This window comes from Candidatus Clostridium helianthi, from assembly GCF_045310795.1.
In the GTDB taxonomy this organism is placed as follows: Bacteria; Bacillota; Clostridia; order Clostridiales; family Clostridiaceae; genus Clostridium; species Clostridium helianthi.
The window spans coordinates 1-115,343 of the sequence record NZ_JBJIAB010000013.1 but is presented as its reverse complement, the minus strand read 5'-3'; the positions used below and the strand labels follow the sequence as shown (position 1 = coordinate 115,343).

The following is a 115,343-nucleotide window of genomic DNA, read 5'->3' as shown; positions in this document are numbered from 1 at the left end:
CCATGAGGAGACTCAAAATGTGAATCTAATATTCCTATACCCCTAGCATAATGATTCATTATTTCTGCAAATCCTTCTATTGATCCCCCTAATTCCTCGGCAATAGCTATTGCTGCATCATTTCCTGACTTAAACATTAGCCCAAAAACTAGCTCTCTTAAAGTAATTTCTTCGTTTTCTTTATAACCAACTGTAGATCCTCTTATACTAGCTGCTTTTTTGCTTATTACTACTTTTTTATCTAAATTACCTTGTTCAATAGCTATTAAAGAAGTAAGTATCTTTGTTGTACTTGCCATTGGAACTATCTCATAAGCATTTTGTTCAAATAAAACTGCATGACTTTCCTTATCCAATGCAATCGCAGATCTAGCATTTACTCTTAAATTATTAGATTTACTTTTAGCATTTGCATCTATACATATTATTTGAGTACATATAAGAATTAGTGCTATCAATGAAGTGCATTTACTAGTACCTTTTCGCATAATTAATCACCTTCTAAACTTACTATTTGGTTCTAGTTTACCTTTAAAATTATTTTTTAAACCTAATTTTGATAATTTTCTAGGTTTATTTTTTTATTATTAGTCAATAATTATGGAGTAGATATAGTTTGGAGGAATTTTATGAAATTATTTTATGTCTTTTTAGTGGTCTTATTAATATTTTTTATTCCTATCCCTATTAAATTTAGTATTTACTATTCTACAATAGATTATTATATAAAATTATATGGATTTAATCTTATCTCTAAAAATAAGAAAAGAGCGACACGTATAAAAAAACTCAAAAATTCGCCTTTAATTAAAAATAAGCATAAATTTTTTTCAAAAATTAATAGTAAAATAAATTTCAAGCATCTGATTTCTACTTTAAGTAGTTTAAAATACAAGCCACTGTTAAAAATAAATTTGTCCTTGGACTATTCCCTAAACGATGCTGCAAGAACTGCAATTTTCTATGGAATTATATATAATACAACATCATTAACTTATATTCTCCTTAATTACATTTTTAATATAAAGAGATTTAATTTTAAAATAACCCCTCTATTTGAGGATAAATTTTTACTAAAAATTGAAACTTCAAGTATAATTTTCTTATCACTTGCAAACATTATATATATAATAATTAATTTATTAAAAAACAATGAGAAACAAGGGAGGTGACCCCTTAGTAAAGGGGATTTATTATGTCAAGTGAACAACATGTCGAAAACTTAATGAAAAGTACTATGGAAAATCTTAAGGATATGATTGATGTAAACACAGTAATAGGGAAAGCTATAGAAACAAAAGATGGAACTTATATCGTTCCAGTTTCAAGATTAAGCTTTGGATTCGCTTCTGGTGGAAGTGAATGTCTAAATTTAAAGCAAAATATCACAAGTACAACATTTCCTTTTGGAGGCGGCTCTGGAGCAGGGGTTTCTGTTAAACCTGTAGCATTCCTAGTTGTTAAACAAGATGGTGTTAGAATGCTACCTGTAGATCAAGATACTACATATGATAGAATTGTAGATACAGTTCCTCAAATCTTAGATATTGTAAAAAGTTTAGTAAAAGATATATGTGGAAAGAATAAAAAATCTGCTACTGTCAATACTACTACTGTTGATAATAATTCCGAAGAATGTTATTGCAGTGATAGCGATAATATTTAAATTGCTCCTAATTTTTAATTCAAGAGAGAAGTAGTTGTTCAATAATACACTATTTCTCTCTTAAATTTAATAAAATAAATGCAAGAAATTTAAAAATAAATTTTATTGTTTTCTAAAATTTCAAATATTAATATATTTATTACTTCCGATAATATATCCTTAAATTTTATTCTTGTCCATGATCTTCCTGAACATCTTCTTGCCCAAATAAATCTAAAGAAGGAAGTTCCTTTAAATCTTTCAATTCAAATTGTCTTAAAAATTCATCTGTTGTTCCATATAAGATTGGTCTACCAGGTACTTCTAGTCTGCCGACCTCTTTTATAAGATCTTTTTCTAAAAGTCTTTGAAGAGCACTCTCTGATTTAACGCCTCTAATTTCGTCAATATCAATTCTTGTTATAGGCTGCTTATAAGCAATTATGGCTAAACTCTCTATAGATGCTTGGGATAAAGATTGTCTTTTGTTTTTCTTTAGAAGCTTCTGTATATAATCTGAATTTTCAGCTTTCGTAACTAACTGGTAACTTCCTTTAATACATATTATTTTTATTCCTCTATTATTATTTTCGTATTCTTCCATCATTTCATGGATGATAATTTCAATAAGTTTATTCTTTTCTTCAAGATGGTTAACCAAATCCTGTAAACTCAATGGTTCTCCACTAGCAAATAACAAAGATTCTATTGCGGATTTTAAAGAATCTTTTTTCTTGTCATCTATAAATGGAATTTGAATCCCTTTATCATTACTCATCATCTGTTCTCCTTTCAATCAATATATTGCTAAAATTTTCGCTTTGATATACTTTGATCATCCTCTGTTTAATCATCTCTAGCAATGCCAAAAATGTCACAACACACTCTAATTTGCATTCACAATTTTCAATAATTTTGTGAAAGCTACTTACCCTCTCTGTTTTTAACTTGTCCATAATATATTCTAACTTATCTTCAATTTTATATTTATCCACATATATTTTTTTCTGAATTATGTTATTTCTATTTTGCTTATTATTGTATATCTCAAGTAAATTATTATATATATTAAACAATTCTATAAGACTTATATTTTTTAATAAATCTTTTTTATCAGTATCATCTCTTTTTTCTTCTATTACCTCTGGTTTCTTTCCATATATCTCGCCAGCACTAGTATATCTGTCTTTTAAAAATACTGAAACCCCTTTTATTTTCCTATAAAGAATAAGTTTTTCTAAAAGCTTTTTCTCATCATCTTCTTCATCATCTTCTTGTTTTTTAAGCTTCGGCAACAAATTCTTAGATTTAATTTCTATTAAGGTAGCCGCTACTACAATAAACTCAGAAGTTATTTCTAAATCCATCTTTTTCATTTCATTAATATAATTCAGATACTGATTAGTTATTTCATATATTTTCACATTATATATACTCATTTGATTCTTTCTTATTAAATGTAATAGAAGATCAAACGGGCCTTCAAAATCATTAATTTTAATCTTTGGAAGTTCCATATATATCTTTTTTACCTCCATTATGAATTATACTTAAATTATAACTTTAAATCTAAATAATAAGTACTATAATATATAATAACAAGTAATAACACCTAAAACAAGAATCATTAATTTATATATATGTTGCATTTCACAATGCACATTTCACAATTCATAATTACGGCTAAAATTCTTGCAATATTTTTAGAATTATAATGAAGAATTATTTCTGCAATATATATACTTTGAATAACAAATTTACGCTTGAAATTTTAGTAAGTTAAACATTTCATTTAGCAGCAATATATAGAGACTTATTAAAAATATACATATCATAAAAATACAAAACAAGCATAGCTAAATAAATTTAATTAAATTTATTCTTCAACTATGCTTGAATTATTTCTTATTTATAGTTTTACAAGAAAAATATAAAATTCATAATATTTTTTTATTGAGGCTATACACCTTTTTCGAATAAGTTTTTAATATTATATTTTATATTGTCAATTATATTGCCTTTCTTGACATCTCTATCGCAATATATATCTACCTCTCCTACTTTTTCGCTACCCAAATAAACTTCACATTTTCCAACTATATCTCCTGCTTTGTATTCTTTTTTTAGCTCATCTATAACAATTTTTTTCTCTAAATCCTTATTGTCACCCTTAGGAAGTATGACATTTAAGTCATCTTTAGCCATTGCCATAAAGAACTTATCTGTTTGTTCATCCATATATACTTTATCTATTTCTTCATCTTTAGATACAAGCTTTTTGCCTTCATACTTTGAAAATCCATAATTAAGTAAAACACCTGCATCACGATTTCTTATTTTATAAGTTGGTGCTCCCATTATTACAGATAGCATTCTTACTCCATTTCTTGTTGCTGTAGCGCTAATGCAGTATTTAGCTTCATCCGTAAATCCAGTTTTTAACCCGTCACAACCTTCAAAAAATCTAACTAATTTGTTGTGGTTTACTAGTTCTATTGGAGATTTTCTTCCTTCTGATATATTATCCATATAAGTTCCTGTATATTTTAAAACCTTTGGATGTTTCAATAACTCTTTTGACATTATTGCTATATCTTTTGCAGTAGACATATGTCCATCTGCTGGTAATCCATTACAGTTTTTGAATGTTGTATTAACCATTCCAAGTTCCTGCGCTCTTTTGTTCATCATATTAACAAAATCTTGCTCTGTACCTCCAAGATATTCTGCAAGTGCAACTGCCGCATCATTTCCAGAAGCTATCGCTACACCTTTCAAAAGTTCTTCAACAGTTCTTATTTCTCCAGTGTCTAAAAGCATTGTACTTCCGCCCATTTTCTTAGCATTTTCACTACAAGTTACTTTATCATCTAATTTAATTTTTCCGCTATCTACGCCCTCCATTGTTATCAACATAGTCATAATTTTTGTTACAGATGCTGGTGCAAATTTTTCATCTGCATTCTTTTCATAAAGTATTTTGCCGCTCATTGGTTCCATTAATAAAGCTGATCTTGCTTCAATATTAGTTCCATCTGATTTTACTTTTTCATCCGTATCTACAGCTTTGGCTAAGTTAATTGGTAAAAGTAATAAAGTAAAAATAAATATCAAAGTAAAAGATATAATTCTTTTTGCATTATTTTTCATAGTTACTGCCTCCTTTCAGAATTAGTGTTACCATAAGAAGAAATAATATAACAAGTAATTCTAATTTTCTTAACAATATGACAATATTTTTAACTTATGCATAACTACCGAAATAAAGGGTATAAATATATTTAATAAAAAACTTCTAGTAACTTTAAATTACTAGAAGTTTTTTACTATTTATCAAATTTTATATCGCCTAATAATGCAGCAAAAGGATTATCATTAAATTCTTCTGCTTCTTTCTTCATTTTCTTCATATAATTATTCACTTCTCTTTTATCAATCTTTCCATTTTTCTCAAATCTCTTCTTAAATTGAGAAGCTTTTTCTCTAAAATTGCAGTTACTGCCAGGGCATACGTATATTGCTCCCTCACCATTTCCTCTTAGCTCTAGTTTCTTCTTGCACTCAGGACATCTAGCATTAGTTACTCTAGCCACACTTTCCCTATAACCGCACTCTCTGTCCTGACAAACATTCATTATCCCATTCTTTCCTTTGACTTCTAACAAATATTTGCCGCAGTTAGGACACTTCTTTCCGGTTTTATTATCATGAACGAATTTACTATTTGTACATTTAACATCTTCAACTAATGCAACTGAATAATTTTTCATTTCTTTTACAAATGAGTGATCATCTCTTTTTCCTTTAGCTATTTCATCTAACTGACTCTCCCATTTGGCTGTTAAAAGTGGCGATTTCAAATCCTTTGGAACGAGTTCTATCAATTGTTTTCCTTTTGACGTAGGAATTATTTCCTTACCTCTTTTTTCTATAACAAAAGAATTAAATAACTTTTCAATAATATCTGCTCTAGTAGCAACTGTACCAAGTCCACCAGTCTCACCTAAAGTTTTTGCAGCTTCTTTACTAACGTTTATATATTTATGAGGATTCTCCATAGCTGATAAAAGTGTAGCCTCTGTAAATCTAGCAGGTGGTTTTGTTTCACCTTTCTTTATATTAACACTATCTACCTTAATACTATCCCCTTTGGATACTGTGGGAAGCACTTGCTCTTTTATTTCTTCATCATCATTATCTTCCTCTAATTTATCATAAAGCTTTTTCCAACCTTTGGCCTTAATAACTTTTCCTTTCGCAACAAGCTTTTCTCCTTCAACCTCTGCTTCTACTGTAGTTTGAATATATTCAAATGGTGGAAGCATAACACTTAAAAACCTTTTGACTACTAAGTCATAGATTTTTCTCTCTTCAGATGATAAAGCTGATAAATTAGGCTTTTCTTCTGTTGGGATAATAGCATGGTGATCACTTACCTTGGAATTATCTACAAATCCTTTATGACCATTTATTTTACTCCTAAGCAGTTCTTCTGCCGCAGTCCTATATTCACCAATAGATATTGCCTTCAATCTTTCAGGAATAGTAGCTACAATATCTGTTGTAATATATCTAGAATCTGTTCTTGGATAAGTTAATATTTTATAATTTTCATAAAGCCTTTGCATTATATTTAATGTCTGCTTTGCAGAATATCCCCATATTTTATTCGCATCCCTTTGTAATTCAGTTAAATCATAGAGGGCAGGAGAAAACTTTTTCTTATTTGTTTCGCTTACATTAACTATTTTCCCATCTGAATTTCTTAGTTTAGAAGCCACTTTACTTGCATATTCTTCATCAAAAATTCTTGAATTATTATCTTTATTAATCCATGATAAAGTAAATCCTTTAGTTTTTATTTCTAAAGTATAATAAGCTTTAGGTTTAAAATTTCGTATTTCTTCTTCCCTTGATACAATCATAGCTAGTGTCGGTGATTGAACCCTTCCTGCTGATAATTGTGCATTATATTTACATGTTAATGCTCTTGTCACATTAAGTCCCACAAGCCAATCTGCTTCTGCTCTACATACTGCTGCCTTATAAAGATTTTCGTAAGCTTCACCAGGCTTTAAATTTCTAAACCCGTCTAAAATAGCTTTTTCAGTTTGAGACGAAATCCACAATCTCTTTAATGGTTTCTTAACTCCTGACTTTTCTAATATCCAGCGTGCTACCAGTTCTCCTTCCCTTCCAGCATCTGTAGCGATTACGATATCACTAACATCATTTCTCAATAGTTGTTTTTTTACTTCATTATATTGTCTTCCTGTCTTTTTTAACACCGTAAGTTTCATATGTTTTGGAAGCATTGGGAGTGTTTCCATTTTCCACTCTTTATATTTATTATCATATCCTTCAGGATCCATAAGCCCAACTAAATGTCCCATTGCCCAAGTCACTATATATTTACTACCTTCTATATATGAGCCTTTATTTTGGTTACACTTAAGAACTTTTGCCAAATCTCTCCCCACTGATGGTTTTTCTGCTAATACTAATGTTTTACTCATTTTTTCTCCTTGTCGATAAAAAATCCAATAATAAAAATTTATTTCTCATCATTGCTTATTTTCTATACCTAATTTTATTTTAATAAATATTTTTTTATTTTAACGTATCAAATTATCTTTTCTTCATATTTTTCATCTATTATACTATTTTTTATTAAATTTTAATCAATCTTAAATATACATTCTGATATTAATTATTTCCATTCTAGTCTTAATAAATTAACAACATACTTTGTATACTAAAATTCAAATGTAAATTCGTTATTTCAAAATATATCCTTCTTCAATTAATCATATTTATTTTACAAATTTTAAGACATCTTATAATTCATTTAATCATTATAGTTATATGATGATTAGTATGATTTTAAATTACTTTACCATTATACAACGTTTTTCTAGATAATCCTATTATTTTGAATCAACTATTCTCGGCTTAGTCATTTTTAAGTTAATTATTTAACTTATAATTTGTTTTAAAGTAAAAACTCAATTCTATTCACACATATTTATGTATATATTTAAATATACTAACTTAATTTCATTATAAATTTATATAATAATAACTTTAATGTTCATTAATAAAGGAGGTTTTTATGGGAACTCAAAGATGGATTGCCAATGTTGATAATATAAATTACACTATAGAATATTCTAAAAATTTTTTAAGAAAGACCCTACTAGTAAATAACATTCCTGTAAAACTTCAAAGCTCTAAAACTTTTGGAGTTACACGCGAGACTACATTTAAATTGGGAAGTAAAACTGCCATTCTGGTAAGTATAGATAACAATTGTGATATTGCTATTAATGGTACATACTTAGATTCAGGAGAAAAATATGTACAAGTAAAATACATGCCTGGCTGGAATTTTATATTTTTAGGCTTAATTTTACTTATCTTTATACTCTCTTACGATAGTATATGTTCTGCGCTCTTTACTTTAGCAGGTTTTTATTTTCTTATAAGAGTAAGTATAGAACCATCTTTAAATACAAGGCAGCGACTTCTCATTTGCTCATTCATAACATTTTCAATGCATTTGTTTTTTTGGGGTGTTTTATTTGTGCTAATTTCTATTTTGTAATATTTTCTTGTAAAAGTATTATAAAATAGAATATTATTTTTTATAATATCTATACTAAATTTACCACAATTAATTTTTCTTAATGTAGATATACTATATATATAATAAGTTAAAGGAGATGATTTTGTGGACAATAATAATAATAAAGATTATTCAGAAAGTAATTTTTTAAGAAATGGCAACAAAACTCAAAATCAATATGCTAAAAGTAGTTACAACACAACAATAAAAAAACCTGGAAGAAATGAAAGTGGAATTGAAGCTGAAAAAAGAGGATTTTAATTTCTAAACCAAATTAACATATTAATAAGAAATTTTCCCTAAAAATTTCTTATACTTGTTATCTAAAATAGGAGAAGTTTCCTATAGTTAAAATTCTTATAACTATAAGAAACTTCTTTTATTCAATAAGTACTTGAAAATATATAATTCTAATTTAAATCATTTATAAATATTATACTCATCTAATAATCCTAAGATTCTTTTTACGGCATGCTTTGCATCCTTAGGTAATCTTTCCATAGCTTGTTCCCTTTGGCTTTCATCACTAATTTGAGCTATTTGAATAACTCTTTGTTGAAGTCCCGGCACCTTGTTTAATTCAGATACAGCTTTATTAAATTTATTAGCAAAGTCAGGATCTTGTTGCATTCTTTGTTGAACATTGATGATTAATTGATAAGGATTCATTAAATTTTCCTCCCATAAAACCTTCTTTCTTCATAATATATATTATTCTGAAATACTTTAAATGTTCATGAGAAATTTTTAAATAAAATATTTATAAAAACTTAATCTTAATTTTATTGGTTTTTCTTCATATATAAGCTACTCCAATTGACTTTAATTTATTAGCTATTCTACGATATTTTTCATTATTAATAATTCCTATGCTATCGCTGGAGATGATAACATTAAGTCCAATCTTAACCGCACTTCTTGCAGTCTTAAAAATGCATTCATTATTATCAACTCCAACCAATTCTATTTTACTTACTTCATTCTTTTTCATGAATTTCACTAAATTGCTATTTCTAAAAGCACTTGCAAATTGTTTTTCAAAATAATTTTGTGATGCTATCTTAATCCTCTTATCCAATTTGGCTCCTTTAGTTCCTACAAGACCGTATCCAAAAAATTTCTTATAAAAAAAATTATTTGGAAGTACACTAGCAATATAAATTACTATATCTTTGTTTCTCTGATAAAATATAATTTTATTATTTATATTATTAATAAGATTATCTACATCTTCAAAATTAAATCTCTCTTTATTACGCTGTTCACCAATAAAATCTTCTTGAGCATCAATAATCAAAAGTGCTTTTTTCATCTATCTCCTCATCTTCCACATAAATCATACTATATTTTCACAATCTCTTATGTAAATTCTAAACCTCAATTTATTTTATTACTATCTTAAGTATTTAATTACTTATTTAATTATAAATAATAGTAGAAATAAAAATAATAATTTCCATTTACTCTTTAGAATTCTAGATAAATATAACAAGAGGCTTCATATAAATGAAGCCTCGCTATGTCCTTATTACTTAATTATATAATGGATGTTTATCACATAAAGTTTCTATTCTAGTTTTAAGAGCTGATAAATCTCCATCTCTATTCTCTATTGCCTCTGATATAACTGATGCAATTTCAGCCATATCATCTTTTACAAAACCTCTAGTTGTTATCGCTGCTGTACCAATTCTGATTCCTGAAGTTACAAATGGACTTCTTGTTTCATTAGGTACTGTGTTTTTATTAACAGTTATTCCAACGGAATCTAATAAAGCTTCCGCCTCTTTTCCTGTTATGTCTTTGTTATTTAAATCAACTAAGAATACATGATTATCTGTTCCACCTGATACAATTTTAAAACCTCTAGCTATTAATTGTTCTGCAAGTTCTTTACAGTTTTCAACTACATTTTCTCCATATGTTTTAAAACTTGGATCTAATGCTTCTTTAAAACACACAGCCTTAGCAGCTATAATATGCTCTAAAGGACCTCCTTGTATTCCTGGAAATATGTTTTTATTTAATACTTGAGCATATTTCTCTTTACAAAGTATTAACCCACCTCTTGGACCTCTTAAAGTCTTATGAGTTGTTGTTGTTACAAAATCAGAATATGGCACTGGTGATGGATGAACACCTGCAGCAACAAGTCCTGCAATATGAGCCATATCTACCATTAGTAATGCACCAACTTCATCAGCTATTTCTCTAAACTTTGGAAAGTCTAAAATTCTTGCATATGCACTTGCACCAGCAACTATAAGCTTTGGTTTATGTTCAATGGCAAGCTTTCTTACATTTTCATAGTCAATCATCTCAGTTTCCTTATCAACCCCATAAGACACAAAGTTAAACAATTTTCCTGAAAAGTTAACTGGAGAACCATGAGTTAAATGCCCACCATGGCTTAAATCCATACCCAATACAGTATCTCCTGGTTCTAATACTGCAAAATATACAGCCATATTAGCTTGTGAACCTGAATGAGGTTGAACATTAGCATGCTCTGCCCCAAATAATTCCTTAGCTCTATCAATTGCAATTTGTTCTATTTCATCTACAACGTGACATCCTCCATAATATCTTTTATTTGGATATCCCTCAGCATATTTATTAGTTAAATAAGAGCCCATAGCTTCCATAACAGCCGGACTTACAATATTTTCTGAAGCTATTAATTCTATTCCTTTTTGTTGTCTAACTAGCTCTTTCTCAATTAAATCATAAATTTCTTTATCTTCTCTTTGTATATTTTCAAAATTCATCTTAATAAATCACCCCAATATATTTTTGTTCCCTAACGGGCACGAGAAACCACTTTAACATAGTATAAAATATGTACAAGAGTTTCACTTATATTCAAATTATATGTTTTCTTACTAAATTTATCAACTATTTTTTATATTTTTATATTGCCTTTAGTAGAATTTGTTATATTTTATATTATCTTATAGATTCAGTCTACTATATTAATATGCTTAACTTCCAATGATTTTATCCGCTGATAACATATAATCTTTCATTATTAAATATTATATAACTTACTCCTATAAGAATTATTTATTATGTGCTATAATTCATTTGTTATAAAAAATATATTGGAGAAAAAATTATGGACTTAAATAAATTACTCAAAGTATCTACATTGGCTGGAAAAATAATGCTAGAAAGTGGTGCCGAAACTTATAGAGTCGAAGAAACCATTAGTAGAATATGTACTGCCTTTGGTGCTCATACAGTTGATAGTTTTGTAATACCGACAGGGATAATTGTAACAGTCACTTATTACGATGAGGTTGCTACCATTGTTCAAAGAATTATTTCTAGGGGTGTTGATTTACATAAAGTAGATTTAGTCAATGATCTTTCTAGAAAAATACAAACAGAAACTATTGATATAAATGAATTTAATAAAGAACTTACAAACATATCGAATAGCCATAGGTACTCTAACTTAACCACTTTATTGTGGTCTGCTCTTAGCGCAGGATGCTTTAGTATTATGTTTGGTGGAAATCTTAAAGACTTTATTTCTGCAAGCATAATTGGTGCAGTAATAAAAATCATTGTTGTTATATGCCAAAAATTAAATATAAACGAATTTTTCACTAATTCCTTAAGTGGAGGATTGTGTGCATTTTTAGCTATAGCATTCATAAAATTAAATTTATCTAATAATTTAGATAAAACTATTATAGGTTCTATTATGCTTCTTGTTCCTGGGCTCACAATTACTAATGCAATTAGAGATACTATAGCTGGTGACTTTTTATCTGGTATAACAAAAGCCTCTGAAGCATTTTTAGTTGCGGTTTCTATAGCTGTTGGCACTGGTGCAGTTTTAAGCCTATTTATAAATAACTTAGGTTAATTCTAATCCAAATAATAAGCTAATAGAATATATTTCATTTTTATTATAATATTTAGGAGGTTTTATGCTAACACAAATTGCAGTCTCATTTTTAGCATCCTTAGGCTTTGGAATAATTTTTAATATAAAAGGAAAGAATTTAATATTTGCATCTATAGGTGGTGCTATAAGTTGGTTTTCTTATCTTTATTTAAAAGAAAATTATATAGGTGATATCTTATCATTGTTTATATCCTCAATACTATTTAGCATATATTCAGAAATTTGTGCAAGGCTTTTAAAAACACCTGTAACAACTTTGGTAATTTGTGCACTTATTCCACTAGTTCCTGGTTCTGGAATGTACTATACAATGTACGAAACAATAAGTGGCAATATAAGCCGTGCAGTAGAATTAGGGTTAAATACATTAGCTAGTGCTGGAACATTAGCATTAGGGGTAATATTTGTATCTACTATAACAAAACAGGTAACAAATTTAAAAAAAGTTAAAGAAAAATTACTAGAAAAATAAATTAACTGGATTATTTTTCTAGTAATTTTTTAATCTCTTTTATTTCTTCTCTTAAATCATTTAATGATAATTCCAAATGGTTTATCTTACTATCCATGTCCTCTTCTGAATTTTTCTTCTTAATATCATTTGTTGATTTATTAGGTTTATTTTTGCTTGAGTTAGTATTTTGCGAACTACTACAAAACGGATTACTTACATTATAACTTTTAGGATTAAAGTATATTCCTGGTCCTCCTTGGAAATATTGCTGCTGGGCATTATATGTCTCTATTACTTGGCCAACTAATTGCAGCCAATTTCCTAATGCATTTTGAACATTGAACGGAAGCCTTCCTGATAATATATTTCCCAATATCTCTCCTATAAGAATAAATAGCTGTGGATCTACATCTTGAAATCCGTTTGGAATATCTCTACATTCTGAATTTTCAAACTCATCCTCTGTTTTATCTCCATTGTCATTTTTACCACAACTACTATATCCACAAGCTCTCGCTAGATTCTCAAAATCATTCCATCCCTTAAACTCCATAGTTTCCTCTAAATTGTAATTACTTTTTATCATTATATTATTTATTTTTAGCAATGTTCCTATAATACCAACAGCAAGTCATTTCTACTTACTTCATTTAAGTAAAGATTTATAAACCAAGTCTTCTTTCAAGCTCCAAAATTCCATCTTTAACTTCCTCTATAGGAAGATTACCTTCCGCTAATTCATCGTAATCTTTTTCTTTAAGTCTGTTGTAAAATTTAATTCCTTCTAAAATAATGCTACCATCATTATCAGTCTTTCTAAGAATATAAAATAAGGTATCCTCTGCTCTATCAAACTTATTAGTCAGTTCATATATTCTAAATATTTTCTTGTCTAAATCTAAGGAAAGTTCATAATTAATTAATTCATCTGCTACTTCTGTTGCTTCATAAAGATATTTCTCATTTATCTCATCATCTTCAATATAAGCCTTATAAAAACCTTCTAGTGACTTTTCATAATATTGAATTTTAGCGCTTTCATTATTTTCCTTATCGCTAATAAGTCCTTGAAGTTTCATAAGACTTCCAAATGCTATAAATTTTTCTGCATTATAATGCGTTTCTTTACCTATAAAACTTTCTATGCTGCTGAAAGAAAATATGTCTATAGTTCCTATATCGATTCCTACGAGAGCCTTAAGTTTTTTGTTTATTTTTTCTTTAGCTTCTCCTATATCACCCTTTACTATATCCTTTCTTACTTCTTCATTTGTTAATGTTAAAGTATTCTCTATCTCTTTCATATAATCATTCTTTATCATTGAGTCGCACCTCATCTTTTAAATTATTAGTTAAATTTGTATATTCCTAAAATATAAATACCTTTGCATTTAATTATTATACTCATAAAAATTTATAAAATATTAGATTTTCTAATACATCACATTTTTATACATTTCTCATACAATATAATATAAAAAGAATCTCTTACAACTAAATTATACGGAGAAAAACTTGATAAACTTATGATAGTATGGAGGTAATTTATGAATATTATTTGTGAAAATGAACATGATTATGATTGCTACGATACTCGTCCTAGCTGCACTTATTCTGACAATCGTCCTAGTTGCAGATGTTACAATCGTGCCCCAGAGCCTGGTAGAGCTTTACTAAATGTTGGTTCTGGTGGAGTTGGACCATTGCCTATAATTTCAACACCATTATCTAGACCTATACCTGTAGCTAGTGTTTCTCTAGATACTACTAACATGTGTAATCCTAAAGTGCTTTTAACATTTACTAGCATAATTTCTTTACCTGTAGATATTTTAGTAAATTTAAATTTCACATTAATAAAAACAGTTGGTGATGGAGCTCCTCAACCAATAGGTGGAACATTTACTTTCGCCGAAACAGTTAGTGTCTTAGAATCTGAATCATTTAGTTTTCAATTTTGTGATTGCAATCCAGCTTATGCTAATACGACTTATACAGTTCAACTTGAGCCAACTAGCTTAATTTCTGTAACAGCTGGATTAACTATAACTAATGCAGTATTATCAGCTTTAGCTGTTGAATCTCTATAATTATAGCTAATTATATTAAAGGGAGCTCTTTTGAGAGCTTCCTTTATTTTTATATTTTAAACGAAATTTAATACCCTTAATATTTCTACACCAATTTCTCTTTCCGTACCTTTATAAGGATAGCAATGAATATGAATTGCAGGATTAAAATTTAGTTCGATTATTGAGTAATTAGAATTTTCGTCGTTAAAATTTTCAAGCATCATGTCAACTCCACAAATTCTTGCGTTTACAGCATCCGCTGCATTTACAGCTATTATTTTAAACTTTTCAGGAATACTATCAGTATAATCTATACTATCTCCTCCAGTGCTTATGTTTGAATTCTCTCTTAGATAAACAATTTCGTCTTCCTCAGGGATATAATTAAAATCTTTATTTTGTTGCTTTAAAAATAATTCTGCACTTTCATCTAAAATTATCTTTTCAAGTGGTGTTACATAGTGATGACCTCTTAACGGATCCTGATTCTTTATTTCCACTAGTTCCTTAATAGAACTGACTCCATCCCCTTTAACATTAGCTGGAACTCTATGAAGTATTCCTGCAACTTTACCGTCTATAACTAAAAAACGATATTCTTTTCCCTTAACAAATTCTTCTATGAGAACTGTATTATCATATTTAAATGCGAGTTCCAAAGCCTTTTTAATACTCTCTTCATCAGCGCCTTCTTTAAATATACTTATACCTATCCCAAAATTTGTTGATTTTGGTTTAATAACAACTGGCTTTTTAGTAAATTCTTTTATTATATTAAAAGACTCATTTATTGAATTTACCTCAATTCCTTTTGGAACCTTAATACCACTATCAGAAAGAACTCTTTTAGTCACGCTCTTATTTTCCATAATTAAAGCAGTTATATAGCTATCTTTTGATGTTTTAGTTGCCTGCTTAATATATTCTACTTTATTATTCTTTCTAAGTGATATGAAATTTTCGAATTTATCCAAAACTTCAACTTCTACTCCTCTTTTAATGGCTTCTTTCATTAATATTTGAGTAGATAGCTCTAATTCTTCATATCCTTCCAATTTAAATCTGTTTTTATAAGAATTTTCTTTATATTTTTGTGCTATATCTAAATGGGCATTGATATATCCTTCTTCTTTTACTTTTTTTTCAATTTTATAAGCATATGTTAGTTGATTATTCTTAATTTTTTCGATCATCAAGTCAATAATTCTTTCTTTTCCAAGATTCAATTTATCATTAATATCTCTTATATTATTTAATATTTCTACTCCCCAATGCTCTTTGGAAATAAGCTCTCCATCTTTCTTTAATAAAACATCTTTTTGTCCTAGTTTTGAAATTATATTTTGGTTTTCTGTTCCCTCTTCCTGCCATCTATCATAGTCAGTTTCTTCATTAATTAGCAAAAACAAATTAAATACTTGAAGAAAATACAGATCATCTAAGCTTATTCCTCCTTTTTCAAAAGGATTAATATCAATACTTCTATATTCTAGATATTGGATTCCATCTTTACTAAGTGAATTAAAGAAATCACTTGGATCTTTTGGTTTAAGCCTTACACAGCTATATAATTCTTTATGGCTTCCTATAAGCTTATCGCTTACAAATCTCCTTAAACTTTCAATATGCTCATCAACAGAATTATAATTAGGATATAGATCTATTTTATTCTTATACCCACATTCACTATTTCTATAAGACAAAGCCCCTTCATTTGAAAAACTATCATGTGCAATTTCCTTAGATGAATTCATACAAGGTCCCATATAGCTTTTGTCAACAACTCCACTTGCTCCTAAAAGATAGATAATAATCCACCTATACCTCAAGTAATTTCTTGTAACCTTTAAGTATAAGTTATTTTTAAACTCCTTGTATCTCAATTTCTGATTTTCATTAAATATTCCACTAAAAAGCTTATGAGTGTTCTGTCTTTCATATAAACAGTATAACTTTCTCAAGAAATCATCATCAAAGGAAAAATTATAATGGATACCACATATAAGCTGTTTTTTACCTCCATATTTTTTTATTAAATTTTCTCTGTAACGTCTAGCTTCTCTACCTTTTTCATTGTCACCATATTCTGCAATTCTAATTTTATCATCGGTAGGTACTATTCCCGGCATAGACTGTGGCCATAAATATTCATCCTCAATTTCCATTGCAACAATATCATATAGCACTCTAGAAAAATTATATGTTTCCTCTATATTTTTAAATGGTGGTGTTATAACTTCTATTTGACTTTCAGCAAAATCCGTAGTTATATATTTGTTTTCCACTTTCTCACCAAACACTGCTGGATGTCTTTTAACTGATAACTCACCTTTATTATTTACTCTTAAACTTTCTCTTTCTATACCATAATTACCTTTTAATAACTCAAAAGGCGTAAATAATTCTTTAAGTTCATTTAACATTGACTGCCTCCCCATATAAATTTTATCTATATATTTTATTGATTTCTATTTATATTTTCTTTTCACCTCAATTATATATAATATATAAGCTACACTTCCTTTTAGAATACTCGATATAGAAATACTTATCCAAATACCATTTAAACCAAATGGTTTTATTAAAGCTAATGCCATTGGTATTCGTAGTGCTGTAAATATAATGCTTATAATTGAAGATATTTTAGGTTTTCCTATGCCTGTAAATAATCCATTAGATACAGTTTCTGTAGTACTAAATAATTGAGAAAATGCTACTACTTGTAAGTACATATTAGCTATTGCAATTGTTTGCTGATCTTTAACAAATAATTTAACAAATGGTGTACTAAAAAACATGAATATAAATGCCATAAGAAGAGAGTATATAATTCCTATCCTAAGTGCAGTGTTATACCCTTCTTTGATTCTTTTATATTTTTTAGCCCCAAAATTTTGACCTGTAAATGCAGCTATCGCACCATGAAGGCCACCAATAACCATATATGTAATAGATTCAATTTGAAGTCCTATTTTTTGAGCAGCTATTGCATCTGATCCAAATATAGCTATTATTTTTGCAAGGAATATGTTTATTACAGTAAATAGAATTCTTTGTATAGCCATAGGAAATCCTAAAATTATTATTTCCTTTATCTTATTATAATCAATTTTTACACTAAAATTATACTTAAGTGTTCCCGATGATCTAAATAAATATAACAAAAACATTATAATATTAGCAATCATTGTTGCAATTGCTGCTCCTTCAACGCCTAGTTTTACAGCATAAATAAAAATCGGGTCTAATATTATATTTGCAACTACTCCTACAACATTTATATTAAATGCTAATTTATTATTTCCAAAGCTCCCCAGTATCCTTGCATATAAAAGATTAAAAAATGCAAAAATTATTGTAGGTCCACTGAAAATTAAAAATTCATATGCATCTTTTTCAACTGCAATATTATTTATATTTAAAAAATTCACAAGTGCTCTTCCTAATATAATAAGTATAGACCCAAAAATAAACGACATTACTGCATTAATTAAAAGGCCCGCATTAATATACTCTTTTACCTCATTCTCTTCTTTTTTACCTATAGAATGTGCGACTTTTATTCCTGTTCCTATAACTACTAATGAGTTTATAGAATATCCAAGGCCTACGAAAAAACTCGCTGATCCAACACTCGCTACAGCATTACTTCCAAGTCCGCCAACCCACAGCATATCAACCAGATTATATGTAAATTGTAGCAATGAACTTCCCATTATTGGTACTGATAATGTTGTTAGAACATTCAATGTTTTTCCTTTAGTTAAATCAATCTGTCTCATTTCATCTCCGTTTTTATAAATTTTTATTATTTTTAATAAGTACATTATATTTAGTATATTATAAAGATTAACAAAATCGTACTTTCATATTAACTTTTAATTAGAATCTTCATTTTTCTTATCAATTTGTACGCAATCCTCATTTTCTGTAATTAGATTAAGTAAAAACAGCACTAATCTGTTACAATTACTTGTGTTTAACTTGTACAAGTTCCAAATTCCATCTTTTCTTGCTTTAACCAACCCACAATCTATTAATACCTTCATATGATGCGATAAAGTAGGTTGTGTAAATTCAAAGCTCTCTAATATCTCACACGCACATTTTTCTCCACAAGATAATAAGTCTATTATTTTTAGCCTATTAGGATCTGAAAGTGCCTTTAAAATTCTTCCATTCTTATCATATTTCTTACACACATTTAACTCCTTTTTCAATATTAGCCATTTTACTAATCTATGTATATAGTATAGATATTCATCTATGTGTAGTCAAGATTTTTTATTTTAATTTGCCTTTTAAACCGCCATCACATATATACCTATCTATTTGATGCCATAACTCTAGCTACTGTCTTATGTTGATAAATAGTATATTTTAATCTAAGGTTTCCGCAAACATAAATGCTAGTATTATTCTTTTAGCATTTCTCATTAATATATTTTACTTTCTATAGAAATATCGCTTAAATCAAAAGAGCCAAGATTTTATTCCTGACTCTAGATTTTCTAATCAACATTTTATGATGTTACAAAGTATAATTTTAATCTATGTAAATCATATAATAAATTTTACTACTAGTTTCGCAGCTTTAAAAGTAAGCTTCCCATATAAATTTCTTAATATAATTTATGTAAAATTGTTCTTCAAAAACATTATACAAATATTTGTTTATCTACGCATTTACTATTTCTCCACCATTAACATGGATTACTTGCCCTGTGATATATGAAGCACATTGTGAAGCTAAAAATACGTATGCTCCAGCACACTCTACTGGCTGTCCTGCTCTTCCCAATGGTGTATCCGATCCAAATTTCTCAACCTTTTTTTCATCAAAGCTTGCTGGAATTAATGGTGTCCAGATTGGCCCAGGTGCAACAGCATTTACTCTTATATTAGTTTTTCCTTTTGCTAATGCAGTAGATAAAGATCTTGTTAATGTAACTATAGCACCTTTAGTCATTGAATAATCAATTAATGTTTCATTTCCCTTATATGCAGTTATTGAAGCAGTATTTATTATGCATCCACCTGCTTTCAAATGATTTAATGCTGCCCTTGTCATATAAAATGTTCCATATACGTTTGTCTTAAATGTCTTATCAAATTGCTCGTCACTTATTTGCTTGAAATCTGCACTTTCATATTGAACTGCTGCATTATTAACTAATATATCTATTTTTCCATATTCTTTAATAGTTTTTTCTAAAACATTATTACAAAAATTAGGATCACTTATATCACCTTTAATTAAGGTACATCTTCTGCCTATATTATCTATTATTTTTTTTGTTTCTTCTGCATCTTTATTTTCATTATAATAAGCAATCACTATGTCAGCGCCTTGATTTGCATATGCTATAGCAACAGCCTTTCCGATTCCACTATCGCCTCCAGTAATTACTGCAATCTTGTCCTTTAATATATCTCCTTTTTTATTATAACTTGGATCATCATATATTGGAGCTGGATTCATTTCATACTCCAGTCCTGGTTGTTCTTTTTGTTCTTGTTTTGGAAAAGATGTTGGAAAATTCATTTTAATTCCTCCTGTTTTTCTTTATTTTTATAAAAATTAGTTTTTCCTATATACTAAAAAATATTTATGTGCAAAAAATTAAACTTCTAGTAAGTTAGAAATTTAATTTCACTTAACTTACTAGAAGTTTATTTATAATACCTCTTATTCATCTATTCTCTCAATTGCGAGTCCTACAAGTCCTGGTCCTGTATTTACCCCAAGCGCTGGACCAATTGTTCCAGCTATTGTACACTCAACTACATTGGGTAAATCTTTTATCAAGCAGTATAGGTTTTGTACCTTATCAAAACCATTTCCATCTAAAATCCAAGCTTTATATTTACCTTTTTCTAAATACATTTTAAATATACTGGTTAATTTAGATACAGCTTGCTTTGAACCTCTAACTTTAGCTGCAGTTCTATATGTTCCATCTTCTGCTACAGTTATTATTGGCTTAAGATTCAAAAACTCTCCTATTGTTCCTGCCACTTTGCCAATCCTTCCTCCTTTTTGAAGATATTCTAAAGTATCTATTGTAAAAAATAAATCTATCTTCTCTCTGTATGTAGGTAGAATTTCAATTATTTCATTAAATGTTTTACCTTCTCTAATTAACCTTGAAGTTTCCAAAACAATTGCACCTTCTGCCATTGTTAATGTTCTAGAATCAAAAACAAAAGTTTTCAGCTCCTTGAACTCCTCACAAATTAGTCTTACTGCATTATATGTTCCTGAAAATGCAGATGAAATAGTTATTATTATTGCATGCGTAAATCCCTCACTAACAACATCTTTCAGAACGCTTGTTATTTTTTCAATACTCGGTAACGATGTTTTAGGAATTTCTGTTTTTAATCTTTCATACATAAATTGGGGAGTTATATCAATTCTATCCTCGTATTCCTTATCCGAATATATAATTTTAAATGGCAAAAGCCTTATTTGGTTTGCTTCTAATAACTCTATGCTTATATCCGATGCACTATCAGTAATTAATGCTATCTTTTCCACTTATTGTTCCTCCTAAATTAATTTTACATTACAATCATTATATCACTCTCTATACGTTTATCAATATTTCCAAAACATTTCGAAACTAATACCCTAACTTTTAAAAAATCTAATCTTTAAAATCGAAAAATAAATCACCTATAGACAATTTTACTTTAACGGGAATAATGCTTATTTAACTATTACACCAAGAAATCTTGCTAGCTCAACTGCCTGCATAGGAGATACAATAGCATCTTTTAGCTCTTTTCCAGTTAACGATATGTCCGAAATGTTATTTTCTCTAAAATCTACTTTTTTAAGAGGAGTATTAGTAAACTCAGAGTTAGCTAAATCACATCCATTAAATGCAACATACGTAAAGCTACATTCCAAAAACATACTACTTTGCATATCACATTCCTGAAATTTTACATTCTTGACCTTTGAATATCCAAAGTTTGAGTATCTGCTAACTGTATCTTTAAAAAGAACCTCTTGTATACTACTATCACTAAAATCAGATCCTAAAAGCTTGCAATTATTAAATTCTACTCTATGTATACTTCCATTTGAAAAATCAATATTTGATAAATCACAATTTTCAAATATTATATCTACTAAGTCTACATTTCTTAAACAACACTCCCTAAACACAACATTTTCAAACTTGCATGCACTAATCTCCACCCTTTCTTCATTCATATATTCTAGACAACTATTCCTAACTAAAGTATTTGTTAAATATTTTTCATTTATGAGTTTCTCTTTAATGTTTATATTTTCTTCTAATATACTCTTTAATCTTGGTCCTGATATTTTTTTTAATTCCGCCATATGCATTCTCCTTACCCCAAAATTAATTTTAAATTTTCCTTTATTATAATTCTTATTTTATGAATTGTGTATAATAATTTACTATACGCAATCTTGATTTTATTTTAGTACATATATAAAAGAGAACTTTAACTAAAGTAAAGCTCTCTTTATTGACGGAAATTAAAATCAAACCAAATTATCATTCTTATACAATTCCTCAACTCGCGCCCAGTCAATTAAATTCCATATGTTTTTAACGTAATCTCCACGTAAATTTTTATATTTCAGATAATACGAGTGCTCCCAAACATCTATTGTTAGTATTGGAGTAAATCCAAAACTTAGAGGTGTATCCTGATTTGAACTATTTGCAACTTTCAGCTTACCACGTTTATCTTTAACTAGCCAGCCATAGCCTGATCCAAATTTATTTATTGCAGTTTCGCTAACAAGCTTCTTTAACATTTCTAGTGAACCAAAAGTACTAACTATTTCGTTAAGTAGTTTCCCTTCAGGTTCCTTTTTAGGATAAGGGAAAAGAATTGAAAAATATAAATTGTGATTTAATACACCTCCACCTTGATTTATAACATCGCGATAAATTTTTTTAGGTATTTTATTTGGATTTGAAAGTATTTGCTCTAAGGTTTTTCCCTCTGTAAATTTCTCATATCCCTTAAGCACATTATTTAGTTTATCAACATATCCTTGAAGATGTTTAGTATAGTGTATTTTTACAGTTTCTTCATCAATGTATGGTTCTAGTGAATTATACGAATACGTTAATTCAATTTTTTCATATCTCATATTTTTCCTCCAAACTTTAGAGAACAAAATTCATTTTATATTATAGTATGTTTTAATTGAATAAATGTTCACCTAAATAATCAAAGTAAAAATTTGAAATCCTATCAACACACATGAGAAAATCTATAATTCTTTACAGTACAAACTTCTCAATTATTATTTCTCCTTCTTTATTGACATATGCCTTAATATCTTTACTTGAGACATCTAATGTTTTTAATCTTTCTCCAAAGCAAAAAACTGTATTGCTATATGCAATTTTTGCAGTTATAATTCCTCCTTGCAACACTTCCAATTTGGTTGTTACCCCCGAAGGACTCCCAACTATTCCAAGTTTAATATTTCCTCTTGCTGATATAACGCCCCCTCTGGCTACTGAATCATCACGTAAAAAAATAATATCATTTAGTGCTGTTAAATTAGAAACATATTGTCCTTTATCTTTTATAATAATATTTCCTGTAGATTTTATTAAAGAATCCTGACAATAGCCTATATATATGTCTGCTGGAATTATCATATTATCTTCTAACAGTTCTATTTCATTGGTTATTAACTCTTCAAGATTTCTTAAATCCTCTATTGATTCTATTTTTGATAAGTTTAATCCCATCATTTTACTTCTTATAAAACTTACTAAATCATTATTATCACTATCTTCACAAATACTATGAGTTATTATATTTAAAGACAATTTAGGTATAGATTTATACCTGTTTTCTATAAGAATTTTAACCAATTCAGAAATTTTTTTAGAGTTATTGCTAGACTCATTTAACTTTTCAACCGCACTTATAAGTTTTGATATGATATCTTTATATTCATTTAACTTTTCCAAATACATTTTCTTTTCCATATCTACTTGTCCAGTAAGAACAGTTGATTTAATCACGCTTCCTTTAATATTAATTTCTCCTCCTGCCACTATGGTAGATATGTCAACATTTTTTTCGATAGTTAAAGAATTTCCCGATTTAACTTTCATTCCCTCTTTAACATTACCTTTAATATAAACGTCTCCAACAAAAAATATATTCCCGGATTTTATATCTACATCTTGAATATTATATAAACTATTTACACTCAAAATTCCATTTTTAGATGATGGCCTGCCAGTTTTAGTGGCAATTATACTATTTCCTTCAACTTTACATCCATCGCCTATTTTTATAGGTCTACTTTTCACAGTCTTTTTCTTTAATACTTCACCACATATATTTTTACCATCTTGCCCATTTTTACCTGGAATTATTTCTGCCAAAACTTGTCCTTCAGTTATACTAGATATAGAATATACATTCCTATAATCTATCTTTTCATTTGAGTTTTCATTCACTATCCTCTTTTCTCCAATATCAAATAACACTTTAATTTCATTTGGCGTGTCATCAATAGCACTAATACCTTCAGCTATTAACTTCTCTTCTCCATTTCCTAATGCGCATGCTTCTATAAGATTTTTATATATTATTCCATCAGTTATCTTGTTTTGCCTTAATATTTCCTTTATTTCTGTTAATGTATATTTTTTAGGATAATCTTCCGCTACCTTCATCGCCTTAAGAATCAAATCTTTAGCCATTGGCTTATCCCTAAGTTTATATACGTATGCTGGTTTATATTCTACCTTTATATATCCTTCCATTTTATCCACTGAAATATTCACTGATATTTTCTTTACTTGTTCTATTTTCTCACCTATATAATCTATCTTATCAGATTGATTTATTTCATATGGTCCTTTTTCACTACATAGTTCTCCATTAATAAAAAGTTTGATTTTCTCACAAGGCCTAATTGTTATCTGTTCTTTATATACTTTGCTTAAACCTTCTATTACTACTACATCACCATTTTCTACTTTAACTCCATTTTCATCATTATTAATTACATTATCCTCATTAATTACAACTCTTTTCTTAGCAACATCTTTCGTGAAATCTTCCGTATAATTTAGATGATTATTAGAACTTGAGGAATATAAATCAACATCCATAACTTCTATTTCAACTTTTTTATTGATAAATGAATGATTGTCCTTAATTATTTTATAGTTTAGGTCTTCCTCTGCAACATTTAATTCTTTTGAAGCATTATTTAAACATTCATCTAAATATTTTCCAACATAAGTCCTATTCATATTCCTCATCTCCTTAACTTGACATTATTCCTTAACTAATTATAACATTAATCGATTACATTTAATACTTATTTATACATATTGTTAGCTTTTCTTATATAAATTGCCACTAATCTACTAAAGAATAACAATATTTTTCTTTAATAAAATAAAAGACTTACTCAATTAAGAATAAGTCTATAAAAAGATAATTAAAATATTGCTTTAATTACTCTTTCTCTATGTCATATTTTCAAAAATCCTTGGTACATTCAATATGCCATAACCCCAATATGGATTTGGAGTAACATCTCCACTTCTCGCCATTGCTCCTTTTGCAAGATATGCTTTAATAGTTTGTGCATACATATTAGGTTCATTTCCATTTACAATCCCCCATTGAAATAGCATAGCACAAACTCCAGATACGACAGCCGCTGATACACTAGTTCCGCTTACTACTGCCGTTGTGTTATTCGGGGCAACCGTTAGTGCATTTATTCCACCTGCTGCAACATCTATTCTATCAGTGTAGGATTCCAAAAAGGCCATACCAGAAAAATCAACAATATTGTTATTATTTTGATTATATGCCGCTACAGTTATAGCGTATATTGAGTTTCCTGGATTTGTTATAGTTCCAAATGGATCTGAAAAACTAAATCTTGTATCTCCAACTGTTAGCCCCTTTTGTGGTATCCAAGCATTAAATCTTCCATTAGAAATATAATTCGCCAGTATTCTGATTCTCCATATACCAGGCTGCAAATTATAAAATCTTATCCTTATCAACTCATCTCCAGTTACTTCTTCTGGAAAATAAAAATTAACTCTAATTGAGGTCTTCTCAAAAATAAAAGTATGATTTATGGTGTAATTAATTATTAAACTCAATATCCCAGAACTTTCCCCTGATGGTGAAACTATTTCAACCGTCATTATGTTAGGCAAATCAGCCCATATTTGCACCCATATATTTTTTTGTTCAGGTGACGCTTCTAACTCCGCAACCCCAGCACCAGGTGATTGCGCTCCAACAATCTGAGTTACTGAACCAGATGTGTGGCCGCCAGCATTCCTCTGATTTCCAGTACCAGTAACTACCGCTATTCCTCCATTGCTTGATATTGCATCTATAAAGTCTTCCAGTATACCTTCTCCCTTATGATTTCCCAAACTACTTCCAAGAGGAAAATATATAACCATTGGTTTGTTGGTCGTTAAAGCATATTCATACACATATTGCAATGCTGCAAAAATAGCAGTTATATTAAACACAGGAACTATTACGTCTGGAAACTGGACCTCATATGAAAAATCTCTTATAAGTTTTACTACTACAAAATTACAGTCTGGTGCAACACCCCTTAAATTCGGATTCTTTCCACTAGCTCCAATTATTCCAGCCATATTCGTCCCATGTCCAATTTCATCTCTGCTTGGAACTATATCATCTGGAGATCCTCCCTCCCTACTTGCTCTTATAGCATCATTTATTTTATTTCTATCAAATAATACCCCAAACGGTACAGATTCCGAACCGTTTTCGGCATTACTTATCAATGTTTGATCCCAAATATTTTCAATTCTTGTTTCCCCATTAGCATCCATAAACTCTTCGCTAAGATAATCAATACCCGAATCGATAATTGCTACATTTACACCTTTTCCTGTTAAGTTCAATTGAGATCCGGTTTGTAAAAAGCTAGCTTGAGACGCATCTACTGGTGAAATATCTTGTAAAGTATAAAATTCTGCAGGAATAACATATACAATTGATGAAATATATGGTTCATTTCCCATATTGATTTCAACATCTTTTTTAACAGATACAACGGCATATCTATCATTGATTACTGTAACATAGTAATCTGGTATTTTAGAAATCTCAGCTTCAATATCTCCTTGATACTGTACAACATAATTATCATAATTAATATCATGAAAAATTCTTTCCATCAATATATTTTTTTTCATTTAAACTCCTCCATGTATCTCTTCGGAATCCTTATGAACGACTTCTATATATAATATTTTAATGTGTACAATATTCAGTTCTTTTAATTTATACACACTTAACTCCTTTATACTATTTATATTTAATAATATTTATATATATAATAAATTATTCGTAAAGAATATTTATAAAAAAAATAACATATCAACTTCTGATTAAGAAGTTAGTATGTTATTTTCTATTAAATTTAAATTACAACCTTTTGTATTTATTACTTTTTATAAAATTATTGTTGATTTGCTAATGTTTTATAAATTTCTAACCTTTCCTTCGCTTCAGATTCTGTTTTCTCGAATAATTTCTCTGACTCCTCTGGAAATGCTTTAGCAAGGGATGCATATCTTACTTCACCCATTAAGAAGTCTTTAAAATCTTCTTTTGGATCTTTAGAATCTAATATAAATGGATTCTTTTCTCCCTTTAATGCTGGATTATATCTATAAAGATGCCAATATCCACAATCAACTGCTTTCTTTTCTTCCTCTTGAGTATTTGACATTCCTACTTTTATTCCATGATTAATGCATGTAGAATATGCTATTATCAATGATGGACCATCATATGCTTCTGCTTCTGTTATAGCTTTAATAGTTTGATTCTTATCTGCTCCCATACAAACTTGAGCTACATAAACATATCCATATGTCATTGCCATTCTTCCTAAATCTTTCTTCTTCGTCCTCTTCCCAGATGCAGCAAATTTTGCAATTGCTGCTGTTGGAGTTGATTTTGATGACTGACCACCAGTATTTGAGTAAATTTCTGTATCGAATACTAATATATTTACATTTTCATTCATTGCTATCACTTGATCTAGACCTCCATAGCCTATATCATAAGCCCAACCATCTCCTCCAAATATCCACTGTGACCTTTTTACGAAATATTCTTTATCCTTTAATATCTCTTTAGCAATTTCACTATTTTCTTTTTCAAGAACTTCAACTAACCTTTCTGCCCTTTCTCTTGTTCCATCCCCAATATCCTTATTATCTAACCATTCTTTAAGAACAGTCTCAGTTCCCTCTGACATATTACTTTCAATGGCGATAGCAACATTATTCGCTATTCTTTCTCTTATTGTTTTAACACCTAAATACATTCCATATCCGAACTCAGCATTATCTTCAAACAATGAATTTGCCCATGCTGGTCCATGACCATGTTCATTAACTGTATATGCCATTTCATATGACCCTGCTGCCCAAATTGATGAGCACCCTGTAGCATTTGCAATCATCATTCTATCACCAAATAATTGTGTCACAAGCCTTGCATATGGAGTTTCACCGCAACCTGCACATGCTCCATTAAACTCAAGTAATGGTCTTTCAAATTGGCTTCCTTTAAGAGTGTATTTATTTAGCGGATTTTTAGGTTTAACTCTTTCCATATAGTAATTCCAAGCTTCAATTTGCTCATGTTGACTATCTTGTGATTTCATTACTAATGCTTTACCTGGTGCTGGACATACTTGTGCGCAATTACCACATCCAGTACAATCAAGCGGAGTAATACCAATTGAGAAATATAACTTTTCATCACCTTTTATTCCTTTTGCATCTAATACTTTTAGACCTTCAGGAGCCTTTTCTTTTTCATCTTCATTTAGTAAGAATGCTCTAATTGTAGCGTGTGGACATATATATGAACATTGTGCACATTGAATGCAGTTTTCTGGTATCCACTCAGGCACATTTACAGCTATTCCTCTCTTTTCATAAGACGTTGTTCCAGACATAAAGGTACCATCTTGTATTCCCGCTTTCACGAAATGGGACACTGGCATTGAATCGCCCTCTAACCTATTCATTGGCCTAGTAATTTCTTTAATAAATTCCGGAAAATTCTCATCAAGCTCAATTTTATCGTCTAAATCAGTATTCCAACTATAAGGAACCTTAATTTTAGTTATTCCCTCTAACCCTGCATCTATTGCTGCGTGATTCATATTAACAATTTTTTCGCCTTTATTGCCATATGATTTAACAACTGCTTCTTTTAGAAATTTTATAGCATCCTCAACTGGAATTATATTTGCTATTTTAAAGAATGCAGCTTGCATTATCATATTTATTCTTCCTCCAAGGCCAACACATTGAGCAATTCTAACTGCATTAATTATATAGAATTCTATATGATTTTGAGCAATATACCTTTTTATAGATGCTGGTAATCTCTCATCCAATTCTTCAGGCGTCCAAATTGTATTTAATATAAATTTACCATTCTTTTTTAGACCTCTAATCACATGATATTTATACACATAGGATTGATTATGACACGCAACAAAATCCGGTCTATCAATTGGATATCTAGATTTAATTGGCTTATCACCAAATCTTAAATGCGAAACTGTAAGTCCTCCTGATTTTCTAGAATCGTAATCAAAGTATCCTTGAGCATACATATCTGTATTATCTCCGATAATCTTAATTGCACTTTTATTCGCACCAACTGTACCATCTGATCCTAAGCCCCAGAATTTGCACGATGTAATTCCATCAGGAGTAGCATCTATATGTTCGAATGTTCTTAAAGATGTATTTGTAACATCATCAATTATTCCAATTGTAAAGTTATTTTTTGGTACATCTAAAAATAAGTTATCATAGACAGCAGCAATATGAGCTGGTGTTGGATCTTTTGATCCAAGTCCAAATCTTCCACCAACAACAATCGGAGCATTATCCATTCCAAAAAATGCTCTTGATACATCTAGGTAAAGTGGTTCTCCAACTGACCCTGGTTCTTTCGTTCTATCTAAAACTGCAATTTTTCTTACAGTCTTTGGAATAGCCTTCAATAGTTTATCCAGTGAAAATGGCCTATATAACCTTACTTTTACAAGCCCTACTCTTTGTTTATTATTATTTAGAAAATCTACAGTTTCCTCTATAACATCATTTACTGCCCCCATAGAAATTATAATTCTATCAGCATCATGTGCTCCATAATAATCAAAACAATGATATGATCTACCTGTAAGCCTAGTAACCTCGGTCATATATTGTTCAACAATTTCTGGAACATCATCATAATACTTATTTACAGCCTCGCGCATTTGAAAGTAAATATCTTGATTCTGAGCAGTTCCTCTTATAACAGGATGATTTGGATTTAAAGCTCTTTTTCTAAATTCATCAAGTGCCTTATAATCTAATACCTTAACAAGTTCTTCTGGTTCAATTACCTCTATTTTTTGAATTTCATGAGATGTCCTGAATCCATCAAAAAAATTCATAAAAGGTATCCGTGATTTTATAGTTGCTAAATGTGCCACTCCACTTAAATCCATTACTTCTTGAACAGACCCTTCTGCAAGCATTGCAAAACCGGTTTGCCTTGCCGCCATAACATCTTGATGATCTCCAAATATACTTAGTGCTGATGTTGCAATTGCTCTAGCAGCTACATGTATGACACATGGCAGCAATTCTCCTGCTATTTTGTACATATTAGGAATCATTAATAGTAATCCTTGGGATGCTGTATATGTTGTTGTTAATGCACCTGCTTGAAGCGAACCATGCAGTGCACCAGCTGCTCCCGCTTCTGACTGCATTTCAACAACTTTTAACGGTTGCCCAAAAATATTTTTTTTCCCTTGTGCAACCCATTCATCCACATGTTCTGCCATTGGTGATGATGGAGTTATCGGAAAAATCACTGCTGCTTCCGAAAATCCATATGACATATATGCAGCAGCTGTGTTCCCATCCATAGTTTTCATTTTTCTCATTGTATTTACCTCATTTTCTCTTTGTTTCTATATTGTTAATTATTAATTCTATCTTCATTTATAGTATTACTAAAAAATTTTGATAGTATGTATTTTTCAATGAAGTAATTCCATGTTCTTCAAATGATAGTATAATTTTAGATCAAATAAACAAAAGTTATAATACTCTCACTCATTCGTATGTTTCCAACGGAAATACATGAGAGTATTATAACTTTTAAAATGTTCAAATTTATATTTTTCACATACCACAGCTTTCATATTTTAAAAAATGGGTACTAGCTTTTTCTATATTTATATAAGAATTTAAAGTTTTTACTTGACTAAAATAACATTTTACATTTCGTTTGATTTTAAATAAGGTCTAGGTTCTATGCTATCTAATAATAATTATTTTTCCAAAGCTTCCTTCAAAGTATGCCATGCTAAAACTGCACATTTAACTCTTGCTGGCATATTAGAGATATTTTTAAAAGCCATAGCATCTTCTAATGCATATAATTCTTCATCATCTTTAATTTCTCTTTTAATCATTCCAATAAAAGTTTCTGTAAGCTTTAATGCTTCTTCGATATTTTTACCTTTTATCAAATCTATCATTATTGATGTAGATGCTTGAGATATTGCACACCCTTGCCCTGTAAAGGCTAAATCTTCAATAACACCATTGTTTAATTTAAGTTCTAACGTAATTTCATCTCCACAGCTAGGATTATGACCTTTTTCTTTTATATCTGGGCTATCTAAGTTTCTCTTATTATGCTTAGAAGTGCTGTGTTCCATTATAAGTTCTGTATAAATAGCATTTAAATCCATCTAAATTACCTCCATTTCAAAAACATTTCATATGTTTTCTTTGTTGCTTCAATTAATTTATCTACATCTTCTTTTGTATTATAAAAATAAAAACTAGCTCTGCAGGTTGCATTAATACCCATATATCTCATTAATGGCTGAGCACAATGATTGCCTGATCTTATTGCAACGCCATGAGAATCAAAAACTGAAGCAACATCATGAGGATGAACTCCCTCTATATCAAATGAAATTATTCCACCTCTATGGCTTAAATCCTTAGGCCCATATAGCTTTATATAAGGCAGTTCTTGAAATTTTTCAATTGCATAACTTGTAAGTTCTCTTTCTATTTCATCTATTCTTTTCATTCCTATATTTTCTAGATAATCAATGGCAGCTGCAAGCCCTACAGCACCTTCAACATTTTGAGTACCACCTTCAAACTTAGATGGCAATTCTGCAAAGGTTGCTTCCTGCTCATAAACATATTCAATCATATCTCCACCAACTATATATGGTGGCATGCTTTCCAAAAGCTCCTTCTTGCCGTAAACTACGCCAATTCCCATTGGGCCTAAAAGTTTGTGTCCTGAAAACACTAAAAAATCTGCATCTAAGTCTCTTACACTTACTTTCATATGTGGTACGCTTTGTGATCCATCTACAATTACTTTAGCACCTTTTGAATGAGCATACTCTATAATCTCTTTTACTGGATTTATAGTTCCAAGTGCATTAGAAACATGAGTTATGCTAACTAGTTTAGTCCTTTCAGTAATCTTATCTTTAATTTCTTCTTCTGGAATTTCTCCGTTTTCATTTACGTACATATATTTTAAAGTTGCTTTTTTAGCTCTAGCTACAATCTGCCATGGAATAAGGTTTGAATGATGCTCTGCAATTGAAATAACAATTTCATCACCTTCATTAATGTTGTTCATTCCATAAGAAGATGCTATAAGATTAAAGCCTTCTGTTGCATTTTTAATAAAAATTACTTCTTTTGAAAATTCTGCATCAATGAATCTTCTAATCTTTTCTCTAGCGTCATCATAGGCCTTTGTTGCATCAATACTTAACTTATAAGCACCTCTATGAGGATTTGCATTACTTACTTTATAGTAGTTTTCAATAGCTTCTATAACTTGAACAGGCTTTTGCGTTGTAGCACCGCTATCTAAATAAACTAATCTTTCCCCATTTTCATTGGCCCTCAAAACAGGGAAATCTTTCAAAAAATCTACATTATTCATTTTTAAGTCCCCTGTCTACTTCTTGTAATATTTCTTCTATAACGTCATTATCACCAATTGAATCTATTATTGGATTAAATGCAGCTCTAACAATTACAATCTTAGCTTCATCATAACTTAATCCTCTAGACATCAAATAAAATAATTTGTTTTCATCAATTCTTCCTGAAGATGCTGCATGTTCTCCTGAAACATCATCTTCTGCACATAATAGCACTGGCATTGCTTTAGCTCTAGCTTCTTTTGAAAGGAGCATACAATATTCATCTTCTGCACCAACACTTTTAGATGCACCAGTTTTAAAATCCAAGGTTCCTTTGAAAGCCTTTCTAGCTTTTCCTTGAAGTGCCCCTTTAACATTTATATTGGAATTACTTCTTTTACCTTTGTGAGTAATAATGTAATTAATGTCTATAAGTTTATCTTTATTTCCTAAATAAATAGAATTTATATTGGCAGCTGATTTATCACCTATTAAATCTCCATGATAATTGTAAATACTATATTGTCCTCCAAGGTCTACTGATATAAAATCAACCTTTCCATCTTCTTCAATATCTGAAACATTAGAATCGAAATGAACGGTATTTTCATTTAAAAAATTCACTTTAGTTAGTTTAATTTCACTATTCTTCTTTGAATATATAGTACAAATTCCATTATGATAACCAATTGAATCGTCCAAAGATTTATACTTTACTATAATAGAAGCTTTCGAATTTTCTTCTCCAACAATTATTAAATTATCTACTAAATAGCTGTTATCTTTATCCATATTAAATTCTATAATTATTGGTTCTTCAGTTTTTATATTTCTACCTATTGTTATTACATAACCTTGGTTGAAACCTTCTTTACCTTGGTTTATTAAATCTTCACTGATTCCATATTGAAACTCTCTATATAAAGGTAATATTTTGTCATTTTCTAACTTTTGAATATCAACGCCTTCTAAGCCCTTGATTTCTACGTTATCAAACTTTTTAATTTCTCCAATATTTAATTCTCCAAGGCTTATATCATTAATATTAACCCAGCTTTTAGTTCTTATTGGAGTTTTATTTAAATTATTAAATTGTATAGCCTTCATTTCTCTCACCTACCCTATGCTTCCTTCTAATTCTATGTTGATTAAATTGTTCATTTCTACTGCATATTCTAATGGTAATTCTTTTGATATAGGTTCCACAAACCCTCTTACTATCATAGATTTAGCTTCATCTTCACTTATTCCTCTAGTCATAAGGTAGAAAATAGAAGCATCACTTATCTTACCTATTTTTGCTTCATGACCAATTTCAACATCATCATTTAATAAATCAATTACTGGAATAGTGTCTGATTTTGATTTATTATCTAACATTAGAGATTCACAGGATACCATAGATTTTGAATTATAGGCATTTGAATTTACCTTTAATACTCCTCTATAAGTAGCTTTTCCACCGTTTCTTGAAATTGATTTTGAGTTTATAGTAGAAGAAGTGTTTGGTGCGGCATGTATAACCTTTGCTCCAGTATCTAAGTTTTGTCCCTTACCTGCAAAAGATACACCTGTAAATTCTGCTCTTGCTCCTTCGCCCTTTAATATACTCATAGGATATAGCATCGATATTTGTGAACCAAAAGAACCTGATACCCATTCTATTGTTCCATTCTTTTCAACAATTGCTCTCTTAGTGTTTAAGTTAAGCATGTTCTTTGACCAGTTTTCTATTGTACTATATCTTAGTGTTGCGCCTTCTTTTACATAGAGCTCAACACAGCCTGCATGTAAATTTGTAACGCTATACTTTGGAGCTGAGCAACCTTCAATAAAATGAAGCTTTGCTCCTTCATCTACAATAATTAGTGTATGTTCAAATTGTCCTGCTCCAGGTGAATTTAATCTGAAATAAGATTGTAGCGGTATGTCTACATTAACCCCTTTAGGAACATACACAAAAGATCCTCCTGACCAAACAGCTCCATGAAGTGCAACAAATTTATGATCATTAGGTGTAACACACTTCATAAAATATTCTTTAACTAAATCCTCATGTTCTCTTAATGCTGTTTCCATATCAGTATAAATTACGCCTTGTTTTACTAAATCTTCTTTTATACTGTGGTAAACTACTTCTGAGTCATACTGTGCTCCAACTCCAGCTAGTGATTTCTTTTCAGCTTCTGGAATTCCTAGTAAATCAAAAGTTTTCTTTATATCCTCAGGCACTTCATCCCAAGAACCAACTAAGCTGCTCTTTGGCCTTACATAGGTTACAATGTTATCCATATCTAACTCATCCAAGGATGGTCCCCATGTTGGTAATTTCAATTTATTATATATTTCTAAAGATCTTAATCTAAAATCTCTCATCCATTTGGCTTCATTTTTTTCTTCTGAAATAGTTTCAATTATATCTTTTGTTAAGCCTTTTTCAGATTTAAAACTAAAGCTGTCTTCATTTTTAACATCATAGATTCCTCTATCCATTTCATCTATATAAGTCTTCTTTTTGTTTTCCATCTTATTTCACCACCTTTATATAGCTACATTTTCTTTAAAAGATTCATAACCCTTTTCTTCAATTTCATTAGCTAAACTTCCATCTCCGGTTTTAACTATTCTTCCATCTACTAATACATGAACATAATCAGGTTTTAAATTTTCTAATATTTTTGTATTATGAGTAATAATTAAAACTCCATTGTTTTCATTTGAGAACATTTTAATACCTTTAGAAACAATTCTTATAGCGTCAACATCGAGTCCAGAATCTGATTCATCTAAAATTGCCAACTTTGGATTTAAAGTTAACATTTGCAGTATTTCATTTTTCTTCTTTTCTCCACCTGAAAATCCTACATTTAAATATCTGCTTGCATAGCTTTCATCTATTTTTAATTCCTTCATATTGTTCTTTAAATCTAAGTCAAACTTAAAATGTTTTAGCACATTTCCATCTGTAGTTCTCTTAGCATACTTTAAGAAATTCTCTACAGTAATTCCTGGAATTTCTTCTGGGTATTGAAATGATAAAAATAAACCTTTTTTAGCTCTTTCATCAGTCTTTAATTCATTTATGTTTTCACCTTCGAATTCTATATCTCCACTCAATCTTTTATATTTAGGATTATTTAAAAGAGCATTGGCTAGAGTAGATTTACCAGCTCCATTTGGTCCCATTATTACGTGAACTTCACCTTTATTTATTTCAAGATTTAATCCTTTTAAAATCTCTTTATCATCTGCTTCAATTCTTAAATCACACACTTTTAACAAACTCTTATCCATAACAATTCTCCTATCTAACTAATATTTAATTAACTATGTTTTTCACAAAACACCTGTCTAAACTCCATAAATGTAAGTCTTATATATAATTTCTTTATATGTATAAATTTTAAAGTGCATTCTAAATACACCTTAATATTAGCACAGGTTTTTTTAATGTGCAATACAAATGCACATTTTATTTTTAACCAATTTACTTTTTTTTATTATAAGGTATAATGAAACTAAAGAAGGGATGTGAAAATTTGAACTTATCTAAGTTTTCAGATTATGCTTTTAGAATTTTAATATATTTAGCTAAGAATCAAGATAAAATATGCACTGTGGAAGAGTTGGCATCTAACCTTGAAATATCTGAACATCATTTAAAGAAAATCGTTCATAGGCTAGGTAAAACTGAATATGTAATATCAACTAAAGGAAGAAATGGTGGCTTAAAACTTGGGTTGGAGCCTAAAGACATAAACCTTGGAAAAATATTAATAATTACAGAGGAAAGTATATCTATATCTGAATGTTTTTCAAGTGCAAAACATACTTGTTCCACTTCAAAATGTAAATTAAAAGCAATATTATCGTCATCTATTAATTCTTTTGTTGATGAATTTAGCAAATATACTTTAGAGGATATTTTATAGCAAGATAAAGTTTTTATACTTTATCTTGCTATAATTTTTTATTCAAATTCTATCATTAGAAAAATATTTTTTGTCTAAAGCCTTATCACAAAAACCATATACTTATAAAAAATCAAGAAAGTAATTAGGCTGTACTGATTTCTAAATTACATAAATCAGTATTTTTTATACACCCATTAAATGTATACTTATATAAAAATAAAGGTGTTACAGTCGCTTCCCACTATAACACCATTTACCTATGAATTGTATTTTTTCTCCAATTCTTCTAATATTAAAATATTATCTTTTTTTATGTGATTATTTATTTCTTCAAAGTCAATACATTCCTTATTTATACCTGTTAATGTGCCTGCGTTTAATTCTCTTTTGGCAAATGTATATACAACTTTATCTTCTTTATCAATATGTCTCTCTAATAAATGCGTATAGGAGATAGCATTAGAAATTACGTCTAAAATAGCTTCTTCATCCCCATCTTTTAGATTTTTAAGTGCAGCTTGAAGTTCACTTATGTGTAGTCTTCCAAGATCATGCTCCACAAGCATACCATGCTTAACTATTTTTTCAGCAGTTGGGCCTATTTCTTCAACCATTCTATTAAAAAGCATTACTTCTTCTTTCTTATGATGATGAGAATCAGCAAAATTTCTAATAAAACCTATCATGGAATTAAAATCATCATAACTTATTTTTTCACCTTTGTATAATCTAAAACAGGCTTTTCTTACAACAACCAACATTCTTTTTATATACTTATGTTCTTCCATCATTAAATCTATAGCATCCATATCTTTTCCTCCTATTACATATTTTCATTAAAAATAATAGTGATAAATTTAATCATCGTATAACCAAAAATATAGCTGGGTACTCTATTATTCTTAAATTATTAACCCATAAAAATCCTTAATTCTAAGAATCTTATTTTCTTCTTATCACCATTGTATTGTTGCCTTCTTCAACATACTCAAAATCTGAATTAACTGCATTTACAAATTCTTTAACCCATAAACTTCTTAGCTTGTAGAAATAATCAACGTCACCTTCTTCTTTATTCCAAATATCACTATGAACGTATACTCTTCTCTTCCATTCAACGATATCTTCTTCTGCTTTAATTACTTCATTGACTCTATCACATGGCATTCCATCTAAAATATAATCATTGATACTGTCAAAAATTTCACCTGCATTTGTAAGTTCCATTCCCTTTTCTTTAACTTCACTTGCAGCTTTAATTCCTTGGCTAGAATAAATCTCTTCTAATTTTGTAGTAACACCTTTATTATTATTTATAAGTTTTGTTGTCCACGCAGCCATTCTTCCTTCTGCTGAATGAATTTTTCCTTGTAACCATCCATGGATGTTACTTGTATCTATCATCTCTTCTAGTGGAAGATTCGGAGTTGGCTCACCATACTTTTCATTGATTTCTTTACGCAACTCATCTATATTTAAGCCTTCCTCTTTTGCAAGATTTATTATCTCACCTTCTAATTTTTCAAACCATAAAATCTTATTAAATAACCAATAATGTATCTTTCCTAAAAATAAACTCATATTTTTTCTCCTCCTATAGCAAAAGTATTTAACTAGAAAATAAAACCTTTGTTATTTTTAAACTTAAAACAATTTAAAAATCCATATTTATTTACTTTGAATACTTATTTATATTATGTTTTATTTGTAAATTTATAATACCATATTATTTTATATTTTTACGTAACATATGATACAAATCCATAAAAAAGATATATAAGAAAATCTTATATTTTATCCTTTTTTATAGAAATATTTTTCCTTTCATTTTATTTAGCAGTCAATAAAAGAAGCAGTGGATGTTCTTAACTTCCACTGCTTCCTATACCCTTATATTAACTTACCCTCTTATTTTCCCATAAATCTTATTTTTGTACTGGTTTCTTTATTATTCCTAATATTATTGCCCCAACTATTGCCCCAATGACTATTGCTCCTAAGTATTGAAGCGGGTTAGTTACGATTGCAATAACAAATATTCCACCGTGAGGTGCTCTTAATGCACATCCAAATGCCATTGAAAGAGCTCCAGCAACTGCTGAACCGATTATACAAGATGGTAGTACTCTTATTGGATCTGCTGCCGCAAAAGGAATCGCACCTTCTGAGATAAATGATAATCCCATTATATAGTTTACAAGACCTGCTTGCCTGTCTTTTTCAGTAAATTTATTTCTAAATACTGTAGTACATATTGCAATTGCAAGTGGTGGAACCATACCACCAGCCATAACAGCTGCCATTATATCAAAGTTTCCACTAGCAAGTGATGCTGTACCAAAAAGATAAGCTGCTTTGTTAACTGGACCACCCATATCAACTGACATCATACCACCTAAAACAATACCTAAAAGAATCTTACTTGTACCACCCATTGAATTAAGTGCACCAGTGATACCTGTATTTATCGATCCCATAATTGGGTTTATGAATAACATTATAACACCGATTAAAAATGTTCCTAGTAACGGATATAAAAATACTGGCTTTATACCTTCTAAACTGTTTGGTAAACCTGCAAATAACTTCTTAAGACCAACAACTAAATATCCAGCAATGAAACCTGCAAGTAATGCACCTAAGAAACCACCAGAAACTGCTGGAACCTTTGGATCAAATGCGCTTGCAAAAGTAACACCGGCACTAGCTAAAGCACCACCAACAAAACCTACTGAAAGAGCTGGTCTATCTCCAATACTCATTGCAATAAATCCAGCAAGAACCGGTAACATAAATCCAAATGCAGTACCACCAATATTCTTCAAAACTGCAGCTAATGGTGTACCTGTACCAAAACCACTCGGATTAGCAGGATTAAATGTATCAAATAAGAATGCTAAAGCTATTAATATACCACCACCTATTACAAACGGTAACATATGTGATACACCATTCATAAGATGCTTATAAATTTGACGTCCAACTGATTCGTTTGAAACATCTTCGCTGCTATCAGCACCTCCAGCATGATGATATATTGGAGCATTTCCACTTATAGCTTCCTCAATTAATTGAGTTGACTTGTGTATTCCATCTGCAACTTTGGTTTTAATTACTCTCTTACCATCAAATCTAGCCATTTCTACATTTTTATCAGCCGCTATAATTATACATTCTGCATTTGCTATTTCTTCTTTTGTTAAAACGTTTTTAGCGCCGCCAGAACCATTTGTCTCAACTTTTATTGAGACTCCCATATCTTTCCCCTTACTTTCAAGACTTTCAGCCGCCATGTAAGTATGCGCAATCCCTGTTGGACATGCAGTTACTGCTAATACTCTATAACCACTTTTATTCATCTCTATTTCCCCCTTTACCTCTTCAGGAAACTTTTCCATTTCCTTCTTATCTATTAACCTTAAAAACTCTTCTTTATCAGAACAGTTTACTAAGCTTGTTCTAAATGATTCATCCATTAATATAGTAGATAATCTTGCTAATACTTCTAAGTGTAAATTATCATTATTATCTGGTACAGCAATCATGAAGAAAAGATGTGCTGGTTGACCATCTAACGAATCATAATCAACACCCTTTTTACAAATTGCAGCTGCAAGAGATGCTTTCTTTACTGCACTTGTTTTTCCATGTGGAATTGCTATTCCGTCCCCTATCCCGGTTGTACTTAATTCTTCCCTAGCTAATATTGCTTTTTTATATTCTTCTTTATTATTTAAATTCCCAGTTTTGTCCATTAAATCAACTAATTCATTTATGCATTGTTCTTTTGTATTTGGATTAAAATTTAAGTTTATGCCTTGTTTGTGTAATAAATCTACAATCCTCATTGTTAGCCTCCTAAAATTTAAATATATTTTTATGCTTTTGTAAAAATCATAATACTTGTTAAATTACCCTTGTTAAAACTTTAAAATATAATAAGATTCAACTCACACTATAGTAAATTCACTATTAAATTTGCTTTAATAATTCATATACTTGTTCTTTTGTTGCCAATTCTTCTGAGAAAGCACTTGCACTTCCTGTAGCAATTCCCATCTTGAACGCTTCATCTATATTTTTATTTTTCAAATATCCGCATAAGAAACCAGCCACCATTGAATCTCCAGCCCCAACTGAATTTTTAAGTATTCCTTTTGGAACAGCTCTTTTTATAGGTTCTCCATTTTCAGGTAGTAGAATTGCTCCATCCCCTGCCATTGAAATAAGAACATTTTTTGCTCCCATTTCTTGAAGTTTTCTACCATATTTAATTATGTCTTCATCATCTTTTAACTCTACATTAAACATTTCTGCAAGTTCATGATGATTTGGTTTTATCAAAAACGGTTTATATTTTAATACCTTTAATAGCAAATCTTTTGTTGCATCAACTATGAACTCTACACCCTTATCCAATAAGCTGTTCATAATGCTTTCATATATATTATCTGGCACACTATTTGGTATACTTCCTGATAATATTAAATAATCACCTTTTGTTAGATGCGAAAGTTTTTCATGTAAGAGATTTAACTCTTCATCAGTTATTGCAGGTCCAGATCCATTAATTTCTGTTTCTCCATCACTTTTAAGTTTCACGTTTATTCTAGAAAATCCACTTTTTAATTTTATAAAATCACAGTTTACGCCATGGCTTTGTATTTGTCTTAGAATTTCATCTCCAGTAAATCCAGCAACATATCCAAGAGCTGTATTCGCTACCCCTAGATTTTTAAGAACTATGGATACGTTAATTCCTTTACCACCCGCATAAATATTTTCTTCTTCAGTTCTATTTAATGAATCAACTTTAAATGAATCAACTTTAACAATATAATCTAAAGAAGGATTAAGAGTTATTGTATTAATCATTTTTTACCACCTCTATTACATTAGTATCATAACTAATATTATTATCAATTTTTGTTGTTATTAATGTTGAATCTGCTATTGCTCCGAAAGTTATAAAACTAACTTTTTCTAATTTAGATTGATCCGCTAATACATATGATTCTCTGCACATTTTCATTGCTTGAGCTTTAACCATTGCTTCATTCATATCTGGAGTTGTATAACCGCTCTCGTTGCTTACGCCATTTACTCCAAAGAAGCCTTTTGAGAAGTTATATTTTTTTAAATCTTCTACAACGGTGCTTCCTACTATTGCTTCAGTTATAGCTTTAACTTCGCCCCCAACAATAAAAGTCTTAAAACCTCTTTCCAAAAGCTTTTTTGCATGAACTATTCCATTAGTTACAACTATTATTTCGTTGGCTTCAATAAAATCTATTAAGATCTCAGTTGTTGTTCCAGCATCCAAGTAGAGTATATCCCCATCTTCAATTAATGCAGCAGCATGCTTTGCTATTTCAGATTTTTCATCTACATTCAAAGATTGTCTAACATTAACTTTATAGTCGTGCTTGGATGTACTCTCACCTATTGCAATTGCACCTCCATGAATTTTCTTTAAAAGTCCCTCACTATCAAGTGTATTTAGATCTCTTCTAACTGTAGATTCCGAAGCATCCAGTAATTGTACTAAATCAGTAACAGATACTATTCCTTTTACCTTCAACTCCTGAAGAATGATATTAAACCTTTCTTCTGTAAACATTATCATCACTCCTCTGATATAATCATAACTTATATTTCAATAAAAATCAACCATTTTATTTCAAAAAAAATCATTCATTTTCACATATATTGATTTTTATTGATTGTTTTTATTCGCATTTAAATATTTTATTCTTCTATTGACCGTTTCAAATTATTTAACTTATACAATATTGGTTCTAAAAGTAATCCTTCTCTTACTGGATAATCATAAGAACTACTTTCCTTAATGCAATCTTCAACAAATTTGCACGATTCCTCAACGCTCTTTTCTAATGAATTGTCATCCATAATTAATCCAATCAAAACAGATGTAAAAACATCTCCAGTTCCCGGATACGATCTTTCTATCCTATCTCTAGTTATTAATTTCAAAGAATCGTTTTCTCCATTATATACAGTTATTCCAATCTTCTTTTTATTTGCGATAGGTACACTTGTGATTACTACATTTTCACACCCAAAACTATATAATTTTCTAGAAATCACTAATAGCTTCTCTTCACTCACTTCCTCTACAATCTTTTCACCACATAGAATACATGCTTCCGTAAAGTTAGGTGTAATGATATGCGAATATCTTATTATCCTTTTTAAGCTATCTGAATATTCCTTATTAAAATTACTATAATATGAACCGTTATCAGCAAAAATAGGATCGAGTACTACCAATGATTTATTCTTCTTTACAGATTCTAATAAAAGTAAAGTTTCTTCAATATTATTAGTACTTCCTAAGTATCCAACAAATATACTTTCAAAATTTATGTTCAATTCAAGATAGTGTTGAACCGCCTTACTTATATATCCATCCAATCTTTCTATGTTTGGTCTAAAACCTCCAGTATGACTTGTTAATATCATAGTAGGTATCGGACAAACCTCCACCCCCAAAGTTGATAGAATAGGAATTACATTGGTTAAAGCCGCTTTTCCTATTCCGCATAAATCATGTAAAACAGCTGCTCTTTTTATAGGCTTTATCATAGATTTCTCCTCTCTAAAACATTTTTACATTTAGTTTTTTAATTCTTAGTCATATTCAATAGAAATATAACTTCTTTGTAAAAAATTATAGTATTAATACCGAAATCAGGCAAATTAATTACCATATAATTGTATTACATTTGAGCTTTTGCTTTGTTTTTATTATACTTGTCTAGTAATTTTAACCTTTAATAAAAAAAATGCTACACCCCTCTGTCTATTAAAGGTCATATAGCATTCCACTGTTATTTTCTATAGAAATTTCAATTCTTTTAACCTGTCAATTAAATTAACCTTATTATCTTTCGCTACCTGCCTTATCTCTAATTCAATCCCTTTCTCATAAAGTTTCTTGAAGCATTCTATATCTTGATTATTTACAGATATAGCACCAGTAATTTGTTTTTTTCCATCCTTATAGCACATTCCGCCAACATTTACAGATTTAATATCAACTCCACCTTCAATCATTCGAAGTACGTCTGCTGGATTAGTAAATAGAAATAAAGTTTTAAAATTTTTATATTTAGGATCCTTATAAGCTTTGATAGCGGTTTCTATTGGTATTACATAAGCTTTAATTCCTTTTAATGCTACTTGAAGCAACAACTGTTTTCTCAAATCATCTTTAGCAACTTCATCACTACACGCCATAATTCTGTTACATCCACTTGCTTTTGACCATATAGTTGCAATCTGTCCATGTATTAATCTGTCATCAATTCTTACAAAGCTAATTTCCATGATTTCAAAACCCCTTCAAATTTTATACTATAAACTATTTTATATTAATTCTATATTTATCATGTACATTTAAGCACAACTGCCCCCAACACTATATTTCATTTTTAAAATTTATAATTATAATATCATAAAATGTATTCATTTTCAATCACAATAATTCACTTTCCTTCAAACAGGATCATGATACCCCTACTTAAAGCTCAAGATAAGATTTTCTTTATATTATTATTTATTAAAAAATTAAGCTATAATCATCCTATCTTATTTATATATGTTGAAATTGAGTTTCTGAATCCTAGTCCTAATTAATTATTTAACTTGCTAGAATTTTAAATATAGATTTATCTTTGAAGGATTTATACTTAAAATACTCAATTAAATTCATTATATCCAGTAAAGTACAAATTATAATTTTTATAATAAAAATAGCATATTAAATTAATTTTAATTTAATATGCTAAATTGGTTATATTTTTTACTCAAGTATACTTTCTTATGCTGAATTTTACAAAGTAACACCTTGTTTTAAAATAGCTAACTCTTTAAATTTATTAATTTCATTATTTACATATTTCCCATTAGCCACTTCAATCACATATTTTATAAATTCTTCTGTTACTTCACTTAAAGTTTTATCTTCAACTAAAGTTCCTGCATTAAAATCCATCCAATGTGGCTTTAAATCATATAGTGGAGTATTTGTTGATATCTTCATTGTTGGAACAAATGTACCGAATGGTGTTCCTCTACCTGTTGTAAATAAAACCATATGACAACCAGCTGCCGCTAAAGCTGAGGCTGCAACTAAGTCATTTCCTGGCCCACTTAAAAGATTTAATCCATTAGTTTTTAAAGTTTCACCATATTTTAATACGCCTACAACAGTTGAATCTCCTGATTTCTGTGTACAACCTAAAGATTTATCCTCTAATGTTGTAATTCCACCAGCTTTATTTCCTGGAGAAGGATTTTCATATATAGGCTGGTTATACGCCATGAAATATTCTTTAAAATCATTTATTAAATGTACAGTTTTATCAAAAGTTTCATTATCTTTAGCTCTATTCATAAGAATTGTTTCCGCACCAAACATCTCAGGAACTTCAGTAAGTATTGTTGTTCCACCTTGTGCAACTAAGAAATCCGAAAAACTACCCACAAGAGGATTTGCGGTTATTCCCGAGAACCCATCTGAACCACCGCACTTTAATCCAACTTTTAAATTTGATAGAGATACTGATTCTCTCTTATCATCTTTCATATTTTCATAAAGCTCACGTAATATTTTGGTGCCCTCCTCTATCTCGTTAGAAACTTCCTGTGATACTAAAAATTTAATTCTAGTTGTATCATATTCTCCTAATGACTCAATAAATTCAGCCATTGTATTATTTTCACAACCAAGTCCAAGTACTAACACGCCTCCAGCATTAGGATGCTTTACTAAATTTCCAAGCATAGTTCTTGTATTTGCATGATCATCTCCCAATTGAGAGCATCCATAATTATGTTTAAAAATTTCAACTCCATCGATTCCAACAGGTTTTACATCTTCTTTGAAATTTTCGATTATTCTTTCACCAATTCCATTAACGCACCCAACAGTTGGTACTATCCAAAGTTCATTTCTTATACCAACATTACCATTTGCTCTTTTATATCCATCAAAAGTAAGATTTCTATTTTCTATAGAAACTTGCTTTAGCTGTTGATTAAAATTATATTCCATAATTCCATCCAAATTTGTTTTAATATTATGCGTGTGAATCCATTCTCCTAATGATATATCTTTAATAGCATGTCCTATTGGATATCCATACTTTATTACATTGTCATCAACTTTAAAGTCTGATATAGCTACTTTGTGGCCTCTTTTTATGTCTTCTTTTATTTCTATTTTTTTATTTTCAACTTCTATAATTTCACTTTTAGACAAATCTCTAAGCGCTACTACAACATTGTCTTTTTCATTTATTTTTATAATTTCTTTCATTAATCTCTACCTACTTCCATTAAATTATTGTTCATAACTTTAAATTTAACAGCCATATGAATATTCTATAATACTAATTTATAATCTTATTTCTAAATAACTTCTTTTATAGCTTCCTTCATCCCTACTTTTTCAATTATTTCTAAATATCTTGAAACTTCATCAGCTAGGTTAGGAATTTCATTTAAATTACTTCCCCAATTCTTTTCATACGCAAGAACAGAAGTTACAATTTTGTTTAGGCCTTCTTTTGTTCCATCGTATTTTTCCCATAATTTCTTAAATAATTCTAATATATCCTCATCATCAGTTAATTGAATGTCTTTGTCTCCTCTTTTTCCTTTGTAGAATTCTATTAAAGATGCAAGGGAGAATACTAGTTTCTTAGGAAGCGCCCCTTTTCTCTTTAGATATTCAGTCAAACTTGGTAAATCTCTTGTTTTGTATTTAGATAATGAATTTAATGCTATACTCATTAGATAATGCTTCACATATGGATTTTGAAATCTTTCTATAATCGCATCTGCAAATTCTACTAGCTCTTCGTGAGGCAAATCTAAAGTTTCTATAATTTCATCATATATTACATCGTGGACATATCTTCCTATAACCTCATGATCAACCGCTTCCCCTACAGTTTCTAAACCATAAAGATATGCTACTGGAACCATTGCTGTATGAGGCCCATTTAAAATTCTAACTTTTCTTGTTCTATATGGTGTCATATCATCTACAACTTTTACATTAAGTCCAGCTTTTTCTATTGGTAATTCATCTTTTATAGACTGAGGGCCTTCTATTACCCATAAGTGGAATATTTCACCTACATCTACTAAATTATCATCATATCCAAGTTCTTCTCTAACTTCATCAATTGTATCTCTTGGATATCCTGGAACTATTCTATCAACTAAACTACAGCAAAAAGTATTAGCATCATTTATCCAATTCACAAAATCTTGTCCTAAATTCCAAATTTCTGCATACATTAATACTATTTCTTTAAGTTTTTCACCATTTCTATCAATAAGCTCACATGGAATTATAATAAAACCTTTACTATTATCACCATTAAACACCATAAATCTACGGAACAAAAATGCAGTTAACTTACCTGGAAAACTTTTTTGACATCCTCCATTTAACTTATCATTTTCATCAAATGCAATTCCTGCTTCAGTTGTATTTGACACTATAAATCTTAATTCCGGATTTTCTGCAACTTTTAAATATTCATTATAATCTGTATATGGATTAATTCCTCTACTTATACTATTGATTATTTTATGTGTTTTTATAGCTCTTTTTCCTTGAACTCCTTGAAGATAAAGTGTAAACAAGCCATCTTGTTCATTTAGCATATTAACTAGTCCACCTTCTTGAGGCTGAACGATTACGACACTTCCATTGAAACCTGCTTCTTCATTCATTTTGTCAATTTGCCAATCAACAAATGCTCTTAGGAAATTTCCTTCCCCAAATTGTAGCACTTTTTCAGGGTAAGTCTTAAATTCTTTATATAGTTTCTTATTCAATTTCATTAGTTATTCCTCCTAAGTTTTTTCATTAAAAATATCTTAAACTAATTTCAATGGACAATTAACAATGCAAATTTTATCATTTTAATATTTGATATACCTTCAATTAGTAATATTAATTTGGATCTATATATTATTAAAGATAAGTAAAAGTTTATTTTAAATATTATTTGAAGTTTATAATTTAGAGATAGAATACACTTAAAATTTAATTATCAAAATAATCCTCTTTACTTATCCTTAAATGTAATTAACATTTTATATGAAGGAAATACTTTTAATAGCGCTAACATTTTCAATTGTTAGAAATATAGTAGTATCTGTTTCAGAAAATTCTATCTTTCAACACCTTGTCTCTTTCCTATGAATTCCATCAGTTGATCATAATATGGATAACCTTCCATATCTCCTTGTACCAATGTTGCCATAGCTCCAACACCGTTAGCATATTGTCCAATTTCGTTTAGTGATAATTTTTCTAAATATCCAGCTAAAAATCCAGCTGCAAAACCATCGCCTGCTCCAGCTGTATCTTGTTTTCTTTGGCTATTTCTATTGCTCTGTATACTGCTCTTCTACAACTTTCCGATAAAGCTGGCGTTATACCTGTAATATGAAGAATTTTAGCTTGGTTAAAACATCCATTTTAGATTCTCTCCTTCGCTTTTCTATATGCATCCATAAATTCTTTAACAGTCCTTTGAACTAGATCATAATCGCCTAAAACTTCTTTCCTTCTCATTATTACACCTCAAATTCTTTTTTAATTAATATCTTTATAATAAATATATATACAGGTTTTAGATAATAAAATTATTCTTTAGAATATCAATTAGTTTAAAATTCATAGTATTTTAAACTATTTTTTAGAATATATATTATAATTTCAAACATTTATTTCTTAACAAATCTATTTTGCGCTATCACTATTAATTAAATACACAGTTCTTAAAATGGTTAACTTAAAATATTATTAATAAATTATAGTATGAAAATTATGGGTTTGAAGAATTCTATATTATTTTAAAGTCTATATTACTGATTTTCTGTATTTTTAAGAACTGTGTTATATATTAAATAAGTTTATAGCTTATTTATATATCAAAACATTTTTTCTTTGCTTATTGTATTAAAGTATTTATAAATATTTTAATACAATAAGCACTTTTCGTTCACGTTAACAATTAGAGATCGAACAATTGTTAACGTGAACAATTTTAGTTAAAAATTATTTAAGTTATATTTACATTATAGTATCAAATCAAAAAATATGCAATACTTTTTTGTGAACGTTAACAGTTTTTTACAAGTATATATCTTTTTATTTACTCAATATATAAAGACAAAACACTATCAACTTATATTTTGAGAGTTGATAGTGTTTCATTATTCTTAGCTAAATATCAATGATTTATTTATATAATTATTATTCTAATATTCCTTTTTCCCATTTTCCTTCTTGTAAATCTTGAGCAACTTTTCTGTACTTGTCATCTGGTAAGTTGTGTAATATACCTACTACAAGAGCAGCTAAAGCTAAAGCTACTGCTGGATACAATGTCATTGCTCCCTTAATTCCTAACAATGTTTCTGAACTTTGTTGTGCATTTGCAACATATCCAGTCATACCTAATACACTTGCACTAACAAGCGCAGCGATTGATTGAGCTATCTTTCTTGAAAAGTTGAATGCAGCATAAGTCACGCCTTCTTTTCTTATTCCAGTATGCCAATGACCGTAGTCAATTGCATCTGTAACAAATGCCCAAGTTACTCCATTTGGAATAGCCAATGCAACATATCCTATTGTAACAAGAACTGTGAAAGTAGTAGCATTTGTTGGTATTACAAAGTTTAATCCATTTGCAATAATTCCAATTACTAATCCTGTAATTGCAGTTTTCTTTTTACCAAACTTCTTTACTAAGAATGGAATAGCAAATATACCAATTACAGAACATCCAATCATTATACCATTAACTTTTGGTTGAAGTGCAATATCTCCTAAGTTATATTGGCAGAAGAAAATCATCATTTGGTTGTTAGTATTCATAGCTGATATTGTAAATAATTGCATAAGAATTAAACATAATAATGGTCTGTTTGTAAATACAACTTTAAAATAATCTTTAGCAGATGCCTTTTCTGATTTACCTTCTCTGTTAACTACAACGTGTTCTTTTGTGTTTGCAAAACAGATAAAGAATGAAACAACTCCTATAACAGCCATAACTGCAGCTGCAACTGGATAACCAACTTTTTTATCACTAAACATCATAAGAATAGGTACAAAAGCTACCCCTGTTATTAATTGTGCTCCTAATGAACCAGCTTGTCTAAATGTAGCTAATTGGCTTCTATCCTCTACATCTCTTGTCATAACCGATGCTAATGATCCGTAAGGAACATTAGTGAATGAATATACAAGCCCCCAAATCATATATGTTGCATAACCATATATAATCTTAGATGAAAGCGGCATCTCAGGCATAGTAAAAGTAATAATTGTAAGTAGTGCAAGAATTATACTCGAAATCATCATTACAGGTCTAAACTTTCCTGATTTACCTGCTTTTCTACTATCTATTAATGATCCTGCTAATGTATCCATGAATGCATCGAATATTTTTGTAAATGCAAATATACCACCAACTGCTCCAGCACTAATTCCACATGTATCTATAAAAAACTTTGTAAGATATGATTGACCTAAGTCAAACATAAATCCATTACCAAAATCTCCAAAACCGTAAGAAATTTTCTCTCTTAAACTTAATTTAACGTTTCCATTATTAGCATTAGTTGATGCGTTTTTGTCAACAGAATTTAACATTCCTTTTCCTCCGTATCTTTAATTTAGTTAATTTTTTATTCATTAAACCAATATTATAAATTATCTTTTATTTTACAAATTAGGTTTTGGTACTCATCATCGCTTAAATATATTTTTTGTGGATTCATCTCAAAAGTTTTTCCCCAAGATGGGCCGCCTTCATATTTAGGTACAATATGAAGATGAAGATGTTTCATAGTATCAGCAAATGCTCCATAATTTACTTTATCTGGATTAAAGGCTTTACGGATTGCTTTAGCTACCTTTCTAGCGTCATTTATGAAAGCTGCTGCTTCCTCTTCAGTTAAATCCGCAATTTCACTCTTATGTTCCTTATAAACAACATTGCATCTTCCACCATAAGTTTGTTCCTTAAACAAATATACTGTTGATACGTCTAAATCACAAATCTTAATCATTAAAGAATCTAAATCTTGATTCTTTGAACAATAAAAACAATTTTCATCAAAACTCATTTATTTACCTCCTTTATTATTGATATATATTTACTTATCATGCAATTAAGAAAGTTTAATTGCACGATAATAAATTTCATTATAAAACTACTTTAACAGCTTCCTTCATTCCTACTTTTTCAATTATTTCTAAATATCTTGAAATCTCATCAGCAAGATTAGGAATTTCATTTAAATTGATTCCCCAATTCTTTTCATACCCAAGAACTGAAGTTACAATTTTGTTTAGTCCTTCTTTTGTTCCATCGTATTTTTCCCATAATTTCTTAAACAATTCCAATATGTCCTCATCATCAGCTAATTGAATATCCTCTTCTCCTCTTTTTCCTTTGTAGAATTCTATTAAAGATGCAAGGGAAAATACTAATTTCTTAGGAAGTGTACCTTTTCTCTTTAGATATTCAGTCAAACTTGGTAAATCTCTTGTTTTATATTTAGATAATGAATTTAATGCTATACTCATTAAATAGTGCTTTACATATGGATTTTGAAATCTTTCTATAATCGCATCTGCAAATTCCACTAATTCTTCGTGAGGCAAATCTAAAGTTTCTATAATTTCATCATATATTACATCATGGACATATCTTCCTATAACCTCATGATCAACCGCTTCCCCTACAGTTTCTAAACCATAAAGATATGCTACTGGAACCATTGCTGTATGAGGCCCATTTAAAATTCTAACTTTTCTTGTTCTATATGGTGTCATATCATCTACAACTTTTACATTAAGTCCAGCTTTTTCTATTGGTAATTCATATTTTATAGACTGAGGACCTTCTATTACCCATAAGTGGAATATTTCACCTACATCTACTAAATTATCATCATATCCAAGCTCTTCTCTAACCTCATCAATTGTATCTCTTGGATATCCTGGCACTATTCTATCAACTAAACTACAGCAAAAAGTATTAGCATTGTTTGTCCAATCAATAAAGTCTTGTCCTAAGTTCCATACTTCTGCATATCTTAATACTATTTCTTTAAGTTTTTCACCATTTCTATCAATAAGCTCGCACGGAATTATAATAAATCCCTTACTGTCATCTCCATTAAATGCATTAAATCTGTGATATAAGAATGCTGTTAGCTTACCTGGATAACTTTTTTGACATCCTCCATTTAAAGTATCGTTTTCATCAAATGCAATTCCTGCCTCTGTTGTATTTGACACTATAAATCTTAATTCTGGATTTTCTGCAACTTTTAAATATTCATTATAGTCTCTGTAAGGATTAATTCCCCTACTTATACTATTGATTACTTTATGAGTTTTTGATGCTTGCCCATTTTGAACCCCTTGTAAATATAAAGTGTATAAACAATCTTGATCATTAAGCATGTCCACAAGACCATTTTCTAATGGCTGAACAACTACAACGCTTCCATTGAAATCTGCTTCATCATTCATTTTATCTATTTGCCAATCAACAAAAGCTCTCAAAAAGTTACCTTCTCCAAATTGCAATACTTTTTCTGGATATGTTTTAAATTCTTTATATAATTCCTTATTTAATTTCATAGCTATTCCTCCTAAATCTTCACTTCATCTGTATCTTTGCATTATTGTATGAAAATAAGCATCTCACTTATTTTCATACATAAAAGATTACATATTAAAGTATTTGTCTGCGTTATTATAACTAATGTCAGCTACAATTTGTCCTAAATGTTCAATGTCATTAGGTAACTCGCCATTTTCTACCCATTCTCCAATTACATTGCAAAGTATTCTTCTAAAATATTCATGTCTTGTGTAAGATAAAAAGCTTCTAGAGTCTGTTAACATTCCAACAAATGTGCTTAGCATGCCTAAATTAGCTAAAGTTCTAATTTGATCTTGCATACCAATCTTGTGATCATTAAACCACCAAGCTGATCCAAATTGTATTTTGCCCTTAATTCCGTCTCCTTGGAAGCATCCAAGTAATGTTCCTATTGTAGAATTATCATTTGGATTTAAACTATATATAATAGTCTTAGGTAAAGCTTTTTCACTATTTAATGCATCTAATAACCTTGATAGTGGAATTGCAACTTCTGTGTCATTAAGTGAATCAAATCCTGTATCAGGTCCCAATTTTTCGAACATTACTTTGTTATTATCTCTAACGCAATTCATGTGAAATTGCATTACCCATCCTAGATCGTGATATAATTTTCCAAAGAACTTTAATATATATACTCTTAATTTATTTTCATCTTCAAAAGATACTTGTCCATTTTTAAGTACGTTTGCAAAAATTTCTCTAACTTCTTCTAACGAAGCATTTCCTACTGGAACAAAATCCAATGCATTATCTGATACTCTACATCCAGCTTCATGAAAATATTCCACTCTCTTTTTTAATGCTTCTAAATATTCATCAAAGTTTGAAATTTTAGAACCAACTACTTCTTCTAGTTTGTTAAACCAATCTTTAAATGTTTCTTTATTAACTCCTAGAGCTTTATCAGGTCTAAAAGCTGGTAATACTTTCACATCAAAGCTTTTATCTTCTTTTATTGCTAAATGATATTCTAATGAATCTATAGGATCATCTGTTGTACATATCACTTTTACATTTGATTTCTTTATAAGATTTCTTACTGTAAAATCATCGCTATTTAACAGCTTATTAACTTTTTCCCAAATAGCAGGTGCACTTTTTTCATTTAAAACTTCATCTATTCCAAAGAATCTCTTAAGTTCTAAGTGTGTCCAATGATAAAGTGGATTTCCGATAGCTAATGATATAGTCTTTGCCCAAGCTAAGAACTTTTCATAATCACTTCCATCTCCTGTAATATATTTTTCATCTATGCCCAAAGTTCTCATCTGTCTCCATTTATAATGATCACCATAAAGCCATACTTGAGTTATATTTTCAAACTTTTTGTCTTCTAATATTTCCTTCGGATTAATGTGGCAATGATAATCAATAATTGGCATTTTTTCTGAATAATTATGATATAATTTTTCAGATACTTCGTTGCTTAATAAAAAATTTTCATCCATAAACTTTTTCATATCAAAATCCTCTTTTCTTTTTTGTTCACGTGAACAAAAATACGTGCAAATTCCTGTTCACGTGAACATTTTCTTGTATCTACTTGATAACTTTATTATAATATCATATTTCAAATAACGCAACACTTTTTTGTGAACGTTAACAACTTTTTTTAATAATTAGTGCTTAAATTCACTAATTATTAAAATCCATTATTAAAGTTTTTTTACTGATTTTCTTACTACAAGCTGAGATTGTATATAAACTTTTTCTTTATCTACTTCTTTATTCTTTATAAGATTTAATAAGTTTCTTCCGCCATATTCGCTCATCGCCAAAGAATCCTTCCTCACGCTTGTCAATGGAGGAGTTACATAGTTACAAAAGTTGCTATCATCAAACCCTATAATTGAGATATCTTCTGGAACTTTTAACCCAGCTTCAAATATTGCTTTCATAGCCCCCACCCCAATATCATCATTAGCGCAAAATACTGCTGTTGGAGCATTCTCTAATTTAAGTAACTTTTTCATATTCTCATATCCACTTTTAAGGTCATATCTACCACTTAAAATATATTCATCATTAATTGGAATATTATTATCCTCTAACGCTCTTATATATCCTCTTTTTCTATATACTGTTGATTCAAATTCCTTATTTCCTTGCAATAATGCTATTTTCCTATGATTATTCTCTATAAAATAAGTAACTGCATCATAAACTCCTTTTGTATCATCTGACATTATGTTTACTAGTCCTTCATTTTCAATATATCTATTTATAACTACAGTTGGTATATTTTTCTCTAAAATAGTTTGTATAAATTCATCGTCATTTTTACTTTGGCTTACAACGATTATTCCATCAAAATTTCTATTATCAATTAAGTGAGAATATTGATAATCATCTATACCTCTTACAACCAAATTATATTCTTTATCTATGACATTATTAACTCCTCTTATAATTTCATGAAAGAATGTATCTGATGTTCCTTCGCTAATTGATGAAAAAAATACTCCTATAACGTATGATTTTAATAGAACAAGACTCTTAGCACTATAATTTGGTACATAATTCAATTCTTTTGCTAAAGCCATAATTTTAACCTTGGTTTCTTCATTAATATAAGGACTATTATTAAGTGCTCTAGACACCGTTGTATGAGAAACATTCGCTAATTTTGCAATATCTTTTATAGTGACACTCATATTTTCTTTACACTCCTTATTAAGTAAACTTTTTTCACCATATACGATAATCACAGTATATAAAAAAGCTTAATTTACTTCTAGTAATATTTTAATAATTAAAATTTATTTTTGCAACCTATACGATTTTAACTGTTTTTCCTCAATTTATCAATGTTATATTTAATTTTTATATTTAGTTGTTTTCACAGTAATCTTCAATGGTTTGAGCAACTATTTTTGCTTGCACTACTGCTTCTACTACAGTTTTAGCACCAGTAACAACATCTCCTGACGCAAATGTACCTTTTTTAGTCGTATTTCCTTTATCATCAGTTATTAGTAATCCCCACCTATTGGTATTTAATTCTGTTGTGTTTGAAACTATATTAGTTCTAGGGGTTTGACTTACAGCTACAATTATTGAATCACATTTAAAAAACTCTTCCTTTTCTTCAATAACTTTGTTTTGAATTTTTCCATCTGACTCTACTACATTCTCAGTATTAACCAACTTTATTCCATCTTCTGTTATTTCTAATGGCGATTTAAATAATTCAAAATTAATTTTATCTTCCTTAGCTTCTCTTATTTCTTGCTTGGTTGCAGACATTTGATCAAAGCCTTTTCTATATATTATTGTAACATCTTCAACTCCATTTCTTTTTGCACTTCTTGCGGCATCCATAGCTACATTACCAGCTCCAATAACAGCCACTTTATTACCCAACTTATAGTTCTCTGGTGATTTTAGATAATCAATAGCAAAATGTACATTTCCTAAAGTCTCACCTTTAATATTTAATGTTCTTGGATTCCATACTCCTGTGCCAATAAACACTGCTTTATAGCCATCCTCAAACAATCTATCTAATGTTATTACAGGGCCAATAAGAGTATTAGGCCTAACTTTTACACCTAGCTCCATTAATCTATCTTCAATAGAATCTATTAATTTTTTTGGCAGCCTATATTCTGGAATTCCATACCTTAGTACCCCACCTATCTTCTCATGCGCATCAAAAATAGTAATATTGTATCCTTTCTTAGCTAGTATAAATGCAATAGTAATTCCTGCTGGACCACCACCAATTATAGCAACTCGGTCTTTCTTTTTAGAAACAGCTTTAAACCTTGTTTCTTCTATGTATCTTTGAGATATTTCTTGCTCTATATCATGAAATCTTATTGGTTCCCCTTTAATCCCTCTTATACAATTTCCTTTGCATTGGTCTTCATGAATACATACTAATGAACATACTGCTGAAAGCGGATTATTTTCAAATAATATTTCTCCTGCTTCTTCAATTTTTCCTTCCTTATACATATTTATAATATCAGGTATAGGCGTTTCTACTGGACAATTAAACTTACAAGCTGGCTTCTTACATAGTAAGCATCTATTTGCTTCACAAATCAAATTATCATTATTTATCATATATCTTCCTCCTTATCATCATTTGTATATAAAGTATACTAACTTAATTTAGTACTTATTTCAATAATATATATCAAAAAATATGCTATACTTTTTATCATAAAAGATAGCATATTTTATTGACCCTGTCCTTATATTTCTTTATATTACATAAAGTTTTGCTCAAACATAAATTTATAGTTACTCTATTATTTTTTATATAAATATAAAGTTCCGTTTTTAGGGCTGTATACTAACTTGCCTGTAAAGCCCCTTTTCTTCAATTCTTTTTGAAGACTATACATAAAAAAACCATGGGTAACAATTAAAATATTTTCTGTACCTTCTTTTATGGTTTCACTTAATAATAAATCAACAAACTTCTCAGCTTTCTCTCTTGTAATACTCTTATTTTCTTGTTGAGATTTATGATTGAAATACCATGCTATTCTTCCACCAATTGCCCAAAACCAATACGGAAGCTTTAAATTACTTTTAAATATTGGATCAATAATAGTTTCTCTAATTAGATCATTTTGAATTATATTATCATTATATACATGTTGTGCTGTAGTTATTGCTCTTATAAGAGTACTAGAATAACACTTATCCCAATTTATTCCCATAAGCTCTACATCTTTTCTAATTACACCACTTATATTATAATTTTCTTCCCAAATTTTAAATTCTTTTGATGTCATAAAAAAACTTTTACGGTAATCAACTTTAAAATGTCTAATGAGACCAACATTCATAAAAATCCCTCTTGTCTTTTATTATTCATATAAGAATTATAATGATTTAGGCATTAATCTGCTTAATGATTTCAATTAACATATTAACCCTATTAAATGGAGTAATGAAATATAATCCATCCGCAATATTTTTTAGTTTCTTTCCTATCTCCACAGTAATTTTTACACCGATTTCTTGTGCTTCTTCTTTGCTCATATTTTCCGAAAACATTTGTACATATTTATCTGGTATAGTTACTCCAGGAAGCTCATTATTTAAAAACATTGCGTTTCTATAACTTACAACCGGAAGTAATCCTGCTAAAATCTTTACATTAGTCCTTTCTTTAATCATCTTCAAGAACTCTATAGCATTGTCATCATAGATAGGTTGTGTTAAAAAAAACTTTGCACCTTTTTCTATCTTCTTCATCATTCTATTATATTCTACTTCTTTATTTAAAACATTCAAATTCAAAGCACCGCCTACATAAATACTATCTTCTTTGAATATTTCTTCATTCATGCTTTCTATTAATTCTATTAACCTAAATGAATTTAAGTTAAATACGCTTTTTGTTTCAACTTTACTCGCATCAGATATAGGATCACCAGTAATTGCAAGGATATTTCTTATATTTTCAATATGAGATCCTATTAAACTTGACCTTATTGCATTAGTATTTTTATCTCTACAACAAATATGAGGCATAGCTTCAATTCCTATTTCTCTCTTGATTTTAGATGATATAATAGTCGAATCTGCCCTAACCTTCGACATTGGTGAATCCGGAACTGTTACTAAATCAATATTGTTTTCTTTACATATCTTGGCTCCATCTATAATTCTTGATATATCTGTATCAATTGGTGCCGATAATTCGATAGCTACAACAAACTCACCATTTTCGAGCTTATCTTTAAAAGTATTCTTAGCCTTTTTCTCAAAACTTTTAACTTTTGGCTCAGATTTAGTATTAGCATTCACTACATTAGAATTCTCATTAACTATTTGGGTTAGTTGTTTAATATAGCTTGGATTTGTTCCACAGCATCCCCCTATAATAGAAACTCCATAAGACCTTATTTCATTAACTTTTTTTGCAAAATATAATGGATTGTTTGGATAAACTGTTCTTTCGTGAATTATCTCTGGATAACCTGCATTAGGCAATACTGAAACAATTTCATTTTCTATATCAATTTTTTTAACAATTTCCAATATATGTGCTGGACCAGAACCACAGTTGAACCCAAATGCATCTATATATTTTGTATTTCGTACTTCTTTAATCAATTTAGCTGCACTTAACCCATCTCTTGTAAATCCATCTGGCTTAACAGCAAATTGAGTAAGTATGAAGCTATCAGTGTTCTTGTACTTAATATATTCACTTATTTTTTTTAGGTAATTATAGTTGCTAAAAGTTTCGAATATAAAAATATCTATCCCATTTTCTAAAAAGCAATCTACTATATATTTATATTCTTCTAAAACTTCATTGCTAAATTCATCTAAATTATCTGTTTTAATAGGTCCAATACTTGCACCTATTAAAACAGAAGTATTTCTTGTTACTTCTTTAGCTAAGTTTATTCCTGATTTAATTATGTCCATTAATGTTTCTAACGATACTCCAAGATCATATGTATTAGCAGAAAAAGTATTTGTTCTAATTAGTTTAGCCCCAGCTTCAATATACTCTTTATGTATTCTTTTTATAGTTTCTTTATCATTTAAGTTACCAAATTCGCAATAAGATACATCATTACCTGTTACTTCTGAATAATATGTTCCCATTGCCCCATCACATATTAGTATATTATCTTTTAATAGCTCTTTTATCATTTTTAATCTCCCCAAATCCTTATTAATAATACTTACTAGTAAGTATACTATAATTTTTTATTCTAGTCCTCTTTTTTAATACGATTTTCCTACTGCTAAATTTATTTTTTTTAGCTAAAGTATAAGGCAAATAAAAAGTAGATCTATCTTTGATGATATTCATCTAGATAAATCTACCCTTAAATAACTCATTAATTTTTAACAGTCTTATTAGCTGTATTCTCGTCAGTTTTTGGCACTTGTATAGTCTTATTAGGATCTTCCTGAATTTTTCCTGACGTAGGATTATTTACAATAGTTCCGTTATCTGGACCTATATTAATAGTATTGTCATCCTTTGTAGGACTTGTCACTGGTGTATTTCCCTTGTTATCATTCTCATTTTGTGCTGGGACCTCTGGTTGTAAATTTAATACACCATCATCCTTTTGTTCTTTTTTAGTGTTATCTATAGTTTTCCCTGTACCAATATTAGGTAATGAATCATCAGCTGCTCCTTTTATCTCAGGCTTATCTACAGTTGTTTTTTCAGGTTTTGCATCTGAATTTGAGCTAGTAGCAGGAGTAACGACATCACTATTTTTTTCATCTTTTGCATCCCACTGAGTTACATTTTCTTTATCTTTTATACTTGCAGTAATTTCTTTTACTGGTGCTACATCTATTTTATTCTTTGTACTCTCATCTACCACTAGAGATGCTTCATATCTTCCTAAGCTTATTCCTTTTGTCTTAGCTTCATCAACATCTTCCTTATCACCTTTAACATAAGTAACTTTTTCTGTATTAAAGGTAGATTGAATAACGTCCTTTATATCTTTCTCATAAGCACTGTTATCTTCATTTTTTATAAATGCAAATCCAACCAATACTTCCCTATTAGTATCTAAATATTTTTTTTCTATAAGTTTCTCTTTTATTTTTTGTATTCCTTCATCAAGAGATATACCTTTAACATCAGTAAAATCTATATTCTTTCCATCATTGTTTACACCTTCAACACTAATAATCTTTAATTTACTATCAGCTTCTATCTGTATACTAGGATTGATATCTAAACTAACAACTGCATATGCTGTATCAGATTTCATAGTATGAAAGAAGGTGAATACTATTAAAAACAACGCTGCAATTGCTCCAATTGACTTAATAAAGTTATTATACCTATAAGTCCCACCATTACTAGACTTAATAACATCATCTTCAAAATAAAATATTTTTTGCCCTATTTTCATATCTTTCTTAGGTGCAATCTTTTCCATTATGCCATTATCATTTAAAGCTATGGCATAACTCTTTTTAATTTCCATTATTATTCCCCTATTCATTCTTTTCACCTACTTTCTGATCCAATTTTTTAAAGCACTGAGATTTTTATCAATTATTATTACAACAGAAATTATAAATTTTTTGCTTCTTTTTATTACCTTTTCTGTAACTGAAAACTTCAAAACAATCTTTTTGATTGGTAATCTTTTCTTTAAATACATAAAAGATAAAAATTCCTCATCCTTTGATATTTCTTCTGATAAATTAATTGCATTCTTTCTCGTTGCTTGTTGTTTGGGAGCTTCATTCACCAAATCTTCCAAAGTAAAACCAAACGAACTTATTTCATTCTTTAAGGTAGTTATTTCTTCCAGCAACATGCTATTATCTTCTTTAGGCTCAAAATATTCATCTCTAAAATCCAAACCTTTGTCCACTAATTCGTCCAAAGATGAATGATTATGCTTATTTTCACCTTTTAAGTAATTCTTTATTCTACTTCCAATTACCAATTTTGCAAAAGATAAAAAATGTCCCTTCTCATTATCGTATCTTTCAATTGCCTCATGAAAACCAAGTAATCCAACACTAAGTTCTTCATCATTTTCGCAAGATACATAGCGACCTGTCACATCTGAAATACTTTTTATTATAAAAGGCATATGATTTTCAATAAGTTCATTTATACTTGTGTTCTTATCAACATTTAAATCTATTAAAACACATTCGAGCATGACATACGCTCCCTTCTCCGGTCATTATTATATACAAAAAAAAATATAAGTTTTGGTACTTTTTATTAAACAAATGTAAAACTTTAATTTCTAGGCTTAATTTAACATTTCATAAAAATGCTTTCGTAAAATCTAAACTGATACTTACTATTATATCATGTATTAAATATATTTTTAACTTTGTTGGTTGAAAAATATATTTATAGAACTTTTTTTCTCTTATTAATGTAATTTCTAACACTTTTTTTATTAATTTAACAAAAGATATCATTCACATATTTATATTATTAAAACATAAATTTAATTTTTAATTTAATTACAGTATATTTTACTAAAACAAAAAGGAGCTTAGAGACCGGCGAAGGACACTCTAAGCTCCACATTAGCACTTTACGTACCAACTGCTTATTTAGAATAACATAAATGTTTCAAAATTTCAACACAAATTATAAACTTTATCTATATATGTTAAATTTAAAGTCCTAATATAGATATATATATGTTTTAATAATAAATTTACATTTAAAACTCTAGTAAGCAAAGCGCTCAATTAAGAGTAGAATCTTGAAATTTAATTACAACATATATACTAACACATTCCCCCGTTACCACTACTATTATTATCTCCACCGCAAGCATTCATATTATTAGAATTAGGTTTAACATTTTTATTTGCATATTTTTTCATATAATCAATGACTCTTGACTGCAATTTGTTTAAGCTGTCCAAATATTCATGGTTATTAGGATCTAATTCTACAGCTTTTTTCAAGTAATTAAGCCCACTGTCAAACCATCCCTTTTGAACAGATATAAAACCTTGAAGATAATTCCATTCTGCTGAATTCGCATTATTTATTAAGTTCAATTTTGCTTCAGCTTCAGAAAAGTTTTTATTATCGACTAAATCACGAATTTCTTTATATAGATTACCATTAATAATGAGCTCATATGCCGCACTAAGAGCTAAAACTTTTTGTTTGGTGGTCTCATTTTGATTTTGTGTATATTCTTCCAAAATATCTTTGAATTTATTTTTTATTTCTTCTTCAGAAGCTGTTTTTTCAACGCCTAAAACCTCGTATGGATCCAATTTAATTACACCTCTTTACTCTATCTTCTATTCCACTATTAAATATATTTAATAAAAATTAGTAATATTCTTAGATGCACTTAATTTGGTTCAAAATAACCTAATAGATTTTATTAGTTGGCTACAAATAGTACTTTTTTAAAATTACAGCTCTTATGCTTTCATATTTTATATGTGAAGGTAGTTCTTTTTTTAGTACATTTATCTTATCATATCCATGCTCTTGGCATACATCTATTATTAGCTTTTCATCTTCTTTATTATAAAATTCTTCTAAATTTACATGGAATATATTTTCTCCAAACTCTTTTATATACTCTGTTACATACCCTAGGATAGTTGAAATTGAGACCTCTAATTTTTGAGATACTTCATGTATATTTATATTCTGCTTAAGCATATCTATTGAGATTTGATCATTCTCTCTAGTCTCTCCATCAATTATAACCTTTCTTCTTTTTCTTTCAATCCATTCTACTTCTCTATCATTTTCTGACAAATATTCGGTTACTATATTTATTATCTTTTCTCCATACGAACTTATTTTCTTAGGTCCCATGCCTGTTATATCTTTTAATTCATCTAAAGAAATTGGGTATCTTCCGCTTATTTCCTTTAGAGTATTCATTGTCAGTATTGCTTGTGGTAATGCTCTTTCTTTTTTAGCGAATTCTTTTCTTGCATTGTCTAATCTCTCGTATAATTCTAAGTCGGTTTTAACTTCTAATCTATATTCTTCATCTTTATTTATACTCTTTTGTTCACCTAACAAACCTTCATCATGATCAGGTATCACAATTTCATGTTCTTCTACAAAATTACGTATTACATCTTCAAATACTTTTCCGTATTTATTATATTTTACTTCTCCAACTCCAGAAACTTTAAGCATTTCATATTTTGATATTGGATAATTTACAGCCATTTCTTTTAATGTAACATCGCCGAATATTATATATGGTGGAACATTGTTTTCCTTTGCCAGTTCTTGTCTTAGATTTCTAAGAATCTCAAAAAGTTCATTGTCTTCACTAGCTTTCTTTTCTACTCTAAACTCTTTTAATTGAACTTTTTCTTGAGACGTTAATACTCTTCTTGATCTATCATTTAAACTCAACACTGGATATGTACCTTCAACCATATTAATATATCCATGAGAGATCAATGTATTAATAAAGTTTTTGAGATCTTCTGCTGAATATTCTTTCATTAATCCATAAGTAGAAAGCTCGTTAAAATGAAATTGAATAACTTTTTTATTTTTAGATCCTCTAAGTACATCTACAAGCATTCCAATTCCAAATTTAACTTTCATCCTGTATATACACGAAAGAACTTTTTGCGCTTCTATTGTCTTATCAACAAACTCTCCTTCACTCAAACAATTACTGCAATTATCACATTGCCCATTATATGTTTCTCCAAAATACTCCAAGACGTATTTTCTATAACAATAATTGCTATATACAAAATCCATCATTTGTTGGAGCTTTCTATATTGATTGTTCTTTCTTTCTACATCTTCTATTGAGTTTTCTATTAAATACTTTTGGACCTGAACATCTTGAGGTGAAAATAATAATACGCATTCACTCTTTTCTCCATCTCTTCCTGCTCTTCCAATCTCTTGATAGTAACTTTCAATATTTCTTGGCATATTATAGTGTACAACATATCTTATATTAGGTTTGTCTATCCCCATTCCAAAAGCATTGGTTGCTATCATAATGTCAGCCCTATCATATATAAAATTTTCTTGATTTTCTTTTCTAGTGCTTTCAGATAATCCCGCATGATAGCAAGTCACATTATACCCTTTCGCTTGCAAAGATTCATATAAATTATTGACTTCTTTCCTAGTTGCAGCATATATAATTCCTGAAACTTCTTTATTGTTTTCTATATATTTATATAAATATTCCTTTTTGTTACCACTTTTAATCACGCTTATAGATAAGTTTTCTCTATCAAAACCTGTTATAAAGACTTTAGGATTATTCAATTTAAGAAGATTTATTATATCTTCTCTCACTTCCTGTGATGCAGTTGCAGTAAATGCTGTTATTATAGGCCTCTTTTGAAGTAAACTTATAAAATGTGATATTTTTCTATAACTTCCCCTAAAGTCATGTCCCCATTGAGAAATACAATGAGCTTCATCTATAGCTATTTGGGAAATATTACATTTGGAAATAAAACTCAAAAATTCAAAAGATTCTAATCTTTCAGGGGCTATATAAAGAATCTTTATTTCACTATTTTCCAGATTGTTTATTACTTCTTTTTCTTCTATAGCACTCAGTGTGCTATTTATTAAAGCGCCTTTTATCCCCATATCCTTTAGCGTATCTACTTGATCTTTCATTAGAGATATTAGAGGTGAAATTACTATTGTTATTCCTTCTAGCATCAGTGCTGGTATCTGATAACAAATTGACTTTCCTCCTCCAGTTGGCATTATAGCAAGTACATCTTCTCCATTTATTATTTTACTTATTATGTCTTCTTGCCCTTTTCTAAATGACTTATATCCATAATATTTCTCCAAATAATTTAAAGCTACATTATCCATTTAATAATACTCCTTAGATTAATACTTCCATTAAACAAGGTAGTCAAAATTGATTTAAAAACCACTTTTAACTACCCTATATATTACTTAGCTAAAATTTCTATTCCAGTCTCAGTTATTAACACTGTATGTTCCCACTGAGCTGATAATTTATCATCGGCTGTATAAATAGTCCATTCATTTTCTTCATCAACAAAAACGTCATAAGTTCCTTGATTAACCATTGGTTCTACGGTAAGAATCATTCCAGGAACAAGCAACATTCCTGTTCCTTTCTCCCCTATATGAGGAACAAATGGATCTTCATGAAATTCATTACCTATTCCATGTCCACCTAATGCTCTTACTATTGTATATCCGTTTTTATGAGCATGTTCCTGACATGCTGCACCTATATCTCCTAGGAATCCCCAAGGTTTTATAGCTTCGATTCCTTTTAGCATGCATTCTCTGGCTACTTCTACTAATCTTTTGGCTTCTTCACTAACATTCCCAATCATAAACATTCTAGATGCATCCGAATAATATCCATCCAAAATCGTAGAAACATCTACATTTATAATATCTCCTTCTTTGATTATAATATTTTCATCTGGGATTCCATGGCATACTTCATTATTTATTGATGTACATACACTCTTTGGGAAACCCTCAAAATTCAATGGTGCTGGAATCGCCCCATGTTCTATAGTATAATCATATACCAATTTATCTATATCAGCAGTGCTCATTCCTGCTTTAATTTTGCTTGAAACCAAGTCTAAAACCCCATCATTAATCTTAGCACTTCTTTTTATTCCTTCTATATCTTTTGGACTTTTTATAATATTTCTTGGTGGTACTATATGGCCTTTTCTTTTAAAACTTTCAATTTTTTCATCAAATTCTAAATGGCATTTTTTATATTTCAAACCACTGCCACACCAACATTTTTCATTTCTATCTAAGATCATTGTTTTTATAACACCTCTTTATAATACATTATTATTTATTAATATTTTAGTTTTTTGTCATCAAATATTCAGCTATATATATAATACACCTAAACCAATTTAAATGCTCACCTATATTCTATTCTCTGCTAAAATCTTAACATCTTAAGCTTATCTTCCTTTAAGTAATATGGCATTTATAATTTTATAATGAAAAAGACTAGTAATTAATTTACTTTTATTTCCTATATTTAATAAGATTTCATATTCACTATCTATAATACCACTTAATATTATTTATGTTAACATCCTTTAAAATTTTATATTAACATACTTATTTTTTTGCTTTTTCAGCTTTAATGATTTTACCTTTTATAGTTATATTTTTTAACTCTTCTATAACTCTTTTTCCTTTTCCATTTAATATATCAACATACGATACTGAATCCTGAACATCTATTATTCCAATGTCTTCAGACTTAATACCTTCTATTTTACAAATAGCACCAACTATGTCTCCAGGGCGAATTTTCTTTTTTTTGCCTCCATTTAAATAAATCTTTGTTATGTTGCTATTTATATCTTTTGACCTTTGTTCTTTCACTTTCGGTTTACTTTTAAGTGTTTTAATGCCCTCTTCTCTTTCTTTTTCAATTACCTTTTTATCAGGTAAATTATAGACAGGAATTTCAAACCCAATAAACTTTTCAATTTCGTTCAAAAGCTTATCCTTCCCCTTAACGCAGAAGCTTATTGCCTTTCCTTTCTCACCAGCTCTTCCTGTTCTCCCTATTCTATGTACATATGCTTCCTTCTCTACCGGGAGATCGTAATTTATTACATGAGTAATTCCTTTAACATCAATTCCTCTTGAAGCTAGGTCTGTTGATACAAGTATTCTAAAATCACCTGCTCTAAATCTATCCATAATGCTTAATCTTTCATTTTGAAGCATTCCTCCATGTATTTTATTTACAGAGTACCCTTTAGATTTTAACCATTGAAAAACTGTATCTACATTATCTTTAGTTTTCGCAAATATAACAGCTGTCTCAGGTTTCTCCATTATTAAAATATCATTTAGTTTTTCTATTTTTTCTTCATAGTCAATATAATATAAACTATGGTCTATATTTTCGTTAGTGATTTCTTGATTTTTAATACTTATATCTATAGGTTTATTCATATATTTATCGCATAATACTTTTATTTCCTCTGGTATTGTTGCTGAAAATAACATAGTAACTTTTTTCTTTGGAAGTCTTCTAATAATACCTTCAACTTGCCCTATAAATCCCATATTAAGCATTTCATCAGCTTCATCTATAACAAAATACCTAATTTTATCTATATTAAGAGTACCTCTATCCAAGTGGTCTATAATTCTTCCCGGAGTTCCAACTACTACGTGCGTCTTCTGTCTTAATTTTCTCTCCTGTTCAGATATAGGCTCTTTACCAAAAATCGAAACAGCTTTTATTCTTTTAAACCTTCCTATATTAGTTATATCTTCGCTTACTTGAACAGCAAGTTCTCTAGTCGGTGTCAATATTAAAATTTGTGGAACATTTTCATTCCAATCTACTTTCTCACATAAAGGAATACCAAAAGCCGCTGTTTTTCCACTTCCTGTTTGTGATTTAACTATGATATCTTTATTCATAAGTATTTCTGGTATAACTTTTTCTTGAACTTTTGATGGAGTTTTATACCCAAGTCCCTCAATTGATTTTAATATTTCATCACTTATGTTAAATTTAGTGAATTTATTGTTCATATATTAAATTTTCACCTCAGTTATCTTATTAAATTATATTAATCATAAATTATATAAATCTTTCTTATTATAACATTCTTATCTAGTTTTCAAACACTATTTATTGGTTTATTTTTTATTTCTGCAATTCAATCTATACTTTAGATTCAATTTTTAATTTCAGAGGTATCTCTTATGCAAAATATAGGTTCCTCATACATTAGATAATATATGACCTGAATTATGTAACTTTAACTAGAAAAATGCACATAATAAGGATATAATTAATTAGCAATATATCTAGAAAAATTATTCAACGATAAAAGGAGAAATTAATGATTAACTCATTTAGTGATTTAAATTTAAATTCAAGTATAATAGAAGGACTACAAAAACAAAACATTAATATACCAACTTCAATTCAAGCCAACTCTATTTTACCTGCTCTTGAGGGTAAAGATATAATTGGTGAAGCCTTTACTGGAAGTGGTAAGACATTGGCTTATCTATTGCCTCTTTTTCATAAAATAGATACATCAAAGAGAGAAATGCAAGGAATAATATTGGCCCCAACACATGAACTTGCTAAGCAAATAGAAGATCAAATTAAGCTTCTTGCTGAGAACTCATCATTTCCTATAACTTCACTATCTATTATTGGTGATGTTAATATAAATAATCAAATAAAGAAACTTAAAGAAATAAAACCTCACATAATTGTTGGGTCAACAGGTAGAATTCTAGATCTAATTCGAAAGAAAAAAATAACTGCTCATACTATAAAAACAATAGTAATTGATGAAGGAGATAATTTATTAGATCCGAAGAGATCTAATATTACTAAAGACATTGTTAAATCAACAATGAGGGATAGACAGCTTATGCTATTTTCAGCATCTATAAAACCTGAAACATTGGAAACTGCAAAGTCTTTAATGAAGGAACCAATAATAATAAAAAGTGAAGATAAGCCTTTAATAAATCCTAATATTGAGCATATGTTTATCATATGTGAAAGACGTGATAAGTTTGAAACCTTGAGAAAAGTTCTTGTGGCTGCGAAACCAGAAAAAGCAATCATCTTTGTTAATAACAATGAGGATATTGAATTAACAACAGCAAAACTTAATTATCATAGTAAAGATTGTTTTGCTATGACCGGAAAGATTTCCAAGGAAGATAGAAAACTTGCAATTGAAAGTTTTAGAACAGGTAAAATAAAAATATTAGTCTCTTCAGATGTCACTGCTCGTGGTCTTGATGTTGCTGATATAACTCATGTTTTCCATTTGGATTTGCCATTGAAATTAAACGAATATCTACATAGATCGGGAAGAACTGCTAGAGGAAACGCTCATGGCACTTCTATATGTATTTTAACTGTTCAACAGCTTAATATAATAAAAAAATACGAGAGAGAATTTAATATACAATTTAAAGAAAAGAAAGTTTTTGGCGGAGTTTTAGAAGATGCTAATTATAACTCTAATACAAAGCAATATGAGCAAAAAAATAAATCTTATAGTAGCAAATTTAACAAATAAAATTTCATTATAATACTTAATAAAGCTTAAGCAAATTAGTATTATGGATACTTATTTTTTCACTTGAATGATTAAAATAAGTATCCTTTCATTTTTATAATTAGCTAAAATCTCTGCATACTCTTTTATATTTAATCTAATTATTCTCTATATAAAAATCAGTTAATTATTAATGTGCCTTCACTTTAATTTATGATTTTCTTCCGCCAATTTTATTAACGCTAATAGTTAATAATAACTTATTATTTTATTAAAGTTTTCTTAAGTAAACAATTACCCAAATTAATCGGTGTTATAATCGGTAGTGATGTAACGGGTATATATGTTCTAAGAAGTTCAATTCATAAATGTTTATCATAAACTTATCATGTATTTATAGAACAATGAACTATGTTATTTAGGACTTATATCCAAAAAAACTCACTAAAATATACACATAATGTTGGAGGAAAATTTTTATGAAAAAGAAAATCATTAGTCTATTGTTAATTGCAGCAGTTAGTTCAACTGCATTAATATCTTGTGGAAAAACTAAAGATTCTGCAAATTTGGATAATGGAAATACAACGGAGCAGTCTTCCACAACATCTACAACTGAACAATCCCCTCAAAGTAATACTAAAATAGTTGGCGAAAATAACAAACCAACTGTGGAAGTTAAACAAATTGCTTCTTTGACTGATTTCAAAGATAAAGACAAGAGTGAAATCGAGAAACTTTTAGGAAAAGCTATTAGCGAAGAAGACGATAAAGCTACCTATGAAAAAGATAATTATAGTTTCGAGATAAAATATAAAGATTCAAAGTGTAATGAAATTAAGATAATTCCTAAGTCAGAAATGAAATATCCAGCTGACGGAATTAACATCTTAAAATTAGTAGGAATAAACGCAGATGATTCGGATTCTACAATATCTCCAGCTGGACTTGAATGGAATAATAAATTTGATACCTTTAAGATCAATGTAGTTTCTAATAATGAACCAAATGGTAAAATTTCTTATGTAACAATTATTTTATCAGATCCTTCTAAATAAGGATAAGCGGTTGTGAATTTTGTATATAAAATACTACTGGATTAAAATTTAAATCAAATCATATTAAACGTATATTCATGCTTTTTTTACCTAATAAATTACTTTTATTAGTGATTTCCATGAATATACGTTTAACTTTAATTTTCTATCTCTAATTTTTCTATTTTTATAGATGGTATTTTATGCTCTACATCGCTTTCATCTCTAATCACCGAGCTACCTACTTCCCCTATAACCTTAATCTTATCATTCTCTTTTAGTTGGTACGATTTATCATAATCTCCAACTATTCCAACAATTTTTGAATCAGCAGCACAGCATGTCATTATAATCCTTCCTATAATTATTTGATTTTTATTTAAATAATTTTCTTTGCATACAAATCCATGTATCTCTAATTTTTTTCCTATATATTTTTCTGGATTTATTCGTATATCATCAAGCATTGTAGGATTATGTTCGTCAATTCTTATAGTTTCTTCATTGTTTCCTGTGTTGCTCTTTTTAAAATTATACTCAAATTCATGTTCATATAATGACTTTCTATCAATAACACTTGTTTTGTTTTCTAAAATTTCTAAATTCAGCTCCGAATGTTTAAATGTTTGTTGCTTATTAATAGATATGAAGCCTATTATTAAGGCTAGTATTATTGGAAATAATTTTATTTTAATATTCATGCTGCCTTTAGGCGTAAATATATTTTTTATTTGAAAAACAGTAATTATACTTATCATTATTATAGTAATATAAAAATATTTAATCATATTACTACCTATATAAAAACCTATACTTCCAGTAGATATTAAATATATTATAGACAAATCTAGCAAGATAAGAACAATGAACCATAAAAATTCATCAAAATTAAATCTTTTCACTTATTTTCAGCTCCTTTTTATATATTTAAATTACTATCATTAAAGTGCATCTTTATATTCCGCACATCATGAATAAAAAGGAGATTACAAATACAACACCTATTGTACTTATACTTAATTTAAGTACAAAACTTTTTTTAAAGGCTCCAATAATCATAATAAGATTTTTTAAATCAAGCATTGGACCTAAAATTAAAAATGCTGTAACCCCACTAAGTGAGTAGTTAGTTAAAAAACTTTTTCCTACGAATGCATCTACTTCTGAACAAAGAGATAAAAAGAATCCAAGCAACATCATTACAACTATTCCTAAAATCTTATTATTAGAAATAAAATTTATTTCTCCATGAGATACCGCCACTTGAAATACGCTAGATATAAATGTCCCAAGTATCAAGTATCCCATTATATCCAAGAACTCTCTATTTGTATGTTCTATTATTGCTCTTAATTTATTTTGATTTTCCACATATGAATTACATCCACAGTTACAATAGCTATCATTATCTATAAAATCTATTACTAAACCTTTCTTATCTTTTTCAAGCGAATTTACTATCATCCCAATTAAAATTGCAGCTATAAACCCTCCAACTATTCTAAGAAGCACCATAATTTTTTTATCGTAAAATGCATAGTAAGTAGACATTATTACAACAGGGTTAATTATAGGTACAGCAAGCATAAATGTTACTCCAAACCCAACAGGTACACCTTTCTTTATAAGCCTTCTTGTTATAGGAACAATCGCACACTCACAAACCGGAAAAATAAGTCCTATTAAAGCAGCTCCTAGATATCCTAAAATATTTGCTTTAGGTATTATCTTCGCAATAATCCTTTCTGATATACATGTTTGAATTATAGCAGATATGAGGGATCCTATTATGATAAATGGCATTGCCTCAAGAATTATACTTGTAAATATACTTGCAAAATCTCCTATAACTTCAATATATATAAGAGTTGGATATTTATTATATATATATATTGATAGTATTACTACACTTATAATAAAGAAAGCTTTAACCTTCTTCTTATAAAGATTCATACATTTTCCTCATTTCCCTCATATTTTATGTTAGTATTTTTTTTGTAGTTTATCATTTTAATTTTTATTTTTTTTAAATAACCATTGTCCAATACCCTTGCTTCCCTAAGTGTAGAATTTAAAATATACTTATTACTAACTCTTAAAATAAATGCTTTAGGATTTATGTTCTTAACTTTTTTAAAACCTTCATTTAAAATTTCTTTTTTGCAATAATCTATATTATTAATAACAATCATATTGGCGTTTTGTATAAAAGGTATTATGAAGCCTCCCATATTGTCAATATATTGTTTTAATGTCTTGCCATCTGCGACGAAGAATACAGTAGTAATCTTACTACATTCTCTATAAATTCTTTCATTCAATATATCGAATAATTCTTTTAAATCAGAAGTTCCATTATATTCTATTATTATTCTGTTAGGTTTATATTTCTTTATTGAATATATCATTTTTTCTTTAAGATCTTTAATATCTAAAACATCCTGTATCCTTACAAAATTACTTATGCTATTAGAATATACAATTTTTTTTTCTCCTTGTTCTAATTGAAAGACCAGTATTTTTTCTCCATCAACTAAACTTTCTTTTAAAAGTGAATTTATAAATGACGTTTTTCCAGCTCCTAAAAAACCAGTCACAATCTCAATATGTATTTTCATAATTCCACCACCTCTCTACAAAGTTCTAATAATAATTTTTTTTATATTTACCTAATAAATAGCCTTTCTAATTCCTTTTTATTTAACTTACTACCAATTATTGAAACCACTTTCTTATTTGACCATCTGATTTTTCTACTTTTAAATTCATTAGGTACATAATCAAATTGATAATACTCTCCATCGTTTGCCTTAAAAACACCTTTAGCTCTTATTATTCTTCCGAACTTCTCATTAGTTGAAATAAATTCGAATTTTTTTTGGATTTCAAGCATACTTATATTTTCTTCAAGGTCTATAGGGTAACTTTCAAAAATTTCATTTGCACTATGATTTACTTCTCTTCTCATCTGCTTACTTGTGTTAGCGCTAATGCCAGAATTTGCAGCAAAAATTTTTCTTTTTTCATTTATTACATTTGTACTAAGAAAATCATTTCCTTTTAATAAATCCCATGGTTTATATATTATTTTAGCTTTCAAATTTAACTTTCTTATAGAATCTATAGTTGCATCAATCTTTTTGTTATCTACAAGTTGACTTCTGCTTAAAACTATAGTTTTTGCTCTTTTTATTTGATTCTCATAAAATTCTTTGAAATTTTTCAAATACATATCATAATTTCTAATATCAATTAAAGTAAAAATATTTCTAATTTCGAGCTCATGCTGAAACTTCTTTTCTTGGAGAATATTTAATATCTCACTTAATTTTGCTACTCCTGAGGGTTCGATTATTATATTGTTCGGATTATACTTACTTATAACTTCTAAAACAGCTTCTCCAAAGTTTCCAGATACCTGGCAACAAATGCATCCAGAATTTATCTCCTTAATTTCAATATTACTTTCTTTTAATATGTCTCCGTCTATTCCAACTTCTCCGAACTCATTTTCAATAATAACCGTATTATTATCATAAATCTTTTCTGACAACAATTTTTTGATTAGCATTGTCTTTCCAGCACCTAAAAAACCTGAAAATATATCAACTTGAACTTTCATCAAAATTTTCTCCTTCCATTGCAACCATACATTATATTCATATTTTTATTTATACTATAATTGCTCAATATATATGAATAAAATTTATTTACATTTTTTCATAACAAAAGGATCTTTATAATTAATAAAAAGTTATTAATTATAAAGATCCTCGTCATAGCCTAAGCTAAGTGAAATAATTAAATATGTTATATTCCTATTTTATTTAGATATATACTTTAACTTATAGCTATAAATTTATCTAGCATTTATAAAAATCTAAGAAAAGTTCACATATATTTTCTATTCATATTAACAACAGAATCAATATGGATAGTAGAAGAAATGAGTAGCTCTATCTGTTGTCGCAGTATCTTGAAGAATAAGCCTTTTATGTAATACCGAATTTCCAAAGCTTGTCCTTTGATTATCTACAATATAAGCATATCCATCTTTGTCCCAACCCATAAAGATATAAACATGAGTATAATTATTTGTAAATACAATATCTCCTGGTTTAATTTGAGAAAAATCATAACTATAAACAAATCCCATATTCTTTAATATGTTCTCTAACTGATATGTATTTGCTGTTGAAGTTGGTATATTAACACCTATCCTTCTTAACGCTTCAGATGTAAAATACACGCAGTTATTACTAGTAATGCCGTCATGTAATGCAACAGCAGTACTATCTACGCTTAATTGATTATTCACATTAGTCATATATTTAAACAATTGATAATTTGTACTTGAATGCGAATAATTAGAGGAAGTATTCACTGTTTCACCGCTAGGATTAACGTATGTATAATTATCTAGCCATACATTCTTAATTAATGAACCATCACTGGAAAATCTATATTTTTTACCGTTTATAACCGTATCCCCTGATGCCATTATGCCTGACGTACCATCCAGATAGTAAATCTTATCATTTAAAGTCAACCATCCATATTGCATTGCTCCTGATCCTGAAAAATAATAATAGCTATTATCTATCTTCACCCATCCAGTTGCCATTGCTCCATTATCATTGAAGAAATATTTAATGCCCTTTATTGTCTGCAATCCTTTTTCCATTTTTCCATCTTTATCAAAATAGTACCAAATTCCAGATATCTGTTTCCAGTCATTCTTTATTACACCGTTCATTCTGTCATAATAGTACCAATTCTTATCCTTATCACTTTCCCAACCATCTTTTACATTACCATCGTCATTGAACTGATATTCCTTACCATCAATAGTTTCAGTTCCTTTAAGCCTGTTTCCATTTCTATCCAAATAGCACCATTTACCCTTTAAAAAATACCATCCCTTATCTAACCTAAACTTATTTCCTTCAACATCGCAATAAGTATAAGTACCATTTACTATTTTTTGAGTTATATTTTTAGGTAATCTCTTTAATTGATTATTTCCTAAATCTAAATAAGTTAATCTAGGTAAATCTCCTAAATAATCAGGAATATCTTCATATATATAGCAAGAATTTAAGTTTAGATACTCTAGATTCTTTAACATCTTTATTTCTTCCGGTATATTATTACCAACTCTTTTATGGCTTAAATCAATTTTTTTGATATTCAAAAAATCTGCTTCTGTTAAGTTGTCCACTTTTTTACCTAACTGCTTGGCTACTTCTTCTGTAAGCCAGTTGTCATTAATTTCAACACTACTCTTTTCTACAACTTCCCCATTAATCCTTGCGTCTTTTGCATAAGTTATTACTGGAATACTATTAATACATAAAAATACTGCTAATATTGCTATTTTTTTTACTTTATTGCGTCGCATCTAATCGTCTCCCTTGATTTTTTTCATATAAATTATACCATTTTAGACGTATAATCTCAAATAATTTTAAAAAAATCAATTTTAGGAAATTTAATAGCATCTGCTTTTTTTTCATTTATTCTATATAATTTTAAATTATATGGTTTTCTAGAATATTACTTAGATCTATATCTCGAATTGATTTAACAATTATATCTGCTTTAGATAAATCTTGATTTCCAGAGTTAATATTTTTAAATCCTATACAATTCATTTTAGCATCTTTTGCAGCAAATACTCCATTCCTAGAATCTTCAATAACGACACATTCTTTTGGTGATATTCCCAATTTTTTTGATGTTTCAATATAAATATCTGGTGATGGTTTTCCTCTTTCAACTTCTTCTCCGCTTATAATATATTTAAAGTATTCTTGTAATTTAAACTTTGATACAACTATATCAATTAAATCTTTAGGTGATGATGATGCTATTGCAGCAGGAATATTTCTATTCTTTAATTCTATTAACAATTCTTTGATTCCATCTATTGGCTCTAAATGAGATTCAATAATCTTCATTTTGGTCAATTCTACTTTATAATCTATTATTTCTTGCAATGATTTTTTTATATTATATTTTTCCTTTATATCCGTATACATATATTCATTTGTTGATCCTACGTATTTTTCCAATTCTTTTTCCGAAATATTACAACCTAATTCTCTTATAGTTTGCATATCCACCTCAAAATGAATTGGTTCACTATCAATAATTACTCCATCCATATCAAATATAAATGCTTTCATAAATATACCTCCAAATTAAAATCGCCTTAAAATTTATTTTAATTATTCTCTTTATGCAATTAGATATACTAATATATCAAACCTGTCTATTGTCCATTAAAATTATTTTAATCTCTAAAATCCTATTATAGAGTAAAGATAATATTAGATAATTATATACCTTATATTTTATCCACTTATTCTTTATAATTTTATTTCAACAATATTTATAGTTATATATCTATAATGATCTAAACAATTCCTCAAATGTATCGAATTCAACTTTATCATCAGTAGTTTTATCTTTTTCGTATTCTGTATAAATATATCTAAATGAATTAATGTCACTTAATATCTCATTAAATTCTTCTATTTTCTTTTTAAAAAACTCGCTTGCTTTTTTTAATTTTTCTAAATCATTACAATCAGCTATAGCCTTATTTCCATTTTCCCTGCTTATATTGGCCTCATCGTTATTAAATAATGGATAGTTCCATGAAATCATTCTTTTATATTTATTAGAAGGTCTTAATTTAATATAAAATTCCTTATCCCCTCCAATTGTAAGGATATATTTAGCCTCATACTTACTATCCTCTGCCAATTTTAATAATTTTATTTCTAAACATTCATATTTTGCAATTATCTCGGTTCCTTGTCTAATTTCAAAGCCATTTTTGATAAAATAATTACAAAATTCTTTTTTAATATTTGCTATATATATATGACATATATTACTGCATTCTTCCCATATCTCTTTATCGAGGTTTATTAATTGTTTTAATAATACCATTGCAGTTCTTTTTACATTTTCAATATATTCTTTCTCACTTCTATCTTCCACATATTGCCTTTTTAAGTTTTCTATATCCATAATCAATCCCCTCATTCTGCATAATAAAATTATACAAAAGTTACTAAAATTGCTCCTAAAATGTATCTATATTACTTTACTTTTCATCTCAAAAACTACTTTATACATTTAATTCTGCAATCCTATTAATAGATTATGATTATATTTTTAATTAGTTAAGTAAAAATATAATAATTTAATAGTGTTTTCAAGAGCACTATAATGAGTCCTTTCCATCCCATGAGATGCGTGAACCCCAGGCCCTATCAATGCTCCACGTATATCATTCCCACCTCTTAAAGCGGCTCCTACGTCCGAACCATACATTGGATAGATATCTACAGCGTATTTAAGCTCATTATCCTTTGCAAGATTAATTAGTTTTGTTACCATATTATAATCATATGGCCCTCCTGAATCTTTAGCGCATATTGATACATCATATTCACTACAAGTTAAATCATCCCCAATACATCCCATATCTACCGCTATCATCTCAGCTATATCGCTTGGTATATATGATGCTCCATGTCCAACTTCTTCATAGGTTGAAATTAATATTTTTGTAGTATATTTAGGAACGATTTTTTCTCTATTAAATAATTCCAATAAACCCATTAAACAAGAAACACTACCTTTATCATCAATGAATCTTGACTTTATAAACCCGCTCTCAGTAATTGTTGTTTTAGGATCAATAAATATAAAATCTCCTACACAAATCCCCAACTTTTGAACATCACTTTTTGAATGAACCTCTTCGTCAATTCTTATTTCCATATTTTTCGGATCTCTTGTTTTACTTGAGCTATCCTCAAAAACATGGGCTGCAGGACTTGTGCTTAAGAATGTTCCTGTATATTTCTTTCCTTCCCTTGTTCGTATTGTACAATATTCGCTGTCTAAAGTTGGAACAATTGGTCCTCCAAGTAAAGTGAACTTTATCTTCCCATCTGAAGTTATTGATCTGACCATTGCTCCTAATGTATCCACATGGGCAGATAATCCTAATATTTTTTCATCCGACTTACCTTTTATAGTTATTATTCCACAACCTTTATTAGTAGTTTCAAAACTATATCCTAACTCTCTAACTATATCTCTTATTTTATCAATTATCTCAAAACAGAAACCAGTTGGACTGTCGAATTCTAATATTTCCTTTGCGACATCTAAAACGTATTCTTTATTAACACATAATTCCATAAAATCAAACCTTCCTTCAAAAATTAAAATCTCTCTGTTAATTTCAAAAGTGCCTAAACATAAATTCAGACAAAAATTTCATTATATCCTTAACTCTTATTCTATATGACTAATAACATTCTCTTATAAGTAAAATTAGATACAATTCATTAAATCGGATTTCCAAAAGTAATCCTATTTAGCACATTGCATCTAAATTAACTATACTTTTATCATAATTCTTTCTAATTATTACTCAAAATTAATCTTAATTTTTCAATCAAAATATCCATTTCTTCATCGGTTCCTATTGTTATTCTCAAAAAATTATCTATTCTTTCTTTATCAAAATATCTTACTAGTATTCCTTGACATTTCAAATTCTCATAAAGAAACTTTCCAGAAGCATTGTTATGACTAGCAAAGACAAAATTTGATTCTGATTTTAAAACTCTAAAATTTAAATTTTCTAATTCCTTAACTACTTTTTCTCTTGTTTTTATTATTTTCTTAGTTATTTCCTCAAAATATTTACTATCTTGAATAGCTGCTTTAGCTCCAGCTAAAGCCACTCTGTCTATGGTATAAGAATTTATACTATTTTTAATTCTGTTTAATCCCTCTATTAAATCTTTATGACCTAGTGCAAATCCAACTCTTAATCCAGCTAATGAACGTGATTTTGATAATGTTTGAATTACTAAAAGATTATCATATTCATTTATATATTTAACCATTGACTGGCCGCCAAAATCTATATACGCTTCATCAATAATAACTACGCTATCTTTATTAGCTTCAATCAAACTTTTTAATCTTTCTGTATTTATATATTTTCCTGTTGGAGCATTAGGATTTGGTATTATTACTCCACCATTTGTTTGTTTTAATTCTTCCAATGGTATATCAAAATTATCATCTAATTTTACTAATTCATAATTTAAATCAAAAAGTTCAGCATAAACCTTATAGAAAGTGTAACTTATATCTGGAAATAATATTTTTTTGTTCTTTGAAAAAAAAGCCATAAATGAAAACGCCAAAATCTCATCCGAACCATTTCCTATAAATATTTCATTCTCATCTAGCCTATAATAATTAGCTATTTCACTTATTAACTCATTACATGTTGGATCTGGATAAAGTTTCAAATCATCATTAACCTCGTTCCTCATGGCTTCTAAAACTTTATCTGATGGTGGATAAGGATTTTCGTTTGTATTTAATTTTATGTACTTTCGATCCTTAGGCTGCTCCCCAGGCACATAAGGCTCTATTTCTCTAACTTTATCATTCCAATATTTACTCATACAACTGCCCCCTAGTATGTTATGTTTTTACTATATTATACCTTAAGTTTAAAATATCTTCTATTACTTTATTGTTATTAATAATTCTTAAAATAAACGAAAGATTTCCAAAATTTTAACATTTTCTTATAATTTATTGGTAAAATAGTTTATAGTAAGGTAGAAATATTGCTATTAAAAACTTTTTTGCTTTATTTAAGTTCAGTATAAAAGGAGTGGTAAATTTAATGAGTAAGTTATTCAAAGGTATTGTTATTGTATTTTGGATATCAATCTTATTTGTTTTTTTTAAATATCAATTATATAGTGATGGAGTTAATAAGATAATATTTTTTTTAAATACATATGGAAAATTCAGTGCAATTTTATTTTTCATAATTGCATCGCTAAGAATTTTCACACTAATTCCTTGTACAATTTTTATAATTATTGGTGGAATATTATTTAATCCATATGAAGCTTTTGTTTTAACTGCAACAGCTAATTTATTAAGTGAAATTCTATTATTTTTCTTTGCAAGACTTACATTCGGAATGAGTTACCAAAATAAAATAGTAAATAAATATCCAAAAATATACAATATGCTTAAAAAAAATAATGTGCAACTTCTAGCTTTAGGGGTGTCTTCTCCAGTTGTACCCACAGACATTATTTGTTTCTTTTCTGTATTAGCTGAAATTAGCTTTATTAAATATACTTTAACAATATTTTTTGCAGATACACCAATAATTTTGCTTTATACATTTTTAGGAATTAGTATAAAGTATTCGTTATATGTATTTGCTGTTATGCTTTTTATTGTCATACTAGTTAATTATTTTAATTTCAAAAAATGGAGTAATCAAACTAATTAAACAAAGATAGCTATTAATTATGTTATTATATTTACATAATCAATAGCTATTATTAATATTTATCAAATCTTATCGTTTATATATGGATCTTACTTAAGCGCATCTATAGGCGAATTTCCTATACCTTTATAATCTTACATATAGACCTTAAGCACAACTGAATTTCATGATAAATCATTTTTTTATATGTTTGTTGCATCACCTAATATCAAACCTTTATATTTATAAAATATTAAGCGAACTTTACAACACAACTTTTAATATTTAAATATCTCATTCTTCTTTCAATCAAATATAAAAAACATCTTAAATATCTTATAAATTTATCATATTACAATCTTTTTTTAAATAAAATGAATATATTATACTAAAATAATTTTTAGGAGTTCCATATGATTCTTATATCACCTCTTTTACTAGCTATTTCAACAAATATAGTAACATTATCAGTTTTTTTATCTTATGGAATTAAGAAAATACATTTATCTAAATCAAATAGTATTTTACTTGCAATAGTAACTTCTGTTAGTACATTTGTTTCTATGTATATTGGTAAATTAATTCTGCCCTTAATAGATCCTAAGGTCAGTAATATATTTGGTGCTATTCTTTTAAGTTATATTGGTATTTCTTTTATAGTTGAGAATATTCGCTTAGAAAAAAAACGTCTTGGTTACGATACTTCCTTTTATTATGAAAGTTCTTTTAAATATAAAAACCTCTTAGAGGATTCTTATATTATAAATTTAGATAACTCTCATAATATAAATCTAAGAGAATGTTTAGCTCTTTCCATCGCACTATCTGTAAACAATATTTGTACAAATTTTGCTGCAAGTATAACAGGTGTTAATCTTAGTGTAAGTGTATTTTTAAATTTTATTATTTCTATCTTATTTGTATATATAGGCTACTTTAATCGAAATATCAATTTCTCAAAACATTTGATTAGATATTCAAATGTTATTTCTGGAAGTGTATTAATCGCTTTCGGAATTTATGAAATATTTGTTTAATAGTAATATAATAATGCCATGGAGTAATAATATAGACTAACTCCATGGCATTAAAAATTATTTTAAATTCTATTCTATTCGTATCTAAGTGCTTCTATAGGATCTAGTTCCGCTGCTTTCTTTGCCGGATAATATCCAAAGAATACTCCAATAAACATTGAAAATGAAAAACTTATTAAAATAACCAATGGTGATACCGTAGTTGAATATCCCATGGCTTTTGAACCAATTGCTCCTGCACCTAAACCAAGTAATATTCCTAAAATACCACCAATCGAGCATATTATAATTGATTCAACTATAAATTGCATCTTTATATGACTGCTTTTAGCTCCAAGTGCTTTTCTAGTTCCTATTTCTCTTGTTCTTTCTGTAACAGATACCAACATTATATTCATAACTCCAATTCCACCAACCACTAGCGAAATTCCTGCAATAGCAGATATAGCCACTGCAACTGTAGTCATCATTGATGTCATTGATTCAAGCATACTTTCCATGTTGCTTGCTTGAGCTTCAAACTTTGCATTTTTTGCATAAAGCTTAGATAAGTAGTCTGATAATTCATTAGTAAATGATTGAACATTTACTTCATCTTTTGCTTTTATCTGAAATGTCTGATAATTTTTATTAGTTGCTGTCTTCTTTGTTACAGTAACCGGAATATATAAGTCAGTAGTTAAATTTTCATCAGATGTTGTTCTATTTCCTCCTGAAGCTTTATATTTATAAACTCCAACTATTGTGTAGGTATAAATTGCATTTGATGTGTAGACCTTTATATCTTGGTTTATGGGATCTACATTTGTTCCAAATATCTTTGATGCTAATTTATCTGAAACTACTGCAACATCTTTTGCTCCATCAATATCATTTTGTGAAAGGTACCTGCCTTCGGCCATTTCCAAATTCTTAACATCTTTATACCCAACATTTGTACCCACTGTACTTATATTAGCATATGTTGAATCATTCTTAACTTTGCCTGAACTGCCATTTTCCGATACACTTAAAGAACTTATCTCGTCGCTAAAATTTTCTTGTAAATCATTTATCTGTTCCATTGTCATAAGATCAATATCTTTTGCAGTGCTACTTGATTTTCCTTGTCTTCCTGAACCTCCCGGAGGCATTCCTCCTCCACTTGATGCTCTCATAGCGCCTGCACCCGGTACTCCACCTCCACCTGGTGGTGCACCTCCTCCTGGCTGTGCACCTCCACTATTATTTTGTGAATTTTTATTTGAATTTTTCGAGCCTGAATTTTTTGAATTATAATTATTTGTGCCTTTTGAACTTGAACTATTAGAGTTCGGCGAATTTAATGTACTTGTCATACTACTTTTTTCTTGTACATTAACTGTAATGTTGGTTGCACCCATCGATGACATTGAACTTGTTAAAGAAGAGGTCATTGCATTTCCCACTGAGACAACACCAATTACTGATGCTATCCCTATTATTATTCCGAGCATTGTAAGTAGTGCCCTCATTTTATTAGATTTAAGGCCTGCAACTGCAAGCATTATATTTTCTTTTATAAACATACGTTGTCCTCTTTTGGAAATCTTTTATAATACATATCATTCTTTTTCTCAGATATTATATTTCCATCCTTCAAAGTTATAATTCTTTCTGTTTCCTCCGCAAGTTCGCTATTATGGGTTATAAATACAATAGTTTTACCTTCCTGTTCATGAACCTTATGGAATAAATCCATAACTAACCTTCCAGTTGCTGAATCAAGGGCACCTGTTGGCTCATCCGCAAGTATTATGCTTGGATCATTAGCTAATGCTCTTGCAATAGCTACTCTCTGTTTTTGTCCTCCTGACAGTTCATTTGGTTGATGAGACATTCTATCTTTCATTCCAACAAGATCTAAAAGTTCTTCTGCACGTATTCTCCTATCTTTTTTACTCATTCCATAATAAAGCATTGGCAATTCCACATTCTTCAAAGCTGAACTTCTTGGAATTAGATTATATGTCTGAAATACAAAACCTATTTGTTTATTTCTTACTTCCGATAACCCATTATCAGATATTTCATTAATATTTGTACCATCTAAAATATAGTTCCCAGAAGTTGCTCTATCAAGTGCACCTATAATATTCATTAATGTACTTTTTCCAGATCCAGATGAACCAACTATTGATACAAACTCTCCTTCTTTTACACTAATATCAATTCCTTTTAAAATATTTAATTGATTCGGAGTTCCAATATAGAAGCTTTTTGTAATGTCTTTCATTTCTATTATATTTTTACTCAAAGACACTCACCCCCTACTTTGCTTTTCTAGAATTTATTTCTACTGCATCACCAACTTTATAATTTGCTGGCTCATTAAGTATGATCATTCCATCTGATAGATCAGAACTATCAATTTCAACATTTGCATTTGATTCTATACCTTTAGTTACTTGAATCTCCTTAACAATATATTTTCCACCTTGTTCAACTGCTGCGTAAACCTCGTTTTGTCCATTATTATTGATTACTGCTCCATATGGTACTGAATAAATATCATCTTTTTCATCTGTGATAATATTTACTACTGAATTCATACCTACTTTCACCTTATCATTTTTACCGGTTAACTGTACCTTAACTGTGAAAGATACATCACTGCTTGTAGTATTACTAGTAGAACTAGTGCTAGTGCTAGCCTTACCATTACTTGTGCTAGTTGTACTTGTACTCGCACTAGCAGTACTAGAAACTGGTTCAACACTTACAACTTCTGCATCAATAATATCAGACCCTGAAGCATCCGTTGTTATTTGAGCTTTTTGCCCCACTTTTACTTTTGCGACATCTGTTTCATCAACACTCGCATTAACAATTAAATTATCTAAATCCTGAATTACAAATAATGCCCCAGATGCTTGTATACCTACTACGGCATTTACATTAGTTACTGTCCCATCTACAGTCGCTACAACCTGAGCATCTTGCAATTTCTTTTTCTTGTCTTCATATGCAAGCCTATTACTCTTATCATTAGCCGCTGCCTGAGCAGATTCATAAGCTGTTTTTGCTTCAGATAATGCTTGATCGGCATTAACTTTCGCTGCTTCTAATGCAACCGTTGATTTATCGTAAACGCCTTTAGAATTTTCATAATTTGTTTTTGCTGTATTTAGATCTTGCTGAGAAATTTCGCCATTTTGAAACATAACCTTATCATATTCATAAACTTTACTCTTATCTTCCATATCGAGTTTTGCACTATCAACAGCTTTTTCAGCATTTATTATATCAGTTTGTAAATTATTATCATGTAAATATTGCAAATTATCATATTTTTGTTTTGCGCTTGTTAATGATAACTGATTTTTTTGCTCATTTGCATTTAGAGTTTGTTCTGCCTCAGCAAGTTGTTCTTGAAGAGTTGATGTATCTATTGTTGCAAGCACATCCCCTTTTTTTACTACATCTCCAACTGAAACATTAATTGATGCAACATTATATTCTAAATTTGAATATATATTGGTTGAATCTCCACTCTTTATAGCGCCTGATGAACTAATTGTTGTAGCAATATTTGTTTTCTTAAGAGTTGTATACTTAACGCTGCTTTGTGTTACTTTCGTTTTAGCAAATTTAACCTTATAAATACCTGCTCCTATTGCTAAAACAACTAATATCGCAACTAAACTTATAACTTTCTTTTTAGTCAAAAATTTTTTCTTGCTTGCTTCAGTTGTTTCTATAATTTCTTTATTAGCCAAAGTTTTTTTATTAAATAAAAGCTTCAATTTTAGTAACCCTCTTTCATTTCAATGTACTTTAAATAAGATAAATAGCATTGATTTCTTTTATTTATAAAATCTGCATTCTCGCTATCTAAAGTCAATTTCGCAGCATCGACATCATTTTTTGAAACAAATCCATAATCATATTTTGTTTGCTCAATTTCATATTCTTTTTGTTTCTGGTTTATCACATCATAACTGCTTTTTATTGAATTGTAAGAAGTCATTAAATCATTATATTGTTTCTTAAAGCTTGTCTCAGTACTATTCATTAGCGACTTTAATTTATTATTTGCTTCCTCAACTTTATTATCATAAATATCTTTATTATCATAATCATCTTCAGCATCATCTAAATCATCAATCTCATCGTTTTGAAGTTTTATATCAATATTATTTTCAAGCATTTTGCTTAAATCATCTTCATAATTAATTTTAGGTATAACATCAAAATTTTTATCTATATCATTTTCAAATGTAACTTTACTCTCAGAACTTATTCCAAGTAAGTTGAATAGCTTAAGTTTATCAAGCTCTGCTGTATTCTTTGACGAATTCAAGTCGTCAACTGAAGTATTTCCTTGTAATAATTCAGTATATTTATTTTTAGATATAAAACCACTATCATATTGAAGTTTATATATTTGTTCTTTCTTAGTATTAATATTCACTGTATCTTCTTCTATTTTTTCATTTGGTAAATCAGACAAATAAGTTATGTATGCCTGTTGAGCTGCGTATACTTGATCTTCAATTTCCTTATTATAATCATCCCTAGCTGTTTTAAAAGCATCTCGCTTTGTCGTTAAAGTTGTATCAGCATTATCATAAGCATTTTTCGCATCATAAGCTGCTTTTGCTGTATCGTAAGCTGCTTTGAGAGTTTCCTTTTGAGTTACATCTGTACAATTTTCATAAGCATTTTTTGCCGCTTCATAGTTTGACTCGATATTCTCTTTATCACTATAAGTATCATATGCACTCTTCGCACTATCATAATCATCTAATGCATCATGATATTCCTCTTGTGCTATTTTTAAATTATTCTTCTTAATCTTAATATCTAAATTATTTTCAGTCATGATATCTCTTATGTTTTCTAATGATACTTTAATCGTCCCGCTATCATCAGGCACTTCGTTAATTGTACTATTATCAGTAGTGTCAGCATATGCACTTGGTATATTAATCATTGATATACTACTAGAAACCACTAAAGCTCCAATTAAAAAACTTATAAATGTTTTTCTCAATCTTGTTTCCTCCTCAATTTGTCATTTAGTAATATTATTCTATTTTAAATTTATTTTCTAATTATAATAAAGGATTGTAACATCTCTATTACACATATATAAACAGAATATAAACAAATGTTAAATTCATGTTAAATTTAATAATTATAAATAAAAAATCTAGAGGTGCAATTAACTTTTGTATTTCTTTACAAATGCTAATTGCACCTCTAGATTGCATTTCATGATTTTTGTTATTTTTCTCCATACCATGTTTTTTAGGCTTATGATATAAATCATTGTTAAAATAAACATATTTTTGTTCAATATCAAATAATTATAAATTTATAAGTTAAATCTATATCCAGCTCCCCACACAGTTTCAATATACTCAGGATTACTGCTATCTAACTCGATTTTCTCCCTTATTCTATTAATATGTACAGTTACAGTAGAACTATCTCCTAAAGATTCTTCTCCCCATATCCTGTCTAGCAATGTATCTTTTGAAAATACGATATTAGGGTTTGAAGCTAAGAACATTAAAAGTTCAAATTCCTTGTTAGCAAATTTAACTTCATTTTTCCCTATATAAACTCTTCTTGCTTTAAGTAAAATTTTAATACGCCCAATAGTTATTGAACTTTTTTCATTATCGCTATTTTTTTCAATGGTTGTGAGACGTTCATATCTAGAAATATGTGCATTTACTCTTGCTACAAGTTCGCTTGGACTAAATGGCTTAACAATATAGTCATCAGCACCTATGCCGAGTCCTTGTATTTTATAGATATCTTCTTTTTTAGCAGTTACCATCAAAATGGGTATTTCTTTAACAGCTCTTATCTCCTGACAAACTTTAAATCCGTCCTTTCCTGGAAGCATAACATCTAAAAGGATCAAATCAAATTCTTCATTTAGCGCAAGATCTAGTCCTTTATATCCATCTTGAGCAATTTCTGTTTTAAATCCAGTTATCTCCAGATAATCTCTTTCTAATTCAGCTATACTTTCATCATCTTCTATTATCAATATCTTTTTCATTGACTATCCTCCCTACCTTATAATATATCTCTGTTTTACAATTATCTTTTAGGTAATGTTATTCTTATTGTAAGTCCATTATTATTAAAAGCTTTAATATCTCCATCATGCGCTTCTATTATATGTTTTGCTATAGCTAATCCAAGTCCACTTCCTTCATTAGGCTTTGTTCGTGAAACATCTCCTCTATAAAAACTTAGAAATAACTTTGAAAGCTCTTCATCAGGAACTCCTGAACCATTATCACTAATTTCTAATATTGCAAATTCCTCATCTTCATACAATTTAATTTTTATTTTAACTAAATTCTTCTGCTTATATTTAACACTATTATCCAATATATTCAGAAGAACTCTATTTATTTCATTATAATCGAGTTTCACTAATGTTGAATTCTCACATTTACTTTCAAATGAAATTTCAACGTTTTTTCCATAAAACTCTTTCTTAGCACACCTGTAAAAACTCTCTATATATTCCCTAATGCTTACTAAATCAAATTTAAATGGAAACCTGCCTGTATCTAATTTAGAAAAAAGGAACAGACTATCAACTAATACATCCATATCACAAGCCTTAGTATAAATTGTGTCTAAATATTTTTTTTGTTTTTCAGGAGTATTTGCTACCCCATCACGTAATCCTTCCACATAACCTTTAATTGCAGTTAATGGTGTTCTTAGATCATGGGATATTCCTACCACTAGTTGCTTTCTATCTTCTTCATATTTTAGCTGCATATCGACCGAATGTTTTAATCTTAATCTCATTTCATCAAAATCACCACAAACTTGTCCAAATTCATCATCACTTTCATAATTCATTTCAAAGTCCAGATTTCCGTTTTTTATCTGTTCAGCCCCATAGCTTAAAAGTTCTAAAGGGCGAATCAATTTCTTATAAATCTTACTGGATAGTATAGCATTAGTTATCGTGACAACAATTAGTGAAACTATAATAACTATTATTATATAGCTTATTACCAAAGTTGACATTTCATTTTTTATGTCAATCCTTACAGGTTTATATGATGGATTTATTGCAATAATATTTACTACTTTATTATCCTTAACAAAGCTATTTTTAACTAAGGATATAGAGTTCATCTCTAAAACTAATGAATTAGATTTAAAAAGTACATCATCTCCTATCATCGAAATAGCTTCTTTATCCTTATCTTCAATATTTGATGACACAATTTCCCCATCATATGTTATTATTAGATGATATCCCTTAGGATCAAGAAATTTCTGTAATTGCTCTGGAAATTTATCTAAATCATTTTTATTTTCTATATTTCTCATATCTGGTTTTAAACTTTGTTGAATGAAATAAGCATTCTGATCATGCTCCCTATAACCTTCAAATTTATTTTCATAAGCCTTTGAAAATGGAATATTCATTATAAATGCAATAATAAATATGATAATTACAGGTATAATTAACATGAATATATTTGAAATGGTTAGACGTTTCTTTATTTTCATAATAGTTCCTCAATCAAATTCTTAATAACATATAAACTTGATAAATTTATTTTATCTGGATTCGTCAACAGGGAATAATCCTTTATCCATAAATTACCTTGAACTATTTTGCATTCTTTTATTTCTTCTGTTGGATCTTCATCATAAACTTCTTCCAATTCCTTTGTCTTAGTAAGTACAACAATTCTTCTGCATGCCTCTTCATGTTCATCGTAAATATTAAAAAAGCTGTTATATGAATCGCAGCTTCTAACTGATGTCACTACCTTTAAAAATAAATTATATCTTTCTGCTGCTTCAATTGCTTTTATCAATTCTTTTTTCATACTATCTCTCCATGTGAATCAAAATATTTCTTCAAAACTATAGTTGTTTATATAATAAAAAGGCTAAATATCCCTATCCCTATATTATAGAATTTACTTATAATTTTAACTGTAACTTTACTATATTTAATTTAATTATCTCATAGGGATATATCCTTTTCAATAAAGTTTACTTATATGCTTATCAATCTTGGCCCAAAATTGGTGTTAACTAAAATATATTTTACCTAAACAATTCATTTTTAAGGCTTTTTATTTCATTTTCCTCCAAGTACCTCCATTTTCCTATCTCCAGATCATTAAGCCTTATGTTCATTATTCTAATTCTTTCAAGTTTAATAACCTTATAACCTAAAGTTCCGCTCATCTTACGGATTTGTTTATTCATCCCCTGAGTTAGTATAATTTTAAATGTATTATCATCTACCCTTTCTACTTGACATGGTCTTGTTTTAACAAATTTATTTTTTTCATGTTCTATGTTTTTCAATTCTTTCAACTGTACTATGGATGAGTCACCTAGATTTTCTTCCCCTAGTCGATTTTCTTTATCTTCTATTTTCTTATATAAACCTAATTTATCACTTATCCTTCTAACACCAGAACCTTTATTTCCTGTAATCTCCACTCCATCAGACATCCTCTTTAAAAATTCATCATCAAAGTTTTTATTTACTTGAACTAAATATTCTTTTTCATGCATATTATCACTTTCTAAAATCCTATTAGCAACTTCACCATCATTAGTCATTAAAATAAGACCTTGCGAGTCTTTATCTAATCTACCAACTGGAAATATGTAGTGTGGATATTTCATATAGGAAATTATATTATCACTAACTTTATTCTCTGCAGTACAAGTAATTCCAACTGGTTTATTCAAGATAATATATACTTTTTCCACTGTAGAAATTGGTTTACCGTCAAATATTATCTCATCTGAATCATTTACCCATTGTCCCTCAACACAATATCTTCCATTTATAATAATTCTCTTTTCTTCAATCAATCTATTTGTTTCCTTTCGAGAACAAATTCCATAGTTACTAAATAATTTATTTATCCTCATTGTTTAAGCTATCCTTTCAAGTTAATAAAATTCAATTGTATATTAATATTAATCAAATATTATACTTTTAACAATAGCAAAAGCTTCTCTTGTATATGTTATAGGGATTAGATACCATACAGTATGACTAGAATAATTACTATAATTTACATATCCATTTTTCTTTGCTAAGATACTGCTTCTAAGAGCATGAAAATCACTTGTTACTATTTCAATATTAAGTTTATCTAGAGGTCTTCCACTATTCTCTTCTATTTTTACTTTTGAAAATTTAAAATTCTCATCCGTATTCCTTGACTTATCCTCAATTATTACTTTTTTCTCGTCAACTCCCCTATCCAATAAATATTTTTTCATTGCATGTGATTCTGGCAGCTTCTCGTCAGATCCTTGTCCTCCTGATAAAACAATGAATCTATAATCATCTTCTTTTATGTATTCTAAAGCTGCATCCAACCTTCCTTGAAGGATTAAACTTGGGTTAGAATTAGTATCAAGTCCTGCTCCCAAAACAATAATATAATCTGCATTCCCCTTATTATATTTAGGATAATTAATTATAAAAATTTCTATTCCTAAAAAAAATATAACCCCTATGCAAATTAGTACTTTTAAAACTTTAAAATACCTATACATAAGCTTATTACTTTCTATTCTCCTCTTAATAAAATGATATATTATTAAAGTAACTCCTAAAATAAAAATAGGAATACTAAATGAGATTTTAGAGCTGCTTATAATATTTATTACTGCAATATATACTATAATAATCATACCAAAGATAATATCCAAAAATTTTTTCATAACATGCACTCCTTCATTAAAATAAAAAATATTCTGCTATAATATTTATGCACGAAAAAAGAGAATAATCTGCTTTTTCATAGTCTTCCAAATTATTCTCTGTATCTTCTTATTATTTTTATTCTATAATTTTAGTATGTTTATCTACTATTATTTAATAATTCTCCTATTTCATCATTAGTGAATTCATATTTAGTATTGCAAAAGTTGCATACTATTTCTTCATTCTTTTTGTCATCATATATCTCTTGAAGAGTTTCCTTTCCAATAGATATTAAGGCTTTTTCAACTCTTTCTCTAGAACAATCACATTTATATTCTGGAGTTAAAGAATCTAATACTTTTAAATCCATTCCATCAAAAATATACTCCAAAATTTCTTCTATTGTTTTTCCTTCACTTATTAATGTAGTTATTGGTGGAATTTCTTCTAATCTATATGTTATAACATCTGCAAGAAGTTCATCTGCACCCGGCATCATTTGCACTATGAATCCACCTGCAGCTTTTATAGATAAATCTCGATCAACTAATACACCAAGTGACACTGCTGATGGTGTTTGCTCTGATACTGTGAAATAATATGCAAAATCTTCTGCTATTTCTCCAGTTTGTATTGGCACTTGTCCAATATATGGATCTCTAAGTCCTAAATCCTTTATTACATATAAAATACCGTCTGTTCCAATAGCTCCTCCAACATCTAATTTTCCTTTTTCATTAAGAGGCATATCAACATATGGATTTCCAATGAATCCTTTAACAGATGCATCACTATGTGCTGTTACTGTTATTCCATTTATTTCTCCATTGCCATTTATTTTTAAAGTTACAACTTCTTTTTCACTTTTTAGTGTAGTTCCTATAAGTGTACCTGCAGTTAACATTCTCCCTAAAGCTGCTGAGGCTACAGGTGTACATTCATGTATTTTACTACCCTCATTTACTAAATTCGTAGTGATTCCTGCTATTATTCTAACCATTCCATTTTTAGCGGTTGCTCTAACTATTTTATCTTCCATTGTTATCTCATCTCCTATTTCATATCTTATTTACTTACTATGTAAAGTATTCTTTCACTATTTTCATTTACTTCCTCATCAGAATATCCTGAAAACTTATTTATTATTCTAAAGTTACATTTTTTTAATATATCTTCTATATAGCTTTCTTTATAAGCTCTCTCAAAATGCTCTTCTTCAAATTTTTTATATAATTCATTTTCGGTTTTTACGAAGAATGTTAAAAACATATTTAATACATCATCTTCAAATGAATTTTCCCATGTATAAAAAATTTCTTCAGAACTGTAAGTGTATATATTATTTCCGAGAACGGTAGAAAGTTTATAATACGAATTTATATCAAAAATAAATATACCATTTTCCTTTAAATGTTCATATACATTTGAGAAATAATCAAGCAAATCTTCATCCTCTGTTATATAATTAGTTGAATCAAGAACAGAAGTTATAAGATCAAACCTTTTATTTAAACTTAACTCACACATATCTTGACAAATTACTTTTGCTTTAATTTTATTCTTTTTAAATTTATCAAAAGCTACATTTAACATATCATCTGACAAATCTACTGCATAAACAGTTTTAAAGTATTTTGCTACATTAATCGAAACATTTCCAGTTCCGCATGCCAAATCCAAATAATCTTCAAATTTTAAATTATTTTCTCTACATATATTTATAATCTTATCTGCAACTTTATCATAATTAATATCCTCATATATTAATTCATCATATATGTTGGCAAACTCTTTATAAGCCATCTGCTTTATCACGCCCTTAACGTAAATTTACTAATTCATCTAATATATTATATCTTAATTATTTACTTAGTCAAATTAGTAAAAATATAGAAGCTTGTCATTTACTTTGGCGCTTTTTTTCTTTTAGCCATTATTCCTCCTATTCTTCCGGTTTCTTCAGAAGATAGTCCTCCCCATCCTTCTTTATTAACTTTATCGATTAAACCAAGTTCTTCTGCAATTTCATACTTAACTTTTTCTCTCATTTTTTCAGCTTCAGTAAGCTCTTTATTTGCTTTAAGCTTTGCTTTTATTGTCTTTTTTACAGATTTATTACCCATTCTTTATCCCTACCAATCTTAATAATTAGTTTTTTATTGATATTTCTTTACTTATAAAGAAATAAAAAAATTCTAAGTTGCTTAAATTACACTATAAAAATAAATTGTAAAGTTTATCTTTTCATCCAATATTATTTCCTTCTATCACTTTACTATTCTATAAAAATATATTTTTACAGAAATTACATTTAATTTATAATATTTTATAAGATTTGTACTACGTAATAGATACTAATAATTATTTCAACTTCTTGCATATATATGCATAAATATACACATTATTTCATATCTCCCCTAATTAATGGAATAAATAATTGTTTATGAATAGTTTTTTTCAACTTATTTTGCTCATTGACTTGATATTTATTCAATATTTAACTATAGTAATTGTATATATAAAAATATTAATAAATAAATTTAGGAGGGATTATTGTGTATAATGTTGCAATAGTTGGGGCTACTGGAAATGTAGGAAGAAAATTTTTAGAAATTTTAGAAGAAAGAAATTTTCCAGTAAATAATTTATATCTTTTCGCATCAAAAAGATCTGAAGGTAGTACTTTACCATTTAAAGGAAAGGATTATGTTGTTGAGGAAACTTGTGAAAAGAATATAAAAGATAAAAAAATAGATTATGCACTATTTTCAGCCGGTGGAGATGCTAGTAAAGAATTTGCACCTGTTTTTGCACAGTATGGGGCTGTAGTAATTGATAATAGTAGCGCTTGGAGAATGGATCCTGAGGTACCACTTGTAGTGCCAGAAGTTAATCCAGAAGATATCAAACTTCATAAAGGAATAATTGCAAATCCAAATTGCTCAACAATTCAAGCTATGCCAATCATGAAGGCTTTACATGATAAATATGGAATTAAAAGAATTGTATACTCTACTTATCAAGCTGTATCTGGGGCTGGTATCCAAGGTATAAGAGATTTAGAGGATGGTGTTAGAGGGGTTGCACCTAAGAAGTTCCCTTATCCTATTGCTGGTAATGTTTTACCTCATATAGATGTGTTTTTAGAAGATGGTTACACAAAAGAAGAAGAAAAGATGATTAAAGAAACTAGAAAAATTCTACACGAGCCAGATTTAAGAGTAACAGCAACTACAGCTAGAGTTCCAGTACTTAACGGACATAGTGAAAGTATCAATGTTGAACTTAATTCTGAATTTGATGTAAAAGATATTTTTGAATTACTAGGAAACACTCAAGGTGTAACTGTATATGATAAAGTAGACGAATTAAAATATCCAACTGCTCTTGAAGTTTCAGGAAAAGACGACGTTTATGTTGGAAGAATCAGAAGAGATTTTAGTGTGGATAATGGTTTAAACCTATGGGTTGTTGGTGATAACATAAGAAAAGGTGCAGCACTTAATGCTATTCAAATTGCTGAAATAATGATAAAAGATAATAAATAGTTCTTAGTAATTAAGTTGGAGGAATCTGAATGTCAATATTTCAAGGCTCAGCTGTAGCTATAGTTACGCCATTTAATGAAAATGGAGTAAACTTCGAATCACTTAAAAATTTACTAGAATGGCACGTTAAAGAAGGTACTGATGCCATTGTAATTTGTGGTACTACAGGTGAAGCTACTACGATGACAGAAAAAGAGAAAAAAGATACAATTAAATTTACAGTTGATGTAATAAACAAAAGAATTCCTGTAATTGCAGGGACCGGCTCAAACAATACTGCTGCTGCTATTTCAATGAGTAAATATGCAGAAAGTGTTGGAGTAGATGGACTTCTTGTTATTACACCATATTACAATAAAACTACTCAAAATGGTTTGATAAAACATTTTAAAGCTATAAATGATGAAGTTAATACTCCTATTGTACTTTATAACGTACCGAGTAGGACAGGTGTTAATATTGCACCTAAAACTTTAGCTAAGATTGCTGAATTAAGCAATGTTGTTGCTATAAAAGAAGCTAGCGGAAATATCAGCCAAATACTTCAAATGAAGGAACTTTGCAGAGATTCTATAGATATTTATTCTGGTAATGATGATCAAATTGTATCTATAATGTCCATTGGAGGTATAGGTGTAATTTCAGTTTTAGCTAATATAATTCCAAATAAAGTTCATGAAATAGCTGAAAAATGTTTATCTAATAATTTTAAAGAAGCTTTAGATATTCAATTAGACACTTTATCTTTAGCAAATACTTTATTTTTAGAAACAAATCCAATCCCAGTTAAAACAGCCATGAACCTTATGGGCCTAGATGTTGGGCCTTTAAGACTTCCACTTTGTGAAATGGATAGTAACAATGAGGAAATACTAAAAGCTGCTTTGCTAGATTATAAATTGATATAAGGTGATAATATGATAAAAATAGTATTAAATGGTTGCTCAGGTAAGATGGGTAAGATGATTACAGAGTGCGCTGATAAATTTAAGAACTTAGAGATTGTTGCTGGAATTGATAAATTTCCAAGTAATGCTCCATATCCTATCTTTGAAAGCACTAAGGATTTAAATATCGAATATGATGTTTTATTAGATTTTTCAAGAGCTGATGCTCTTCATAGTCTATTGGAAATAACAGAAAAAACTAACAAACCATTAGTAATATGCTCAACTGGATTTACACAAGAAGACTTAACTTTAATAGATGAAAAGAGTAGTACTCTTAAACTATTTAGATCAGGCAACATGTCTTTTGGTATTAATTTAATTAATTCTCTTTTAAAGAAAGTAACTCCTCTACTCTATGGAAACTATGATATTGAAATAATTGAAAAGCATCATAATCAAAAGGTAGATGCTCCAAGTGGAACTGCAATTATGCTTGCTGATTCCATAAAAAATTCTATAGAAGATACAACAAAGTACATCTATGGAAGAGAAGGAAATTCAAAAAGAGAAGAAAATGAAATTGGTATACATGCAGTTAGAGGTGGTGGTATAATTGGAGACCACGATGTTATCTTTGCTGGAACTGGTGAAGTAATAGAATTAACTCATAAAGCAATTTCAAGAGAAGTTTTCGCAGTTGGCGCTCTAAAAGCGTGTGAATATATGGCTTCTGTATCTCAACCTGGACTATATGACATGAGTGATGTTATAGGAATTCAATAAATTAGTTACTAATTAAAATAAATAACTGTACTATAGTTTCTAGGAATTTAGATGGATGGTTCTAAGAATAATAACCATCTAAATTCCACTGAAACATATTATAAATGCTTATATTACTTATTTTAAGTGATATAAGCATTTATAATATTACATCTCCTTGTATTATTAAATATTCTATTAAAGAGAATGAATAGAATTTAAATAATTCTGTTCATTTATCTTACATCTCCACCCTAATATTCCCACTTATTTTTCTTCATATCAACATGATTACTATTTTTAAAGGATACACCTTCTTCTAATAGCAGAAATCGTTGTTCATCCCACCCTGGTACCAATCTTCCAGCATGATTTACCACACGATGACATGGATATTGCCCATAAAATTCTGCCTGACTAAGAATCTTCCCAATAAGCCGTGCATTTTTGTCTCTGCCAATAAGGCAGGCAATTTGTCCATATGTAGCTACCTTCCCTTCAGGGATTTCTTCTACAACTGAAAGTACTTCATAAATTAATTGTTCATTCATTATCTTTTTCATATATTCACCTTTTATAATAATCCTCGCTTGAAGACATTGCGATATTTTGCACCATATTTTAATATTTAATCTTCTGTTTTGATGATATAATACTAACAAAAAAATAAATATTATGTCAACGTAACACATTGAAGAGCAGTTATAGTGAATCCCCTGCTAAATTTACTTAAGCCTATTTCAGATAGTTATTGAGTTTTTCTTTATTTAGCAAGTTCCCATGCTGGCACACGAAAAAAGCACCTGTAAAATCAGATGCTTTCATATCTATATCTTTATAAGTATTTTTAATACATTGGCTATTCTTTGATATAAGAGCAACAGTAATCTGCCACTTCTTTTACTATTAGACTGAATTTAGAGTTTGCAGGTACTATAAAAGTATCTCCTTCTTTGTATGTAACAAATTTATCTGAACCTGGTAATTTTACATCCATCGACCCTCCTAGGATCTCCATCGCCTCTTTGTCTCCAGTTCCAAATTCGTAATCCCCAGGTAACATTATCCCCAAAGTTTTTCTTTCACCATCTTCAAATACGATGGTTCTGCTAGTTACCTTTCCATCAAAATATGCATTTGCTTTTTTTACTGCTGTTACATTTTTAAATTCACCCATTGTGACACCCCCTATTTTTATTTATTATTTATATTAAGAGTTCATTAAATAATAGCTTATGTTAATCTATTATTTCTAAAACTTTTAATTAGCAATTTGTGAAATTTGATTTTAAAAATTTTTCAAGCCTATTAAATGCCTCTTTTAAAATTTCATCACTGTAGCAGTATGAAATTCTCATATATCCTTCCCCTAAATCACCAAAGGCTGTACCTGGTACACAAGCAAGCTTTCCTTCATTCAATAACTTTTCACAAAACTCTTCAGAAGACATATTGAACTTTTTAATTGAAGGAAATATATAAAAGGCTCCCTTAGGTTCTGCAACCTCCAAATTAAGATCCCTTAATCTATTCAAGCAGTAGTCTTTTCTTCTTTCAAAAGTTTTTCTCATATTTTCTACATCATCTAAAGATTTTTTTAGCCCTTCAAGAACTCCATATTGTGCAATAGAAGGTGCACACGAAACACCATATTGATGTACTTTCATTATTTCTTTCATGTACTGTTCACAGCACGCAACATAACCTATTCTAAGCCCTGTCATAGAAAATATTTTGGAAAACCCACTTACATATATAACTTTATCTTTTATTTCTCTTGCCTGCGCTATTGAATAATAATCATCAAAAATTATGGACGAATACATTTCATCTGTTATTACTATGATATCCTTATTTTTTATTAATTCAACAAGTTCATTTCTTTGCTCTTTAGATAAAATTGCCCCTGTAGGATTTGATGGAAATGACAGCATTAATACCTTAATATTTTCACTCTCTAATTTTTCTTTAATTTTGTCTACATCTAATGTGAAATCTTCATTTAGAGGATAAGTTACTACATCTGCTCCTATCATTATAGAGATATTTTCATAGGCCGGATAAGCAGGCCCAGGTATTAATATTTTATCTCCTGAATTCATAATAGCAAATAATACTGAATATAACCCTTCACTTCCACCAACTGTTATGCATATTTCATCTTTACTATATTCAATATCAAATGTTTTTAAGTAATTGCAGATTTCTTCTCTAAGTTCGTCAACACCTGCATTTGATGTATAAACTGTTTTATTATCTCTTATAGCCTGAATCATAGCCTCCGATATATCTATTGGCACAGGAAAATCTGGCTGCCCGATGGTTAGTGATATTGCTCCTTCAACTTTCTTAACTTTCTCGGCAAATCTTCTTATTCCTGAGATTTGTATTTTCTCTACTTGTTTATTCATAATTTATGCGCCCCCGTTTTGCAATATAAACTTATTTTACCTCATTACTAAAATTGATTCAAACTATTTGTGTTTTTTTACTTATTCCCCTTTTAATTGCGTTCAATCTTTATTATAATAAGGATGATTGCGAAAATAATGGAAAGGGTGATATAATGTCATATAATTTAACGGATCCTTATGAAATTGCTAGATTTATTAAGGAATCAAAAAAATCTACTCCAGTAAAAGTCTATGTTAATGGAGATTTAAGCAATGCTGAAATGAATGATGTAGAGTGGTACGGTTCTAACGGATTTTATATACTAATGGGAGAATCTGATTCTATAACTAAAATAGTTTTAGATAATAAACATCTTATAAAACACTTTAGAATAGAAAATGATAGAAGAAATTCTGCTATTCCAATGCTAGATTTACTTGAAGTTGACGCTAGAATTGAGCCAGGTGCTATCATTAGAGATAAGGTTACTATTGGTAAAAATGCAGTTATAATGATGGGTGCAGTAATAAACATTGGAGCTGAAATCGGAGATGGAACTATGGTCGATATGAATGCTGTAGTTGGTGCTCGTGGACAATTAGGTAAGAATGTTCACTTAGGTGCTGGTGCTGTTGTTGCTGGAGTATTAGAGCCACCAAGCAAAGAACCATGCATGATTGGAGATAATGCCTTAATTGGTGCTAATTCTGTAATCCTTGAAGGCGTTAAGATAGGTGCAGGTAGTGTTGTAGCTGCTGGTTCTGTTGTTACAGAAGATGTTCCAGACAACGTTGTTGTAGCTGGTTCACCTGCTAAGATAATCAAAGCAGTAGATGACAAGACAAAAGATAAAACTCAAATATTAGATGATTTAAGAAAGTAATTATTTTCTATTAGAAATTTAAAATTACATAATATATTATAGAGAAAGTAACTATCAGATGTATAAAATTAACACACTAGTTATTTCTCATAATTAAATAAAAGGTTTCAATAAATCTATATTAATTGAAACCTTTTTATTTACCAGAAAAAATACTATATTTTATATTACATAATGCTTATAGCTTTTTCGAATTTAGAATTAGAATATTTATTTTAGCTAAATAAACAATTCTATACTGCGCCCTCTTCTCCAGTGCTCTCTTCCTTATTAGCTCTCTCCATTTTTGAGATTGATACCTCATATGCAATCTTTTTCACAACTTCACTATCAGATACCTTTTTTTGATATTCTCTGCTTTGAAGTCTTCCCCATACCTTAATATTATCTCCAACATTTAAAGTTTGACAGAATCTTGAGTTCCTTCCCCATGCAATAGTTGGGATGTAATCTGATTTATTATAAGCTCTATTTACAGCAAGTAATACATCAGCAATCTCACGCCCAAATGGTGTAGTCCTATAAATAGGCTCCTTACAAATGTATCCATCTAAAAATATTTCATTGGGATTTTTACTTCTTTCTAGACATGGTTCAATGTTTCTTGCGAAAACAGTAAGTATTAGCTTGTTAGATCCATCAATAAACTTGTTATAAGATCTAAGTTGACCTTCAACAATTATTTCCACACCCTCATCAAGCTTTATGTCACTTAGTAATCTTTCTGAAACAGTAATATTTAATTTATCTACTGAATCACTTAATCTCATTACATCTAAATCAAAAGTGTAGAAACCCTCCCCATACATTTCATGACTAAACTCTAATCCAGATGTTACCTTGCCTTCAAGGTAAATTTTGTTATTTAACATCAAATTATCCATTGTAATCCCTCTCTCCATCGGAAATTATTTTATTTTGTGTAATATATGCTCCCACTAGCATATATTACCATTATAATACAAAAACTAGTTTATTTTCAATAAATATTAATTATTTTTATCCGATGACTAACTGCCCTTAGTAAATCACAATTTTAAAGATAGTAATAAGTGGCACTAGTCCCTGGATAAGTTCAGCTAAGATTGAGCCTCAGCTGAATCAAGTTTCACTTTATGTTGAATCCCTTGATTGTCTACGCTATAGTTATCTGAATATATCATTTGACCTACTGATTTAAACTCATATCCTTTATCCTTTAGTTCTTTAATAATTCTATCTAAATTATTTGGAGTATACTTTGCATTATTATGAAAAAGAAGTATAGATCCCGGTTTAACGTTTTTCATAACTCTGTTATATTCAGTTTCTTCAGATATCTCTTTCCAATCTACAGAATCAACACTCCATTGAATTGGTACATATCCTAGGTTTCTTACTTTTGAAAAAGCTTCTTTATTATAATCTCCACTTGGAAATCTAAATAACTTAGGTCTTTCACCTGTATATTTTTCAATTGTATCATTAGTTTTTTCTATCTCCTCTTTCATTCTATCTGCTCCTATTTTAGTGAACATAGGATGTTTGTAGCTATGATTACCTATTTCATGCCCCCTCTCTTTTATTGCCTTAAGCTTCTCCACATTGTCCTCGCTATAATTTACCCATCCTCCCATTATGAAGAATGTTCCTTTTACATTATATTTGTCCAATATGTCTAATATTACATTCAAATTATCTTTTTCTGCCCAATTTATATCAAATGTTAAACTAATAACTTTTTCATTAGTATCAACACAATATATAGGATCTTCTTCCTGAATATTACCCATTGCTTGTATCGCTTTGCTAATCCCTATAGATATAAATACTAAAAAGATAATCAAAAATATGTCAATACCGATTCTCTTTTTCTTCCACGTCACCTTCCATGCTCCTTTTAACTTTATATTTTATATTTAAACTATATGCATTACATATTTTTTTATGCCATTAAGTAAACTTAAACTTATAAATTATGATATACTCCTATTCACTAAAAAAAAATTTGTGTTATAATAAAAGGAGATTTTCATCAATTATGGAGGTAATTATGTACGAAAGTTCATCAGAATTAGCAGAAAATAAGTTATTAATGTTATATGTTTTAAAATCAATAAAAAATCCTATATCAAATACTCAGCTTACTGAAATAATTCTTGAAAATAACTTTATTAATTATTTTACATTCCAGCAATATTTATCAGAGCTTGAGGAATCTAAATTCGTTGAATATCATGATGTAAATGATAAAAAATTATTGATATTAACAGAAAAAGGAGATAATGTTCTCTCTTTATTTAAAGATAGAATATCCCCTTCAAAAATGTCTACTATTAATGACTATATAAAAGAAAAAATAGAGTCTATAAAAAAGGAATTAACTATACATTCTGATTACACATTAGGTGCAAACGATAGTTTTATTGTTAACCTTAAAGCTGTAGAAAATGACTCGTTATTAATGGAATTAAAATTATCAGTTCCATCTAAAAATCAAGCTACTTCAATTTGTGCTAAATGGAAAGAAAATCCTTCTGAGATTTATACCAATATAATAAGTTTATTAATTAATTAAAGTTACTTTTATCGATTTAAGACATAATCAAAAAAATAACAGTTCCATCTGCCACGCCTATTTTCCACCATGCTTCGTCAGCAGATTGCCCTAATAGCCCGCTATGAGCCCATTCTACTTCCTTGCCTGATGAAAAATAATCATGGTATTTTGGACTTGTTATTTTCTTTCATATGTCTAAGTTAAAGTCATACCATTTGGTTCATTTCCTATTGGTATGGTTTTTATTCTCCTATCTTTCATATCTATTATCTTCAGTACTCCATTCAAAAAATCTCCAACAAATATGTTATCTCTAGATTTTACTATTCCTCTAGGCATTCCGCCAATATTAATTTTTTCCTCTTCTTTAAGTTCATTTAAATTTACTATACTTATGGAGCCATCACATAAATTAGAAACATATAGGAAGTTGTCTTCTTCAAATAAATCTACTGGAGAGTGTCCAACTTGAATTTTATTTATTAATTCAAGAGTATTTAAATCTATTATTCCAATACTACCATTTTTATCATGCCCAAGATAACTCATGCATACGTATAAGTATTTTTTATTTTGTGATATGCTTATCTTTGCAGGAGTATTTTCCACTTTAATTCGTTTTATCTCCTTATTATTTATATAGTCAATTATAGATATGCTGTCATCTCCCATATTACTTATAAAAACTGAATTTCTATCTTCTAATAATGTGATATTATGAGGAAATCTTCCTGTTGGTATTTCGAAATTAATCCTCTCATTTAGCAAATCGTATATTATTAAAGAGTCAGATTCTCCACATGAAACATAAGCAATGTCATTATAAGCTACTATATCATTTGGATGCGCTCCTACATATATATTGCCTTCTTCTTTAAAACTATTAAAATCTATCAACGATATGCTATTATTATAGTTATTCGCAACTAATAGCTTATTCTTATATAATGATAATCCATGAGGGCCAAATGGACCTTCACCAATAGATAAAACTATATTTTGAGTATTTAGATTCTCAGTGTTTATTTTATTTAAACTATCTGAACCAGTATTGCATAAAACAATATAACTCACTCCATCCCCCCCTTTTAAGATAATCATTCTACTATCTATAATATATTCTGAATATATATTATTGGTACAACTTATTAACTTCATTATCTTTATTTATTGACAAATTTCTTGTATAATAAAGGGAGGTTAACTAATTACATTTTCAAAGTAAGTAATTTTTGTAAATTCTTATAGATGCTTACTTTTCATGTATATAGTTATATTTTATCTTAAGGAGTGTGTGGAATGTTTTCATATAAAACAACTGGTGTTTGTTCATCTACAATAAATCTTGAAATTGAGAATAATATTCTTAAAGATGTAGAATTTGTTGGAGGATGTGCTGGAAACTTATTAGGCATTGGACAATTAGTTAAAGGTATGCCTGTGGATGATATAATAAAAAGATTAGGCGGAATAGATTGCAGAAATAAAGGAACATCTTGTCCTGATCAGCTATCAAAAGCACTATTAGCTTGGAAGAAAGAAAATTCTATAAACTAAAAAATAGACTATAAAGTTCTAGCAATAATTTATTCAATTTTGCTAACATAAAAACCATGCATAAGTAAAGAAAATCTTCTTTTTTATGCATGGTTTTTACATTTTATTAAACTTCAATCTGTACTATTTTTATTGCAAGTAATCTTCTCTCTCCCCTGATAGTAATGACAAAGTACTTGTTATTTCTTCAATTACATCTTTATAACTTAGATATATTTGAATTTTTATAGCACTATAATCTTCGCTTATCTCTTCTACTTTTCCATAAAGATATTTACCTTTATCTATTAAATTCTTTAATATTAAATTATTGTCTTTTGGAACATACCCCATTACAAATCCTTCAGTTGTTATAACTTCAATCGCATTTTTATCATATTCATTATCAAAATCTCTTTTTAAATATACCATATCATCTTCTAATAATTTATGGTATATTTCACTCATATCAAAATAGCTTGTTCCAGCAATATTTACACTGGTTAAATATATATCTTTAACATGAGCATCAATATGCATATTCTCATCTATTTCAACATATTTCTTATTCTTTTTGCTACTTGATTTAATTAAAAGTGAATTTAGCGCTCTTCGTACATCACTAACAATCTCTGTGCTAATAGCGTCCTTAATAGTTTCTTTATCCAATGAATCAAACTCTTCTTTAAATCTTTGAAGATTTGCAGCCGCTTGAATTCTAGTCTCAATTAAAGGTGATTTTAGCGCCTGAAAGTTAATATCCTTATATTCATCTATAAAATCTTCATATTGTGCATATTTTATAATTATAAAGAAACAAATTTGTGCTATATCCTCATAAAGTAGATTTTCTATTTTTAATTCATCTTGTCCGCTTAGTATTTCGGTCATTGGTAATTTTTTTAATCCTAATTTAAAAGCACATTTTTTTATAGCCTTATTCCCAATGGAAAATGCATATTTATATAAAAGTGCATTGGTATAATCTCTTTTTATAATTAATTCAAATTCACTTTTCTTTAATTTATACTTCGTTCTATCTGCACAACTTATTAGTACACTACTTTCAATTTCTATATTTGGAACTTCATTGGCAATTACATTGTGCCACAACTCTTTTTTGCAAATTTTTTTACAATTATCTATTATTTCTTTATAATCATTATTTAACTTATACGAATTTGAATTTCCTTTATTCTTATATTCATCAATAATAATAGCTTCTATTGAATATAAAATTGAAATTACAGCATATAACGAATATATGCCACCACCTATATTATCAATAATTTCTAATAACTTATTGCAAACTTTTACTGAATTCTTAATATCATCCAAACTATAGTCCGAAAGCAATGTACTGAAAGATTTTGCAAAAACTTCAATCTCTCCTTCAGAAAATTTTGTATCCTCCAAGTAGCTCAAAAGATCTAATGAAAGCATAGTGTAAGATAATAATTCTGTAATCCCAACACTATTATCACTACCTTCTTCTATCATCCATTTTTTTATCTCATAAGTTGTAGGAGTAAGATTCATTATACAAAATATCTTTCCATATCCTTTAGATTTCTTTGAAATTTCAAAAATTATATTATTACAACTTCCGATATACTCATAAGCCTTGATTGTATAAAAAATATATTCATTATGAATAGAAAACACATTTAATATATCCTTCAAGTTTTTAATACTGCATATAGGCGAAAGTAGTATCCCTAGTTTCACCTCTTCTGAATATGAACTCTCTTTAAGCAGATTATTTACTCTCTTGCTCATTGCTTGCAATATCTCTTTATTACTCTCCATCGAGTCTTTGAAGATTTTAATCAAGTTTTCATAATAACCGATAATTGGATTTAATGTAATATAATCATGGACACTTGATAATTTTCCTTCATCCAAAGCATAATTATATAGATGTCCCACTAGCTCACTAGCCAGCCTATTCTTTTCATAATCCTGAAGTTTACGAACTTTGTTCGTAATAATCTTAAATTCCCTTCTTCCAGCCACTTCAAAGTCTTGATAGCTATATAGTGTATCTGGATTTCTATCACGAAATTCTTTTAAATCATAATAGATTGAGTTCTTATTCTTAATGTCGTTTTCTATTTCTCTCTTAACCATATAACTTTCATTACTCCTTTTAATCAAAATTCCGAAGCTCGCCTCGGAATTTTTTGATTTATATTCTTTTATACTAATTCGGAAAATATTTATGTGCCCCAACTCTACTTATTAGGAAACTTATTTCTTATAATTTTTCTCATATCTCCAATCATGTATAATGATCCACTAACTACAATTAAATCCTCTTCCTTAGCTTCTTTTAATGCTAAAGAAAAAGCCTCCTCATAACTTTCTAATGCAATAGTATTTGAATTATAGTTTAATATTTCCTCTTTCAAATCTTCACTAAGTTCAGCTCTTTCACTATGTGGTGTAAGTGCATAAACTTTTTCAGCTAATGGTGTTATTTCCTGTACCATTTCTTTTACTTGCTTATCCGCTAAAATACCAAGCAACAAATATAATTTATTGTATTTAAAATACTTTTCTATATTTTTTCTAAGAGCTTTGATTCCATCTATATTGTGTGCCCCATCAATTACTATCGTAGGCTTCTTTTTTAAAACCTCGAGTCTTCCTATCCATACAACTTCCTGTAAGGCTTTCTCAATTAAGCTTGTATTTAATTCTATTTTTTCATTCTCGCATAGCACCTCTATTGCGCTTAAGGCAACTCCCAAATTTAATATTTGATGTTCTCCAAGCAAAGGAAATTTAATCTTATATATATTTTTAATACTTTTAACAACTACATTTTGATAAAAGTCATCATAATTTATATCAACCAATTTTCCATTTTCCTTATTCACAAAATATACTTTTGAGTTTTTTTCTTCCGCTATTTTTAATATTACTTCTTCAGCCTCTTTTTTTTGAGGATAGAGTACAACTGGTACATTTTCTTTGATAATTCCGGCCTTTTCTTTTGCAATATCTTTTAAATTATCACCTAATATATTTATATGATCTAAACTTACTGATGTTATTACACTAACCTTAGGTGTTAGTACATTGGTAGAATCTAATCTTCCGCCAAGACCGACTTCAATTACTCCATAATCTATTTTTTCTCTATAAAAATACAAAAACATTAAAGCAGTTATAATTTCAAACTCAGTAGGATGTTCATATCCTTCTTCAATTACTTTATTAACCACTAATTTAATTTCTTCTACTAAGTCTACTAATGATTTCTTGCTAATATTACTGCCATTTATTTGAATTCTTTCTTCAAATTCTTCTAAATATGGGGATGTATACATTCCTACTTTATATCCCATTCCAATTAATATTTTTGATATCATAGCTGTAGTTGATCCCTTGCCATTAGTCCCTGCAATATGGATAAGTTTGAGTTTTTCATGTGGATTTCCAAGTAACTCTAAAATTCTAAAAGTTCTTTCAAGTCCATAATTAGATCCAAACTTCCCCACGCTTGTAATATAATCCATTGCGTCTTTATAAGTCATGCTCATTTTTCTTACCTCTTTGTCTTTTATGTTTTTCTATAAATGCAAATTCTAAATAGTATGTATTTACTTTACATTATATCTTAATTCTAGTGAAATGACTAATTAAAAGCTAAACAAAAACATCTCTGAACTAAATTTATTCTATAATTCTTCAAGAACAAAATCGAAGGCGACTGTGGTTAAGTTTCGTATTGTACCTTTGCGCCCTTTTCATAATATCTATAATCTTCTTTTACACCAATTTCTAAACTTATCAAATTCACTCCATAATAGAGATATTAATATACTAGCCAATAAAATAGATAATATAATTAATACAGAATTCGTAACTGAAATTTCAATTTCCCAAAACAATATTACTAACTTTATCCCAGTAAAAATTAATATACATCCAACTCCATATTTCATGAGCTTGAACATATTATTCATCTTTTCTAATATATAGTACATACTTCTAAGTCCTAAAATTGCAAAAATATTAGAGGTATAAACTATGAAAGTATCCGTTGTTATTGAAAAAATAGCTGGGATTGAATCTATTGCAAAAATAATATCCGAAAATTCTATTATTAAAAGCACTATAAAAAGAGGTGTAGCATAAATAATCTTATTCTGCCTAACAAAAAATTTATTTCCATGTAAAACATTTGTTATAGGCATTATTCTTCTTAATATCTTAACTGCCAAGTTATCATGAAATTGAATATTATCATCTTCCCTAAGAAATATTTTTGCACCACTAAGCAGCAATAATACTCCAAATATAGATAATATAAAACTAAATTTATTCACTATAGCTACGCCAAGTAAAATGAAAATCAGCCTTAACACCATAGCTCCTATAACTCCATATAGAAGTATCCTTTCCTGGTATTCTTCCTGTATTCTAAAACTTGAAAATATCATTAGAAATAAGAATAAATTATCTAAACTTAACGACATCTCTACTATGTAACCACCAAAGTATTCTATTGCTGATGTTTCACCTCTTGTGTAATATATAATAATATTAAATAAGATTGATAAGGATATCCAAAAAATTAAGTTAAGTAAATGCCTTCTCGTTTTCAAAATTCAAACCCTCCATATATATTATTCTAGAATTATATATATTAATAATCCTCCTATTATATCCTTACCTTGTAAAAATTTTTAACTTTTTATCTTACTAAATATATGATAATTAAAATTATTGTGCAGTTAATAATTCAATGCATGTTTAGTTATATACTCTAATCCCCCTTATCTTTGAATGTATATAAATTTTTAAAAAATAAAAGATATTACTAAGTTCCAAGGAACTTAGTAATATCTTTTACTGAATTTCATTAAAATTATTTTAAAGCTTCAATTCTTACTTTAACAGCTTCTAACATTTCAACATACTTAACTCTCTTTTCTTTTTCAGCATCAACAACTGCTGCTGGAGCTTTAGCAACGAAACCTTGATTTCCTAACTTTTTGTCTATTCTATCAATTTCTCCTTCTAGTTTCTTTGCTTCTTTATTTAATCTATCTAATTCCTTATCTTTATCTACAAGATCAAGTAGTGGCATGAATAATTCTCCACCTTTAACAACTAAAGATACAGCATTTACAGGAACATTAGCCTTATCACTTATAAATTCTACTTCTGATGCAGACGCTAGCTTTTCAATGTATGCTACACCTGAGTTAAATGCTTTTTTAGCATCTTCAGCTATATAGCAGATTACTTTTGCCTTTCTTGATGGTGGTACGTTCATTTCAGCTCTAACATTTCTTAAACCTTTTATAGCTTCAATTACAAATGCCATATCATCTTCTGCTTCTTTATTTACTAAAGCTTCATCAAATTCAGGCCAAGCCGAAGTTGTTATTGTTTCTTCATCACTTAAGTGAGTGAAGATTTCTTCTGTTATAAATGGCATAGCTGGATGTAGTAATTTTAATCCTGTAATTAAAACCGTATTTAATACGTTATAAACTATTCCCTTAGCCTTTTCATCATCACCATAGAATACAGGTTTAACAAGTTCTATATACCAATCACAGAATTCAGTCCACATAAAGTCATAAACTTTTTGCATAGCAATTCCAAGTTCATATTTTTCCATGTTTTCTGTTACTTCTTTTATTAAAGTATTCATTTCTGATAATATCCACTTATCAGCTAAAGAATATTCTTTGCAGTCTTTATATCTGTTCATCACTTCTTTATCAAGGTTCATCATTACAAATCTTGAAGCATTCCAAATCTTATTTGCAAAGTTTCTTGATGATTCAACCCTTTCAGGATAATATCTCATATCATTTCCTGGAGCATTACCAGTAGCTATCATAAATCTCAAGGCATCAGCACCATAAGTTTCAATTACTTCTAACGGATCAACACCATTTCCTAAAGATTTACTCATCTTTCTACCTTGAGAATCTCTAATTAAGCCATGAATAAGCACTGTATTAAATGGAGTTTCTCCCATGCAGTGAAGTCCTGAGAATATCATTCTTGCAACCCAGAAGAAGATAATATCATGTCCTGTAACTAATGTACTTGTTGGATAGAAGTATTCTAAGTCTTCTGTTTTGTTTGGCCAGCCAAGTGTTGAGAATGGCCATAATGCTGAAGAGAACCATGTATCAAGTACATCATTATCTTGCTTAATATTAGAGCTTCCACATTTAGTACATGATTTCGGAGCATCTTCAAGTACCATCATTTCTCCGCAATCTTGACAATAGTATACTGGAATTCTATGTCCCCACCATAATTGTCTTGAAATGCACCAGTCTTGGATATTTTCCATCCAGTTGAAGTATATCTTATCAAATCTTTCAGGAACAAATTTAGTTTTGCCATTCTTAACTACTTCTACCGCTGGCTTTGCAAGACTTTCCATCTTAACATACCATTGTTTTGAGATTATAGGTTCTACTGTAGTTCCGCATCTATCATGAGTTCCAACATTATGAGCGTGATCTTTTACCTTAACTAAAAGACCTGCTTCTTCTAAATCCTTAACTATGGCTTTTCTTGCTTCATATCTATCTAGGCCTTTATATTTACCACCTTTTTCGTTGATAATTCCCTTATCATCCATTACTCTTATGATTTCTAAGTTATGTCTTTTACCAACTTCAAAGTCGTTAGGGTCATGGGCTGGAGTCATCTTAACTGCACCAGTTCCAAATTCTAAGTCAACATAATCGTCTCCAACTATAGGAATTTCCCTGTTTACAAGTGGTAATATTACAGTTTTTCCGATTAAATGTTTATATCTTTCATCATTAGGATTAACAGCAACACCGCTATCTCCAAGTAAAGTTTCAGGTCTTGTTGTTGCAATTTCAAGAACTCCTGATCCATCAGCTAATGGATAGTTAATGTGCCAGAAATGACCTGCTTGTTCTTCATATTCAATTTCTGCATCTGATAAAGCTGTTTGGCAGTGAGTACACCAGTTAGTAATTCTATTTCCTTGATAAATTAAACCTTCATTATAAAGCTTAACAAATACATGTTTTACAGCTGCACTAAGATTTTCATCCATTGTAAATGCTTCTCTTGTAAAGTCTGCAGATACTCCAAGCTTCTTAACTTGGTTTCTTATTGTAGCTCTATACTTGTCACTCCATTCCCAAACTTTTTCAAGGAATGCTTCTCTTCCCATTTCTTTCTTATCATAACCTTGTTCTGCTAACTGATTTGCAACTTTAACTTCTGTCGCAATTGACGCATGGTCCTCTCCAGGTAACCATAATGTACAATATCCTTGCATTCTCTTAAATCTGATAAGCATATCTTGAAGAGTATCGTCAAATGCATGCCCTAAGTGAAGCTGACCGGTTATATTTGGTGGCGGCATGATTATTGTATATGGTTTTTTATTCTTATCGATTACTGGAGTAAAGTATCCCTTCTCCTCCCAATTTTTATAGATCCTATCTTCAAATTCTTTTGGATCATATGTAGTTGATATATTTTTTATTTCTTCTGACATTTTAATTCCTCCAAACTTAGTTAAACTAACAATTAACTTGTTAAATTTTTATATTCTAAACAATAAATATTGTAAAGAATATTTATTCCTAAGAATATATATTCTTTAGAATATGCACTGCAATTGCTGTGTCTTAATAAATCAAAGCTGACTCCCATTCATTCACTTTGGACTTTCGAATAAACGAATATAAAATATCTACAGTGAAATCCCCAAGAACAAAATATAAAATTTTGATTCTCAACGCAAAAAGAGCCCTCATCACAAAAGGACGAAAGCTCGCGGTACCACCTTTATTTCCACATATACAGAATTACTGCATTAATGGACTCTTAATTTAAATAACGATTCAGACAAACCGTCTTTAGCTACTATTATTTCACTAAAGAAGCTCAAAAGCTACCTTCAAAATTTCTTACATAAGGGTTTTCAGCGCCTCCCTCTCTCTTCCTAGTTCTTTCTAAGTCTATAATTTAGTTCAAAGAATTGTATTCCTCAACTCGTCTGAGTAAGTTTTCTTATCCTATGAATTTAACCAAAAGAACTGTACTCCTCAATTTTTCATGAGTTTCCTTTTAATGCTTAAAAATTTTTACTCCTCTTTTTCATTGCTTTTATATATTATATTATTACTTTAACTCACATAAACTTAATAATTAACTTTAAACAGTTAATCATGAAATTTGAACTCTCACTTATGATATCTTATAGTATAATTTTTGTCAATAATAGTTTTCCAGTACTTTTTCTATGATAGTCTGCCTTATAATACTTTTTTAAGACCATTATAAGTTTTATCCTATTTAACCCTCATTATTCCTATAAATATTTAAATATGTTCCTATGTATATAGAAACATATTTTTCTATATACATAGATAAATTTAATCATATATTACTTTAAAACTATATTTCTATAAATAATTGTTCATATAAATATAGTTTCATTTTTATTGGATTTGAATAAAATAACTATTTAGAATGATATTTAGCATGTCTATCTGTAGCATCTCTCTACAGCTTCTAATAATCTATCTAATGCCTCTTCAAGTACCCTTGTTGGACATGCTAAGTTTATTCTCTCAAACCCTTTCCCCTCATCGCCAAAAACATAACCTTCATCTAGGAAAAACATTGCTTCTGTTGTCATAAATTTTTCCAATGCTTTATGATCCTTCTCCAATGTTCTAAAATCTAGCCATTGCAAATAAGTCCCTTCTAGGTTTATTATATTAGCCTCAGGAATATTACTTTTAAAAAAGTCTTTAACGACTTTTCTATTCTTATTTATAATCTGTATAAGTTCCTCAAGCCATTGCTCGCATTCATTATAAGCAATTTCACATGCTTTATATCCAAAAATATTAAGGCCTAAATTTCCTATAGACTTTCTACGTTCAAACCTGACTTTATCTCTTATTTTTTTATTTTTAATAATAATGTTAGAAACTTGAAGACCTGCTAAGTTAAAAGTCTTGCTTGGTGCTGTACAAATAACTGAATTATTCGCAAACTCCTCAGATATATTTGCAAAAACTGTATGTTTAAACCCAGGCATTATTAGATCAAAATGAATTTCATCGGATACTACAATAACGTTATTCTCACTGCATATTCTACCAATATTTTTTAACTCATCTTCACTCCAAACACGTCCGACTGGATTATGTGGATTACATAAAATTAGTAATTTGGTATCCTCTAATTTGGCCTTCTCTTCGAAATCTTCAAAATTTATTTCATAATGATCTTCATTAAGTATTAATTCACTTTTTATTATCTTTCTATTATTATCTGTAATTGCTTTATAAAACGGATAATATACTGGAGTCATCACTAAAACATTATCTTCCTCTTTAGTAAGCGCTCTAACAATTGTATATAGTGCTGGCACAACACCTGAGAACTCAGTAATCCATTCTTTATCTATATTCCATCTATGTCTTCTTTCCATCCAATTACATACTGCTTTATAATACTTATCAGTAGCTTCTGTGTATCCCATAATACTGGAATCTATATACTCTTTAAGTCCATCAATAATTTCTGGTGGATTTTTAAATTCCATATCTGCAACAGAAAAAGGTACTATAGATTCACTAACATCATTATTAATTTTTCTCATCAAATTCCACTTACTTGCACCTACATTATTTCGAGATACTAGTGTTTCAAAGTCATACTTCATTACAAATACCCTCCTTAATAATTTTTATTTTCGCGTGTGCTTATTCATGCAATTCTAATGGCAGACCATCTGGATCACTAAAAAAAGTAAATTTTCTATTTGTATATTCATCTATTCTAATTGGCTCTGTTTCAATTCCTTTTTCATTTAACTCCCTTATTACTTCCTCGATATCTTTTACATGGAAAGCTAAATGCCTCAGGCCACATGCTTCTGGATATGATGGTCTCTTAGGCGCACTTGGCATAGAAAAAAGTTCAATTTCACTATTTCCTATCTTTAAATCTAGCTTATATGAATCTCTATCTTTCCTATAATTCTCTCGTATTATTTTAAATCCTAATATATTTACATAAAAGTTTTTTGACACTTCATAATTAGATGCAATTATCGCAATATGATGTATATGATTTATATCCATAAAATTCTCCTTTTTCAACACTAAATAATATAAAATTATATATTTATGTTTTATAAAAAACAAGATATAAAATTATAGGGATGATTATAAAATAATCATCCCTAATATTGTGAAAATATTATTATTTATTAAGTACTTACATTACTTTACCAGGTAATACTGCATCTAATATACCGATAACCAAAGCAGCTATAATTGCTCCAAGGATAGATACTGCCATAGTTGGAACAAAAAATTGAGCCACATATAATATTATTGCTGCTATGAAAAATCCTTTTAGACCTCTTCCGAAAGGTGATGCATCGACACCCATAAACGCTTCTACTAGATAATCTATTACACTTATTACCACCGCTGCTATTAAAAATGACCACATTCCTGTAATAGTAAAGCCAGGTGTTAAGAAAGATGTTATACCTAAAACTACAACTGTTAAAACCAATCTTACAATCCATCCACCTATACTTCTGTTATTAGAACCCTCTTTTGCTGAATGTTCTTTATCATGTACCATAAATAATTACCTCCTTAAATTAAAAAATTAATTTTATTTGGGTGTAATTATATTGTTCCCACCTTATAAAAATATATTATATTTTTTATATGTAATATTAATTAGTATATAAATGATACTTCCAATACTGTATAAATAATCAAATTAAACAAATTTTCCTTGCTCAGGCTTTGCAATTTCATAAAAATTATCTATGAGATATTTTAGATGCTCCCTAAGTTCGCTCCCTTCCATAGGTTTTCCATGACTTGGAATCGCCAAATTGGGTTTTAACTCCCAAAGTAATTTTACAGATTCTTCTGCTTTCTTCCAGTCTGTAGTTAGATATTTAGGCGGACCATCTATGTGTTCTCTTTGAGTTAAGACAGACATTATAGATTCTTGTTTCACTGTTGCAAAAGCATCGCCAACAATAAGGACTCTATTTTTCTCATTGAATAATGAAATATGCCCTTCTGAATGTCCTGGTGTATGAATATATGTCCATCCATCCAATCCAGGTACACTATAATCCTTAGGAAGCGGAACTGCATATTTTCCTAAATCAATACTTGTATGAGGAAAAGTCCTTGATATTTTTGCCACCAATCCTTCATCTACAGTAGGATCTGCTAATGGATAATCCTTTTTCCCAGTTATATACGGAATTTCAAGCTCATGAATATATACTGGAACATCGTAATACTCTGCCAATTTAATAACAGAACCAACATGATCAAAATGTCCATGAGTAAGAATTATAGCCTCTGGCGAGCTTCCTTTTCCAAATTTATTTTCTGCACATTTAATAATATACTCAGCTGAATTCTCAAGTCCAGTGTCTACAATCACCCACTTACTGTCACTACTGCTTATAATGCACGAATTAACAATAGTAAATTGCAAAACTAATATATCTGGAGTAATTTGCAATGATCTTTCAGTAATTTCCGCTAAAAATTCTACCATTTTATTTCCCATATATTTTCCCTCCAGTTTTTAATTAAAATTATGATATATATGTTGCAAATTGGTTTCTACATTCGGACGCATAGCCTGTCTATTGTCTGAGTAGGAACCATATTTATAGATTTA

The 115,343-nt window shown here is 29.0% G+C and carries 101 protein-coding genes and 1 pseudogene (1 of these 102 running past the window's edge); 18 read left to right on the top strand and 84 right to left on the bottom strand.

What is annotated here, in order from left to right; all coding sequences use genetic code 11:
* Positions 1 to 488: the 5' portion of a D-alanyl-D-alanine carboxypeptidase family protein gene (locus ACJDTP_RS12160; RefSeq protein ID WP_078117029.1), read on the bottom strand. 367 nt of this gene lie to the left of the window's left edge; only the first 488 of its 855 coding nucleotides appear in the window; it begins with the start codon at positions 486 to 488; its stop codon lies off the left edge, out of view.
* Positions 489 to 629: 141 nt separating this feature from the next.
* Here ACJDTP_RS12160 and ACJDTP_RS12155 point away from each other — a divergent pair, with 141 nt between their 5' ends.
* Positions 630 to 1,172 carry a DUF2953 domain-containing protein gene (locus ACJDTP_RS12155; protein WP_078117030.1) on the top strand — a complete coding sequence of 181 codons (543 nt, stop codon included), beginning with the start codon at positions 630 to 632 and terminating at the stop codon, positions 1,170 to 1,172.
* Positions 1,173 to 1,195: 23 nt separating this feature from the next.
* The gene (gene ytfJ, locus ACJDTP_RS12150; RefSeq protein WP_077840855.1) at positions 1,196 to 1,666 is read left to right on the top strand and encodes a GerW family sporulation protein; all 471 of its coding nucleotides are present in this window, start codon (positions 1,196 to 1,198) and stop codon (positions 1,664 to 1,666) included.
* A 166-nt stretch (positions 1,667 to 1,832) separates the two neighbouring features.
* Here ytfJ and scpB read toward each other — a convergent pair whose 3' ends face one another.
* From scpB to ACJDTP_RS12130, 4 genes are all read right to left on the bottom strand, one after another.
* Complete coding sequence (gene scpB, locus ACJDTP_RS12145) at positions 1,833 to 2,423, bottom strand: SMC-Scp complex subunit ScpB (RefSeq protein WP_078117031.1); 591 nt, start codon at positions 2,421 to 2,423, stop codon at positions 1,833 to 1,835.
* Positions 2,416 to 3,162: a segregation/condensation protein A gene (locus ACJDTP_RS12140; RefSeq protein ID WP_406761333.1), complete on the bottom strand. Its 747-nt coding sequence runs from the start codon at positions 3,160 to 3,162 to the stop codon at positions 2,416 to 2,418. The genes scpB and ACJDTP_RS12140 overlap by 8 nt, the downstream gene beginning before the upstream one ends.
* Before the next feature lie 442 nt (positions 3,163 to 3,604).
* Positions 3,605 to 4,795, bottom strand: coding sequence for a D-alanyl-D-alanine carboxypeptidase family protein (locus ACJDTP_RS12135; protein ID WP_103698309.1), 1,191 nt, complete (start codon positions 4,793 to 4,795; stop codon positions 3,605 to 3,607).
* Positions 4,796 to 4,971: 176 nt separating this feature from the next.
* Positions 4,972 to 7,161, bottom strand: coding sequence for a DNA topoisomerase III (locus tag ACJDTP_RS12130; RefSeq protein ID WP_406761332.1), 2,190 nt, complete (start codon positions 7,159 to 7,161; stop codon positions 4,972 to 4,974).
* Between the two features lie 596 nt (positions 7,162 to 7,757).
* On the opposite strand from ACJDTP_RS12130, the gene ACJDTP_RS12125 reads away from it, so the two are divergent.
* Positions 7,758 to 8,249, top strand: coding sequence for a hypothetical protein (locus ACJDTP_RS12125; RefSeq protein ID WP_077855285.1), 492 nt, complete (start codon positions 7,758 to 7,760; stop codon positions 8,247 to 8,249).
* Positions 8,250 to 8,375: 126 nt separating this feature from the next.
* Complete coding sequence (locus ACJDTP_RS12120) at positions 8,376 to 8,531, top strand: hypothetical protein (RefSeq protein ID WP_011969194.1); 156 nt, start codon at positions 8,376 to 8,378, stop codon at positions 8,529 to 8,531.
* A gap of 159 nt (positions 8,532 to 8,690) precedes the next feature.
* On the opposite strand, the gene ACJDTP_RS12115 is transcribed toward ACJDTP_RS12120, so the two are convergent.
* The 3 genes from ACJDTP_RS12115 to glyA form a co-directional block, all read right to left on the bottom strand.
* The gene (locus tag ACJDTP_RS12115; protein WP_078117034.1) at positions 8,691 to 8,939 is read right to left on the bottom strand and encodes a hypothetical protein; all 249 of its coding nucleotides are present in this window, start codon (positions 8,937 to 8,939) and stop codon (positions 8,691 to 8,693) included.
* Positions 8,940 to 9,066: 127 nt separating this feature from the next.
* Positions 9,067 to 9,582, bottom strand: a complete 516-nt coding sequence (locus ACJDTP_RS12110) for an isochorismatase family protein (RefSeq protein WP_406761331.1) — start codon at positions 9,580 to 9,582, stop codon at positions 9,067 to 9,069.
* A 220-nt stretch (positions 9,583 to 9,802) separates the two neighbouring features.
* Positions 9,803 to 11,038, bottom strand: a complete 1,236-nt coding sequence (glyA, locus tag ACJDTP_RS12105) for a serine hydroxymethyltransferase (protein WP_406761330.1) — start codon at positions 11,036 to 11,038, stop codon at positions 9,803 to 9,805.
* A 347-nt stretch (positions 11,039 to 11,385) separates the two neighbouring features.
* On the opposite strand from glyA, the gene ACJDTP_RS12100 reads away from it, so the two are divergent.
* A complete protein-coding gene (locus ACJDTP_RS12100) occupies positions 11,386 to 12,144 on the top strand; it encodes a threonine/serine exporter family protein (RefSeq protein WP_105412304.1) in 759 nt (252 codons plus the stop codon).
* A 64-nt stretch (positions 12,145 to 12,208) separates the two neighbouring features.
* Entirely contained in the window at positions 12,209 to 12,658 is a 450-nt protein-coding gene (locus ACJDTP_RS12095) for a threonine/serine exporter family protein (protein ID WP_011969189.1), read from the top strand.
* Between the two features lie 10 nt (positions 12,659 to 12,668).
* Here ACJDTP_RS12095 and ACJDTP_RS12090 read toward each other — a convergent pair whose 3' ends face one another.
* Together ACJDTP_RS12090 and ACJDTP_RS12085 are read right to left on the bottom strand one after the other, a co-directional pair.
* The gene (locus ACJDTP_RS12090) at positions 12,669 to 13,193 is read right to left on the bottom strand and encodes a hypothetical protein (RefSeq protein ID WP_023975067.1); all 525 of its coding nucleotides are present in this window, start codon (positions 13,191 to 13,193) and stop codon (positions 12,669 to 12,671) included.
* Between the two features lie 109 nt (positions 13,194 to 13,302).
* Positions 13,303 to 13,962: a DUF6483 family protein gene (locus ACJDTP_RS12085; RefSeq protein WP_023975068.1), complete on the bottom strand. Its 660-nt coding sequence runs from the start codon at positions 13,960 to 13,962 to the stop codon at positions 13,303 to 13,305.
* Between the two features lie 225 nt (positions 13,963 to 14,187).
* On the opposite strand from ACJDTP_RS12085, the gene ACJDTP_RS12080 reads away from it, so the two are divergent.
* Positions 14,188 to 14,730 (top strand): DUF4489 domain-containing protein, encoded by a 543-nt coding sequence (locus tag ACJDTP_RS12080; protein WP_017209639.1) that lies wholly within the window; start codon positions 14,188 to 14,190, stop codon positions 14,728 to 14,730.
* Between the two features lie 56 nt (positions 14,731 to 14,786).
* On the opposite strand, the gene gshAB is transcribed toward ACJDTP_RS12080, so the two are convergent.
* The 15 genes from gshAB to sufC form a co-directional block, all read right to left on the bottom strand.
* Positions 14,787 to 17,135 (bottom strand): bifunctional glutamate--cysteine ligase GshA/glutathione synthetase GshB, encoded by a 2,349-nt coding sequence (gene gshAB / locus ACJDTP_RS12075; protein ID WP_105412303.1) that lies wholly within the window; start codon positions 17,133 to 17,135, stop codon positions 14,787 to 14,789.
* Between the two features lie 45 nt (positions 17,136 to 17,180).
* Complete coding sequence (locus ACJDTP_RS12070; protein WP_023975070.1) at positions 17,181 to 18,494, bottom strand: MATE family efflux transporter; 1,314 nt, start codon at positions 18,492 to 18,494, stop codon at positions 17,181 to 17,183.
* A gap of 96 nt (positions 18,495 to 18,590) precedes the next feature.
* The gene (locus ACJDTP_RS12065; protein WP_011969183.1) at positions 18,591 to 18,914 is read right to left on the bottom strand and encodes an ArsR/SmtB family transcription factor; all 324 of its coding nucleotides are present in this window, start codon (positions 18,912 to 18,914) and stop codon (positions 18,591 to 18,593) included.
* A 476-nt stretch (positions 18,915 to 19,390) separates the two neighbouring features.
* On the bottom strand, positions 19,391 to 20,257 hold the full coding sequence (locus tag ACJDTP_RS12060; RefSeq protein WP_011969182.1) for an SDR family oxidoreductase: 867 nt from the start codon (positions 20,255 to 20,257) through the stop codon (positions 19,391 to 19,393).
* A 144-nt stretch (positions 20,258 to 20,401) separates the two neighbouring features.
* On the bottom strand, positions 20,402 to 21,253 hold the full coding sequence (locus ACJDTP_RS12055; protein WP_023975071.1) for a DegV family protein: 852 nt from the start codon (positions 21,251 to 21,253) through the stop codon (positions 20,402 to 20,404).
* Positions 21,254 to 21,424: 171 nt separating this feature from the next.
* A complete protein-coding gene (locus ACJDTP_RS12050; protein WP_011969180.1) occupies positions 21,425 to 22,069 on the bottom strand; it encodes a pentapeptide repeat-containing protein in 645 nt (214 codons plus the stop codon).
* 168 nt (positions 22,070 to 22,237) lie between these two features.
* On the bottom strand, positions 22,238 to 22,858 hold the full coding sequence (locus ACJDTP_RS12045) for a superoxide dismutase (RefSeq protein WP_017209643.1): 621 nt from the start codon (positions 22,856 to 22,858) through the stop codon (positions 22,238 to 22,240).
* Between the two features lie 133 nt (positions 22,859 to 22,991).
* On the bottom strand, positions 22,992 to 24,998 hold the full coding sequence (locus tag ACJDTP_RS12040) for a DUF342 domain-containing protein (protein WP_023975073.1): 2,007 nt from the start codon (positions 24,996 to 24,998) through the stop codon (positions 22,992 to 22,994).
* Positions 24,999 to 25,217: 219 nt separating this feature from the next.
* Positions 25,218 to 26,954, bottom strand: a complete 1,737-nt coding sequence (locus ACJDTP_RS12035; RefSeq protein ID WP_023975074.1) for a S8 family peptidase — start codon at positions 26,952 to 26,954, stop codon at positions 25,218 to 25,220.
* A 266-nt stretch (positions 26,955 to 27,220) separates the two neighbouring features.
* Positions 27,221 to 30,736: a pyruvate:ferredoxin (flavodoxin) oxidoreductase gene (gene nifJ / locus ACJDTP_RS12030; RefSeq protein WP_039772425.1), complete on the bottom strand. Its 3,516-nt coding sequence runs from the start codon at positions 30,734 to 30,736 to the stop codon at positions 27,221 to 27,223.
* A gap of 390 nt (positions 30,737 to 31,126) precedes the next feature.
* Positions 31,127 to 31,552, bottom strand: coding sequence for a Fe-S cluster assembly sulfur transfer protein SufU (gene sufU, locus ACJDTP_RS12025; RefSeq protein WP_039772424.1), 426 nt, complete (start codon positions 31,550 to 31,552; stop codon positions 31,127 to 31,129).
* 5 nt (positions 31,553 to 31,557) lie between these two features.
* Positions 31,558 to 32,787 (bottom strand): cysteine desulfurase, encoded by a 1,230-nt coding sequence (locus ACJDTP_RS12020; protein WP_039772422.1) that lies wholly within the window; start codon positions 32,785 to 32,787, stop codon positions 31,558 to 31,560.
* The gene (gene sufD, locus ACJDTP_RS12015; protein ID WP_039772429.1) at positions 32,780 to 33,877 is read right to left on the bottom strand and encodes a Fe-S cluster assembly protein SufD; all 1,098 of its coding nucleotides are present in this window, start codon (positions 33,875 to 33,877) and stop codon (positions 32,780 to 32,782) included. Before sufD ends, ACJDTP_RS12020 begins: the two co-directional genes overlap by 8 nt.
* A 9-nt stretch (positions 33,878 to 33,886) precedes the next feature.
* A complete protein-coding gene (gene sufB / locus ACJDTP_RS12010) occupies positions 33,887 to 35,296 on the bottom strand; it encodes a Fe-S cluster assembly protein SufB (RefSeq protein ID WP_039772420.1) in 1,410 nt (469 codons plus the stop codon).
* A 15-nt stretch (positions 35,297 to 35,311) separates the two neighbouring features.
* Positions 35,312 to 36,064 (bottom strand): Fe-S cluster assembly ATPase SufC, encoded by a 753-nt coding sequence (gene sufC / locus ACJDTP_RS12005; protein ID WP_011969171.1) that lies wholly within the window; start codon positions 36,062 to 36,064, stop codon positions 35,312 to 35,314.
* Between the two features lie 245 nt (positions 36,065 to 36,309).
* Here sufC and ACJDTP_RS12000 point away from each other — a divergent pair, with 245 nt between their 5' ends.
* Positions 36,310 to 36,702 (top strand): RrF2 family transcriptional regulator, encoded by a 393-nt coding sequence (locus ACJDTP_RS12000; protein ID WP_011969170.1) that lies wholly within the window; start codon positions 36,310 to 36,312, stop codon positions 36,700 to 36,702.
* A gap of 239 nt (positions 36,703 to 36,941) precedes the next feature.
* Here ACJDTP_RS12000 and ACJDTP_RS11995 read toward each other — a convergent pair whose 3' ends face one another.
* The 24 genes and pseudogenes from ACJDTP_RS11995 to ACJDTP_RS11880 all read right to left on the bottom strand — a co-directional run bounded on the left by ACJDTP_RS11995 (position 36,942) and on the right by ACJDTP_RS11880 (position 67,440).
* The gene (locus tag ACJDTP_RS11995; RefSeq protein ID WP_017209652.1) at positions 36,942 to 37,493 is read right to left on the bottom strand and encodes a hemerythrin domain-containing protein; all 552 of its coding nucleotides are present in this window, start codon (positions 37,491 to 37,493) and stop codon (positions 36,942 to 36,944) included.
* Positions 37,494 to 37,626: 133 nt separating this feature from the next.
* Positions 37,627 to 38,265 carry a hypothetical protein gene (locus tag ACJDTP_RS11990; RefSeq protein WP_406761329.1) on the bottom strand — a complete coding sequence of 213 codons (639 nt, stop codon included), beginning with the start codon at positions 38,263 to 38,265 and terminating at the stop codon, positions 37,627 to 37,629.
* A gap of 344 nt (positions 38,266 to 38,609) precedes the next feature.
* Complete coding sequence (locus tag ACJDTP_RS11985; protein ID WP_078117050.1) at positions 38,610 to 40,532, bottom strand: PTS fructose transporter subunit IIABC; 1,923 nt, start codon at positions 40,530 to 40,532, stop codon at positions 38,610 to 38,612.
* A 124-nt stretch (positions 40,533 to 40,656) separates the two neighbouring features.
* Positions 40,657 to 41,559: a 1-phosphofructokinase gene (gene pfkB, locus ACJDTP_RS11980; protein ID WP_077839001.1), complete on the bottom strand. Its 903-nt coding sequence runs from the start codon at positions 41,557 to 41,559 to the stop codon at positions 40,657 to 40,659.
* The gene (locus tag ACJDTP_RS11975; RefSeq protein WP_077868397.1) at positions 41,552 to 42,304 is read right to left on the bottom strand and encodes a DeoR/GlpR family DNA-binding transcription regulator; all 753 of its coding nucleotides are present in this window, start codon (positions 42,302 to 42,304) and stop codon (positions 41,552 to 41,554) included. Before ACJDTP_RS11975 ends, pfkB begins: the two co-directional genes overlap by 8 nt.
* A 128-nt stretch (positions 42,305 to 42,432) precedes the next feature.
* Positions 42,433 to 43,290, bottom strand: a complete 858-nt coding sequence (locus ACJDTP_RS11970; RefSeq protein ID WP_406761328.1) for a pyridoxamine kinase — start codon at positions 43,288 to 43,290, stop codon at positions 42,433 to 42,435.
* Between the two features lie 252 nt (positions 43,291 to 43,542).
* The gene (locus ACJDTP_RS11965; protein ID WP_077838998.1) at positions 43,543 to 44,034 is read right to left on the bottom strand and encodes a mannose/fructose/sorbose PTS transporter subunit IIB; all 492 of its coding nucleotides are present in this window, start codon (positions 44,032 to 44,034) and stop codon (positions 43,543 to 43,545) included.
* Positions 44,035 to 44,539: 505 nt separating this feature from the next.
* Positions 44,540 to 46,027 carry a UxaA family hydrolase gene (locus ACJDTP_RS11960; RefSeq protein ID WP_406761327.1) on the bottom strand — a complete coding sequence of 496 codons (1,488 nt, stop codon included), beginning with the start codon at positions 46,025 to 46,027 and terminating at the stop codon, positions 44,540 to 44,542.
* A gap of 92 nt (positions 46,028 to 46,119) precedes the next feature.
* Positions 46,120 to 47,568: a tagaturonate reductase gene (locus tag ACJDTP_RS11955; RefSeq protein ID WP_406761326.1), complete on the bottom strand. Its 1,449-nt coding sequence runs from the start codon at positions 47,566 to 47,568 to the stop codon at positions 46,120 to 46,122.
* 452 nt (positions 47,569 to 48,020) lie between these two features.
* Positions 48,021 to 48,131, bottom strand: a pseudogene (locus ACJDTP_RS11950) (PfkB family carbohydrate kinase); the annotation flags it as partial.
* A gap of 860 nt (positions 48,132 to 48,991) precedes the next feature.
* On the bottom strand, positions 48,992 to 50,398 hold the full coding sequence (locus tag ACJDTP_RS11945) for a glycoside-pentoside-hexuronide (GPH):cation symporter (RefSeq protein WP_406761325.1): 1,407 nt from the start codon (positions 50,396 to 50,398) through the stop codon (positions 48,992 to 48,994).
* A 53-nt stretch (positions 50,399 to 50,451) separates the two neighbouring features.
* Positions 50,452 to 50,874 (bottom strand): HIT family protein, encoded by a 423-nt coding sequence (locus ACJDTP_RS11940; protein WP_173713456.1) that lies wholly within the window; start codon positions 50,872 to 50,874, stop codon positions 50,452 to 50,454.
* A gap of 79 nt (positions 50,875 to 50,953) precedes the next feature.
* Complete coding sequence (locus ACJDTP_RS11935; protein ID WP_173713455.1) at positions 50,954 to 52,402, bottom strand: tagaturonate reductase; 1,449 nt, start codon at positions 52,400 to 52,402, stop codon at positions 50,954 to 50,956.
* An 87-nt stretch (positions 52,403 to 52,489) separates the two neighbouring features.
* A complete protein-coding gene (gene uxaC, locus ACJDTP_RS11930; RefSeq protein ID WP_078117058.1) occupies positions 52,490 to 53,890 on the bottom strand; it encodes a glucuronate isomerase in 1,401 nt (466 codons plus the stop codon).
* A 195-nt stretch (positions 53,891 to 54,085) separates the two neighbouring features.
* The gene (locus tag ACJDTP_RS11925) at positions 54,086 to 55,084 is read right to left on the bottom strand and encodes a LacI family DNA-binding transcriptional regulator (protein WP_406761324.1); all 999 of its coding nucleotides are present in this window, start codon (positions 55,082 to 55,084) and stop codon (positions 54,086 to 54,088) included.
* A gap of 175 nt (positions 55,085 to 55,259) precedes the next feature.
* Positions 55,260 to 56,501, bottom strand: a complete 1,242-nt coding sequence (locus ACJDTP_RS11920; protein ID WP_406761323.1) for an NAD(P)-dependent oxidoreductase — start codon at positions 56,499 to 56,501, stop codon at positions 55,260 to 55,262.
* A 188-nt stretch (positions 56,502 to 56,689) separates the two neighbouring features.
* Positions 56,690 to 57,235: a histidine phosphatase family protein gene (locus tag ACJDTP_RS11915; RefSeq protein ID WP_078117061.1), complete on the bottom strand. Its 546-nt coding sequence runs from the start codon at positions 57,233 to 57,235 to the stop codon at positions 56,690 to 56,692.
* A gap of 46 nt (positions 57,236 to 57,281) precedes the next feature.
* Positions 57,282 to 59,063 (bottom strand): bifunctional homocysteine S-methyltransferase/methylenetetrahydrofolate reductase, encoded by a 1,782-nt coding sequence (locus tag ACJDTP_RS11910; protein ID WP_078117062.1) that lies wholly within the window; start codon positions 59,061 to 59,063, stop codon positions 57,282 to 57,284.
* 191 nt (positions 59,064 to 59,254) lie between these two features.
* Positions 59,255 to 60,391 (bottom strand): anti-sigma-I factor RsgI family protein, encoded by a 1,137-nt coding sequence (locus tag ACJDTP_RS11905; RefSeq protein WP_078117063.1) that lies wholly within the window; start codon positions 60,389 to 60,391, stop codon positions 59,255 to 59,257.
* 9 nt (positions 60,392 to 60,400) lie between these two features.
* Positions 60,401 to 61,066, bottom strand: coding sequence for an RNA polymerase sigma factor SigI (sigI, locus tag ACJDTP_RS11900; protein WP_026887261.1), 666 nt, complete (start codon positions 61,064 to 61,066; stop codon positions 60,401 to 60,403).
* A gap of 589 nt (positions 61,067 to 61,655) precedes the next feature.
* The gene (locus ACJDTP_RS11895; RefSeq protein ID WP_077845120.1) at positions 61,656 to 62,159 is read right to left on the bottom strand and encodes a J domain-containing protein; all 504 of its coding nucleotides are present in this window, start codon (positions 62,157 to 62,159) and stop codon (positions 61,656 to 61,658) included.
* Between the two features lie 121 nt (positions 62,160 to 62,280).
* Positions 62,281 to 64,731: a DNA helicase RecQ gene (gene recQ, locus ACJDTP_RS11890; RefSeq protein WP_406761322.1), complete on the bottom strand. Its 2,451-nt coding sequence runs from the start codon at positions 64,729 to 64,731 to the stop codon at positions 62,281 to 62,283.
* 83 nt (positions 64,732 to 64,814) lie between these two features.
* Positions 64,815 to 65,684, bottom strand: a complete 870-nt coding sequence (locus ACJDTP_RS11885; RefSeq protein ID WP_171771106.1) for a methionyl aminopeptidase — start codon at positions 65,682 to 65,684, stop codon at positions 64,815 to 64,817.
* A gap of 313 nt (positions 65,685 to 65,997) precedes the next feature.
* Entirely contained in the window at positions 65,998 to 67,440 is a 1,443-nt protein-coding gene (locus tag ACJDTP_RS11880; RefSeq protein ID WP_406761321.1) for a DEAD/DEAH box helicase, read from the bottom strand.
* A 314-nt stretch (positions 67,441 to 67,754) separates the two neighbouring features.
* On the opposite strand from ACJDTP_RS11880, the gene ACJDTP_RS11875 reads away from it, so the two are divergent.
* Together ACJDTP_RS11875 and ACJDTP_RS11870 are read left to right on the top strand one after the other, a co-directional pair.
* Complete coding sequence (locus tag ACJDTP_RS11875) at positions 67,755 to 68,963, top strand: DEAD/DEAH box helicase (RefSeq protein ID WP_078117067.1); 1,209 nt, start codon at positions 67,755 to 67,757, stop codon at positions 68,961 to 68,963.
* A gap of 458 nt (positions 68,964 to 69,421) precedes the next feature.
* Positions 69,422 to 70,000, top strand: coding sequence for a hypothetical protein (locus ACJDTP_RS11870; protein ID WP_171771103.1), 579 nt, complete (start codon positions 69,422 to 69,424; stop codon positions 69,998 to 70,000).
* 137 nt (positions 70,001 to 70,137) lie between these two features.
* Here the strand turns inward: ACJDTP_RS11870 and ACJDTP_RS11865 are convergent, their stop codons facing one another.
* The 9 genes from ACJDTP_RS11865 to hisC form a co-directional block, all read right to left on the bottom strand.
* A complete protein-coding gene (locus ACJDTP_RS11865) occupies positions 70,138 to 70,881 on the bottom strand; it encodes a TIGR03943 family putative permease subunit (protein ID WP_078117069.1) in 744 nt (247 codons plus the stop codon).
* Positions 70,882 to 70,933: 52 nt separating this feature from the next.
* Positions 70,934 to 71,932, bottom strand: coding sequence for a permease (locus tag ACJDTP_RS11860; protein ID WP_077837033.1), 999 nt, complete (start codon positions 71,930 to 71,932; stop codon positions 70,934 to 70,936).
* Complete coding sequence (locus ACJDTP_RS11855) at positions 71,929 to 72,597, bottom strand: GTP-binding protein (RefSeq protein ID WP_078117070.1); 669 nt, start codon at positions 72,595 to 72,597, stop codon at positions 71,929 to 71,931. The genes ACJDTP_RS11860 and ACJDTP_RS11855 overlap by 4 nt, the downstream gene beginning before the upstream one ends.
* A 47-nt stretch (positions 72,598 to 72,644) precedes the next feature.
* On the bottom strand, positions 72,645 to 73,601 hold the full coding sequence (locus ACJDTP_RS11850; RefSeq protein ID WP_406761320.1) for a GTP-binding protein: 957 nt from the start codon (positions 73,599 to 73,601) through the stop codon (positions 72,645 to 72,647).
* A gap of 303 nt (positions 73,602 to 73,904) precedes the next feature.
* Positions 73,905 to 75,380 (bottom strand): leucine-rich repeat domain-containing protein, encoded by a 1,476-nt coding sequence (locus ACJDTP_RS11845; protein WP_171771100.1) that lies wholly within the window; start codon positions 75,378 to 75,380, stop codon positions 73,905 to 73,907.
* Between the two features lie 130 nt (positions 75,381 to 75,510).
* Positions 75,511 to 76,167, bottom strand: coding sequence for an HAD family hydrolase (locus tag ACJDTP_RS11840; RefSeq protein ID WP_077837037.1), 657 nt, complete (start codon positions 76,165 to 76,167; stop codon positions 75,511 to 75,513).
* Between the two features lie 220 nt (positions 76,168 to 76,387).
* Entirely contained in the window at positions 76,388 to 77,020 is a 633-nt protein-coding gene (locus ACJDTP_RS11835; RefSeq protein WP_173710802.1) for a hypothetical protein, read from the bottom strand.
* A 147-nt stretch (positions 77,021 to 77,167) separates the two neighbouring features.
* Positions 77,168 to 78,205: a M42 family metallopeptidase gene (locus ACJDTP_RS11830; protein ID WP_173710803.1), complete on the bottom strand. Its 1,038-nt coding sequence runs from the start codon at positions 78,203 to 78,205 to the stop codon at positions 77,168 to 77,170.
* A gap of 224 nt (positions 78,206 to 78,429) precedes the next feature.
* Complete coding sequence (gene hisC / locus ACJDTP_RS11825) at positions 78,430 to 79,494, bottom strand: histidinol-phosphate transaminase (protein ID WP_173710804.1); 1,065 nt, start codon at positions 79,492 to 79,494, stop codon at positions 78,430 to 78,432.
* A gap of 227 nt (positions 79,495 to 79,721) precedes the next feature.
* Between hisC and ACJDTP_RS11820 the strand changes: the two genes are divergently transcribed.
* Positions 79,722 to 80,348: a VTT domain-containing protein gene (locus tag ACJDTP_RS11820; RefSeq protein ID WP_406761319.1), complete on the top strand. Its 627-nt coding sequence runs from the start codon at positions 79,722 to 79,724 to the stop codon at positions 80,346 to 80,348.
* Between the two features lie 392 nt (positions 80,349 to 80,740).
* Positions 80,741 to 81,364 carry an MntP/YtaF family protein gene (locus ACJDTP_RS11815; RefSeq protein WP_406761318.1) on the top strand — a complete coding sequence of 208 codons (624 nt, stop codon included), beginning with the start codon at positions 80,741 to 80,743 and terminating at the stop codon, positions 81,362 to 81,364.
* 74 nt (positions 81,365 to 81,438) lie between these two features.
* On the opposite strand, the gene ACJDTP_RS11810 is transcribed toward ACJDTP_RS11815, so the two are convergent.
* The 12 genes from ACJDTP_RS11810 to ACJDTP_RS11755 all read right to left on the bottom strand — a co-directional run bounded on the left by ACJDTP_RS11810 (position 81,439) and on the right by ACJDTP_RS11755 (position 93,193).
* Positions 81,439 to 82,911: an ABC transporter permease gene (locus ACJDTP_RS11810; RefSeq protein WP_406761317.1), complete on the bottom strand. Its 1,473-nt coding sequence runs from the start codon at positions 82,909 to 82,911 to the stop codon at positions 81,439 to 81,441.
* Positions 82,902 to 83,639, bottom strand: coding sequence for an ABC transporter ATP-binding protein (locus ACJDTP_RS11805; protein ID WP_078117079.1), 738 nt, complete (start codon positions 83,637 to 83,639; stop codon positions 82,902 to 82,904). The genes ACJDTP_RS11810 and ACJDTP_RS11805 overlap by 10 nt, the downstream gene beginning before the upstream one ends.
* 13 nt (positions 83,640 to 83,652) lie before the next feature.
* Positions 83,653 to 85,128, bottom strand: coding sequence for an efflux RND transporter periplasmic adaptor subunit (locus ACJDTP_RS11800; protein WP_406761316.1), 1,476 nt, complete (start codon positions 85,126 to 85,128; stop codon positions 83,653 to 83,655).
* A gap of 2 nt (positions 85,129 to 85,130) precedes the next feature.
* The gene (locus tag ACJDTP_RS11795; RefSeq protein ID WP_171771093.1) at positions 85,131 to 86,378 is read right to left on the bottom strand and encodes a TolC family protein; all 1,248 of its coding nucleotides are present in this window, start codon (positions 86,376 to 86,378) and stop codon (positions 85,131 to 85,133) included.
* Between the two features lie 324 nt (positions 86,379 to 86,702).
* On the bottom strand, positions 86,703 to 87,401 hold the full coding sequence (locus ACJDTP_RS11790; protein ID WP_017212993.1) for a response regulator transcription factor: 699 nt from the start codon (positions 87,399 to 87,401) through the stop codon (positions 86,703 to 86,705).
* A 41-nt stretch (positions 87,402 to 87,442) separates the two neighbouring features.
* Positions 87,443 to 88,888 carry an ATP-binding protein gene (locus tag ACJDTP_RS11785; protein ID WP_406761315.1) on the bottom strand — a complete coding sequence of 482 codons (1,446 nt, stop codon included), beginning with the start codon at positions 88,886 to 88,888 and terminating at the stop codon, positions 87,443 to 87,445.
* Positions 88,885 to 89,214, bottom strand: coding sequence for a hypothetical protein (locus ACJDTP_RS11780; protein ID WP_406761314.1), 330 nt, complete (start codon positions 89,212 to 89,214; stop codon positions 88,885 to 88,887). Before ACJDTP_RS11780 ends, ACJDTP_RS11785 begins: the two co-directional genes overlap by 4 nt.
* A 223-nt stretch (positions 89,215 to 89,437) precedes the next feature.
* On the bottom strand, positions 89,438 to 90,283 hold the full coding sequence (locus ACJDTP_RS11775; protein WP_078117084.1) for an RNA pseudouridine synthase: 846 nt from the start codon (positions 90,281 to 90,283) through the stop codon (positions 89,438 to 89,440).
* A 48-nt stretch (positions 90,284 to 90,331) separates the two neighbouring features.
* Entirely contained in the window at positions 90,332 to 91,087 is a 756-nt protein-coding gene (locus ACJDTP_RS11770; protein ID WP_406761313.1) for a YdcF family protein, read from the bottom strand.
* A 140-nt stretch (positions 91,088 to 91,227) separates the two neighbouring features.
* On the bottom strand, positions 91,228 to 92,109 hold the full coding sequence (gene hslO / locus ACJDTP_RS11765; protein WP_077837051.1) for an Hsp33 family molecular chaperone HslO: 882 nt from the start codon (positions 92,107 to 92,109) through the stop codon (positions 91,228 to 91,230).
* Between the two features lie 26 nt (positions 92,110 to 92,135).
* The gene (locus tag ACJDTP_RS11760; RefSeq protein WP_077837052.1) at positions 92,136 to 92,873 is read right to left on the bottom strand and encodes a class I SAM-dependent DNA methyltransferase; all 738 of its coding nucleotides are present in this window, start codon (positions 92,871 to 92,873) and stop codon (positions 92,136 to 92,138) included.
* A gap of 101 nt (positions 92,874 to 92,974) precedes the next feature.
* Positions 92,975 to 93,193 carry an alpha/beta-type small acid-soluble spore protein gene (locus ACJDTP_RS11755; RefSeq protein WP_077837053.1) on the bottom strand — a complete coding sequence of 73 codons (219 nt, stop codon included), beginning with the start codon at positions 93,191 to 93,193 and terminating at the stop codon, positions 92,975 to 92,977.
* 432 nt (positions 93,194 to 93,625) lie between these two features.
* Between ACJDTP_RS11755 and ACJDTP_RS11750 the strand changes: the two genes are divergently transcribed.
* Genes ACJDTP_RS11750 through dapB form a run of 3 tightly spaced genes read left to right on the top strand, consistent with a single transcriptional unit; the run spans position 93,626 to position 96,291 of the window.
* Positions 93,626 to 94,618, top strand: a complete 993-nt coding sequence (locus ACJDTP_RS11750) for an aspartate-semialdehyde dehydrogenase (protein WP_406761312.1) — start codon at positions 93,626 to 93,628, stop codon at positions 94,616 to 94,618.
* Positions 94,619 to 94,647: 29 nt separating this feature from the next.
* Positions 94,648 to 95,526 (top strand): 4-hydroxy-tetrahydrodipicolinate synthase, encoded by an 879-nt coding sequence (gene dapA / locus ACJDTP_RS11745; protein ID WP_406761311.1) that lies wholly within the window; start codon positions 94,648 to 94,650, stop codon positions 95,524 to 95,526.
* Between the two features lie 9 nt (positions 95,527 to 95,535).
* On the top strand, positions 95,536 to 96,291 hold the full coding sequence (gene dapB / locus ACJDTP_RS11740) for a 4-hydroxy-tetrahydrodipicolinate reductase (protein WP_077837055.1): 756 nt from the start codon (positions 95,536 to 95,538) through the stop codon (positions 96,289 to 96,291).
* A gap of 233 nt (positions 96,292 to 96,524) precedes the next feature.
* On the opposite strand, the gene ACJDTP_RS11735 is transcribed toward dapB, so the two are convergent.
* From ACJDTP_RS11735 to ACJDTP_RS11725, 3 genes are all read right to left on the bottom strand, one after another.
* Positions 96,525 to 96,833, bottom strand: a complete 309-nt coding sequence (locus ACJDTP_RS11735) for an MGMT family protein (RefSeq protein ID WP_406761310.1) — start codon at positions 96,831 to 96,833, stop codon at positions 96,525 to 96,527.
* A 296-nt stretch (positions 96,834 to 97,129) separates the two neighbouring features.
* On the bottom strand, positions 97,130 to 97,447 hold the full coding sequence (gene ppnP / locus ACJDTP_RS11730) for a pyrimidine/purine nucleoside phosphorylase (RefSeq protein ID WP_406761309.1): 318 nt from the start codon (positions 97,445 to 97,447) through the stop codon (positions 97,130 to 97,132).
* An 88-nt stretch (positions 97,448 to 97,535) separates the two neighbouring features.
* On the bottom strand, positions 97,536 to 98,681 hold the full coding sequence (locus tag ACJDTP_RS11725; protein ID WP_406761308.1) for a pyridoxal phosphate-dependent aminotransferase: 1,146 nt from the start codon (positions 98,679 to 98,681) through the stop codon (positions 97,536 to 97,538).
* 155 nt (positions 98,682 to 98,836) lie between these two features.
* On the opposite strand from ACJDTP_RS11725, the gene dapD reads away from it, so the two are divergent.
* Positions 98,837 to 99,547 (top strand): 2,3,4,5-tetrahydropyridine-2,6-dicarboxylate N-acetyltransferase, encoded by a 711-nt coding sequence (gene dapD, locus ACJDTP_RS11720; RefSeq protein WP_011969114.1) that lies wholly within the window; start codon positions 98,837 to 98,839, stop codon positions 99,545 to 99,547.
* Between the two features lie 233 nt (positions 99,548 to 99,780).
* Here dapD and ACJDTP_RS11715 read toward each other — a convergent pair whose 3' ends face one another.
* Both ACJDTP_RS11715 and ACJDTP_RS11710 read right to left on the bottom strand, forming a co-directional pair.
* Positions 99,781 to 100,431, bottom strand: a complete 651-nt coding sequence (locus tag ACJDTP_RS11715) for a single-stranded DNA-binding protein (protein ID WP_011969113.1) — start codon at positions 100,429 to 100,431, stop codon at positions 99,781 to 99,783.
* 195 nt (positions 100,432 to 100,626) lie between these two features.
* Positions 100,627 to 101,412: a polysaccharide deacetylase family protein gene (locus ACJDTP_RS11710; RefSeq protein WP_406761307.1), complete on the bottom strand. Its 786-nt coding sequence runs from the start codon at positions 101,410 to 101,412 to the stop codon at positions 100,627 to 100,629.
* 167 nt (positions 101,413 to 101,579) lie between these two features.
* Here ACJDTP_RS11710 and ACJDTP_RS11705 point away from each other — a divergent pair, with 167 nt between their 5' ends.
* Entirely contained in the window at positions 101,580 to 102,104 is a 525-nt protein-coding gene (locus ACJDTP_RS11705) for a DUF4364 family protein (RefSeq protein ID WP_011969111.1), read from the top strand.
* A 177-nt stretch (positions 102,105 to 102,281) separates the two neighbouring features.
* On the opposite strand, the gene ACJDTP_RS11700 is transcribed toward ACJDTP_RS11705, so the two are convergent.
* Positions 102,282 to 103,160 (bottom strand): YncE family protein, encoded by an 879-nt coding sequence (locus ACJDTP_RS11700; RefSeq protein WP_406761306.1) that lies wholly within the window; start codon positions 103,158 to 103,160, stop codon positions 102,282 to 102,284.
* Positions 103,161 to 103,385: 225 nt separating this feature from the next.
* Here ACJDTP_RS11700 and ACJDTP_RS11695 point away from each other — a divergent pair, with 225 nt between their 5' ends.
* A complete protein-coding gene (locus tag ACJDTP_RS11695) occupies positions 103,386 to 103,643 on the top strand; it encodes a TIGR03905 family TSCPD domain-containing protein (protein ID WP_077829205.1) in 258 nt (85 codons plus the stop codon).
* 129 nt (positions 103,644 to 103,772) lie between these two features.
* Here ACJDTP_RS11695 and ACJDTP_RS11690 read toward each other — a convergent pair whose 3' ends face one another.
* The 8 genes from ACJDTP_RS11690 to ACJDTP_RS11655 all read right to left on the bottom strand — a co-directional run bounded on the left by ACJDTP_RS11690 (position 103,773) and on the right by ACJDTP_RS11655 (position 115,229).
* Positions 103,773 to 105,752 carry an HIRAN domain-containing protein gene (locus tag ACJDTP_RS11690; protein ID WP_406761305.1) on the bottom strand — a complete coding sequence of 660 codons (1,980 nt, stop codon included), beginning with the start codon at positions 105,750 to 105,752 and terminating at the stop codon, positions 103,773 to 103,775.
* A gap of 104 nt (positions 105,753 to 105,856) precedes the next feature.
* Positions 105,857 to 107,170 carry a bifunctional folylpolyglutamate synthase/dihydrofolate synthase gene (locus tag ACJDTP_RS11685; protein WP_406761304.1) on the bottom strand — a complete coding sequence of 438 codons (1,314 nt, stop codon included), beginning with the start codon at positions 107,168 to 107,170 and terminating at the stop codon, positions 105,857 to 105,859.
* 216 nt (positions 107,171 to 107,386) lie between these two features.
* On the bottom strand, positions 107,387 to 108,238 hold the full coding sequence (locus ACJDTP_RS11680; RefSeq protein ID WP_406761303.1) for a TerC/Alx family metal homeostasis membrane protein: 852 nt from the start codon (positions 108,236 to 108,238) through the stop codon (positions 107,387 to 107,389).
* 263 nt (positions 108,239 to 108,501) lie between these two features.
* The gene (locus ACJDTP_RS11675) at positions 108,502 to 111,147 is read right to left on the bottom strand and encodes a valine--tRNA ligase (protein WP_406761302.1); all 2,646 of its coding nucleotides are present in this window, start codon (positions 111,145 to 111,147) and stop codon (positions 108,502 to 108,504) included.
* Between the two features lie 996 nt (positions 111,148 to 112,143).
* Positions 112,144 to 113,334 carry a MalY/PatB family protein gene (locus tag ACJDTP_RS11670; RefSeq protein ID WP_406761301.1) on the bottom strand — a complete coding sequence of 397 codons (1,191 nt, stop codon included), beginning with the start codon at positions 113,332 to 113,334 and terminating at the stop codon, positions 112,144 to 112,146.
* Positions 113,335 to 113,374: 40 nt separating this feature from the next.
* Positions 113,375 to 113,755, bottom strand: coding sequence for an SMU1112c/YaeR family gloxylase I-like metalloprotein (gene gloA2, locus ACJDTP_RS11665; protein WP_077843247.1), 381 nt, complete (start codon positions 113,753 to 113,755; stop codon positions 113,375 to 113,377).
* A gap of 136 nt (positions 113,756 to 113,891) precedes the next feature.
* Positions 113,892 to 114,269 (bottom strand): phage holin family protein, encoded by a 378-nt coding sequence (locus tag ACJDTP_RS11660; RefSeq protein ID WP_077837067.1) that lies wholly within the window; start codon positions 114,267 to 114,269, stop codon positions 113,892 to 113,894.
* A 144-nt stretch (positions 114,270 to 114,413) separates the two neighbouring features.
* Positions 114,414 to 115,229: an MBL fold metallo-hydrolase gene (locus ACJDTP_RS11655; RefSeq protein ID WP_077837068.1), complete on the bottom strand. Its 816-nt coding sequence runs from the start codon at positions 115,227 to 115,229 to the stop codon at positions 114,414 to 114,416.
* Positions 115,230 to 115,343 lie beyond the last annotated feature (114 nt).

Coding starts and splice junctions, on each gene's coding strand:
- ACJDTP_RS11885 (WP_171771106.1), bottom strand. CDS start 65,684: ATGATCTTAGATAGAAATGAAAAATGTTGGTGTGGCAGTGGTTTGAAA.
- ACJDTP_RS12135 (WP_103698309.1), bottom strand. CDS start 4,795: ATGAAAAATAATGCAAAAAGAATTATATCTTTTACTTTGATATTTATT.
- ACJDTP_RS11815 (WP_406761318.1), top strand. CDS start 80,741: ATGATTCTTATATCACCTCTTTTACTAGCTATTTCAACAAATATAGTA.
- ACJDTP_RS11670 (WP_406761301.1), bottom strand. CDS start 113,334: ATGAAGTATGACTTTGAAACACTAGTATCTCGAAATAATGTAGGTGCA.
- ACJDTP_RS12035 (WP_023975074.1), bottom strand. CDS start 26,954: ATGAAAAAAAATATATTGATGGAAAGAATTTTTCATGATATTAATTAT.
- ppnP (WP_406761309.1), bottom strand. CDS start 97,447: ATGGGTGAATTTAAAAATGTAACAGCAGTAAAAAAAGCAAATGCATAT.
- ACJDTP_RS11915 (WP_078117061.1), bottom strand. CDS start 57,235: ATGAATGTTGGTCTCATTAGACATTTTAAAGTTGATTACCGTAAAAGT.
- ACJDTP_RS11860 (WP_077837033.1), bottom strand. CDS start 71,932: ATGAATCTTTATAAGAAGAAGGTTAAAGCTTTCTTTATTATAAGTGTA.
- ACJDTP_RS11760 (WP_077837052.1), bottom strand. CDS start 92,873: ATGGCTTATAAAGAGTTTGCCAACATATATGATGAATTAATATATGAG.
- scpB (WP_078117031.1), bottom strand. CDS start 2,423: ATGAGTAATGATAAAGGGATTCAAATTCCATTTATAGATGACAAGAAA.
- ACJDTP_RS12110 (WP_406761331.1), bottom strand. CDS start 9,582: ATGAAAAAAGCACTTTTGATTATTGATGCTCAAGAAGATTTTATTGGT.
- hslO (WP_077837051.1), bottom strand. CDS start 92,109: ATGGAAGATAAAATAGTTAGAGCAACCGCTAAAAATGGAATGGTTAGA.
- ACJDTP_RS11790 (WP_017212993.1), bottom strand. CDS start 87,401: ATGAAAAAGATATTGATAATAGAAGATGATGAAAGTATAGCTGAATTA.
- ACJDTP_RS12125 (WP_077855285.1), top strand. CDS start 7,758: ATGGGAACTCAAAGATGGATTGCCAATGTTGATAATATAAATTACACT.
- nifJ (WP_039772425.1), bottom strand. CDS start 30,736: ATGAGAAAAATGAAAACTATGGATGGGAACACAGCTGCTGCATATATG.
- ACJDTP_RS11990 (WP_406761329.1), bottom strand. CDS start 38,265: ATGAGTTTATTTTTAGGAAAGATACATTATTGGTTATTTAATAAGATT.
- ACJDTP_RS12020 (WP_039772422.1), bottom strand. CDS start 32,787: ATGAATAATGTAGATTTTTTGAAAGATTTCCCTGTTTTGAGGGCCAAT.
- ACJDTP_RS12045 (WP_017209643.1), bottom strand. CDS start 22,858: ATGAGATATGAAAAAATTGAATTAACGTATTCGTATAATTCACTAGAA.
- sufB (WP_039772420.1), bottom strand. CDS start 35,296: ATGGAAAACAAAAAGAAGACTTATATAGATGAAATGGATAGAGGAATC.
- ACJDTP_RS11820 (WP_406761319.1), top strand. CDS start 79,722: ATGAGTAAGTTATTCAAAGGTATTGTTATTGTATTTTGGATATCAATC.
- ACJDTP_RS11715 (WP_011969113.1), bottom strand. CDS start 100,431: ATGGATAATTTGATGTTAAATAACAAAATTTACCTTGAAGGCAAGGTA.
- ACJDTP_RS11835 (WP_173710802.1), bottom strand. CDS start 77,020: ATGGATATAGAAAACTTAAAAAGGCAATATGTGGAAGATAGAAGTGAG.
- ACJDTP_RS12070 (WP_023975070.1), bottom strand. CDS start 18,494: ATGAGACAGATTGATTTAACTAAAGGAAAAACATTGAATGTTCTAACA.
- ACJDTP_RS11810 (WP_406761317.1), bottom strand. CDS start 82,911: ATGTTTATAAAAGAAAATATAATGCTTGCAGTTGCAGGCCTTAAATCT.
- ACJDTP_RS11935 (WP_173713455.1), bottom strand. CDS start 52,402: ATGAAATTAAATAAGGAATTATATAAAGAATTTAAAACATATCCAGAA.
- ACJDTP_RS12060 (WP_011969182.1), bottom strand. CDS start 20,257: ATGAATTTTCCAACATCTTTTCCAAAACAAGAACAAAAAGAACAACCA.
- ACJDTP_RS12140 (WP_406761333.1), bottom strand. CDS start 3,162: ATGGAACTTCCAAAGATTAAAATTAATGATTTTGAAGGCCCGTTTGAT.
- dapD (WP_011969114.1), top strand. CDS start 98,837: ATGTCATATAATTTAACGGATCCTTATGAAATTGCTAGATTTATTAAG.
- gshAB (WP_105412303.1), bottom strand. CDS start 17,135: ATGTTAAATGAACTTAAAGAATTATTTACGCCTTTTGAGTTATTAAAA.
- ACJDTP_RS11660 (WP_077837067.1), bottom strand. CDS start 114,269: ATGGTACATGATAAAGAACATTCAGCAAAAGAGGGTTCTAATAACAGA.
- ACJDTP_RS11875 (WP_078117067.1), top strand. CDS start 67,755: ATGATTAACTCATTTAGTGATTTAAATTTAAATTCAAGTATAATAGAA.
- ACJDTP_RS11725 (WP_406761308.1), bottom strand. CDS start 98,681: ATGAATAAACAAGTAGAGAAAATACAAATCTCAGGAATAAGAAGATTT.
- uxaC (WP_078117058.1), bottom strand. CDS start 53,890: ATGAAAAAGTTTATGGATGAAAATTTTTTATTAAGCAACGAAGTATCT.
- sufD (WP_039772429.1), bottom strand. CDS start 33,877: ATGAAGGCTATACAATTTAATAATTTAAATAAAACTCCAATAAGAACT.
- ACJDTP_RS11975 (WP_077868397.1), bottom strand. CDS start 42,304: ATGTTTACAGAAGAAAGGTTTAATATCATTCTTCAGGAGTTGAAGGTA.
- ACJDTP_RS12095 (WP_011969189.1), top strand. CDS start 12,209: ATGCTAACACAAATTGCAGTCTCATTTTTAGCATCCTTAGGCTTTGGA.
- ACJDTP_RS11695 (WP_077829205.1), top strand. CDS start 103,386: ATGTTTTCATATAAAACAACTGGTGTTTGTTCATCTACAATAAATCTT.
- ACJDTP_RS12155 (WP_078117030.1), top strand. CDS start 630: ATGAAATTATTTTATGTCTTTTTAGTGGTCTTATTAATATTTTTTATT.
- sufU (WP_039772424.1), bottom strand. CDS start 31,552: ATGGATTTAAATGCTATTTATACAGAACTTATAATGGAACACAGCACT.
- ACJDTP_RS11845 (WP_171771100.1), bottom strand. CDS start 75,380: ATGCGACGCAATAAAGTAAAAAAAATAGCAATATTAGCAGTATTTTTA.
- ACJDTP_RS12040 (WP_023975073.1), bottom strand. CDS start 24,998: ATGAATAGGACTTATGTTGGAAAATATTTAGATGAATGTTTAAATAAT.
- ACJDTP_RS11840 (WP_077837037.1), bottom strand. CDS start 76,167: ATGAAAGCATTTATATTTGATATGGATGGAGTAATTATTGATAGTGAA.
- hisC (WP_173710804.1), bottom strand. CDS start 79,494: ATGAGTAAATATTGGAATGATAAAGTTAGAGAAATAGAGCCTTATGTG.
- sufC (WP_011969171.1), bottom strand. CDS start 36,064: ATGGATAAGAGTTTGTTAAAAGTGTGTGATTTAAGAATTGAAGCAGAT.
- ACJDTP_RS12080 (WP_017209639.1), top strand. CDS start 14,188: ATGAATATTATTTGTGAAAATGAACATGATTATGATTGCTACGATACT.
- ACJDTP_RS11955 (WP_406761326.1), bottom strand. CDS start 47,568: ATGAAATTGAATAAGAAACTATATAAAGAATTTAAGACTTACCCTGAA.
- ACJDTP_RS11855 (WP_078117070.1), bottom strand. CDS start 72,597: ATGAAAATACATATTGAGATTGTGACTGGTTTTTTAGGAGCTGGAAAA.
- ACJDTP_RS11775 (WP_078117084.1), bottom strand. CDS start 90,283: ATGAGGATAAATAAATTATTTAGTAACTATGGAATTTGTTCTCGAAAG.
- ACJDTP_RS11985 (WP_078117050.1), bottom strand. CDS start 40,532: ATGAGGATTGTAGATTTATTACACAAACAAGGCATAAACTTAAATTTT.
- gloA2 (WP_077843247.1), bottom strand. CDS start 113,755: ATGGATATAAATCATATACATCATATTGCGATAATTGCATCTAATTAT.
- dapA (WP_406761311.1), top strand. CDS start 94,648: ATGTCAATATTTCAAGGCTCAGCTGTAGCTATAGTTACGCCATTTAAT.
- ACJDTP_RS11675 (WP_406761302.1), bottom strand. CDS start 111,147: ATGTCAGAAGAAATAAAAAATATATCAACTACATATGATCCAAAAGAA.
- ACJDTP_RS11910 (WP_078117062.1), bottom strand. CDS start 59,063: ATGATAAAAGAGCTATTAAAAGATAATATACTAATATGTGATGGGGCA.
- ACJDTP_RS12100 (WP_105412304.1), top strand. CDS start 11,386: ATGGACTTAAATAAATTACTCAAAGTATCTACATTGGCTGGAAAAATA.
- ACJDTP_RS11830 (WP_173710803.1), bottom strand. CDS start 78,205: ATGGAATTATGTGTTAATAAAGAATACGTTTTAGATGTCGCAAAGGAA.
- ACJDTP_RS11655 (WP_077837068.1), bottom strand. CDS start 115,229: ATGGGAAATAAAATGGTAGAATTTTTAGCGGAAATTACTGAAAGATCA.
- ACJDTP_RS11685 (WP_406761304.1), bottom strand. CDS start 107,170: ATGAGCATGACTTATAAAGACGCAATGGATTATATTACAAGCGTGGGG.
- ACJDTP_RS11705 (WP_011969111.1), top strand. CDS start 101,580: ATGTACGAAAGTTCATCAGAATTAGCAGAAAATAAGTTATTAATGTTA.
- ACJDTP_RS12130 (WP_406761332.1), bottom strand. CDS start 7,161: ATGAGTAAAACATTAGTATTAGCAGAAAAACCATCAGTGGGGAGAGAT.
- ACJDTP_RS11945 (WP_406761325.1), bottom strand. CDS start 50,398: ATGTTAAATTCTGTTGACAAAAACGCATCAACTAATGCTAATAATGGA.
- dapB (WP_077837055.1), top strand. CDS start 95,536: ATGATAAAAATAGTATTAAATGGTTGCTCAGGTAAGATGGGTAAGATG.
- ACJDTP_RS11995 (WP_017209652.1), bottom strand. CDS start 37,493: ATGGATGCTATAGATTTAATGATGGAAGAACATAAGTATATAAAAAGA.
- ACJDTP_RS11770 (WP_406761313.1), bottom strand. CDS start 91,087: ATGAAAAAATTTTTGGATATTATCTTTGGTATGATTATTATAGTATAT.
- ACJDTP_RS11735 (WP_406761310.1), bottom strand. CDS start 96,833: ATGAAAAAGATAATGAATGAACAATTAATTTATGAAGTACTTTCAGTT.
- pfkB (WP_077839001.1), bottom strand. CDS start 41,559: ATGATTAATACAATAACTCTTAATCCTTCTTTAGATTATATTGTTAAA.
- ACJDTP_RS11850 (WP_406761320.1), bottom strand. CDS start 73,601: ATGAAAGTTCAAGTTGATATATTTTCAGGTTTTTTAGGTGCTGGAAAG.
- ACJDTP_RS12050 (WP_011969180.1), bottom strand. CDS start 22,069: ATGGCGGAATTAAAAAAAATATCAGGACCAAGATTAAAGAGTATATTA.
- ACJDTP_RS11965 (WP_077838998.1), bottom strand. CDS start 44,034: ATGGAAATTAGCTTTGTAAGAATTGATGACAGATTAATACATGGACAG.
- ACJDTP_RS12115 (WP_078117034.1), bottom strand. CDS start 8,939: ATGAATCCTTATCAATTAATCATCAATGTTCAACAAAGAATGCAACAA.
- recQ (WP_406761322.1), bottom strand. CDS start 64,731: ATGGATAATGTAGCTTTAAATTATTTGGAGAAATATTATGGATATAAG.
- ACJDTP_RS12090 (WP_023975067.1), bottom strand. CDS start 13,193: ATGGAGTTTAAGGGATGGAATGATTTTGAGAATCTAGCGAGAGCTTGT.
- ACJDTP_RS11940 (WP_173713456.1), bottom strand. CDS start 50,874: ATGAGTTTTGATGAAAATTGTTTTTATTGTTCAAAGAATCAAGATTTA.
- ACJDTP_RS11690 (WP_406761305.1), bottom strand. CDS start 105,752: ATGGTTAAGAGAGAAATAGAAAACGACATTAAGAATAAGAACTCAATC.
- ytfJ (WP_077840855.1), top strand. CDS start 1,196: ATGTCAAGTGAACAACATGTCGAAAACTTAATGAAAAGTACTATGGAA.
- ACJDTP_RS11970 (WP_406761328.1), bottom strand. CDS start 43,290: ATGATAAAGCCTATAAAAAGAGCAGCTGTTTTACATGATTTATGCGGA.
- ACJDTP_RS11870 (WP_171771103.1), top strand. CDS start 69,422: ATGAAAAAGAAAATCATTAGTCTATTGTTAATTGCAGCAGTTAGTTCA.
- glyA (WP_406761330.1), bottom strand. CDS start 11,038: ATGAATTTTGAAAATATACAAAGAGAAGATAAAGAAATTTATGATTTA.
- sigI (WP_026887261.1), bottom strand. CDS start 61,066: ATGCTCGAATGTGTTTTAATAGATTTAAATGTTGATAAGAACACAAGT.
- ACJDTP_RS11960 (WP_406761327.1), bottom strand. CDS start 46,027: ATGAAAGAAATTATAAAAATAAATGAAAAAGACAATGTTGTAGTAGCG.
- ACJDTP_RS11925 (WP_406761324.1), bottom strand. CDS start 55,084: ATGAGTGTCACTATAAAAGATATTGCAAAATTAGCGAATGTTTCTCAT.
- ACJDTP_RS11880 (WP_406761321.1), bottom strand. CDS start 67,440: ATGAACAATAAATTCACTAAATTTAACATAAGTGATGAAATATTAAAA.
- ACJDTP_RS12085 (WP_023975068.1), bottom strand. CDS start 13,962: ATGATAAAGAATGATTATATGAAAGAGATAGAGAATACTTTAACATTA.
- ACJDTP_RS11905 (WP_078117063.1), bottom strand. CDS start 60,391: ATGAATAGGGGAATAATAATGGAAATTAAAAAGAGTTATGCCATAGCT.
- ACJDTP_RS11920 (WP_406761323.1), bottom strand. CDS start 56,501: ATGATAAATAATGATAATTTGATTTGTGAAGCAAATAGATGCTTACTA.
- ACJDTP_RS11780 (WP_406761314.1), bottom strand. CDS start 89,214: ATGAAAAAAGAATTGATAAAAGCAATTGAAGCAGCAGAAAGATATAAT.
- ACJDTP_RS11785 (WP_406761315.1), bottom strand. CDS start 88,888: ATGAAAATAAAGAAACGTCTAACCATTTCAAATATATTCATGTTAATT.
- ACJDTP_RS11755 (WP_077837053.1), bottom strand. CDS start 93,193: ATGGGTAATAAATCTGTAAAAAAGACAATAAAAGCAAAGCTTAAAGCA.